This is a genomic window from Idiomarina sp., assembly GCF_048260185.1.
Lineage (GTDB): Bacteria > Pseudomonadota > Gammaproteobacteria > Enterobacterales > Alteromonadaceae > Idiomarina.
This window is the reverse complement of the sequence record NZ_JBLXHB010000004.1, coordinates 230,687-346,029: the sequence shown is the minus strand read 5'-3', so window position 1 is coordinate 346,029 and position 115,343 is coordinate 230,687. Positions and strand designations below refer to the sequence as shown.

The following is a 115,343-nucleotide window of genomic DNA, read 5'->3' as shown; positions in this document are numbered from 1 at the left end:
TCACGGTTTGCCGGATCACGCACCTGAAAACCAGAAGGTATTCCACGCCGGTACTAAAATGGATAATGGCAAGGTGGTCACTAGTGGTGGTCGAGTTTTGTGTTGTACCGCTTTGGGTAATACCGTTACAGAAGCACAAAAATTGGCGTATCAACTGGTTGATCAGGTTAGCTGGAACAACGCCTATTACCGTACGGATATCGCCCACCGCGCCATTAAACGCGAGGGATAAATACTTACCTCCTGTCATAGCACTGTCATAAAATAAAACTAAGCTTTTATGTCGTGCTGTAACAGGGGGTACCATGCCAGGGTCTGATTTAACTAAAGAGCTGCTAAACCTTATTCAGGAAAAGCAGCTTTATCCTCTGTTCCAGCCCGTTATGGACACTTCCCGCGGAATTGTTATTGGTCACGAAGCTCTTATTCGCGGCCCCAAGGGTCACCCACTTGAGTTCCCGGATCGCCTGTTTTCTCTGGCCAGCCAGGTACAGTTACTCTCTGAACTAGAGCTTGCCTGTCGCTCGGCAGCAATGGAAGCGTTTCAAAAAAACGCCATGCAGGGAAAGCTGTTTCTTAACGTAAACCCTAACGTCTTGCAGGACGACAGCCACCCTCATGGCTCAACGTTACGCTTGTCTCAGCAATTCGGCATAGCGCCGGAACAAATCGTTATCGAAATTTCTGAGCGTTACCCAATTGAAGATACCGAGAACTTAAAACACGCTATTATTCATTATCAGAAACTGGGGTTTATGATAGCAATTGATGATTTAGGAGCCGGTTACTCAGGACTGAAACTCTGGTCCGAATTACGTCCTGACTATGTGAAAATTGATCGATACTTTATTCATTCTATTGAGACGTCCTCAGTAAAAAGAGAATTTGTACAAAGTATCTTATCGCTGGCCACCAGTCTGCGTACAAAAGTTATAGTGGAAGGCATTGAAACCCCAGATGAGCTTGAGCAACTGCAGGCCATGGGAGTTAATTATTGTCAGGGGTTCCTGCTTGGCAGACCCGCGCCTTATCCGGTGTTGGAGGTTCCGTCCTCGCTGCTGCTACCGCATCATCATGTTGCATTAAACTACCAAAGCACTATCGCCAGTGTGGTCGATACCATTCATTGCGTATCAGCTCATACGCGCTCATCGGAGGTACTTGATACCTTTACACAGGACAAAACCTTATCCTCCCTGCCCGTTATTCATGAGAAAAGAGTCGCCGGAATTATCCGCAGAGAAAAAATTATGGAATTCTTTTCCGGTTCCTACGGGCATGCACTTTATGCTAATAAACCGGTTTCTTACATAATGGACGAACACCCTCTTTCGGTTGACTGGCAAACGTCGCTGGAAGAAGTGAGCCAGCTTATTACCGATAACGACGAAGTCGATATTTATCAGCACATTATTGTGACTAAAAGAGATGTTTACTACGGCGTGGCATCCATTAAAAACCTACTACGCAGAATCACCGAATTAAAAGTTAACAATGCACGCCATGCTAACCCTTTAACCCAACTGCCGGGTAACGTGGCCATTAACCAAATTATTGAAGATCAGCTTTCCCGGGCGCGCCCATTTCACGTAGCCTATTTTGATCTGAACCATTTTAAGCCCTACAACGACATTTATGGGTACGAACAGGGCGATCAAATTATTAAATGGCTGGCGCAGATACTGCAAAAGCAATTATTCAGACACGGTCATTTCATTGGTCACATTGGCGGGGACGACTTTGTCGCCATTTTCAAAGACACAAATAAAGAACAAACCGAACAACAGTGTAATAAAATTATCAGGGATTTCGAGCAGGATATTACCCGCTTTTATCATCAGGAACACATTGATTTAGGGGGAATAAAAGCGCTATCCCGAAACGGTGCGCCGGTTTTCTATCCTTTACTGGGCCTTGCTATAGGCGTTGTTCAGCCTGATCCTTCCGAGTGTTTATCGCATCACGATGTCGCACTGCTGGCCAGTGAAGCCAAAAAAGAAGCAAAACAATCTGACGGCAGCCATTGTTACATGTGCCACCGCCAAAAACCCAGACGTTTACGCCAAATCAGTCCTCAACAATAAGGTCATCTTCGGTGTCCGAGGCTGAACTGAAAGTGTCATCAGCAAATTTCCCCCGACCATACATACTGGCAACTTTAGGGCGATGAATTCGCGCCTGATACTTGGCCCAAACCTTTTCTACAGTACTTACCGGAGCTTGTTCGCCTTTGCACGCAGCCAGTAATTCAATGTCTTCTTTTAACGTCGGCTTAAACTCACCGTTCAGCATAGCTGTAATCAAACAACCATAATGAGTCAATGCATCGCTTTCACGAATTGAAAAGTCGCCGGAGCGTGAAAAGCCATAAGGATAGTTGCGGAAATCGTTAAACGGTTTCTTTAACAGTAATTCACGGGTCATCTTGGTCATGGGTAAGCCCTTCCTACAGACTAAAAACCGAACAAAAGTCTGTCGTTGTATACGACAAAGACGATATAGAGCTAACTCAGAATTTTGTCAATGAAAATTTTTCAACCGTTTTACCAAAACCCAAAAGCAGAACCAAGACTTCTGCCACTCAGTACCACAGAAATCAGAAAAATAATGGCCGCTAAAATGTTTTGCAGCAGTGAATTGCGATATTTTCCCAACAGAGGGCTTTGGCAAAGCCACCAGAGGAAGCCGACTATTACGGGCAGCAAAATGCCATTAGCCACCTGTGCAAACCAGATAACGGTAACGGGCTTAATACCAAGGCTGGAAATAATAATGCCGATTACCAGGATCGAGAACCAGACAATCCGAAAAGTCCTGCTGCGTAAATTAACCGACCAGCCCATAATTCCACAAAGCGCATATGCACTGGCCAAAGGTGCGGTTGTTGCCGACGAAATACCCGCCGCAAACAACCCTATTGCCATTAAGTAGGTGGCTCCGTCTCCAAACAATGGTCTTAAAGATTCAGCCAGGTCGCCAGCGCTTTCTATCTCAATTTTCTGACCAAAAAAGGCCGAGGCGGCCGTAGCCACAATGGCCATAGAAATAAGGCCACCAAAAGGAATAGATAGGAAGAGATCACGTCGCGCGGCAGGCAGCTCTTCTGCCGTTTTCCACTTTTTTGAAACACTGGATGCATGCAGGAAAATATTATAAGGAACCACGGTTGTGCCAATTAAAGCCACGACCGTTAAAGTCGCTCCGGTAGGCATGGAAAAACCAAAGGTCCCCGTGAATACCGCTCCCCAGTCAGGGTCTGTTAATAGAAACGTACCGATAAAAGCCACGCTCATTAGCAGCACCATAACGATAAGAGCTCGCTCTATTACCCGGGCATTCCCGGACCAGAGTATCAATAGCGCAATAATACCAATGACAAGCGCCCAGGCATTACTCAACCAGCGGTCAAGTACAGGTACCGGCCCAAGTAATTCGCTTGCACCCAGGCTAGCCCCGGAAAGATTTCCCCCCTGATAGACACTATTGCCAATAGCAATAGCACTAAAAATGAGCAACAATGCCAGCCACCTAAGCCAGCCCAAGGTTAAATTATTACGAATATTCTCGCCCAGACCAGCCTGAGTTACCAAACCAATACGAGCAGACATTTCTTGCAAAATAACGCAGGCAATAACTGAAAACAGCAACGCCCATAGCAGTGCATAGCCAAAATTAGCGCCAGCTAATGACGCAGTAACCACCGTACCCGGGCCGATAAAAGCCGCGGCGACCAGGGCGCCCGGACCAAATTGCGATAACTTCAGCACAGCTAACTCCGGTTATTATCTATTTGAGGACCTTCAATAGTCACCATTGAGATCCATTTGTTATCTAAAGCTGCCGATAAGTCCGACTCAAGTACGACGCGCGCTTGTTCATATTCAACATGTAACTCAGTTACACCGCAAGCACGATTGCGACCATGCGCTTTTCCTGTGTAAAGTGCCATGTCGGCAACCTGCAGAACCTTTTCCCAATCCATTTCCTGCTCAGATATTTTCGCAAATGGTAATTGGATAAAACCGATAGTTGTTGTGACAAAAATCTCCTTTCCGTCATAAACAACCGGCTCTTTAGCAATCTCTTTCAGTATCCGTTCACTCATTTCCTCCAGATCGGAGCTATCAACATTACGCACTAAAAATAAAAATTCTTCCCCACCCCAACGTATTAGATTGTCACTTGTGCGACACACTTTCTGTAAGCGTTGACTAACTTCCATCAACACTTTATCCCCGCCCGCATGTCCATATTTATCATTAATGCGCTTGAAAAAATCAATATCCAATAAAATCAATCCATCGGAATGAGCCGATGCTTCGCGCCTTTCTCCGTGCTGTTTGCGCTCATACATTTCTTCCTGCAGCGCCCGGCGATTTAATAACCCGGTCAATGGGTCTTTACGCGATTGATCGGCTAGCAAGTTATTAGCCTCTTCTAGTCGTAAATTAGCTCGCCTCGCCTTTCTATAAAGCAAAAAAATGAATAAAGCGGCGAATATCACCACGATTCCTAACAAGAGCCAAATTACACTTCTTTGTTCATTAATTTCTAATAGCTGTTGTTTAAGCTCATTCTGGCGCTCCAGTAATTCAATTTGCTGTTCTTTATCTTTGCTCTCATAAAGTTGTTGGAGGTTAGCTAAATTTTGCTGTTGGTCGTTTTGATAAAGTTCCTGCTTGAGTGTCATTTGTTCTTTTAGTGTGCTCGCCTGACGTTCAAACTGTCCTGCAAATTCGTAAGCCAGAGCGAGCTCACCAAGCATAGGTTCAACCTCAGTTTTAATCCCTTCATCACGAAAGAACTGCACTGCGGCGAGCATCTCCTTCAACCCGCTTTCGGTCTTTCCCTGGCGAACATCAATAAAGCCTAAATTAAAATGAACTGTCTGAGCCATGTTTCTGTCATCAACATTTTCAGCCAGCTTTAATGCTTCCTGCAAATGACCACGAGCTTCTTCCCATTCATCTGCATACATATAGTGGTCGCCAAAATTATTCAGAATAACCGGCAGTAAATATTTCCGCTCATCTTTAATTGCAGCTTGATATGCTCCCTTTAAAGAGTCAAGTGACGCCTCTCTGTCTCCCATTCCGGCTTCGACATAAGACTTATGCAAATAGAAGTCGGGCAACTCATATTCAAGGCCATTTTCTTTGGCGCTATCAATTGCGTCATTAATGGTTTTCAACGAACCGTCCCAATTTTTCAGTTCCGATTGGATAATAGCAATTGAGTAGTCTAGATATTGTTTACGAATCGGCGTTCTCTCATTATTCGTTTCATTCACCGCATCCTGAGCTAACAACAAATGCCGTAATGCGTCATCATATCTATTCCAGTCAGCATAAATTCGGGATATAAGATTATGAGCGTAGTAACGAATGCGGGGCATACGAGCACTGGAAAGAGGGATTTCAACATTATTTATCAATAAGAATGCCTCGCCGCTTTTTCCTTCAGCCTGCAGTAATTCAACTTGCGTAGCCTGAGCTTCAGTCTTTACATCAGCATTCTCACTGCCTGCTGCGACCTGTAATAGTTTATCTAACTTTTCGAAAGCTAGTTCGGTATCACCGTCGTAGTAATACCAAAAAGCTTCATAACTTTTGGCACGCACCCAGGTCGCTAGAGGCGTTTTTTCTGACAAAGTGGCCAAAACTTCAAATAAAATCGCATCGGAGTCTGTTTCTTCATCACCTAGGGTGTTGAGATAATGATCGAGTTGGCTTTCTAGGGAAATATCGACAGTAACACCATTAATATCTCCGACTTCAGCCTGAACTTTTGCAGCCCCCAAACTGAGTAGTAACAGAAAGACCAATAACGTTAACTTATAAATAGCCCACTTATTATTTTTATATGGCATGGGATTAATCCATTTGATGATTAATTAATCAGCGAGTTTATCTCAATTGAAATGATTGCACAAAGCTAAGCACTGCGGTAAAACAGTGCTATGACAAAGGCAAAATTAGACTGGTCAAAAATACTAAAATCCGGGCAGAGGATCTTTATAGGTTCGCACGCGGCGGTGCCTACGGCTCTTATTGATGACCTGATAGAAAATGCGAAAAACCTGCACGATATTGAAATTGTGCAGTTGATGACGCTGTCCGATAACAAATGGGCGGGCCCGCAGTATCAGCAACTATTTAAGGTAAATACCTTTTTTATTGGTGGCGATACGGTCAGAACAGCGGTTAACGAAGGACGTGCAGATTACACCCCCAGCTTCATTTCCGACATTCCGAATTTGTTCAGTAACGGAATTCTGCCGCTCGATGCGGCCTTAATTATGGTCAGCCCCGCCGACAAGTACGGCTATCATTCTATGGGCGTGTCGGTTGATGTGGTTGCGGCGGCCGCTAAGTCTGCCAATACGGTGATAGCGCAGGTTAATCCTAATATGCCGGTTACCTATGGGCAGTCGTTTCTGCACACGAATCAAATTCACCACTTTTGGGAACATGCAGCACCGCTACCTGAGCTGGCACCACCAAGCCTGGAAAACAGTAAAATAATTGAACGTATAGGCCAGTACATTGCGTTGCTGGTTGAAAATGGCGCTACTCTGCAAATTGGCGTGGGCACTATTTGCGCGGCAGCACTGCGTTACCTGAGCAACCACAAAGATCTTGGCATTCACAGTGAGCTTATTACTGACGATGTTATGCACCTTATGCTCAAAGGGGTTATCAACAACCGGAAAAAAACCTTCCACCCGAATAAAATCGTCACCAGTTTTTGTATGGGTTCTAAAGCGCTGTATGACTTTGTTGATCACAACCCCCACGTTGGCTTTTACCCCAGCGAGTACGTTAACTCGCCGGCCAATGTCGCCCGCAACGACAAACTCGTAGCTATTAATAGCGCCATTGAAGTGGATTTAACAGGACAGATTGTTTCCGACTCCATAGGACATCAGTTTTACAGCGGTATTGGCGGACAAGTTGACTTCAGTCGTGGCGCTTCCTTAAGTAAAGGTGGTAAGCCCGTCATTGCCCTGCCATCAACCACCGAAGACGGTAAGGTATCGCGCATTGTGCCTTTTATTCGTGAAGGAGCCGGAGTGGTCACCACACGAGGACACGTGCACTATGTCGTAACCGAATTTGGGGTGGCGTCACTACGCGGGAAAAGTATCCGCGAACGCGCGTTAGAGCTGATTCGTGTTGCCCACCCTAAATTCCGTAGCCATCTGTTACAAGAAGTACGCAAACACTACTGGGTGCCCAACTACCAGCAACAAACGCCTGTCGATGTGCCCGAACTTGGTGATATCGGCTTTAAAAAGCTAAAAATTAATAACGAGTCTTTTGACTTAAGACCTCTGTATCCATCGGATGAACGGCGATTGCAGGAGTTTTTCTACTCTCATACCAAAGAAACTCTGCAGCTACGATACAACGCAGTGCCCACCAACATGACCCGGGAGAAATCCTGCAATTTGGTTAGCGTTGATCAGTCCAAAGACCTGGCTCTGTGTATTGTTCGCCAAAAGGGCTCAGCGGTTCAAATTCAGGCCGTAGGACGTTACTACTTCATTGAGTCTCAAAATAGCTGTGAAGTGGCTTTTGTTACTCGTGAGAAGTACCAGGGACGCGGCATGGCGGGTATGTTACTGGATGAGATGATCCGTATTGCCAAAGAGCGCAAGCTGGACAGTATGCAGGCCTATGTTCTGGCAGCTAATAAACCCATGCTCAGCGTGTTTGAGCGCGGAGGCTTTAAACGCCTACCCAGTGAAGAGCCCGGAGAAGTGCTGCTGAAACTCGAGCTGAGCGAGGACGCAGACTAACTATGTCTATCGTTGTTTTTAGTCACTCAGATTGCCTGGATCATATTCCTGATGAACAACACCCGGAGTGCCCGGCGCGCATAGCGGCCATTAACGATCAACTGATTCGCTCCGGAATGGACTTTGTTCTGGTCAGAAAAGACGCCTCCGACGCGCCTCTGGAGGCTATTTACAGAGCCCACACCAAAGAGCATGTCGACTTTGTTTTCGCGCAAATTCCGGAGTACGACCACGAATGGATTGATCCGGACACCTTAGTAACCGCAGGCAGTAAAGCCGGTGGGGTGAAGGCTGCAGGAGCCGCCATCAATGCGGTGGATGATGTGCTGACCACTTACAACAAACAGGCCTTTTGCGCCGTGCGCCCGCCCGGACACCACGCTACTCGCGATAAAGCGATGGGCTTCTGCCTGTTCAATAATGTTGCTATTGCCGCTTATCATGCTCTGGAAACGCACGGGCTTGAACGCGTTGCTATTGTTGACTTTGACGTGCATCACGGCAACGGAACAGAAGACATTGTTCAGGGCGACGAACGCATCTTATTTTGTTCTTCTTTTCAGCAGGCGTTTTACCCCTTTACCGGCGAGGATACCAGCGCAGACAATGTCCACAACGTTCCCTTACCCGCAGGATGCAAAGGCCCGCAATGGCAGGAAGCCGTTAGCCAGCAGTGGTTTAAGGCGTTAGAAGACTTTGCACCGCAATTGATACTAATTTCCGCGGGCTTTGACGGCCACGCCGAAGACGACATGTCGCAGTTCTTACTGAAAGAAGAAGACTACCACTGGATAAGCCTCAAACTTAAAGAAATTGCCGATAATCATTGCGACGGCCGTATCGTATCTACGCTCGAAGGCGGGTATAATCTCAGCGCTTTAGGCCGCAGCGTAGTTGCGCATTTAAAAGGCTTGCTTTAATTAGCTAAGGCCTAGATAGCGCCTAAAACAGCAGGCCTCCATTCGTAAAAACATTCATAAAAAGAGTCGAGTATTATGGGATTAATTCTTAAGCTAGTTGCGGGTATTGTCGCCGGTATTCTCATTGGGCTATACATGCCCGAGTGGGTCAGCCAACTGTTATTGACCTTTAAAGCTCTGTTCGGTCAGTTGTTATTCTTCACTATCCCATTGCTTATTTTATTCTTCATTACCAGCGGTATTGCCAGCTTACCAAGCAACTCTGGAAAAATGCTGGGTAAAACCTTGGGTATAGCTTATGCCTCTACCGTCGTCGCGGGTATTGTTGCGTTTTTCGCTGCCAGCATTGTCGTTCCCTGGCTGACCACCGACGCTCAGAGTGTTTCTACCGAAGCCAAAGCGACTATCGAGCCCTTTATTGAGCTGTCGGTTCCGCCACTTATGGAAGTCATGTCGGCACTGGTTTTAGCCTTCATATTTGGGCTGGGCATTGCCAGCACCAAAGCAGAGAGTTTGAAAAAGCTGTCGGATCAAGGTCGTGACATTATCGAGCTGCTGTTGGTTAAAGTTATTATTCCATTATTGCCGCTGTATATTGCCGGCATTTTTACGGAAATGGCCGTCGCCGGCACGGTATTTAACACCCTGAAAACCTTTGGTGTCATTCTGATACTAGCCGTTGCCCTGCACTGGGTTTACATTACCTCCATGTACATTATGGCGGGCATAAAAACCGGTCGTTCGCCACTGTTTTTAATTAAAAATATGCTGCCAGCGTACTTTACCGCCTTAGGCACAATGTCGAGCGCAGCCACTATTCCAGTCACCCTACAAAGCGTGCGCAAGAACAAAGTCGATAACGACGTTGCCAACTTTACCGTGCCATTGTGCGCTACCGTTCACTTAGCTGGCTCCACCATTACCATTGTCAGCTGTGCTGTTGCGGTTATGGTGCTGCATAATTCACTGGCTATTCCCGGCTTCTTTACCATGCTGCCGTTTATTTTAATGCTTGGCATTGTCATGTTAGCCGCACCAGGTGTGCCCGGCGGCGCCGTTATGTCAGCGGTTGGTCTATTAGGTTCAATGCTAGGCTTCGGCGAAACCGCTATCGCCTTAATGATAGCCTTGTACATGGCACAAGACAGCTTCGGTACCGCCTGTAATATTACAGGTGATGGCGCTATTGCGATGTTTGTAGATAGTTCGAAGAAGAGTTAGTAAACGAAGATTCAGAACGCCTTGTCGCTGGTGCGTATTAAATTAAATTTAAACGTACTAGCGATTAAAACTTGGAGCGGGAAACGAGATTCGAACTCGCGACCCCAACCTTGGCAAGGTTGTGCTCTACCAGCTGAGCTATTCCCGCGTATTGGTACTTATTGCAGTATTTCTGGAAAGACTGACGTTGGAGCGGGAAACGAGATTCGAACTCGCGACCCCAACCTTGGCAAGGTTGTGCTCTACCAGCTGAGCTATTCCCGCTTCGTCAGTGCGGCGTGTATTCTACTGATACCACCGATAAGGTCAATAGTTTTCGCGCCGCAATTGGTTTATTTGCTGAAAAAATGTTCCCGGTAGTGCTGTAATTCCGCAATAGACTCACGAATATCAGCTAAAGCCTCATGCGCTCCTGACTTTTTAAAGCTATTAGCAACTTCCGGGTTCCAGCGTTTAGCCAGCTCTTTTAACGTGCTAACGTCTAAATTCCGGTAATGGAAAAAAGCTTCCAGTTCAGGCATATGCTTTGCCAAAAAACGGCGATCCTGACAGATACTGTTGCCGCACATTGGTGATACGCCGGCATCAATGTACTGCTTTAAAAACTCAATGGTCTCTGCAGCTGCTTTACGCTCGTCGTGCTGACTTTCCTTTACCCGCTCAACCAGGCCAGAGCCGGTATGTGTTTTCACATTCCAGTCATCCATTCTGTCCAGGTACTTTTGTGGCTGATGAACCGCAATAACAGGTCCTTCGGCCAGAGTGTTTAACTGGGCATCGGTGACTATGGTAGCCACTTCAATAATGTGATTTTCATCAGGCTCCAGGCCTGTCATTTCAAGGTCAATCCAAATTAAGCGTTGTTTCTTATCGTCCTCGGTCATTACCCTGCTCTCTCAATACAATTTGTTGTATGATAGCGTCATTTCTAGCACGACAACAGGTTAACGGGCTTGGTAAAACGCAGACGTCTTAACAAAGGTCAGCAACGGCAAGTATCAGTCAATCAGAAGAAGCGACTGAAAAACACTGATATAGAGTGGACTGACAGCCAGCTTAATGCACCGGAGCCCGGTCGCGTTATCAGCCGCTTTGGCCAACATGCCGATATCCGTGACGAGCAGGGAAACACCTATCGCTGCCATATTCGCAGGGTTATCAGTAGTCTGGTGTGTGGCGACAGTGTTTTATGGTCCAGATCTTCGGTTGAGCAACAAGGTATGCAGGGCGTAGTGGTTGCCGTTCAGGAACGCGACAGCTTGCTTTCTCGTCCCGACTACTACGACGGTCTTAAACCGGTTGCCGCTAATATTGATCAAATCTTTATTATCTCGAGCGTATTGCCGAGCTTCTCCTCCCCAATTATCGATCGCTACTTAGTTGCCTGCGAAGACATTGGTATAGAGCCTGTTATTGTCCTGAATAAAGCCGACTTACTGCCGGAAATAGACGAAGAAGAGCGCAGCCATATCCAGCAGCGCTTAAAAGACTACGAGAGTATTGGCTATAAAGTACTTAACGTCAGCAGCGCGACTCAGGATGGTCTGGATGCCCTGCAGGACATGCTAAAAGACAGTATTTCTATTGTGGTTGGGCAGTCGGGAGTGGGTAAATCCTCATTGGTTAATCAGCTGTTACCTGACGTGAACGCCGAGACAAATTTAGTGTCCGACAATTCAGGATTAGGACAGCACACAACCACAGTCGCAACCTGGTATGATTTAAAGCAAGGCGGGGCACTGATTGACTCTCCGGGAATTCGGGAGTTTTCATTATGGCATCTGGAACCCGAGCGAATAGCTCGTTGCTATGTGGACTTTCGCGACTATTTAGGCGCCTGTAAATTCCGTGACTGCAAACATGCAGACGACCCGGGTTGTGCATTACAGGAAGCTGTCAGCAACAATCAATTGCATGACTGGCGTCTTTCTAATTATCATCGCATTATTGAGACTATGAAAACACAAAAGCCCAGTCGGGCAATTCGAGGTAAATAACTGTGGCTAAGACCGATAAAGTCAAAATCTTCTTCCAGCATGTCATGCCTAAGCATTTAATCTCCCGCTTAGTAGGAAAGTTTGCTGCAGCGCGTGCCGGATGGTTTACTCAGCTGTTTATCCGTTGGTTTATCCGGCAGTATAAAATTGATATGAGTGAAGCCATTGAAGAATCGCCAAAAGCTTATAAAACCTTTAATGCGTTTTTTACCCGCCATTTAAAACCTGAGCTCAGACCCTTAGAAGCCAGCGAAAACGAACTGGCTCATCCGGTCGATGGTGCCGTCAGCCAATTGGGCGACATTGAAAACGGACGTATTTTTCAGGCCAAAGGCCACGATTATTCGTTACAGGAATTACTGGGAGGCAACGAAGAAGACGCGAAACCTTTCGTTGACGGTAAATTCGCGACCATTTATTTGGCACCGAAAGACTACCATCGCATTCATATGCCCTGCGACGGCGTGCTGAAAAAAATGATTTATGTACCAGGTGATTTATACTCCGTTAACCCGTTAACAGCGGCTAATGTCCCTAATCTTTTTGCCCGAAACGAGCGCGTGGTTGCCATTTTTGATACCGAAGCTGGCCCCATGTCATTGGTCTTGGTTGGTGCGACAATTGTTGCCAGTATCGGTACTGTATGGTCCGGCACTGTAACGCCTCCTACCGGCGGCCGCATTCAAAGCTGGTCATATCCAACCTCGGGACACTCTGCTATACACCTTAAAAAAGGTGAGGAAATGGGTCATTTTAAACTGGGCTCGACCGTTGTATTGACCTTCGCTAAAGACGCCATTGAGTTTGATGATGAACTTAAACCTCAGTCAGTAACCCGCATGGGGGAAGTGATGGCAGAAATAAAAGAGAGCGACGATTGATTTTATGGGCTCACCGAGGGGCCAGTTATGAGGCCCCGGAGAATACGCTCGCCGCGTTCTCACGCGCCATGGACAGCGGAGTCCATGGCATAGAGCTGGATGTTTACGCCATTGATGGTGAGCGCTTTGTCTTTCACGACCGGTATTTAGAACGCCTGACAGCCACTCCTGGCAGATTAAAGGATTTAACCGCAGAGCAAATTCGGCATCTGAAAGTCTTTGGTCAGCAGTCTATACCCACGCTACGTGAGGCTTTAGCTCATATTAACGGACATTGTCATGTCAACATCGAGCTTAAAGGCGACGTACCCACTAAAGAGCTTCTGCTGGATGTTGATTACGCATTGGAAAACTCCAATTTCAAACCAGAACAGCTGCTGGTGTCTTCTTTTAACCATCATTGGTTACAACGCCTTAAAAAGCGTCGTCCCGGCATTAAAATTGGAGCGCTAAGCGCCAGTTGCCCTTTGAGCTATTGTTACTTTGCAGAAGAACTCAAAGCCTTCTCAGCTCATTTCGCTGTTGATTTTGTCACTCCGGAGCTGGTGGCAGACGGTCATCGCAGGGGCTTACAAGTTTATGTCTACACTGTGGATGGGCAACACGATATTGAAGAACTGCACGCAATGGGAGTCGACGGTATTTTCACCAATCACCCAACTTTTGCGCAAAACGTCGTTGCCGGCCTGACCACTGCCGGCAACGAACCTATTCTGCACTACTAGCGCAGTAGACCATCAACTATGATGGTCCGGATACTCTTCCTGTAAAGACTCCAGCTTACGCGTAATAGCCATTGGTGAGCTGGTATTCTTCGCTAGCGCAATATACAAAGCAGGAATCACAAACAACGTCAAAAACGCTGACACAGCAACCCCGGCAAAAATAACCGTACCAATAACCATACGGCTTTCAGCTCCTGGACCAGAACCCAGGATCAGTGGCACCGAACTCATTAGAGTTGTGAACGCCGTCATTACAATAGGCCGTAAACGCTGTTGCGCTGCTTTAAGCACCGCTTCTTTGAACTCCACTCCTGAGTCACGCAACTGGTTCGCAAACTCAACAATAAGAATACCGTTTTTCGCAGCCAGACCTATAAGCATTACTATACCTATCTGACTGTATATATTAATGCTCATTCCGGTCAGATACAGCGCCAGTAAAGCCCCAACTATAGCCATAGGCACCGCCAGCATAATGACCAACGGGTGAATAAAGCTTTCAAACTGCGCAGCCAGAACCAGGAAGGTAATGACCAATGCCAACCCGAAAACAAAGACAATTGAACTGCCACTCTCTTTGTACAGTTGAGACTCACCTTTATAATCAATTGAAACGTCTTCCGGCAGTTTTTCCTGCACCACGCCTTCCAGATAACTTAAGGCTTCACCCAGTGAATAGCCTTCAGCCAGATTCGCCTCAATGGTGACACTGCGCATGCGATTATAACGGTTCAGTCGGGCTGAAGTCGCCTGCTCAGTAATGGTTACGAGGTTAGAAAGCGGAATCAACTCGTCGCTCTTACGCGAACGTACATAGATATTATCTATGGCGCTGGGGCTACGATAATCGGCTTTTTCGCCCTCCAGCATCACATCGTATTCTTCGCCCCGATCAAGGTAAGTTGTCACCCGTCTTTGACCTAACACAGACTGCAAGGTGATACCTATATCCTGCACTGAAACTCCTAAATCTGCCGCACTGGCTTCGTCCACCTGAATGAACAATTGTGGCAAGGTTTCCTTATAATCACTGTCCAGATCCTGTAAACCCGGGTTAGTCGAAGCCTCTTCTATCACAATGTCACGGAATTCCGCTAAGCGTTCATAGGTATTCCCCTGCAACACAAACTCGACTGGCCGGCCGCCTCCGCCACTAATGCCACTACGCATAAAGGCGAATGCCTGAACGCCGACAACCGAGTCCAGCTGAGAACGCATTTCTTCCATAAGATCAAAACTTGACCAGTCGCGCTCATCAAACGGAACCGCGCCAACAATAGCAATACCGGCACTACCGCCCCAACCGGGCGCACGAACAATCAAACGGTCAATCTTGCCTTCATCAATGTAAGGCAGAAGAATCTGCTCTATTTCGTCCATATGTCTGGAGCTGGACTCAAAACTTGCCCCTTCGGCACTGCGCACCTGAATGTAGAACGTACCGCGGTCTTCAGGTGGCGCAAACTCCTGGGGAATAAAGCTGAATAAACCGAACGCAACAACGCCCGACATCACCACCAGCACTATCGCCATCATGGGACGCTTCACGCTTTTCTCAAGCACGCCACGGTAGCCTTGTTCCAGCCAGTTGAAGGTTGCATCAAAAGCCTTGCCAAATTTACTGGTACGCTCTTTTTTACTCAGTATTTTAGAGCTCAGCATGGGTGTTAACGTCAGTGCGGCAATACTGGAGAAAGCAACCGCCGCAGCTATAGCAAGAGCAAACTCAGTAAAAAGCTTACCGATATTTCCGTCTAAGAAAGCCAGCGGTACAAATACCGAAATCAGTACCAGGGTCGTCGCAATAACCGCAAAACCTACTTCTCTGGCTCCACGGTAAGCCGCCAGAATAGGAGGTTCTCCCTCTTCTATGCGGCGGTATATGTTTTCCAGTACCACAATGGAGTCATCAACCACCAGACCAATTGCCAATACCAGCGCCAGCAGGGTTAACAAGTTTATGGAGAAACCGAGCGCAAATAGCACCATATAGGAAGCGATAATAGCCACGGGTACTGTTAAAGCAGGCACAATGGTTGCCCTGACATTCCCTAAAAATAGGTAAATAACGACAATAACCAGCGCCATCGCCACAGCCAGAGTGTTATAAACTTCGTCAACTGAGCCCTGAATGAATATCGATGAGTCGTAACTGGGTGCCAGGTACATAGTTTCCGGCAGGGTTTCCTGAATTTTTTTCATTTCCCGGTGAACGTTCTTCACCACGTCCAGGGTGTTACCTTTCGACTGCTTAATGACTCCCACACCAACCATGTTAACGCCGTTACCACGGAAGTCGGTTTTATCATCTTCTGCGCCCAGTTCTACCCGGGCAACCTCACCCAGACGGACTAAATAGCCATCGTCGCCTTGTCGTATCACCAGATTTTTAAAGTCTTCCGGTGATAAATACGCACGCGCCATACGAACCGAGAATTCTCTGTCGGTTGACTCAACTTCACCGGCAGGAAGCTCAACGTTTTCTTCACGCAAGCGGCTGACTATGTCGGTTACCGTTACCTGCCTTGCGGCCATTGCATCACGATCCAGCCAGACGCGCATGGCATAACGGCGGTCACCACCAATGACTACCCGCGCGACACCGTCGGCAACTGACAAACGGTCAACGATGTATCGCTCCGCATAGTCAGTCAGCTCCAGAATCGACATACTCTCACTGCGCAGGTTATACCAAACAATGGTACTTTCATCGCTGGAGGCTTTTGAAACCTCGGGTGGATCAGCTTCTTCCGGCAAATTATCGAGTACCCGGGACACACGTTCACGAACGTCATTGGAGGCGGCATCAATGTCGCGAGTCAGATTAAATTCAATACTGATACTAGAGCGTCCGTTACTACTACTGGAGCTGATGTTTTTAATGCCTTCGATACCGCTAATGCGGTCTTCGACCAGCTGTGTTACCTGAGTCTCGACAACTTCGGCAGAGGCTCCGGGGTAGTCTGTATCAATAGAGACTATGGGGCGATCAATGTCCGGGTATTCGCGCAACGGCAGCATGGTAAAAGCCACTATGCCAAAAACTACCAGCAGAATATTCAGTACAGTTGCAAAAACCGGACGTTTAACAGAAAGGTCAGACAGCAACATAACTTAACCTCCCTGCACAGAAACAGGTACACCGTCACGAAGGCGAACAATGCCTTCTATAATGACTTTTTCTCCGGGTTTAAGACCGTCAGTAATTTCTACAATACCGGGCTTACGACGGCCAATGGTCACTTCTTTTTGGCGCGCCCGGTTATCTGGCGTTAACACATAAACATACTGTCTGTTCTGAATAGGAATAAGCGCTTTTTCCGGTAACAAAAGAGCTTCATCAATGCTTCGTAGCAAGGTAATCTGCAAAAGCATTCCCGGACGCAGACGTTCATCATCATTGTTAATTTTGGCACGGACTTTTACTGATCGCGTTACCGGATCCACCCGGGAATCGATGCTGGAAATACGCCCAATAAACTGTTCACCCGGATAAGCCCGGCTGCGGGCAATTACTTCCTGGTCTACCGCAATACTAGCGAAGTAACGTTCAGGAACACTAAAGTCCACTTTAATAGGCTTAATATCATCCAGTGTTGTAAACACATCCCCCGGGCTGACCAGAGAGCCTGCACTTATTTCGCGAATACCTACACGCCCGGAAAATGGCGCATAAATCTTCATTTCTTTTAAAGTTGCTTCGGCAACTTCTAAATCTGCTTGTAATCCGTTAACCCGAACTTCTTGCTCGTTAAATTGCTGCTGAGAAGCTGCATTACCCCGACGTAATTCGGTAATTCTGTCTAATTGGCGTTTAGCTTCGTCCAAGCTGAACTTAAGCTGTTGCACTCGAGCTACTTCTGTACGTGCATTTAGCTCAGCCAGCAGTTGACCCTGTTCAACTAAGTCACCGCTTTCAAAATAGATTTTTTCGACAACGTCCTGAGTTTGCGCAGTAATACGAACCGTTTCATTGGCCATGGCGGTGCCTAACGCTTCGATAGTATCGCGGAACTCACTAATTTCAGCTGTCTGGATTTTAACCGGAACCGCCTGTTCCTTCCCTTCTTCCACTTTAGTTTCGGGCGGAAACCCAAACAGATATACAGCTGCCGCAATCAGGACAACGACAACAATAGTAATGGGATTTATCCAGGAACGTTTCGCCATGCTTACCTCTAGGTTCTTAGTACAACGGTTTTAACATAGCCCATTGTACGCAAAACACCGCCCGAGGGCGGTGCACTTAACGAGGATTCTGGCGGTTTAATCGCAAATTCAATCGTTTGAATGAAATGCCGGGCTGTATTTATGAATAGCTTCAATAAAAGCGGCGGCATGTTCAGGGTCTACTTCAGGGTGAATTCCATGCCCCAAATTAAATACATGACCAGTACCCGAGCCGTAGCTTTGTAATATGCTTTGTACTTCCTGCTCTATCCGCTCTGGTTTCGCATACAGCACACTGGGGTCCATATTGCCCTGCAAGGCAACTTTACTACCAACACGAGTTCTGGCATCGGATAAGTCAGTAGTCCAGTCCACACCTAGAGCGTCAGCACCGCTGGCAGCCATAGCTTCCAGCCATTGCCCGCCATTTTTGGTAAATAAAGTCACCGGCACCTTACGTCCATCGGCTTCGCGCGTAAGACCCGCCACAATTTTTTCCATATAAGCTAAAGAGAATGCCTTGTAGTCACGTGGTGATAAAACGCCACCCCAGGTATCGAATATCATGACCGACTGCGCACCCGCGGCAATCTGGGCATTCAGATACTGAGTAACAGACTCAGCCAGAACATTCAGTAAGGTATGCATAGCTTCAGGATCAGCAAACATCAGTTGCTTCACTTTGGAGAAGTTTTTGGTGCCGCCGCCTTCAACCATGTAGGTCGCCAGTGTCCACGGGCTGCCGGAAAAACCTATAAGTGGCACACTGCCATTCAGTTCGCGACGAATAGCACGAACGGCGTCCATCACATAACCCAGCTCGTCTTCCATATCAGGCACGGCCAGGTTTTTAATAGCGGCCATGCTGCGCACAGGGTCTTTAAATTTAGGGCCTTCGCCGGCTTCAAAATATAAGCCCAGACCCATAGCATCGGGAATGGTCAAAATATCACTGAAGAGTATGGCGGCATCCAGGTCGAACCGGCGCAACGGTTGCATGGTTACTTCGCAGGCAAGCTCGGTGTTACGGCATAATGACATAAAGTCGCCAGCCTGACCGCGCACTTCTTTATACTCAGGTAAATAGCGTCCAGCCTGACGCATCATCCAGACGGGTGTGCGATCAACGGGCTGTTTTGCCAATGCACGAAGGTAACGATCATTTTTTAGCGCCGGAGCGGTCATAGCAAATCCAATTATTTATCAACATCAATGCCCGGCATTTTATCAGTCCGCAAGCATTGGCTCCATGAAAACTTATGCTTACCTCTTTTGAGATAGGTCAATCAAAGTTCTTGCTATGGTTCCTTCAGGCGGAATATCCGGCAGGTCGTCAAAAGCAAACCAATCACCTGTCACTAATTCGTGCGGATCAATATGCAGTTCGCCCTCTGCCCAGTCTGCGGTGTAACCCATCATTAGCGAGTGAGGAAAGGACCAGGGCTGACTTAAATGATACTGAATGTTCTTAACGCGAATGCCTGCCTCTTCATAAACCTCGCGCTCTAACGCCTGCTCAAGACTTTCACCAGCTTCAACAAAGCCTGCCAGTATAGAGTGCAAGCCGGGTTTATGCCGCTTCCCCTGTGCCAGCAAAATCTTGTCATCTTTGCGGATAGCTACAATAATGCATGGCGACACTCGCGGATAACAACGGTGCTGGCACTGATTACAATGCATTGCCAGCTCCCATTCTATGGTTTGCATGCGGGCTCCGCAGCGACCGCAAAAGCGATGAGTATTCAAAAAGTCGCTGAATTGCCGGGCTCTGCCAGCCATCGCAAACTTTTCCATGTCGTCCGCGGTAAGTAATTGCCGTAAAGGCGCGAACTCTCCACCAATGAACTGCTCGTCCATATAGTCGGCCATAACCAAATAACAGCTACGCTCGCGCAGTTCGCCTATTTCCACTACCCGGTAGTCATTTAAGTCTGGAAAGTTCAGATCTTGCAGGCAGCCAAAGGGGACTTCTCCACTGTCATCCAGAAAAAGATGATCAGAGCTCACCACAAACCACCAGGCAGGCTCATCAGCAGCCGGTTTTGAATACAAAGTCGCCATATTAACCCCGCGTATCAAATGCGTTTGGTTTTCTGTAAAATCAGTTGAGTTCTAATGCTTCTGAATTTACATTAGGTACTGAAACTATAGACGGAGAGTATCATGTTAAGCCGTAATGAGCAGGCAAAAAAGCGCTGGGGCGGCGCTCATAAAAGTATCGACCTATGGCTATCCGAGCGCCAGGACTTACTGGTGAATTACTTTAAACTTGCCGCGCTCCCGCCTTATGAAAGCATTCGCTCGGGCTTACCCGATGTCACCGATATCCGTAACTTTTGCGGTCAATTAGTCGACTACGTCTCAAGTGGTCATTTTGAAATTTATGATCAAATTGTGCGCGAAGCTTCATCTCAGGGAAACTCAGTTGATGATTTAGCTGACGAATTATTTCCTTTAATTTCTGACACCACTGAAATTGCATTAGATTTCAATGATAGATACGGAGAGATAAGCTCAACTGACCACTGTGAAACCTTCGATAGAGATTTATCGGCACTGGGTGAGGCGCTGGAATTAAGAATGGAGTTTGAAGACAAACTTCTCAATCATTTAGACGAGCATAATTTAATAACAGCTTAAGCTAACTTTTATTGAATTTATAAAAACGCCGGCATTTCGCCGGCGTTTTTTGTATAGATGAGAGCACAACTGAACTTACTCGGTATCCAGTTCGTCTTTTTGTACGTTAAGCAGTTCAACAGTAAAAATCAGCGTTGAATTTGGTGGAATTTGACCATCACCCAGTTCACGATCACCGTATGCCAGTTCAGACGGGATCACGAAACGGTATTTAGCACCTTCCTTCATCAACTGGAGACCTTCAGTCCAACCCGGAATAACACGGTTTAGCGGAAACGATGTTGGTTCGCCACGCTCATATGAGCTGTCAAACACTTCGCCATTAACCAGCGTACCTTCGTAATGAACTTCTACCATATCGGTTTCTGCCGGGCTAACGCCGTCACCTTCTTCAAGAACTTCATACTGAAGACCAGAGTCGGTTGTCCGCACACCCTCTTTTTTCGCATTTTCCGCTAAGTAGGCTTTGCCTTCTTCAGCGGCTTTTTTCCCCAAAACGTTCTGGCGATGTTCCATAACTTCTTCGCGCATCGCGTTCAGAATTTTTTCAGCTTCTTCTTCACTCAGTTGAGGGTCGCCTTTAACCGCATCGACAAAGCCGGCTATAACAATGTCACGTTCCAGCATATAGTCCGCTTCTTCCTGACGGTCCAGGTTACGCGCAATAAATCCACCAACAGAAGAGCCTAAAGCGTAAGCCTGCTTATCTTTATCTGTTTTTAATTCCGTATCATTAGCCGGAAATTTTTCTTGCGAACAAGCAGTCAGTACCAGCGCGATGGCTGAAATAGCTAACGGCTTTATCAGTTGTTTCATCGTTTTCTCCAATTATCGTCTTGCATCCTTTCGGACTATGCCATAATAGTGTTATCTAACAGAACCATACTACACAACCACAAGGAACTTGCCTATGCCTTTTCTCAAGCTGTGCGGTGCGTTTATGTTGCTGGTTGTACTCACCGGTTGCCAACCTGCGCCGGAAAAGGTCAATAAAGCTATTCACGCTGAAAACGGCACCTACGCCGCTGATATTTCAGACGACGGCCGCTTCAGTCTGGTGTCTACAGACGAGACGGGGCTGCTGCTGTGGCCACGTTATGCCACCAATGCCAAATACCAGTGGCAACATAATGAAAACGCCGTCTCTCAAATTATCGACGTTGATATTAGCGCCGACGGCGAAGTCGCTGTTGCCGCATCGCGTAAAGAATTTTCTATGTGGGATATTAGTAACGGCGAAAACCTGGGTTTCTGGCAGATAGGTTCTGGCGATATAAAGAAGCTGGTGGTCAGTAAAAAAGGCGGAACTGTAGTTCTGGGTAAACAGGACGGCACACAAGTCGCGTTCAATCCGGCATCGGGTCGGCGTATTGAGTTTTATGGCCATACCGAAAGTATTAACGTTCTGGATATTTCGCCCAATGGTTTTTATGTTTTGAGCGGTTCAAACGATCATTCGGCTATTCTGTGGGATACCCGCAGCGGGCAAATTGTGCACCGCTGGCCGCTGGATGGACGTATCACACAAGTTGCCCTGCACCCTGAAGGCCATTTTGCCTTTACTGCTGATGCGACAGACAACGCCATTATCCGCTCATTGCCCAATGGCGAAACCGTCTCCGAATTGAAGTTTATGGATCGCCAAAGAATATTCAGTGCCGCCCGCTTCAGCGCCTCCGGTGATTATCTGGTAACCGGCTCACCCTCGCGTCGCATTGCCATTTGGGATACCTCAACAGGAAAAGTTCTTTCTCACTGGCGCGTCGACTTACGCGACGGTGGCAGACCCAGTAACGCGGCGGTATTATCCGTGCTGTTCGACGAACAAGAGCAAATGGTCATTAGTGAGAGCTCTGCAGGCCTTGCTGAGTGGTGGAGTATTGATTTAACGGGTAGTAAAGAATGACAGTAGAGAAGATAGAAGCACAATTGACTAACCTGGAAATGCAGCTAACGTTTCAGGAGGACACTATTCATTCATTGAATAAACTGGTTACTGAGCAGACTCAACAAATGAGTGAAATGCAAAAACAAATTCGCTGGTTAGGCAAGCGCCTAAAACAAATGCAGGAGAATCAGTCGGCTGACTCCGATCCAGCAGACGAACCACCTCCTCCTCATTATTAAAGCGTTGGGTTTACCTTGACCTTAGTAAATCAGGTCAGTATAACAACTGTTCTTATTTAGTTTGCGAGAATGTTATGTCATCAAAGCACCCGATTATTGCCGTTACCGGTTCATCAGGAGCAGGAACAACCACCACAGGCCAGGCCGTACGCCATATCTTTCGCTCGTTAGATGTGAGTGCAGCTTTTGTGGAAGGTGACAGCTTTCATCGCTACTCCCGCCCTGAAATGGATCTGGCTATTCGAAAAGCCCAGGAACAGGGTCGTCATATCAGTTATTTTGGTGCCGAAGCCAATGACTTTGACCGGTTAGAATCCTTATTCCGCTCTTATTCACAAACCGGCAATGGCAAAGTACGTCGTTATTTACACAGCTTTGATGATGCCGTGCCCTATAATCAGATGCCCGGCACTTTCACGCCCTGGGAAGAGCTCCCTGAAAATACCGATGCGCTTTTCTATGAAGGCCTGCATGGCGGTGTTTGCGGTGATGGATACGATGTAACTCAGTATGTTGATTTATTAATCGGTATGGTACCCATTGTTAACCTTGAGTGGATCCAGAAGTTGATTCGCGATACCTCGGAGCGCGGCCATTCACGCGAAGCGGTTACCACCAGCATAATTCGTGGTATGGAAGATTATATTCACCATATTGTTCCGCAGTTTTCGCGTACTCATATCAACTTCCAGCGAGTACCTACGGTTGATACGTCCAACCCTTTCAGTGCCAAGGATATTCCGTCACTGGACGAGAGTTTTGTTGTTATTCGTTTTCGGGGTATTAAGAATGTCGACTTCCCCTATTACCTGCAGATGATAGACGGTTCGTTCATGTCGCGCACCAGCACCTTGGTTGTGCCCGGTGGGAAAATGGCCTTAGCCATGGAGCTTATTCTGACACCGCTGATTGAACAAATTATGGAAAGAAAAAACCAGGTTCGCCGTCAGGTTGACTGGATATCAAGTAAGTAACTACTCACCAACTAACCAGCGACTGTGAAAGTTGGCACCTTTATCCTGAGCCAGAGTCCTGCACAAAACAGGTAACAGATGTTCGCTGTCCTGCACCACGCCATAAGGCGGATTAACCCAAAGAAAGCCGCAGCCGTGGAGTCCTTTACGCTCATCATTGGTGCGTATATTCAGCTCCATGATCAGAGTCTTAGGCAGATCCGACAAAGCTCCAACGTCACGATGAAAAGCAGCCGTTTTCAGCTCATCTTTAATGGGGTACCAAATCGCAAAGCTGCCGCTTTTCCAGCGTTTTAAGCCCTGTTCAAGCGCGCTGACCACATCGTCAAACTCCGTGGTGTTTTCAAAAGGCGGGTCAATAAGTACCAACCCACGCTTTTCAGCAGGAGGCAGTTGCGCACGCACCGCCTGATAACCGTCCATGGGAGCCAGTATCTGAACTTGTTTGTGTCGACCCAAAGGAGTGCTTTTAAGGGTCTCTGCGTCTTCTTTATGCAGTTCACAAACAACTAACCTGTCATTTTCACGTAAAAACTCAGAGGTTATAACTGGTGAACCGGGATAATACCTAAGTTTATCTTGCTCTTCGTTTAATTGGCGCACAGTATTTAAGTAAGCCGCAGCTAACGGCTCTTCAGCCGAGTGCTCAGCAAAACGGACAATGCCCTGTTCAGCTTCAGCGGTTCTTACTGCCTGATCGCCTTGCAAGTCGTAGTAACCGATACCACCGTGAGTATCGAGTACGAAGTAGGGCTTATTCTTTTGCTGAAAATACTCCAGCGCCCGCGCCAAGAGCAAGTGCTTAAAAACATCAGCAAAATTGCCGGCATGAAAAATGTGTCGATAATTCAAAGATCAGCCGTCTTGTTGAGGAGGTTCAATGCGGTAACTGTGGGTAATATTAACCGAGGCTTCCAGCATTTTAGCCACCGAACAGTACTTGTCGGCCGACAGTTTCACCGCACGCTCTACGTGCTTTTCGTTGATATCGGTGCCCACGACCACGAACTCCAGATGAATGTCGGTAAAAACCTTTGGTACTGAATCGGCACGTGTCCCTGACAACTCACAATAGCAGCGCTGAAGGTTCTGCTTAGCTTTTTGCAATATACTGACAACGTCAACTGACGCGCAGCTTCCTGCCGACATTAACACCATTTCCATAGGACTCGGGGCTTTGCCGGGGCTGTCACCATCCATCACAACTTGATGACCACTACCTGAGGTAGCCACAAAAGTCATATCCTCTACCCAGGTGACCTTTGCATTCATGCTATTTGCTGACATTGAAGATCCTTGCTGAACTCAATAAAAGACTACAGTCGGTAACTTTGCAGACGCTCATCGAAAAGGTTTTTTACCAGACCGACAAACTCGTTAATGAAGGCTTCCTGCTGCGGAGTCGGGTGATTATCCAGAACTTTCGATAGCACTTCTTCTAAATCGTAAACGATAGCATCCGTTTCCCGGACAATATCCAGCCGCACAGCCTCATCAAGCTCATTCTGCTCAAACACTGCCATCATGCTTTCTGACAAGCGTTCTTCCATAAAGTCGCGCAAAGTGTAGTCCGCAGTTTTTGCGCTGCTGCTTTGTTCAGTGAAGACCGGTAACTGACCTGTCAGGTACTGGATTAGCTCAATGTATCCGTCTGTTTCAACTATCATCTGTTTCTCTTTGTCACGCGGCCAGGCAACCCATATGTTGCCCAGCCACTAAACTAGCACAGATTGCGATTAAAATTTAAGCCCTGGTGCTAAACTCTCAGGTAAGCTCATGCTGTCAGCTTCCACTGAGGCAACCGGGTAAGCGCAATAATCCGCCGCATAATACGCACTAGCACGGTGATTACCGCTTGCACCGATACCACCAAAAGGTGCGGCACTGCTGGCACCAGTAATCGGCTTATTCCAATTCACAATACCTGCGCGAATGTGTTTAAAGAAGTAACGATAGGTTTGCTCATCGTCACACAAAACGCCGGCAGACAGGCCATAACGTGTGTTGTTCGCTTCTTTGATAGCCGCATCGATATCTTTAAAGCGATAAACTTTCAGCAATGGTCCAAAATGTTCTTCGTCCGGTAAATCTTCAACTCCGGTTACATCCACAATACCCGGAGTGACAAACCCTTTCTTCGAGTCAGCCTGCTTCATACGAACTAATGACTTAGCTCCTTTATGCAACAGTTCATTCTGTGCATCGACCATTTCGCCCGCAGCTTTAGCAGAAATCATAGCGCCCATGAATGGCTGCGGATCAGCTTCGTAGTCGTCGACCAGAATATTCTCAGTTACTTCAATGAGACGTTCCAGTACAGCACGGCCTTGCTCAGAGTCTTCAATGAACAAACGGCGTGCGCAAGTGCAGCGCTGGCCAGAAGTAATAAAGGCCGATTGCACAATGTTATGAACTGCAGCATCAATATCAGCCACATTAGTCACCAACAATGGGTTATTACCGCCCATTTCCAGTGCCAGAATTTTATCCGGACGACCGCCAAATTGTTTATGTAGCAAGTGACCGGTATTTGATGAGCCGGTGAAATACAGACCATCAATTTGTGGATGCGCTGACAATGCTTTACCGGTTTCCACTTCACCCTGAACCAGGTTAAGAACGCCCGCTGGGATGCCTGCTTTTTCCCATAATTTCACGGTTTCCTGAGCCACCATAGGGGTCAGTTCACTTGGCTTGAACACCACGGTGTTACCCGCAATAAGTGCCGGTACAATGTGCCCGTTAGGCAAATGCCCCGGAAAGTTGTAAGGGCCATAAACAGCGACCACGCCGTGCGGCTTGTGGCGGATAAAGGCTTTTGCACCCGGCATGTCGTTTTCAACGGTACCGGTGCGTTCATGGTAGGCTCGTTCTGAAATAGCCACTTTCCCCATCATAGCGCCCACTTCGGTGCGAGTTTCCCAAATAGGTTTACCGGTTTCTTTGGCCATGGTACGAGCCAGGTGCTCTTTATTTTCTTCCAGCAATTCAGAGAATTTTTGGCAGATAGCCAGGCGTTCTTCAACACTGCGGCCAGACCAATCCGGAAATGCCGCCCGTGCTGCCAAAATGGCTTTTTCAACCTGAGTTTCACTGGCAGCTTCGCCACTCCAGATAACTTCGTTTCGTGCTGGATCAATCGATTTGAACAGCTGGCCTTCACCAGCTTCCCAACAACCGTCTATAAATTGAATACTGTTCGTCATACAAATACTCCTGCTTAGAGTGCAACAATGCGGGCTTCATCGCCGCTTTCTAAATGCATTGCCTGGGCTTGTTCTGTCGTCAATATGAGTTCGTCTGCACCTGCCGGTAAAGACAGTTTGGTCGCACGAAAGTTCTTCAGTTGCGTGTTGCAGACAATGTGAGGAATGCCTTCTTGTTCCGCTGTAGATTCGCTGACAGTTACCGTCACTAAACGACTGTTACGTACACTGTTCAGATTACACACTTCAGCTTCAACCGTTGGCCCTGCGTCAAATATATCGACGAACCCGCGGAAGCGGAAACCTTCAGATTCCAGTAATTTCAGCGCCGGACGGGTATTGTCGTGAACTTTGCCAACAACCGCCTGCGCTTCTTTACTCAGCAAGTTGGTATAAATAGGGAAGCGAGGCATCAGTTCAGAAATAAAGACTTTGTCGCCAATGCCACTTAAATAGTCGGCTTTAGGAAAGTCCATTGAGAAAAAGTTCTCTTCCAGCCAGTTCCAGAATGGCGAATCACCATTTTCATCTGAAACACCGCGCATTTCTGCTATTACCCAGTCGCTGAAACGCTGTTTAAATTGCGCTAAAAACAGCATACGGAAACGTGACAGAGTACGTCCGTTCATATTGTGCCGGTAGGGTTCGCGCAAAAACAGGGTGCATAGCTCAGAAACACCTGTGTAGTCATTACACAAGGTTAAGGTTTCCAGCGCATTATAAATATTAAGCTTTTCTGAATGATGCACAACTTTACCCAAACGGTAATGCCAGAAGGCTTCATTCAAACCCACCGCAGCTTCAATACCACTGACACCTGCAATAGTACCGGTTTCGGTATCTTCCATAACAAACAGGTAGCTTTCATCGCCCGGTGTTTCAACGGTATCTTTAGCGAACGCTTTTTGCGCCGCATTAATGCGACGTTCCAGCAGCGACTGGTCTACCGGTAAGGAAGTAAAACCATGACCGGACTCAATCGCACACTGGTATAACGCTTCGTAATCTGACGGCTTAATGGGTCTGATTAGCAACATAAAACAGCCTCAGTTATTGACCGACGACCTGAGCAACAGCTTTTTCAAAGCGCTGCAGGCCTTCTTTAATGTCTTCTTCAGAAATAACCAGTGACGGGGTAAAACGCACCACATTAGCACCGGCAATTAGTACCATCACGCCATGCTCCTGACCTGCCAGCAAGAAGTCGCGCGCACGCCCTTCGTACTCTTTATTCATTGCCGCGCCAAGCAATAATCCCTGACCTCGGATTTCGCTAAACACGTTATATTTTTCGTTAATTGCGGCCAGTTGCTCTTTGAACCACTGCTCACGTTGCTTCACGCCGTCCAGCGTTTCTTTAGTATTCACAACATCAAATACCGCTTCTGATACGGCGCATGCCAGTGGGTTACCGCCGTAAGTACTGCCGTGAGTACCCGGTTTAAGATGCTCAGCAATTTCCGTGGTGGTTAGCATAGCGCCAATTGGGAAACCACCGCCTAAAGCCTTGGCTGAAGTCAGAATATCCGGCGTTACGCCCAGCTGTTCATAAGCATAGAGGCTACCGGTACGGCCAAAGCCTGTTTGTACTTCGTCAAAAATCAATAACGCGTCGTTTTCATTACACAGTTCACGTACCGCTTTAACGAATTCCACGTCAGGGCTTACTACGCCGCCTTCACCTTGCAATGGCTCCATCATTACCGCGCAAGTTTTGTCGGAAATCAGTTCTTTTAGCGCGTCGATGTTGTTGTAATCCACATGCTCAATAGCGCCAGGTTTTGGACCAAAACCGTCAGAGTAGGCTGGCTGGCCACCCACAGTTACGGTAAAGAAGGTGCGCCCGTGGAAACCTTTAGTGAAAGCGATAATTTGTTGCTTATGCTCACCGTGCTTTTCAATTGCCCAGCGACGCGCCAGCTTTAATGCCGCTTCGTTGGCTTCAGCACCTGAGTTAGCGTAGTAAACGCGATCAGCAAAGGTGGCTTCGGTTAGTTTCTTTGCCAGACGAATTGCCGGTTCGTTGGTAAACACATTACTTAAATGCCACAGCTTCTGGCTCTGTTCCTGCAGGGCTGACACCATCGCAGGGTGGCAATGACCAAGACAGTTCACAGCGATACCGCCAGCAAAGTCGACATACTCACGACCTTCCTGATCCCAAACGCGGGCGCCTTCTCCTTTAACAGGAATCATCGATGCAGGGTTGTAGTTTGGAACCATTACATCATTAAACATTTCACGGTTTACTGTCTTATTGTCTGTCATTACTCTCGTCCTTATCGCCTTAGCGAGTTAACAAAGGTGTCAACAAATTCATCTCTAAAAGTAGCCAGCTATTATGCCAAAATTTGTGCAGTTTGTCTGTGATAATTCGGTTATAAATCCCTAAACTCGAGGGGTTGAGCTTTTCTTGCATAAAGTACGAATAGTTATGCTAATGCATACTGAAACCATGAATCTTTAGTCATTATTTTTTAGGTGACGAAAATGTACTCTCCGAATTAACATTTAACTACGTAGAATTACATTGATTTTTAACTGGTGTTAATTTAGCCTGATTTATTGAATAAATGTTCGGCAACAGAAGACGTTATGGAAAATCAGACTCCGCCCCTGAACGCCTCATCTCAACCACACTTAAAGCTTACCTATTTACGTCCGGGCGACGTAATTGATGTTGAGTTTTCTTCGGCGACAAAAGGTACGCACAAAACTTCAGATTGTGGGCTTTGATACCGGTAACTATTTATTGTTAAAACAGCCAAACCCGCGTACTGATGGCAGCTACGCCGATGTGCTATATGAAGGTAACCCGGTTATTGTTCGCTTAGTTTTAGAGGGGGAAGCGGGTGAATGCCTGGCGTTTAAAACAAAGATCCGGGCCGTCTCGAATATACCTTTCCGGTTACTGTATCTGGATTATCCGAAAGAAATTGAGAATCGCGCACTACGCGCACAACGGAGGGTTCGAACACACATTCCAGTCGATGTTACTGCTGACGGCAGCCAGGCTAACACTAAAAAGAAGTTAGCCAGTGGCGTTATTGTCGATATCTCTTCTGCCGGTTGCCGAATTGTGTTTAAGGCGCAGAACAAGACGGGTAATGTCACTCATATGAATATAAAAATCGGTATCGGCTCGGGCTCTCAGAAAGAGCCTCTGACCCTTTCAGGTCAAATTATGAACCAACGCAAAGAGCTTGGAATGATAAGTGTCGGCGTGCGCTTCACCGACGATGAAGCGCATATCAGTAAGGTATTCGACCATTTATTAATCGACACCGAATTTGAGTGTTGAAGCTACTATTCCGGCACGACAATTGGCGGGCGTTTTAAGCTGACATTGTGCAAACGGGCGACAGTTTCTGAGGTTATCGAATGTTTGTTTAGCAAATGCTTCCCCTCTTCCAGACTGGCCAGGTCCACTTCCCGCAACATTCTGAATTCGCAATAAGCATTGGCCTGAGCTAAGGCTTCTGCGTACTCAGATTCATAACCTTTGTCTTTCGTTTTACTTTGTGTAAAAGCCAATAAGTGTTTGCTCACCGGAACACGCTTTAATCCCCAGCCTTCAGCAACCAGATAACTGACATCTTTATCTTTTTCCAGCATTAAATCACGCAGGAAGCGTTCATCCGGAGTTAACTGCACAATAGTATTGTGTCGCTCGGGAGATTTATCGTTAACGCTTTTCATAGCAAATTCGCGTTGCACCTCATCGAATAAACGCAAATACAATTTGGTTAAGGCAATTTTCCCCAGTTCGTGGAACATACCAATGGTATAGGCTAAAACCGGATCTCGCAGGTTACGCTCTACCGCAATATTGTGCGCAGCAATAGCCGTACCCAGCGAATGCTCCCAAATTTTCCGGCGGAATAAGGTGAATGGTTGTGTGGCCGGCGGTAGCCAGTTTTGCATAATGTAAGCAGGAGCCAGCAGGCGCAGGTTTTCCGTACCCACGAAACTCATGGCTACCCGAAGGTTATCAATTTTTACCTGCTTATTTCGGTCAATAAAGGGTGGTTGGTTTACCGTGCGGATTAATCCCGTATGGAACCAGTCCATACCTTGCACAACGGACTCAATCCGGCGCATAGAAGCGGCTTTCATGCTAAGCGTATCGAGCAATTCAGGTAGCTTTTCAGGTAGTGGGATCAAGCGCTCGCGAATGTAGTCTCCATCTTCGATGGTTTTCAACGCACGGTGATAGATCTCTTCATGCAATTCATCGGAAATACGATCGGCATAACGCTGACGTGCCTGTGCTTTACGGTCGCGCTCTTCGTAATTCAGACGCTCAACTTCTAAAAGCTTACGTCGCTGCTCATGCTCTTCGTCATCGGTCCCATCTTCTTTTGAGCGAGTTTTACGAGCAAAAGGGAAGCTTATCAGGTAGTTGATAAAGCGTTTTTCTAAGCGCAGAGCGGGATCGTTACTGCCGCCTTCTGTGGTACCCGCAAAAAAGTGGAACATGTTACCTCGGTATTAGCTAAACTGCGGCCGTATTATGTTGAATAAACAGAGAAAATGCTACTTACTGATTATCGTATATAGCGTAAAAAATTCGCTAACAGATTATGTCCTTGTGCTGTCATCACAGACTCGGGATGAAACTGAACACCAAACAGCGGCAAATGCCGGTGCCTTATTGCCATAATCTCGCGCTGACCTTTTTCGGTTTCTGTATCGGCATCAATGACAAAATCTGTTGATAAGCTTTCAGGAGAAACAATCAAAGAGTGGTAACGGGTCACTTCTAATGGGTTATTCAGCTGTCGGAAAAGTCCTTCGCCGGTATGTTTAATTGCACTGGTTTTTCCGTGCATAACTTTTTCTGCCCGGACAACATCTGCACCAAAAACCTGCGCCAATGCCTGATGACCAAGACATACACCTAATATTGGCAGCTTAGTCTGAAAGTGCTCAATAGCAGCCAAAGATATTCCCGACTCATCTGGAGTACAGGGGCCAGGTGATATAACAAGCGCTTGCGGTGCTAACTGCTCTATGTCGGTAAGAGTTAATTCATTATTCCTGAAAACACTAACGTCCTCGCCTAATTCCCGAAAGTAGCGCGCCAGATTGTGGGTAAATGAGTCAAAGTTATCAATTAAAACAATCATACTGCTAGGACAGCCGCTCACTGAGCCAGTTTTTAAAATGGACTGGTCGGGAAAAATAGAACCCCTGCAATAAATCAGCGCCATTTTCTTTCAGCAATTTAACCTGAGTTTCAGTTTCCACACCTTCTGCTACCGAGGAAATCGATAGAGATTTAGTCATCTTCAGCATAGCCAGTAGCAGACCCATATGTTTGTCATTCACTTCCGCTAGTTGAACAAACTCCCTGTCTACCTTTAGCTCGTCTATTGGCAGTTGCTGAATGCGCATGAAATTAGAATACCCAGTACCAAAGTCATCAATAGAAAATACGACGCCGAGCTTGGCAAGCCGCAACATTGTTTGCTCAACTATTTCAGGGTCAGCCAACAGTAAGTTTTCGGTAATTTCAATGGTCAGTTGGTTCAGCGGTGCATTTTGTTCGGCAAATATTCTCTGTACCGTCTCGACATAGTTTTCTTGTAAAAACTCAATTGGACTGACATTCACAGCTATGCGATCGTTAAGCCCTTCATCGCTCAGCTGCCGCACAACAAAAGCGACCTGACTCAGCAATTCTTTAGCCATAGGAATAATCAGCTTAAAACGCTCCGCAATCGGGATAAATTGATCCGGAGGAATGATCTCTCCGGCTTCGTTGCGCCAACGCATTAGGGCCTCAGCACCACGCACAACGCCATTGGTATCCACTTTAGACTGCAACCAACATTCAAACTGCCCTTTACCCAAAGCCGCTCGTAAGGCCACTTCGGTTTTGGCATCGGTTACAACTGAATTAGATATTTCTGTTCTGTAAACTGCAATTTTATCCCGGCCGCTATGCCGTGCATTAGAGGTTGCCGTATCGGCCTGTGACAGCAGTCCGGAAGCATTTTCATTGCCACCACTTAAACTGACACCAATACTTGCGGTGAGATAATGCGTCTGGAACTCCGTTTTAAACGGCTCGCGCAGTACGCCATGAAGCTCATCAATAATAGCCAGACTGGTCTCGGTAGAGTCCTGCATAACCCCCACCCAAAATCTGTCACCAAGATCTCTCGCTATCCAGCCCGAATCGCCAATAGTCTTTCTCATTCGCTGTGCAATTAACTGAATAACCCGGTCACCTTCCTCGTGCCCGTGAATCGTATTAACGCGGTTAAAATAGTCAATATTAACGGCGGCGACAGCTATAGGTAACTGGCTTTCAATACGTTTCTCAACCAAGTCAAGAAAACGATGACGATTTGGCAACCCTGTTTGCTCATCGAAGTTTGCTAAATATTCAAGCTTACGGGCATTTTCTTTTTGCTCGGTAATATCCCGTATAATGCCGACATATTGCGTTTCACCAGAATGCGTTATCTCGGTTACCGCTAAATCGATAGGAAATACTTCTCCGGTTTTGTGCTTAGCCTGAACTTCGCGGCCAATACCAATAATACGGGCGCGCCCTGTTTTTTGGTAAGCGCTAATGTAACGGTCATGTTCACGAGCATAGGGCTCAGGCATTAACACACTGACATTTTTACCTTTCACTTCAGCCGCGCTGTAACCGAACATCCGCTCAGCCGGGGCACTAAAGTTAATAATAATGCCGTTATTGTCGATGGTAATAACCGCATCCAGTAAGTTGTCCAGTGTGCTGCGTAAGGTGTTGGCTTGATCTTGCAACTGCTGCAAACGGTACTTTTTAACCGTAATATCCTGAATTGCACCAAACAGTGCCATGTCACCATTTTTCAGCGTTCGGGTAATACCCGTAATAGCAACCCAGTGAATTATTCCGCTTCTGTCTTTAAGACAACTTTCTGCTGACCAGCTATGATGATTTTGAAAGCTTTGCTCGACCAGATGTTCAATATTTTCACGGTATTCAGGAAGATGAAACGCCATTGCCTGTTCATAAGTAATGGGTTCATCCTCGGCTACACCATGAATTTCTCTTAACTGAGGGCTCCAATATAAATCTCCGGACGCGGGTTCATACCAAAAGCTGCCAATGTTTGCCATGGTTTCAACACTGGTTAGCAACTCCTTTTCACGCTGTTCCGGAGATTTATCTTCCATAATTAAATTTATCCCGGGTAAGGGACAAAACCTACCGCTTTATAAACATCTGACAATGTTTTTGCTGAGGCTTCACGTGCCTTATCAGCACCTTGCTTCATAACCTGTTGCAAAAAAGCCTGGTCATTGCGCATTTCATGATAACGCTGCTGAATAGGTTCCAGCATGGCCACCACAGATTCCGCCACATCCACTTTTAAATGTCCGTACATTTTGTCTTCGTACTCAGGTACCAGCTCGTCTATCGACTTACCTGTGGCAGCTGACATAATGCTTAGCAAATTCGATACACCCGGCTTTTCTTCCTGATTAAAGTAAATGCGTGCCTGCTCATCAGAGTCGGTAACGGCTTTCTTAATCTTCTTCAGAATTTTCTTCGGTTCTTCCAGTAAGCCGACAAAGTTGTTTGGGTTATCGTCCGACTTAGACATTTTCTTAGTCGGCTCCTGCAGTGACATGACCCGCGCACCAACTTTTGGAATCATTGGCTCCGGAATCGTAAAAATATCGCCATACAAGTTATTAAAACGCTCAGCAACATTACGCGTCATTTCCAGGTGTTGTTTCTGGTCATCGCCCACCGGCACTTCATTTGCCTGATACAACAGAATGTCTGCCGCCATCAGCGCCGGATAAGTGAATAAACCCGCATTAATATTACTAGCGTGACGCTGAGACTTATCCTTAAACTGCGTCATGCGGTTTAGCTCGCCCATTTGCGTGTAGCAGTTAAGCACCCAGGCTAATTGAGAGTGTTCCGGCACGTGCGACTGAATAAACACCGTACTCTTTGCCGGATCAAGCCCACAAGCCAGATACAAGGCCAGTCCATCAAGAGTTGCTTGCTGCAGTTTCTCGGCGTCCTGGCGTACAGTAATGGCGTGCTGATCAACCAGCATAAACTTACAGTCGTGAGTGTCCTGCATCTTAACCCACTGACGTAATGCGCCAATATAATTACCAATAGACAACTGTCCCGACGGCTGACAACCACTTAACACAATTGGTTTCGACATTACTGTTTCCTCTAAGAACCTGTTACCGCAGCGATTTCATCGCGCATTGTCTGGATGACACTGGCGTAATCATCCGCATTAAAAATAGCTGAACCAGCAACGAACATGTCCGCGCCAGCTTCTGCAATTTCACCAATATTTGAAACCTTAACACCGCCATCCACTTCAAGACGTATGTCGCGGCCACTTGCTTTAATTCGTTTACGCACCGCTCTGAGCTTATCAAGCGTTGACGGAATAAAAGACTGTCCACCAAACCCCGGGTTAACCGACATCAGTAAAATGACATCCACTTTATCCATAATATGGTCTAGGTAATGCAGCGGTGTTGCAGGGTTTAGCACTACCCCCGCCTGGCAACCCTGTTCGTGAATAAGCTGTAAAGTCCGGTCAATATGGTCGGATGCTTCCGGATGAAAAGTAATGATAGAAGCCCCGGCTTCTGCAAAATCAGGAATAATACGGTCAACAGGCTTAACCATTAAATGCACATCAATTGGGGCTTCTATTCCGTAATCACGCAAAGCTTTGCACACCATAGGGCCTATTGTCAGGTTAGGCACGTAGTGGTTATCCATTACGTCAAAATGCACGACATCGGCACCAGCGTTCAATACCGCGTCAACTTCCTCACCTAACCGCGCGAAGTCCGCGGACAGTATCGACGGTGCAATTAGTGGTTTCATTGTTCGTTTTCCTGACCTATTTCAAAATGATGCTTATTGTAGCAGTTAACCCATGACAAAAAAATTCGCAATGATGACTAGAATTTTTACAAAATCGCTGATAAATTAGTCAATCAAGACTTGAGAGGGACTTTCATGCGATTACTCACAATAATAACGTCACTGGCATTAGCTGCGTTTACTGCGCTTGCTATTGTGAGTCCTTCATCGCTCGTTGCTGAACAAAATCCTACTCAGCGCTGCCAACAGCTTGTCACGGAAATAGAGCCCAGTAACACCTCTGTTGAATGTCAGTTAGCGGCAGAACAAGTGACATGGTTTAGCTGGTTAAAAGGCGACAGCCGTTCCGTACAATTTCACTTCTTCGACTTGATTGAGTTAATCTCAAGTTCAAGCGACAGCAACAAAAAACATTATCAAAACGAATACACTGATTAATGTCTGAATCTACCGAAAATAAAACCTCTAAACCAGGTGTTTTTAGTATGGTTATGAGTGTGTTGGCGGCATTTTTAGGTGTGCAAACAGAAAAAAACCGCCAACGAGACTTCCAGCATGGTAGTCCGAAAGCCTACATCATCATTGGCGTTATTCTTACCATTCTATTCGTCTTTGGTTTAATTGGTCTGGTTAACCTGGTTCTGGCTACCGCAGCCTGATCCCCCGCCGTAGCCTGACATTTATGTCAGGTGCGATATATAACCTGACGTAAACGTCAGGCTACAGATGTCGATCCACACACAATTGTGATTTCAATATCGCACCTGATGCAATAGCATCAGGCTACTATGCCGCTATGACGTAACAAAGCTTCTGCATTCGGTTCGCGACCACGGAACTCCTGAAATAAATCTGCGGCTTTACGGCTGCCACCACGTTCCAGAATCACATGTAAAAAGTCGCGCCCGGTTGTGGCGTTGAATATGCCTTCTTCTTCAAAGCGTGCAAATGCATCAGACGACAATACTTCCGCCCACTTGTAACTGTAATAACCTGCCGCATAACCACCAGCAAAGATATGACCAAAGCTGTGCTGAAAGCGATTGTACTCCGGTGGAATACGTACTGAGGTTTGCTGACGCACTTCATCCAGAATTTCGCTAATTCGTGCACCTGTTTTTTTATCAAACTCGTGGTGAATGCGCATATCAAACAGCGAGAATTCCAACTGTCGCATAATTTGCATAGCCGACTGGTAATTACGCGCAGCCAGCATTTTTTCCAGCAGCTCCTTAGGCAGCGGCTCACCGGTTTCATAGTGTCCGGATATTAATGCCAAAGCTTCCGGTTCCCAGCACCAGTTTTCCAAAAACTGACTGGGCAGCTCAACAGCGTCCCATTCAACACCGTTAATACCAGACAAACCAGCGGTATCGACCTGAGTTAACATGTGGTGCAAGCCATGACCAAATTCATGGAATAACGTCAGTACTTCATCGTGAGTAAAGAGTGCAGGTTTACCACCCACCGGCTTACTAAAATTACAGGTTAAAAAGGCTACCGGGTTTTGTAGCTCGCCGTCGGAATGTACTCGGCGGCCGACAAAGTCAGCCATCCAGGCACCACCGCGCTTACCTGAGCGCGCGTAGAGATCCAGATAGAAGCGACCACGCAAATGACCGTCGGCGTCGTGAATACGAAAGAAGCGCACATTCTCATGCCAGATTTTTACGTCTTTTTGCTCGCTAACCGTCATGCCAAACAACCGCTTGACCACCTCAAACAAACCGTTTAGCACTTGTTGCTCAGGAAAGTACGGACGTAATAATTCGTCAGAAATAGAATAACGCTGCTGCTTTAACTGCTCACTAAAGTAAGGGACATCCCAGGCTTCCATTTTCTCCACGCCTTGCGCTGCAGCAAAGGTTTCAATTTCAGCATACTCGGCTTTCGCCTGTGCTTTAGACTTGTTGGCAAGGTCCTGGACAAAATCTAACACCTGCTCCGGTGACTCGGCCATTTTCGTCGCCAGCGACATTTCAGCAAAGTCGTTAAAACCTAACAGCTCCGACATTTCATGACGCAAAGCCAGAGTTTCGTTCATAACCTCAGAGTTATCGAACTCCCCGCCATTAGGCCCGGTTTCCGACGCGCGGGTCACAAAAGCCTGGTACATTTCTTTACGCAGCTCCCTGTCTTCGGCGTACAACATGACCGGCAGATAACTTGGAATATCTAAAGTGAACAACCAGCCTTCTTTTTCCTGGTCTGCTGCGGTTTCTTTTGCAGCTTCTTTGATGCTTTCCGGCAAGCCAGCCAGGCGGCTTTCATCGGTAATCAGGCAAGTCCATGCGTGGGTGGCATCCAGCAAGTTGTTGCTGAAGGTTGAAGACAAGTCAGACAGCCGCGATGAAATTTCAGCATAACGTTTCTTTTTGTCTTCGGGTAAATCCACACCCGACAAACGAAAATCACGTAGGGTGTCGTTAATGAGTTTTTGCTGAGCTTCGGTCAAACTGTCGAACTCGTCACTTTCACGCAGTGCCTGATAAGCGTCAAACAAGCCTTTGTGCTGTCCTACATAGGTTGCGTAGTCCGACAACAATGGCAGGCAACTGTCATGCGCTTCACGCAGTTCAGGCGTGCTTAATACGGAGTTCAAATGCGATACCGGTGCCCAGACATGCTCAAGCTTTTCATCCGCATCGGTCAAAGGTTCAATCAAACCATTCCAGCTAAAATCACCATGTTCTAGTACTTCATCAATGGTTTTTCGAGCGTGCTGTATGCACTCCTCAACAGCGGGTTGTATATGTTCGGGTTTAATTTGCTCAAAGTCCGGAAGCTGGCTCTGTTCTAATAGCGGGTTATGGCTCATTTTTACCTCAATTTTTCAAAATGCTTACAATGGATATTGGGGCTTTGCGCTAGTCTTCAACCACGCTTATGTGGTTTCCTGCGTTTTTTGCGGTATTATCAGTTCGTTAATAAATCAGAATAAAGGTAAATGTCATGTCTGACACCTCTTTTCGATCTTTACGCTTATTGGCCGGATTAACGGCCATTATTACCTTAAGTGCCTGTAGTAACCTGGGTGGACAATCCACTGCGGACTCCGATAAAGCTGACGTAACAGGTGTTAGCCAGCTGACAGCGGAGAAAATATTCGCCAGCGATACCTTCAGTATTGACCGCCCGGCTCCAACTCGCTGGCTTGAAGACGGCTCAGGTTACACGACTTTAGAGCAGTCCAACTCGGCAGATGGTCGCGATATTGTTCGTTATCATCCTGAAACCAACGAACGCACGGTTTTAGTCAGTGCTGAACAGCTTACCCCTAAAGGTAAAAGCAAAGCGCTGGATATTGCCAATTACGTCTGGTCAGACGATGGCGACAAAGTACTCATTTTCACCAATACCAAGCGTTCGTGGCGTACCCATACTCTGGGCGACTACTGGGTGCTGGACCGCAGCAACAACGAATTACGCCAACTGGGTGGTAATGCGCCCGAGTCGACTTTGCAGTTTGCCAAGTTTAATCCGCAAGGCACAAAAGTCGCGTTCGTTATGCAGAACAACATTTATGTACAGGACCTTAGCAGCTTCACTATCAGCGCGCTGACCAGCGACGGCAGCGACACTATCGTTAACGGCACCTTCGACTGGGTTAACGAAGAAGAGTTTTTCCTGCGCGATGGTTTTCGCTGGAGCCCGGATGGGCAGCACATTGCGTACTGGCAGCTGGACACCGAAGGCACGCCGGTATTCACCATGATCAATAACACCGACGAACTCTACCCAACGTTAAAAGAATTCCCTTACCCGAAAGTGGGTGAAACTAACGCTGCTATGCGCATTGGCGTTATGCCGGCCGGTGGCGGCCAGACAAAATGGATGGATATTCCCGGTGACCCTCGCCAGCATTACCTGGTGCGCATGAACTGGGCTGGCAACAGCGAAAAACTGTTAATTCAGCAACTGACCCGCAAACAGCACATTAATCGCGCTTTTATCAGCGATATTGAAACCGGTCGCAGTCAGGAGCTGTTACGCGAAAGCACCGACTCGTGGGCCGAATATGTCGACGACATTCACTTTTTAAATGATGGTCGCGAATTTACCTGGTTAAGCGAACGCAGCGGTTATCGCCATATTTATCGCGTGCATCGTGATACCGGCAGAACCACCGCCATTACCCGCGGTAACTGGGACGTGGTTGAAGTGCTGCGGGTAAACGAAGAAAACGGCTGGGTCTATTTTATTGCTTCACCAGAAACACCTCTGGAGCGTTACCTGTTCCGCGCCAGCTTAGACGGCAGTGGCCGCTTAGAGCGTCTTACACCGGACATGGACGGCACCCACAGTTACAGCATTTCGCAAGACGCCAAATACGCTGAACATACCTTTAGTTCGGTTAACCAGGTTCCGGTTACTAATATGATTTCACTGCCGGATCATGAAGTTATTCGTACGGTGGTTGACAATAACGAGGTACAGCAAGCGGTTGAGCAGGTGCAGAAACAACCGGTTGAGTTTTTCCGGGTGGAAGCTCGTGACGGGTTAGAGCTGGACGGCTACATTATGAAGCCGACTGACTTCGACCCCAGCAAAGAATACCCCATTTTGTTCTACGTTTACGGCGAACCCTGGGGGCAGACAGTGGCCAACCGCTGGGGCGGCTCATTGTATTTATGGCACACCATGCTGACACAGCAGGGCTATATTGTTGCGTCTATTGATAACCGCGGCACCAAATCACCACGCGGCTTTGACTGGCGCCGTTCTATTTACAAGAACCTGGGCGTTGTTACCGTACGCGACCAATACGATGCGCTGCAACAAATGCTGGAACGCTGGGACTTCATTGATGAAAGCCGCGTAGGCATTTGGGGACACAGCGGCGGCGGTTCACAAACCCTGAATGCGTTATTCCGTTACCCGGACAGCTACCACATGGGTATGGCGCTGGCACCAGTACCTGATTTAACGCTGTACGACACCATTTATCAGGAGCGGTACTCTGGTTTACTGCCTGAGTCTGCCGAGCGTTATAAAGAAACCTCGGCCATTACGCACGCTGAAAACCTGGAAGGCGACTTACTGTTAGTGCACGGTACGGGAGACGACAACGTTCACTTTCAGGGCAGCGAGCGCCTGGTCAATGAGCTCATTAAACACGGTAAGCAGTTTGAGTTTTTTGCCTACCCGAACCGCTCTCATGGTATTTACGAAGGTGAAGGTACAACCCTTCATTTACGCACTATGATGACCGAGTTTGTGAAAGAGAACTTACCAGCCGGCGAACGCTCGTCATCTGAGCAATGAACTGATCTTTCGATTACCGCTATCGGTATAAAAAGCATGACAACCCCGTGTCTTTATTTGCAAGATACGGGGTTTTTATTCAAGATATCCGCAGTTTTTGAATTAAGTACAGGAGTTAAGCAATATGACCAGACATTATGACTATCTTGCGATAGGCGCAGGTAGTGGCGGCATAGCCTCAGCCAACCGCGCAGCGATACGTGGCGCGAAAGCCGCTGTTATTGAAGCGAAACACGTTGGCGGCACCTGCGTAAACGTGGGCTGTGTTCCCAAGAAAGTCATGTGGTACGGCGCTCATATTGCTGAAGCCATAAAATACTCGCCGTCATACGGCTTCGAGCTTGAACAAAAAGGTTTTGACTGGGCTACTATGGTTAAAAACCGCGAAGCCTATATTGAACGCATTCACGGTGGTTACCATCGCGGCTTTCAGGGCAATGGCGTTGAGTTTATAGAAGGCTTTGCTAAATTCGTTGACCACAAAACAGTAGAAGTTAACGGAGAAAAGATTACCGCTGACCATATTACCATTGCCACCGGCGGGCGCCCTATGATCCCTGAAATTCCGGGCGCTGAGCATGGTATTGACTCCGACGGCTTCTTTGCCCTGACGGAACAGCCTAAAAAGGCAGCCGTTATTGGGGCCGGCTATATTGCCGTTGAAATTGCCGGTGTGTTTCATGCATTAGGCACCGACACTCATTTAATGGTACGTCGTGACCGTCCGTTGCGTACCTTTGATAAAGATATTACCGATGGTTTGCTGGAACGCATGAAGCAGGACGGCCCTGAGCTGCACACCGAAACCACCGTTCGCGAAGTCGCTAAACAGGACGACGGCACATTGACCCTGCACTTTGAAAATGGCAAGTCAATGGAAGGCGTAGACTGCTTAGTCTGGGCAATAGGCCGCTTACCGGCAACTGACAAAATTAACCTGGAATGCACCGGAGTGGAGCTGGACAACGACGGCTTCATCAACGTCGATAAGTTCCAGAATACCAACGTACAAGGTATTTACGCTGTAGGCGATAATACGGGGGCCGCGGCGCTTACACCGGTTGCTATAAAAGCAGGACGCTTACTGGCGGAGCGCTTGTTTAACAACATGCCAAACGCACACATGGACTTTGAAAACATTCCGACCGTGGTATTCAGCCACCCGACCATTGGTACCGTTGGTCTGAGCGAGGAAGACGCTAAGCTCAAATTTGGTGAAGACAACATTACCGTGTACAAGTCATCCTTTGCAGCTATGTACAACGCCGTTACTCCGCACCGTGCCCTCAGCTACTTCAAGCTGGTGTGCCACGGCAAAGAAGAGAAAGTGGTAGGCATTCACGGTATTGGTGAAGGCATGGACGAGATATTACAAGGCTTTGCCGTTGCTTTGAAGATGGGGGCAACTAAAGCTGACTTAGATTCGACTGTGGCTCTGCATCCGACCAGTGCTGAGGAGTTTGTGACTTTGAGATAGAACGTTTCAAACTGGCGTATAAGTTTGCTCTAAGGTCATTCCGAGGGTAGCTATCGACTGGAGTTTTTAGGTTGAAAGTTGCCCTATGGATGGCGAACCAATTTAATGTAAATTCATTTCTACCATGGTCCTATTTTGGAGCAGAGATCAGACTGGTTACACCTTTACATCAATACCGATATGTTCCCGACTTCCCTTAATAAAACTCTCTAAATTATACAAAGTATGAAGGGCATCGCCGTATATCTTTACAGATTCAGAGAAGCCTTGCTCTTGACGATCAATTTCTTTAATTCGGGCATATCTTTCTTCAAGGTGACTAATCGCATCTATAGAACTTTCATTACCGAAATCTTGCCCAACCATGATAAAAACGGATGCTGCATTGCCGGATATTTCGCCAGCTTCAAATAGGTATCCTCCTAATTTACGCAAGTCATCAGGATTAATATCACGTAAATTATACTCCGAAATTTCATTTCGAAGCTCTTCTGACTTTTGGCTAATAATGTCATCCGATACTTCATCCGCTAATCCGATGGGGTTTTCTGTCGAGAATGGCCCATTACTATAGTGAGAAGACACTTGATCGGCATATGTATGATTCAATGCATTGACCTGCATAACTACCTCCTTTATCAGAGTTAAGTAACGTACTTTTACTTTATGCCAAACGCCTTAAGCTTTAGCGCCAGAGGCGTATTCCCAAGGATCCCGGACGTTTCCGTCAGACTCAGCTGGCGGAATATAAGATGACACCACTTTTTCCAAGTCTTCCAGGTATTCCCATTTGGTCTTCGGCACGTAGGAACGCCCGCTTCTCCGGCCCTCACCCTCGCGGGCTTCATAAACAGCCTGCAAAGCATCTTTATTGCTTAAAACGGACTGCAGTTTATTCATCGTCTGGGGCTCTGCTTTCATGTCTATAAGTTCATTGGTGCTGCTCGTTTGTATACCTAATAGATTATCGAGGCCGATGGTCGCAGCTTCCAGATAGCCGATTTGTTCCTTTCTATTTAGGTCGTTAAGTTGGTCGCCCATTTCTACAAGCTGTTCGTCACTGAAATTATAGGTTGTCAGCAACTCTCCCATATTCTCAAGCATTCTTTTCGTTGTCTCGAATAGGTTATCGCCAAACCCTTTGCTGATACTCACCACATGTTCCGAATCACCAAAAGCACTCATTTCAAAGAAAGGATTGGTTTTAAGTGCTACTTTACCAATAAAAGACAATATGCTCGTTCTGGCCTCATCACTTTTATCCAGAAGACCGTCAAGCAGTTGCTCACCTTCAATCCGGCTCATTCCAAGCACATTTAACAAGCTACTTTGCTGTTCCCGGCTGTATTGATCGAGTTTGTTTACAAAATCAGCTGGCGATTTGGTATCTATTACAGTCGAAACGAAGTTCTGTAAATCATTCGCACTCGATTTAACGTCGAAGTATCCTCCTAAAGATTCATAGGTCGCATCGTTCTTACGTTCAGCTTTGTGGATACTGATTTTTTCATTATATTCAGCCGCCTTTTCAATCAGTTGATCCCGGGCAATTCGCTGAGTGTCTGATAGCACTTCAATAAATTGCTCTACTTTTTCTTCATATGTTCTGGAGGGATTAAATTCATTAACATGGGTAAAAAGCATGTTTGCAGAAGCCGACAACCCATAAAATGTATCGGTTAACTGCGAAAGTTGTTCTTTGTCCAGGGTTTCAACCATAGACAAGAAATCATCGTTCGACGTAATGCCTAACCTACCCAGGCGGATAAAATCTTCCTCAGACATTTTTGAGTACAAATCTTTTAGTTTTTCTATTTTCTCCGCCGAAAATTCTGATTGTATTGGCTCTTCCAGCCATTTATTAAAATTAAAATAGAGTTTATCTAGCTCACTAAGGAAGACGCCCTGGGTATTTTCAGGCTGGGTATCCAAAGGCTCCGCCACATGGCTTTGTAGCACCGTTATCGGCTGATTAGAGGGTGCCGGCTTGGTTAAGGATGAATAGTGATTTGTTAATGATATTTTCACCTTTAGTCTCTTTTCTAGTATGAGATACTTACTATAACCATCGGCAGTAACGAGTAAATATTGAGCAAAAATTTGAGAGTTTCTTACTTACGCCGTCAACACTTTGCGGTAATCTTTAAAAAAGATAACAAACGAACTTAGATAATTCTGAAGGCAGCCAGTATTCCATGAGCAATATTCTTAACAATGCTGAACAAGGTTGTGACTCGCACGAACAACCGTCGTCTGCAATAGAAGTTATTATTGAACCTCGCGACAGCGACTTAGGCGGCTTTTATGTCCGCCGCGCATTACCTACTCGCCAAAAACGTATGGTCGGGCCGTGGATTTTCTTTGATGAAATGGGTCCAGCAGATTTCCCGCCGGGAGAAGGCGTCAATGTCGCACCACACCCGCATATTGGGTTATCCACTGTCACGTACTTATTTGATGGCGAAATGCTACATCGGGACTCAATTGGCAGTTATCAAATAATTAAGCCCGGCGATATCAACCTGATGGTCGCAGGCAGGGGCGTTACACACTCAGAAAGAGAGCGCCCGGAAATTACCGCCCGTGAACACAGGCTGCATGGCTTGCAACTCTGGTTAGCGTTACCCGAACAGTACGAACAGACCGAGCCGGCCTTTTATCATATTCCGTCAACCGATATTCCGTCGGCTAATGTGAATGGGGTTTCGGTTCGCGTCATGATAGGTCAAGCTTATGGCGTAAAGTCACCTGTACCTACTTTGTCTGAAACTTTGTACGTGGAAGCCCGACTGGGCTCTGGCCAAGAACTGACGTTACCGACAACAGATGAGTTGGCTGTTTATATCGTTTCTGGTCGCTTAAATTCAGAAGGTAAAGAACTAGTGGCAAGAACATTGGTTGTATTAAAAACTGAAGAGCAACCCGTTATTACAGCTCAGGAGCCATCACATATTGTCATTATTGGCGGTAATGTATTGGGCAATAGATTTATTAACTGGAATTTTGTGTCGTCCGATAAAGAACGCATAGAGCAAGCAAGAAAAGATTGGCAGAATCAGCGCTTTAATAAAGTTGTTGGCGACGAAGATGAGTTTATTCCTTTGCCTTAATGGTTCCCAAAAGGGAAATCAGCGCCTTTATTTAGCAGGAGAAGACATTATGCAGTCTACTACAAGCAGTTTCACTATGCGGGCATTACTCGTTACCGGCTTTCTTTCAATAACCATTACCTCTACGTTTTCCGTAGCCAAAGATACAAATACAGAGAGTGAAACTTGCTCTTATAACGAAGTTGAAATGTTAGAACTATCGCCCAGAGAGTTTGACCAAAACCTGGAAAAAGGCTGGCGAGAAGTAGCTAAAGCGGAAGCCTGTCGTGAAGCGGCAGCCGATCTTATCCATACCTATTACACAAAGAATGAGATTTCCAAAGGGGCTATGAGAACCTTTGTCTGGCATGAGGGTCAGCTTAGGGCCGAAGTCGGTCAGTATCAACGCGCTATTAGCTTAATGAAGCAAGCGCGCAAGCCGCCCGAAAAAGACATGTCTGGCTGGAATTATTACGTTGACGCCACTATCGCCTTTTTACAATCAGATAGAGAAGAGCTAAAAACTCAAAGGGAAAAACTGGCTGCAGTTCCTAAACCCGAAGGTTTTAATCCGACAGATGCCGACGGTAACCCTATTGAACTGCAGTGGCCGCTAAACCTAAATATTGTTGATAAGTTCATTCGTTGTTTCGACCAGGCTTATTCTGAAGTCTACACTGAATGTACTGCAGAAAAATAACCTCTGCTCGTTATCGGAGCTAATAGTGAATGATCATAAACTCACAATTTTCTGGTAATACTTTATTGTCGCTGTTCGTAACGACTATTTTGTCTGCGGTTTTCATTCCCGCATAGGTTTCTACAGACACTTTAAAAAGCCTCAATGTAACGGGGTTTTCCATGCTCTCTAAGTTAGCATGAATAGTGTCAGGTAATATCGACTGATAGCTTCCTTTGTAAGAGGTTATCTTGTCCTCCTCTACGTCAATATTTATCCGTTTATTATTCTTAAATTCAAGAATCATACGCTGGTCATTACAGGTTTGGTGATTGCCGCGAAGAACCGGTGGAAGCTTTAATTCAGGGGCGTTCCCACGTACGTACAACCCAACGTTACGACCTTTATAATAATGCTTCTGCTGATAAAATTTTTGATAAGCTACAGGTTCAAGGTTTTGTTGCTGAATAACGTGCTCAAGTTTAGCGAAGAACTCAGGGCTTTCATTCGCGGGGTTTGTCGCCACAACCACACCTGGAAATTCTTCGGGGATCATTACACCTGAGGTGTTTTTTACTTTGAATCCATTTTCAGACAACGCAGAAATTAATTCCTCACGCTCTTTCTGTGGCAGCCGTTCTGTTGTGAGAAATACGGTGGGTGAACTGCAGCCAACTAATAAAAAAAGCACCGCTATTATAATAATTGCTTTCATTTTGACATCCCTGTACCAAAAGTATGCTTTAACTCTCACAATCTGTTACAAATTAGTCAACAAATAATTAAAGATTACCCTCAACAAGCAGGGTAGTCCTCGTTATTATATTGAGGTCATTTTTTAAGGGATATTTTTATGAAAAAGTTATTACTCGCAAGCTCTATTAGCTTCGCTCTTTTAGCTGCAGGTTGTAGCCAGCCAGCAACGGAGAGCAGCACGGTACAACCGGCAGTAGCCGGCGAAGTCATTAAAAGCCCGAACGACGAGCGCGAATATCGCGTCGTGACTTTGGATAACAATATTGAAATTATGTTGGTTTCTGATCCGAATACGGATAAATCAGCTGCCGCTTTAAGCGTTGGTGTTGGTTTATTGCAGGACCCGGAAGCTCAACAGGGGCTGGCACATTATCTGGAGCACATGTTGTTCCTGGGAACTGAAAAGTATCCCGATACCAACGAATACAGCGAGTTTATGAGTAATAACGGTGGTAGTCAGAATGCCTCTACCTGGCTGGATGTCACCAACTATATGTTTAAAATTAATAACAGCGCCTATGATGAAGCTTTAGATCGCTTCTCTGATTTTTTCAAAGCGCCAAAACTGTACCCAGAATATGCAGACAAAGAACGTAATGCAGTGAACGCCGAATGGTCAATGCGCCGTGAAATGGACTTTTTTGGCCAGTTCAAATTAGGACGCTTATTGCTGGGAGAGCACCCTTCCAATCGTTTCCTTATTGGAAATCTGGACAGCCTGAGTGACAAAGAGAACAGCGAGCTGCACAAAGAAACCGTCGATTTTTACAACCGCTTCTACTCAGCCAACATTATGAAAGTTGCCATGATAAGCAACCGCTCGTTAGAAGAGATGGAAACCTTAGCTCGCAAACACTTTGCCAGTATTGAAGACGACGGTATTGATGAGCCCGAAGTCACAGCTCAAATTAACTTCGACGATGTAGGCAAAAAGCGCATCCACTATGTGCCAAATGAAGACGTTAAGCAGTTGAAGCTGGAATTCATTATCAATGACAATCAGGATCAGTTTGCGGTTAAGCCCAACCGCTATGTCAGTTACCTGCTTGGCTCAGAAATGCCGGGCACACCAGCACAACAACTCAAAGATGCCGGCCTTATTGCTAGCTTGAACGCATCAGCGCAGCCAACTTTTTACGGCAACTATGGAGTTCTGGCAATTGACCTCGAACTGACTAATGCCGGCATGCAGCAGCGTGAAGAAATTGTCGCGCTTATTATGCAGTACATTGATAAAGTCCGCGCCGAGGGCGTTGATGAAAGTTACTTTGAAGAGATAAGAACCAGCCTGAGCAACAACTTCCGCTTCTTAGAAAAAGGGGACGAATTCAGCTACGTCTCGTCACTTGCCGAGGCTATGCAGAATTATCCAGCGGAATACGCAGTTAGTGCCCCTTATGAATATCAGGAGTTTGACCCTGAAGCCATTCGCTCAGTTCTGTCACAGCTTACACCTGAGCACCTTCGCGTTTGGTATATTAGTCAGGACGAGCCACACGACAGCGAGCTCGATTTCTACGAAGGTAAATACAAGGTTGTTGATATCCCGCAAGAAGAAATAACGAGCTGGGATAACGAACCTAAAATGGCAATTAACTTGCCTAAAGTGAATACCCTGTTGCCAGAGAGTTTTGCCATTAAGCAGAACGACGCATTCGATAAACCCAAAGTGGTTATCGAAGAAGAAGGCATTCAGGTCTGGCAGTATCCAAGCCAATTATACAGCGACCAGCCGCGCGGCGTTTTTTATATTCAAATAAACAACGACGCACCTATTAAAAGTATAAAAGCCGACGTTTTAACCGCTTTATGGCGCGATTTATACAATATGAATGTTAGCGCACTGGATACCGAAGCAAATATTGCGGGTATGAACCTGAACCTTAATGACGGCACTGGCCTGTCACTGACGGTGTCTGGCTTTACCGATAAACAACCGCAGCTACTTGAACGTGCTATTGATAACTTGAGGTTTGACGTAGAAGAGCGAGCCTTTAAGCAAGCGGTGGATCGCTATGTCAGAGAACTTGAAAACAAAGGCCAGCAATTCCCAATTTACCAAAGCTTTGATGCATACGGGCAGTTGATTCGGGAAGGCGGGTTTAACCAAACTGACTTAATTGAAACTGCGCAAAGCCTGACTCCGGCTGACTTGTCTAACTTTATCGACACCTTAATGGGTAATAACGCCATTCGCGTGTTTGCTTTTGGTAATTACGATAAGGCCAATCTGGAAGAATCTGTTGAGCGTATTCAGGCCAGCTTACCCGAAGACCGGAAGGTCACTGACTTTAAAGTGGCTCAATTCTGGAAGCCTGAAACTGGCAAGTCCATTGTATTGCGTCGCGACCTGGATGTAGCTGACGTGGCAGTAGTTGATGCACACATTCATCCTCAACCAGGTTTTGCCACGCTAGCGGCAGGAACTGTTCTGCAAAGCCATTTCCGCACCGTAGCCTTTGATACCCTGCGTACGGAAGAGCAACTGGCCTATGCGGTGGGTTCTTTCGCACCGAATCTTGATAATTACGCAGGTTTTGGCCTGTACATTCAGACCCCGGTTAAGAACGTTGCCGATATGCAGGAGCGTTTTGATAGTTTCAAAGAAGAGTACTGGGAAGACTTGCAGGAAATGACCCCGGAAGAGTTCAACCAAATCAAACAAAGCACCTTGATTACACTGAACGAACAGCCGAAGAACTTGATGGAAGAAGTTTCTCCATTCCTGGCTGATTTGAGCTTGCAGCGCTTTGAATTCGACAGCAAAGAACAGTTAATTGATGCCGTTGAAAACGTAAGCCTTGAAGACGCCAAAACGTTTTACCAGCAAACCATGTTAAACCCAGATGCCGCACGTATTTCAGTGCAGCTGCGTGGTACTAAGTTTGCAGAGCAACCCTACGCGGAATTGCCAAACCAGAAAGTCATTTCCGATTTGGCAGAGTTTCATCAGGAAATGGAGAAGCAGTAATAACGCCTGGTATTGAGCAACCTCATTATTGAGGTTGCTCTAATTTCAAAACTCAAACCACACCTTGTTCCAGCATGGCGTCCGCGACTTTGCGGAACCCGGCAATATTTGCGCCAAGAACTAAGTTTGACGGGTGTCCGAAATCTTCGGCGGTGCGCTTCGCATCCTGGTATATATTACTCATAATGTCTTTGAGTTTTTCATCCACTTCTTCAAAGTCCCAGCGCAACATACTGGCATTCTGAGCCATCTCTAACTGGCTAGTGGCGACACCGCCTGCGTTTGATGCTTTGCCCGGACCATAACCAACGCCACTTTCAATGAAAAGCTCGACCGCGGCCTGGGTGGTGGGCATATTTGCCCCTTCCACTATGTACTTACACCCATTTTCCAGAAGTGCCTGGGCGTCTTTTTCGGTCAATTCATTCTGAGTTGCACAGGGAAAAGCGATATCGGCCTCGTAGCGCCAAACGCTGTGACCTTCATCGGGGTAATCATCTTTAGGCGTGTACTCTGCATCATCATGAGTTTCTAGGTACTCCTTAAGGCGCCCGCCCCGTTCTTCTTTTATGCGCTTAACCAAGTCCAGATCAATACCACTGTCATGGTAAATGGTTCCGCTGGAATCACTGCAACTTAGTGGCTTAGCCCCTAAGTCGTAAAGCTTTTCAATAGCATGAGTAGCGACATTACCAGAGCCTGAAATCAAACAACGCTTTCCGTCCAAAGAGTCATCCTGGTCATCCATCATGCATTGCGCGAAATAGACAACTCCATATCCTGTCGCTTCTTTTCTAACTTGCGAGCCGCCCCATAATTCGCTTTTTCCGGTTAAAACACCGTCAAAACGGTTGGCCAGACGCTTATATTGACCAAAGAGGTAGCCAATTTCCCTTGATCCCACACCGATGTCTCCCGCCGGAACATCCGTATGGGGCCCTATATGACGATACAGTTCACTCATAAACGACTGGCAAAAACGCATAATTTCCGCGTCCGACTTGCCTTTAGGATCGAAATTGGCACCACCTTTGCCGCCGCCAATGGGTAAGCCGGTCAACGCATTCTTAAATATTTGCTCAAGGCCAAGAAACTTAACAATACCGGCATTAACACTTGGGTGAAAACGCAACCCGCCTTTATAAGGCCCCAGCGCCGAGTTAAACTCTATTCTGTAGCCTTTATTCACCTGAATTTTACCATCATCGTCCATCCAGGGGACACGAAACATAATTTGCCGCTCAGGCTCAACCAGACGCTCAATAATAGAGTGTTCCCGATACTTAGGGCGTTCTTCCAGCAAAGGTTCTATCGATTCAAGTACATCCTCTACCGCTTGATAGAACTCAACTTGAGCCGGACTGGTTTGCTTTAGCTTTTCGATGGTTTCTTTTATGTAGCTCATTCACGTATCCGTTATTGTTAAAGGCATATTCATGCTTATTAATAACGTATTTTAGAAAGTTTAGATCGCCCAAAATAAAAAACCCGGAGGCAAAGCCTCCGGGTTACAACAGTTTTCCTTCTGGAAAACTAGAACGATAAACGCGCTCCTAAATAAAACTGGCGCGGTTTCACCCACTCTACTGCTTCACCAAACTCATACACGCCATCGCCGGCAACTAAATCTTGCTCTCGACGCGCAGCTTGGTCATCTAACGCATTAAATATATCAAGGAAGAATTCGGCCTTATAGCTTTCACCAAAGTCATACGTATACTTAACGCGAAGATCTAACGTTCCGTATGCGGGAGACTCTTGAGAACCAATAACCCCTTCTTGAACCCAGGTATCAGTATGCCCACCAACCTCATATGGCTCATCAGATAGTGGCGCATGGCGACCGTATAAAGCTCGGGTTTTACTATAAATAGTACCCGAGTTCCAGTTATATACCGCTCCGACTTCAAAGCCGTTATCAAATTTGTAACTACCAAATAATTTAACCAGATGCTCGATATTTCCGGGTTGATCTGCATATACACCCGGAGCTCGGGGATCTAGCCAAACAAAGTCACCTTGCAAGTCAGCATTACTATCTGAGTTCGTATTACCTTTTGCATCGTTGTAAGTCCAAGACGCATTAAAGAACCAGTTATCAGACGCCGTTCTATGCTTAGTGAACGCTACTTGCAAACCTTCATAATCACGCTTTCCTCCTTCTAAAGTCGCAATTACGTAATTAGAACCAGGATTTTCATCGTAACCAAAATAAGAAAGGGGTAAATAAAAGTCAGTCCCCTCTAGAGCATTTGCGTAGACACCAAGATCGTAATCTTCTAGAAGATCCCTAGTAGCCCTATCAGTGTAAGTCACTTCAATACTCATATTGTCTGCGATGTTTGTCGCATAACCGAGCAGTATTTCGTCGGTATAGGGTGTTTTTGTACTTGGTGCGAAAAACGCATCTTGCACTTGCTCACCGCCACGTACACGATAGGTCAACCAGCGATCCTCTAAATAGATTTGCTCATGAAGCACTGGACCAGTCAGGTTCCCCGCAAAATCAGTCATATTTGTGCGGATAGGATCATAGTAACGGCCTACAAAACCCCAGACTTTACTAGACCCATCAATGTCATAAACAACACTAAACCGCGGTGCAACTTCCCAGTCAAACTCTGCTATTTTGTCGCCTTTAGATGAGAAATGCTCCCAAGTTTCAGCACGTATACCAGCATTCACTGTCCATTGAGCTATAGTCCAGGTGTCCTGGAGGAAGACTGTTTTACCTTTGGTCTCCATCTCAATTGGTGCTGTTTGAACTTCCTGGCTTCGATAAACGTTCACGTCACCTGTTGGATTACCCTCAGTAGAATCAAAAATGACGCCACTTCTTAATTCGTCTTCGCTAATTGTGCCGTCATTATTTGTATCGTAGCGACTTGTATATAAAGCGGCATCATCGCTTGAAGCCATATTTGAGATGAGTCGAGAAAGGTCATCCGCAGATAGATCTCGCTGGCCCACCCAGTCGTCGGCATCTAAATAATCACCAATGGAAGAGCCTGAGTTTCTGTTCCCGATTGAAGTATATTGAGCTCCCTCCCCGGTATAGCGGCTATCCTGAAGGTTTTCATTTACCGTGTAGACAAAGCCTGCTTTTATTTCGTGGCTGCCCATATCATAAGTATCCAAAAAATACTCTAACGTAGCTTGATACTGGTCCTTATTACGGAAATTGGTAGAGTTAACGCCATAACCCCCTTTATCAGTATCCGCATTCGTTGGCTCAAAACCGTCAGCTGTGCGATATGCCACATCATTACGCGTAGAATTATCAGCAGCGACACGTGATGCTTCGCCTTCATGACTAGAGACTTGCAGGGTAAGAATCAAGTTATCCCAATAACGGGAATATTCAACTTTATAATTATCACCACCGTTCTCTTCAGCTACATCCCGGTTATTCAGTGTTCTTGGATCGTCAGAGCCACTAATTTCTTGAGGATCGTTAAACCAGCTTGCAACAAAACGATCGTTTCCCGTTGGTTGCCAGGTCAGTTTAAAGAAGCCCAGATCTTGCTCATCTTTGATAGTGCGCAGCTGTGTATCCGTTACCGGGTCAGTCACATCTTCTTCACGATCTTTAAGTTGGTAAGAGCCAAAAAACCAAAGTTCATCTTCAATAATCGGGCCACCCAAAGTCACGGCAGTATCAAAAGTATCAAAGCTATTTTGAGAGAGATTTTCGTTATCGGCTACCAAACTGTCATTTTGGAAGTAATAGTTAACAGAACCGCTCCACTCGTTACCACCAGATTTCGTGATAACTCGGGTTACTAAGCCTTGACCGCCCGCATACTCCGCAGGTATGCCTCCAGTTAAAATTCGCTGCTCCTGGATGATTTCGGAGTTAATATTAGCGCCAAAAGTACCCGTCTGGTTATCGGTAACATTAACACCATCGAGGTAGTAAACATTGTCTGAAGACGAACCATACTCGCCACCTATATCAGAATAATTAACACCTGATTTAGACGATGGGTTCCCACCAACAGAAGGTTTAGTACTGGGTGCTAACTGCAAATAATCCTGAAAGCTTCGAGCGGTAGGGAGAGATTCGGTCATATCCAAGGTGACTGAGGTTCCTGTCGTGGAGGACGTAGTATCTATCGTAGACATCGCACGACCGGTCACCTGAATTGTTTCAATATCAGAGCCTTCTGCTGTTAATGAGTAGTTCAGCTCAAAAGTTTGGCCCGACGAAACTCGAACATTCCCAGACTCAAATCCAGAATATCCCTCTTCGACAATCTCGACTTGATAGTCGCGAGAGGGTTGCAAACCCCCTAAACGAACATATCCGTCGTCATCGGTCTCTGCCGTTCTTTTTGCCAAGGTATCCGGAGCACTCACACTCACTGTCGCATTAGGGACAGGGTTCCCTTGCGTGTCTGTTACTTGTATACGAAGTGTACCGGTATCCTGAGCGTAAGAACTGGACGAGGCTGCTATTGCAGCAGCAACTGATAATGCTGTTAACGTTTTTTTCAATTTTAACATGATTGTTCTCTCCGTTAACAAACGCCACTATCTAAGTGAACGTACAACTTGTCTTTGTTATAAATTTTTATTGTTATCGAGGCGAGACCTCACAATCACATTAACTAGAAGAATATTTTTTGTCCAGTTGTTATTTTAATTAACAAATGGATGTTCTATTACGCCCAGCCTTCTTCGCAGAATAAAGATTCTCATCAGCACGTTTTAAAATGCTATCCGCTGTATCATCAGGCTCTTTTACAGTTGCACCTAAACTTATCGTGACTTTTACCGTTTTACTCTTCTCCTTTTTACCTCGCGCTTCTTTTCCTTTTGTCTTACTCTCTGGCCGCGAAGGCTCTCTCAATTTAAGCGGGTAATTAGCAACCTGGCTACGAACGCTTTCCAGCAAATTTTTTAGCTTTTCTTCATCGTTGTGGAAAAACACTAAAGTAAATTCTTCTCCGCCATAGCGGTACGCCTTAAACCCGCCGTGCTCTTTTAAAATACGGCCTAACAGCCGCAGCACCTGATCACCAACCTCGTGTCCATAGCGGTCATTAAACTTTTTAAAATGGTCAACGTCGAGCATGCAAACGGCACTGCGTTTGCGTAAGTGTTGCAACTGACTCATCAACGCACGCCGTTGCGGTAGCCCGGTTAGTTCATCAATGTAGGCCAGCTTCAACATTTGGTCGGCCAGCGCCAGCAATAAGCCTGCGCTGGCTGCCAAAGCGGCCCAGGTAGAGGCTTGCTGGTACTGCACAGCTAACAAAAAGACCATAAGAGAAAACCAGGCGGCCCAATGACTCCAGGCAAAAGCAGAAGCGCTTTTATAGAGCAAATAAGTTGCCCAAATTCCGCCCATGGCGACTGTCCAAATGAGCAGCCCAATAGCAAACGAACTTTGTTGCCAGTCAGGTAAAGTCAAAACCTCTGCGGGACTCAATAACGCAAGGGTTTGTGCAACTGGAGTCAGCAATAACGATAAAGGCAGTATTGCCAAAGCAACAAATATCAGTATGCCTTTTCCGGTTAGTAGCACTGGCTTTTTCAGGAAGGTCAGAAGCAAGACACTAAGCGACAACCACACAGGAAGTGCATCGTACAGCTGGGAAACCTCTTTCTGCGCCAGCGGTTGCTGTAAACCCAGCTGAATCGTAGCGTAGATACCACCAATCCAGGCGCACCAATAAAACCATTGCCATTGCCGAAAGAAAGCGGCAACCAAGAACACCAGCCCTAATGCTGCTGAGACAGTTCCGGGAACTGAAAGCGAGACAGACGTAAGCCACTCAGGAAAAAACCAAACCATAAGAGCCCAGATAATTGCCGGTAACGCCGCAAAAAAGGTCAAGTTCAACTCCCTGCTAATAAACGGTCTAAATGATCCGCAAAGTTTTTTCGATCCACATTCGACAACGGCGGCGGGCCACCAGACTGAATACCACTACTGCGCATGGTATCCATAAAATCTCTTATATTCAGGCGCTGGCGAATATTGTCGGGGGTGAAGAGCTCCCCCCGGGGGCTTAATGCCTTAGCGCCTTTGTCTATCACTTCAGACGCCAGCGGAATGTCACTGGTTATAATTAAGTCGCCCGCTTCACAGCGCCGGACTATTTCATGGTCTGCCACATCGAAACCACTACCTACCTGCACCATATGAATAAATTTAGATTTAGGTGTTTGAATGCGTTGATTAGCCACTAAGTAGAGCTGCAGTTGTTTTCGTTGTGCCGCGCGAAAGAGAATTTCCCGTATTGCCACAGGGCAGGCATCGGCATCAATAAATAAAGTCATTGCTAATAGTCCACGCATCTATATTAGAGTAAAAGGTTATAAGCCCAATGCCTTGTAATGTGTCCAGTACGCTATCATTTAATGGTTATCAGCAAAGCTTATCAATAATTGCTTCAGGAGGCACTCTATGACATTACGTATTGGCGATACTGCACCGAATTTTACCATTGATACCACACAGGGTTCGATAGAATTCCACGACTGGGCGAAAGGCTCGTGGGTATTTTTCTTCAGCCACCCGGCAGACTATACACCGGTTTGCACAACGGAAATGGGGCGTACAGCCCAACTGGCACCAGAGTTTGAAAAACGCAACGTGAAACCACTGGGGTTATCTACCGATACCGTAGAAGCTCACAAAGGCTGGATTAATGATGTTAATGACACTCAAAATACCGTACTTGAGTTTCCTATCGTTGCCGACAAAGATTTAGAAGTCGCACAGCTTTACGACATGATCCATCCAAACGAAAGCGCCACAGCCACAGTACGTTCAGTTTTTATTATCGATCCGAACCAAAAAGTTCGTTTAATTATGACGTACCCAATGACTGTCGGTCGTAACTTCAATGAGATTTTACGCGTTATTGATGCTCTGCAGACAACTGACCGTGACGAAGTGGCCTGCCCGGCTGACTGGCTGCCCGGAGACTCTGTCATTATTCGTCCGACGGTGAGCGACGAAGATGCAAAAGAGAAGTTTCCACAGGGTTGGAAAACCTTACGCCCATATTTACGGTTAACCGATATTAAGTAATGCAAAAAGCAGCTATGCTGAGTGTCATATGACGCTCAGCATTTACTGTTGACCAGCTAAAGTAAGCCTGCTTAGCTTCCGATAATGGGTAACATGACTTCGGTCAAAAGCTATTTAGAGGCGCAATTATGAGCTGGTTTAACAACCTTACATTTCGGTACAAATTATTACTTCCTATTGTCTTACTGGCCTTAGTGCTAGTCGGTATCGCTGCAGTCAGTGCGGTTAATTTTAAATCCGTCGCCAATAGCGTTGATGAAATAGCCAGCGAGCACTTGCCTGGACTTAACTTTCTGCTGCAGGCAGACCGCGACTTACATCAGGCTCAGGTAGCAGAAAGAACACTGCTTTCAGTACCCTCCGGCTCACCTAAGCAACAACAGCTTACTGACACCTTTAATGAGAATCTACAACAAGCCGCTCAACGCGTTGACCGCTTTTTAAATTTAACCTCAAGCGCAACCGAGCGTCAGATGGTTGATGATTACAAGCAAAAAAATGAAACTTGGGTAGCAACCGCAAAGCAAGTTATAACACTTCACAATCAAAACCAGACAGCAGAAGCCATCCGTTTAAGCGAGCAGCAAAGTGGCCCTCAGTTTGAGGCTATGCGGAACGTCCTGGACGAATTAGAGCAACGCAAAGAGAAAGCGGCGCTAAGTCAGTCGGACATTATTGACGAAGTCATCAGTCAAAGTAACTGGACACAAATGGTTGTGTTGGTGGTTGGGCTAACCATCTGCGTCTTACTGGCTTTATTTTTCCCTCCTTTAATAACCAAACCTCTGAACTTAATGCTTGAGCGTTTTGAAGATATGGCTAAAGGTGAAGGCGATTTAACCGCACGCGTAAATCTGGACCGGACAGATGAACTGGGCAAGGTAGCCGATGCTTTTAATGCCTTTGTCGAAAAGTTGCAGCGCATTATTACCAAAATTAATGAAATGACAGAACAGCTGGCAACATCGTCAGAGGAGCTTTCCAGCATTTCTGAAGAGTCTAATCAAAGTATCAGAAAGCAGCACGAGGCGGTTGAGCAGGTCGCAACGGCTATCCATGAAATGTCGACCACAGTGGATGAAATAGCCAAAAGTGCCAATGACGCAGCGACTTCTGCGAAAACAGCTGATGACCACACCAAGCAGGGTCGCGATGTCGTGAAGTCGACAGTTGAGGCGATTCAGAATTTGGCGAACCACGTAAATCAAACATCTCAAACCATTTCTAAGGTAGCGGAAGATAGCGATAACATAGGTAAGGTGTTGGATGTTATCGGTAGCATAGCCGAACAAACAAACTTGCTTGCGTTAAACGCGGCTATTGAATCTGCACGCGCAGGGGAACATGGCAGAGGCTTCTCTGTTGTCGCCGACGAGGTCAGAACCTTAGCCAGCCGCACGCAAAAATCAACCCAGGAAATTCAGGAAATGATTGAGCGTTTACAAACAGCAACTCATGAAGCCGTCCGCTCAATGAATACCGGCAAGGAAGAGGCGGATCACACAGTGGAAAGAGCAAGAAATGCTGATGAGTCACTCCAGGCAATAACCTCGGCGGTAGCAGAAATTAATGATATGAACAGTCATATTGCCAGCGCGGCTGATGAGCAAAGCTCAGTTACAGAGGAAATTAATCAGAACATTAATACTATTAGTAGTATTTCAGATCAGTCCGCGCAAAGTTCGGCGCAGGTGAAAGAGTCCAGCGAGAATTTGGCTGAGTTGTCTGCCAATCTGCAACAGGAACTCCGTCAGTTCCGAATTCGCTAACGTTCGTTCTCGAAAGATTGCTGGCGTTCTGCCCATTTGAGCAGTTCGTCCAGCGGCTTCGGTTTACTGAATAAGAACCCCTGCATAAAGTGGCATCCATGCTCCACTAAATAAGCACATTCTTCTTCCTTCTCTACGCCTTCAGCGACAGTTTCAATACCTATGCCTGCAACCATACTCAGAATACCGCAGGTAATAGCGGCGTTATGCGAGTTCTCATGAATATTTTCAATAAAGCTGCGATCAATTTTGAGTTTATTAACCGGCAACATATTTAAATAACGTAAGCTGGCAAAGCCACTACCAAAATCGTCAATAGCCACATCCAACCCCAGATCTCGCAATTGTTGCAATAATTCAGCAATACGCTGAGTGTCATTAACTAATACATTCTCTGTAATTTCGACGGTGATCTCGCCGGGTTTAATATCAAACTGTTCGAGTATCGCTTTCGTTTTACTGACAAAATCTTCACGATAAAACTGAATAGGAGAAAAGTTAACCGAAACAGATTTTATACCGTACCGCTTAAGCTGCTGCAGATCGCGACAAGCCTGCTTTAGCACCCATTCACTTATTGGAATGATTTGCCCTGTGCGCTCGGCAACAGGAATAAAGTCTGCAGGAGAAACGTAGCCTTTGGTTGGATGTTGCCAGCGAATAAGCGCTTCGGCCCCGGCGACTTTACCTTTGTCGGTCATAATGGGTTGATAAAACAGCTCGAACTGCTCTTGCGCAAGCGCTTCCTGAATTTTGGTCCGCAATGCCACTTTGTAACCTAAGCCTTCATCAAGGTTTGCGGAATACCAGTAAACAGAGTTACCTCCGCGTTTTTTCGCTTCATACATAGCGACATCGGCACGTTGAGTAAGCTCCATCGGGTGTTTAAACTCAATATCATTTGCTGCAACACCAATTGCTGCCGACAAAGAAACCTCGACTTCGCCAATCCGAAAGGGCTGTTCAAATACCGCTAAAACATCCGCACATAACGCATTAACTTGTTCAACAGCACTCATATCCTGAATAACGGCGACAAACTCATCGCCACCAAAACGACAAAGTAAATTAGGCTCCGAAACTACCTGTTGCAGGCGTTGCGCCGTCTCAATTAAAACCTCGTCTCCCAGGTAGTGTCCCAGACTATCATTTATAGGCTTAAAGCCATCCAAATCGATAAATAGGACGAATACCGCTGCGTCACTCTTACTCTCCTGCAACTGCTGTAGTCGCTGCTCCATTGCACTGCGATTTACCAGGTGCGTTAAGCTGTCGTGAGAAGTGAAAAATTCTAACGCTTCCTCTCGCTGAATTCGTTCGGTAATGTCCTTAGCTATGCCGTGTACGCCGGTAATTTCGCCATCGATAATAATAGGAATATTGGTTATCGCTAAGTCATGAAGCTGACCCGTCTGGTCTTTTACTTTTATCTCATAGGACTGAGGAATACCGGCTTTAGCTGCTTCAAAATGCTCTGAGGTTCGCTTCTGGTCACTTTCAGGCACTGCCAGCTCATAGTGTTCACCCAGTAAATCTTCTTCTTTAAGCAATAAAAGCTCACAAACTGAACGATTAACGCTAGTGAAGTTGCCTTCTAAATCGAGCATAAAAACAGCATCAGGGTTGTGAGTGAAGAGTGAATTTTGACTCTGCTCAAGGCGCGCTTGTTTCTTTCTTTGCTCCTCCTGCTCAATGATGAGAGCCACCAAGTCGCGATTACGGACAATGATTTCAAGTTCAGGCCCTAAAGGCATTCTGGGTTCAGAGAAGTAGATTGCGAAGATTCCAATAACGTCACTGTCAGAGGTTGCAAAAATAGGGTGGGACCAGCACGCCACTAAACCTTGCTGCTCGAGGAGGGACCGGAACTCATTGAAGCGCTGGTCCTTTCTCATATCAGCAACCAGCACGGGCTCACCGAGTGCTGCCGCTGTACCACAAGCGCCAACACCCTCTGCTACGGCTAAGCCATCTAAGGCGCGGTTATAGGACTTAGGTAGGGAAACAGAAGCGGCGGTTGATAAGGTTTGTGTTTTTTTATCAACCGCCATAATGGAGCACATGGCACCATCAATTTGAGACTCAATAAGCCGACAGATGCCCAACAGGCGGCTTTCAATATCCCGATGCCGGGCTAACGAGTTAAACGCTTCATAATGTGACTGAATTAAGTAATTTGTGCCTTGGTATTTCTTTTCCGCTCTTTTGCGGACCACTACGACAAAAATTGTCGTAGCAATCAGAACAATAGCTATGCCTGTCGCCAACAGGCTGTATTCGGGGAGGCTATCCTGCATTGGCTCGCTGCATATTTACCGCCTATTTTATTTAACCCGCTGCACTCGCATACGGCGATTCGAACCTTCACGGCCAAAGAAAAATGAATTTAATGCGCCGCGTTCAATATAATAGGTATCGTCTTCGTCCCAGGGAAAATAACCACCGCTGTCGGTCTGTTTCCAAATTTGGCCATTACTCAGTTCGATACGCCACTTGTCATAAGGTCCCTGCTCTTTCGCTGCGACTTCAACCTCAATTCGGTCGAGCTGGCCTTCCTCTTTGTCTTTATGCTCCATACCAAAGGTTCGCTCTAAAGAAGAGTTACCACGGCGCTCAGCCTTTGATTTTTGTTTTTCTGCCTGCACTTTTCCTCTGGCTTTTCCTTCTGCTTGCTTCACCTGTCCCTGAGACTGCTTAGCAATATTGTCATAACATACCAGTCGCTCCAGCGAGTCTTCAATCCCTGCACATTGCTGCAATGCCTCTTGTTGTGCATTAACACTGCCCGCCACCAACAATAAGCTTGCCCCTAGTAATGTTTTGTACATACATCGTTCCTGTTTTGTTTTATTTAATAACGTAATGTAAGAGTATCGCCTTTTTGCGTTAACTCAAATTCCTTCAAAGCACTCATGCCCAAAAGTATGACATCCCCATCCATTCCGGGAGTGATAGACGCCGCGACATTCGTTAGCTGAATTTCACCCAGTTCTAATCTGTCAATTTCTGTTCTATAAGTTATAACACGTCCGTTCGCGGTTTGAGACATACCCTGGCGGCCTTTACGCAAGCCCAGTTCTTTAGCCAGGTTTTCAGGAACAGCAACCAGTGTCGCACCGGTGTCCAACAAGAAAGTCACAGGCTGACCATTCACTTTACCCTGAGCCACATAGTGACCCATCCGGTTTTGCTCCAGCAAAACGGTGACTTGTCCGTTATCAACATGGCTTTGCACCTGAGAGTTCGGGTTAAACTGTTGCTGCAACTGGTCTTCAAAAAACCAGACCAACATGACAAGGGCTAGCCCCCAGGCAATAAACATAAAAGGTTTGCCGAAAGAAGTCGTACGCGCCAAGTTAATCTCCTTTAATCATCATAGGGCAAACTTTGCTTTTTTACCTGGTCAGCTCTTTGCTGTCGCTGTTCGGTTACGTCTTCAACTGACCAGCCTTGCAAATTATTTTCAATAAGCTGACTTAGCGCATCAATATGCCCGCTTTCGGCATTCAGAGCTGAAATGTACTCGTACCGCTCACCACCACTTTCCATAAAGTATTCACGGTTTTCTTCACCAATTTCTTCTACGGTTTCTAAGCAGTCAGAAGAAAAACCCGGACAAAAGACCTGAACCGACTTTACTCCTTTACCTGGAAGCGCTTTCATCGTCATATCGGTATAGGGCTGCAACCACTCTTCGCGACCAAAACGTGACTGAAAAGTCGTCAGATACTCGTCTTTTCCAAGCCCTAATCGTTCTGCCAGTAAGCGCGATGTTTTGTAGCATTCGCAATGGTAAGGGTCACCATTTTTCAGGTAGCGCAGTGGAATCCCATGGTAGGAAAACAGCAACTTATCAGCCCGTCCATGAGCGTCCCAGTGTTTTTCAATGCGCTGAGCAGCGGCCTCTATAAAAGGTGAAAAATCGTGATAGTGAGTAATAAAACGAAGTTCAGGTAACCAGCGGCGTTTGGTAAAGTCTTTGGCCAGCGCATCAAAGGTTGAGGCCGTGGTCGATGCCGAGTACTGCGGATACAAAGGCAACACCAGCAGTTTGCGAACGCCTTTTTGCATCATCTTCTCAACCACCTCGCTAAGAGCCGGGTTCCCGTAACGCATGGCAAAATCCACAACAATGTTGTCACCCCAGGTTTGCTTCAGTTTTGCCTCAATGGCCGAAGCCTGGTCTTGCGTGTGAAATAACAAGGGAGAGCCACGATCAGTCCAGACAGTTTTATAAGCTTCAGCTGAACGTTTAGGCCGAAAACGCAAAATAACGCCGTTTAAAATCAAAAACCAAAGTAAGCGCGGAACTTCCACCACTCTAGGGTCGGATAAAAACTCTTTTAGATAGGGCTTGAGCGCTTTTTTTGTTGGAGCCTCTGGAGTTCCCAGATTAGTAACCAAGACACCAATTTTGTCCGCCTGCCCATGAGAAAAGCCCGGGCTTCCTTGATATTTCATTTTGAGTTACCTTTTAACAACACGATGTAAGTGCAAATTTTACGTAAGTTTTAACGGCTTCGATCCCTATTTGCAAAAAAATCACGCTACACTGGGCCGATGAATGCTATCGAAAATAATATGTTGACGCGCCAATGACAGAAAACTCGAAGACGCAACAATGGTATCAGAAACTGGCCAGTTCCCCCCATGCGTTGATACTTCTATTTTTTCTGTCTGCCCTGGAGGCAACGATACTTCCCATAGCCTTAGAGTTGGTCTTAGTACCTTACATGGTACTAGAACGCAAACGCATATGGCTGGTTTCGACTGTCGCTTTAGCGGGTTTTTTGGCCGGGGCTATTGTCGGTTACTACATTGGCTTTGCCTTATTTGATACCGCTGGAGAATGGTTCATCAACTACCTGTCCATTCAGGATTACTATAAAGATTTCCAGGACACTCTGAGTGAAGACGGTTTTATTGCTATTTTTCTGGTGGGCGTTACTCCCGTTCCTTTCCAGGTAGCCATGCTGGCCGCAGGTGCTGGTGATTATCCGCTTTGGCTGTTTATGCTAGCGGCTGGTGCCGCAAGAGCTTTACGTTATTATGTATTAGCGCTTATCGTTTTATGGTTAGGGCCTTATACTGAACGCTTATGGGGTAAATACGCAGGTCTCGTCGGTTGGTCCATTCTCATCGTCGCGGGAACTATGTTATTACTAATGCAGTTTTTGTAAGTATTTAAGGTACCAATGTTCCTACTCATTGTTTTTGCTGTTATTGCCATTGGCGTTTCATTTATTTGTTCGGTTTTAGAAGCCGCTATTTTGTCGGTTACGCCAAGCTATATAGCCCAGCTAAAAGAGTCCCGGCCTAAAACCCATCAACAGTTGCGCAAGCTAAAAGATTCTATTGATAAACCGCTGGCAGCTATTCTGACGCTTAATACCATAGCTCATACAGCAGGTGCCGCAGGGGTTGGAGCACAAGTTGGGGTCGTCTTTGGTGACGGTTATCTGGGAGTAGCTTCAGCAATTATGACGCTGCTTATTCTGGTACTATCGGAAATAATTCCGAAAACCATAGGCGCTAAATTCTGGCGTGGGATAGCTCCAATTCTCCCTCCAGTACTGAATTTTTTAATTTTATCACTTAAGCCGTTTATCTGGCTTTCAGATCAAATCACAAAACGCATTGGCAGCGGAGAAGCGGACATTGACGTTCGCTCCGAAATTAAGGCCATGGCGACTATTGGACACGAAGAAAAAGCGTTAGATGACGACGAACGTCGGGTCATTCTGAACATTCTCGACTTACATGAAATTCGGGTACGTCAGGTCATGACTCCAAGAACAGTATGTGAATCCATTCGACCAGATTTAAGCATGCCGGAAGTCGGCGAAAGAATTAGAAAGCTGCCTTTTTCCCGATACCCGGTCATTGATACCGACGAGGAGCCACAAGGTATTGTTTTTCGTAGTGATATCCTTGATGCTGACGAATCAGACTCGCTGAAAGACATTGTAAGACCGGTTGAGATCGTCACAGAAACCGTCAGTGTTGAGGCTCTAATGAGCCACCTGCTTAAAGAGCGTCAGCATATGGCTCTGGTTTACGACGAACACGGCAGCTGGCTGGGACTCATCACTCTTGAAGATATTATCGAAACCATACTCGGTACCCCCATCATGGATGAAACCGATAACATAGCCAGTTTACGACGTTACGCTCGTCAACGCTGGGACAAACGGCTCAAGCGCGACCCAAAGCAGGCGCAAAGCAAGCAAGGTAATGATTAAACGGAATAGTTGGTCAAAGCGCTGGTCAGTAATTTTTTTCAGCCAGTGCAGGCCAATCCAGGTACCGGCAAAACCGGCCGCTATCATAGCCAGTACCAGTGGTAGCCAGTCCTTAAATACAAACCCGGCCATGCCGAACACCAGCGCTTTAGGCGCGTGTTGCATGGTCATTACCGCGGAGAACGTCGCGACGGTTTGCATTCGCTGACAAAACCGGGCTTTTACAAAAGCAGCAACCAGTGGTCCTGAAGCACCAACAAAAAGAGAAATAAAGCCGCTAACCAAGCCACCACCGACCAGACCAGCACGTCCGCGGAATCTCTGTGGCAGCTTAGGCCCCCAGGTTAACCAGATTAAAAATAGTGCGATGGTAACTTGCAGAAAATGTGTCGGAAGCTGAACCAATAATAAACTGCCAATAAAAGTGCCTAACAAACCAAAGGGCACAAACCAGGCAACGGTTGGCCAATGAATGTGTTTCCAGGACAGCCCGGTTCGCCCCACATTAGACCCCATTTGCACTAATCCATGTACCGGAATAACCGCGCTACCGGGTAATACCAGAGCCATTACACCAATGAGTACAGCACCTCCGCCAGCACCGGCCACGGCTGTTAATAACGAGGTTGCGGCTGATAAGAGTACCAGGCCATAAAACAAGGCTTCGTTAATCATGCTTTCTTACTGCTCCCTGAGTCCCTGATTTGCGCTGTTCGGGATCAAAACGGTATAATCCGCGCGATTTACTGATCCGCAATTTAATTAATGGCTCCGGATTTACGTTCCGGACCGCTGAAAAAGGTAACATGATATGTATATTTGTGCGGCATTGTATAAATTTGTTGAGCTAAATGACTATAAAGAGCTCCGCGAACCTCTGTATCAAACGCTTATCGCAAACGATGTAAAAGGCACTCTGCTGTTAGCCCGTGAAGGCATTAATGGCACCATTTGCGGTACCCGCGAAGCCATTGACAACGTTTTGAATTACTTACGTTCCGATGAGCGTTTTGCTGACATTGAACACAAAGAATCCCCCAGTGACGAGCAAGCTTTTTACCGCACCAAGGTAAAACTGAAAAAAGAAATTGTCACCCTGGGCGTTGACTGGGTTGACCCTAAAAGCTCGGCCGGTACTTATGTCGATCCGGAAAAATGGAACGACCTGATTGCCGACCCGGAAGTGCTGGTTATTGATACCCGCAACGAATATGAATACGCCGTAGGAACCTTTGAAGGCGCCATTAACCCTAAGACCGATACTTTCCGCGAGTTTCCGGAGTACGTGAAGCAGCATCTGGATCCGGAAAAACATAAGAAAGTTGCTATGTTCTGCACCGGTGGTATCCGCTGCGAAAAGTCGACCGCTTATTTAAAAGAGCAGGGCTTTGATGAGGTTTACCATCTAAAAGGCGGAATTCTTAAATATCTGGAAATGATGCCGGAAGACAACAGTCGCTGGAATGGTGAGTGCTTCGTTTTTGACCAGCGCGTTACCGTTAAGCACGGTCTGGAGCAGGGTGAATACGACCAGTGTTATGCCTGCCGCATGCCCATTACTGCTGAAGAAATGCAGTCAGAACATTACCAGAAAGGTGTCAGCTGCCCGCATTGCTATGACAAGACCTCAACCGAGCAAAAAGAGCGATTTGCCGAACGTGAGCGTCAAATTCAATTAGCTAAAGCCCGCGGTGAAAAACATATCCGCGACGGCAAACTTGAAAGCCTGAGTTGATTTAACTCACAGCGCCCCCATACTCCCTATGTAAGCATAAGCTGACAGTTATCGAGTTTAACTGTCAGCGTTATCGATTTTCATCGCTTTCTTTAACCCTATGATTCAACTATGGTTAAGGCATAACGATGATAAAGGAGGGTTTATGAAACAGTTAAGCGTTATTGGTTTAGACCAGAAAAAAGCAGAACAACTTGGTGACAAGCTCAATGAGTTGCTTTCAAATTACCAAGTTTTTTATATGAATGTTCGTGGTTTTCACTGGAACATTAAAGGCGAGCGTTTTTTTGAACTGCACGCTAAATTCGAAGAAACCTACGACGATTTGCTGCTGAAAATTGATGAAATTGCAGAGCGTATTTTAACCTTAGGTCAGCGCCCTCAGCATGCTTACTCGACTTACATCAAGAACAGCGAAATTGAAGAAGTTAAAGACGTACATGACGGTCGTGCCTGTGTAGCTAATATTCTGGATAGCTATCAGACAACCATTCGTCTGCAGCGTGAAATTCTTGAAATTTCTGATGAAGCAGGCGATGAAGGAACCAACGCATTGATGAGTGACTACATCAAAGAGCAGGAAAAAACAGCCTGGATGCTGACGTCTTACATGGGCAATTAATTGTCCCAGCTTAACTTTCTCGGAAATTAACAACAAAAACGCCCCGATCATTTGGGGCGTCTTTTTATGCCAAAATCGTCAAAAATACTTCTGCTAGAAAATTAATAGAAGCCGCACTCATTTTTAAAGCTTTCCCCAATTCGGTCGCCTCAGCATTCAGCATTCTCTCAACCATAGCTCAGCCTTGCTTTTGTTATTTTAAACGCGACCAGCTTTTTAACAACTACAGCCATTTCATTGGCTTGGGAATATACCAGATGATATAAATCAATATTTGTAAGGAAACTTGCGGATCTGACAGAGTGCTTTATATTGATAGTTGTAAACACAACAAAAGGAAGACTTTATGACTCGTATCGTAGGTATTGTTCTATTAGTTGTTGGCGCTATTTTATTGTATTTCTCATATGAGGCCTCACAATCAATTGCCTCTAGCGTATCAGAAGTGGCTACAAATGAACCAACTGACAACACCATTTGGTATTTAATTGGTGGTGTTGCAGCAGTCATTGTTGGTCTTTACGCGGTTATTCGCGGAAAATAACCTAGTACATGTGGTTAGCCAGACGTGTCGCCTGATACGTCTGGCAGTCTTAAGGCTGCAAGGGTAGCAAGTAAGCCAATAGCTCCCAGTGCCCATAAAACAACGGCAACGCCATAAGCAGCATCGACCCACCCCAGTAATAAGCCAGCTAAAAGCACTACCCCCATCACGGTATTAGACACCGCCGTAAGTTGCGCCCGGTTATCCTGCGTTGCCATATCAACCAGGTAGGTTTTTCTGCCTACTCGTGCTCCATGATGCGCAACCGCCGAACTGAATAAAAGTAATGCTGCAACCCACTGCGCGCCCAACGCCTCAGGTATCCAGTAGTAAAGCGCCAACGCAGCCGATATTACCAGAGTCGACATAACGGAAGCTGCCGCCATCACATGGTGACTGGCAGAATCCGACCAACGACCCCAAAAACGCCCAGCCAATAATCCGGCGAGTCCACTCGCTAGCATTAAACTGCCCAGACTAGTCAGTTCAGACTCACCTTCGCGCTGAATTAAAACCACAATATAAGGAATAGCAAAAGCGGCAGCGACCAGTAACGCCCGCGAAATAACGAAGTGTCCAAACTGACGATCCTGCCATAGCAAAGACATTGATTTGAGCGCCTCGGTAAGCGCGTTACCGCCACCCTCGGTTGCACCCGCAACCTCAGGAATGCCCGCATAAAGTAAAGCCGCGGCAAACCAGAGCACAACACCGGCACCGAGTAGTCCAACAAATAATGAGCGCTGACCTTCCATATCCGGTGCAAATATAATAACCAGTGCGGTTAACAGCGTGAGTAACCCGGCGGCGGAGGCTGCGACGCCGGACATTCGCCCACGGCGCGTTTTAGACACCGTTTTCCCGGTCACATCTTTATTCGCCACGGAACAAATGCCCCGCGACAAACTAAATATTGCCAATAAAACAACCACAGACCAGCCCAGTGCAGATTCATCTAAAGTTGCTACCGCAAACAACATAGCCAGCAATGAGACTGCCTGACCGATACTGCCCGCAACCCAGAACCATTTGCGTACCGGCTGCTCACGGAGCTTTTGAGCAACAAAGAGCTGAGGTAATAAAGCCAGAGACTCCCTTAAAGGCACTAAAGCGCTAATAAACATTGCCGGAGCTCCCAGCGAGCTTAACATCCACGGCAACACAAGGCGCGCGCTGACTAAACTGTCACCCAGTTTTGTCAGAGTTAGCGACAACAGCATCAAAACGAATGAACGCGGTTGCTCATTACAGGCAGACTCAGGAATATCCTTACAGACACGGGCATCTTCATCTTCAGCTAAGTAGCCGTAAACGCGTTCAGTCAGTTTTTTATCAGTCATGGCAATGTGTTCGCTTTAAGAAAGGTGTCGAAATAGATGCTGCCATACTTTATTCAGCCATTCCACAAACTCACACCATTGTGCTAAACGTTGTCGGTCAACTTGATAATGGGTTATTTTTTCGTACTCAGTTATTAAGCGGAGCGTCACGTCGTCATTAAGTTCATTCACGACAATTGCACTGGCAATATCAAACAAAGGGTGACCAATACCCGCGTATTCCCAGTCAATAACCCGGATAGGATCTGTCATTAGAATATGGTTCATAGATAAATCGTTATGGCATAACACCGGATAACTGAGCCAGTCCTCTAACAAGGGTTGCATCGGTGCCAATGCTTGGCTCATATGCCCGGCAACCGCCGAATTGACCGAACGCAGCTGCTGCAAATAATGCTCTACCCTCTCAGCCATAGACCAGGCCGGAATATCAACTCGTGTATTGTGAATTTTCGACAGCGTTTCAGCTAGTACAGTGGCTTTAATCAAAGGCGACAGCGTAACTTGCTGTAAAGACGGAGCCGGGTAGTAAGGCTGTAAAAGCCAGCCTTGCTTAGCATCATAATCGAAAACGTCGGGGGCAAGAGCCTGCTGCGCCAGCTCCTTTTGTATAGAGATTTCCAGCTCACGGTCAACCGCGAATACCTGTTCATAGCGCCAACGTTTTAACACATAATCTTCAGTGTCTGTTCGAAGTCGCAACGTTTGATTCGACTGGCCGGAAGCCAGCAACTGTATTTCGCAGGGCCGACCAATCACCCGGCTTCACTCGCAGATTTCAGAGAGATGTCATGGCGCCAGCGCCACATGGCATAAATCACCAGTATCAGATAAACCACAAACAACAAGGCGGTGGCAACAAAGCCTTTACTGGCGTACAAATAAACGTAAACGCTGTCTATAACCAACCAGTACCACCAGGTTTCATAGGCTTTTTTGGTAACCAACCAGGTGGCCAGCAAACTGAATATTGTGGTGTAAGTATCGAGCCATACCGCGTCTGCGTCGGTATAAACCGAGAGTAAATAAGCAATGCCTGCAGCCAGAGGAACCAACCATGCCCATTGCAGCAGGTGCCAGCGAAGCGGGTATTTCGCGCCATCAGGACTCTCCTTTGCTGCACTTTGCTGACTCTGCCATTGCCACCAACCATAGCCTGCCAACGCAATGTAGATTGTTTGCAGCAAAGACTCCATATACAACTTACCCTGCCAGAACAAGACAGCGTAAATAGTACAGCTGACCGCCGCCGCAGCCCAGCACCACTGGCGCTGATGCGCCGCCAGCACTAAATACCCCAAAGCCATGACTAAAGCCGTCAGCTCCCAGGGGGAACTGACCATCAACTGCTCAAGCCAGGATTCGAGCAAAGACTCAGGCATTATCCGGCCTTAAATCTTTGTTAATAAACTTACAAACCAGAACATTCGAAGGCACATTCTGGAAAAGCAGCTCCATTTCTTCACCGAGAATACGCATAACATCCTGCATTTCACCAAACACCTGCGTACTCATAGTGTTGGTCAGAACCGTTAGTTCTGAATGCTGATTTAAACGCTCAATAAAATCTTTAATGGTATCCAGATAATTTTCAGCCAGTGGATACAGCGACATTTCTACTGAAACTTGCATATTAAGCTCCCTTAAAACGATTTACTGACAGTGATGCCAAAACGACGTGGCTCACCATACTGAACGTACGTTTCCGGCACATATTCCTTACGCGGGTCATTACCAAAGTAAAAACCGCGAGTTTCGTAGTCTTCATCCGTTAAATTACGACCCCATAAGCTAAAGTGCCAATCCTGATAATGATAGTTTAGCGCAAGGTGTAGCACTGCCATGCTATCCGCTTTCTGGTTATGCGAGTCGGAGAAGTAGAACTCGTCTTTCGCATCGGCCTGAATCACCCACTGGAAGTTCTCGCCTAACCAACCCTCAAAGCCAATATTCAACTGGTAATTAGGCGCTTGCGCTTGCTCCCGCCCAGTCATATCGGTGCCGTCTTCGGTAACAAAACCTTCAATTTCGGTTTTTAACCAGCTGGCCGAAGCGAAAACCGCCAACCAATCCGTAAACTGGTTGCGAATTTCCGCTTCCAGACCGTAACCTGTGCCTTCAGCGGCGTTCTCAATGTAACCCACAAATGACTGGTCTCGGTTTACCCAGCCCTTGAGCTGCACATCGTCACGCCAATGGTAAAATGCGCTGACTCTTGAGGTTAAACGCCCATCGGCACTGCTGCCTTTTACGCCAAACTCGGTACTCCAGAGCGTTTCCGGAGCAAAGGTTGAGCGGTCTAACAAGTAGTTTTCTAATTCTTCCAGACCCTGATCTTCAGCTTTTCCTAAAGCTTCACCATTAACGCCACCGGCTTTGTATCCGCGCGCCAGAGTCGCGTACAGGTAACTGTCGTCAGACGCCTGATAGCGGACACTGAAATTACCACCCACCATGGTGTCTTCAGGTTCAGCGGTAATACCGCGACTGTCGAGGTAGTCATTGTCGTAACGTTCTACCCGCAAGCCAGTTATAGTACTAACCCGGTCACTCCAATGCTGAGTTAGCTCACCATAAATAGCAACGTGATTGCTATCATAGTCGCTGTTGAAAATGCTTGGCTGGCCTAAGTCCCAGTTAAAATAGTCACGTGTCAGCTGAACCGATTTGTCGTAATAGTACAAACCTAAAACCCATTCGCTATCAATACCAAACAGGCTTTCGGGCTCGTCGGATACCCAGCGAACTTCGGCGGTTTTGTCGTCACGGTCGCGGAAGTACGCGTCAAAAGCTGAGTATTCCCAGCCCGGAGCGATACCTTCATAGGTCCAGTCTTCGTCGTAAGCGTAGCCGGTGTCTGCATCCAGGTAGTTAACAGACATTTCCAGACGGCTGTTGTCAAAACCCAGGTAACTGAGCTGCAAGCGCAATGCCTGACTTTCTAAGCGGTCAAAACCCGGTTCATCGGACAAAGTTTCGCGGGTGTTGTCGAGACTAAACGCATCGTAGCCATTGTCGACATCGTTATAATGCAGAACCGTTTGCAGCAGCCAGTCTTTACTGAGCTCTGTATCCAGCTTGAAGCGCGCAGTGAGTTCGTCGCGCTGTTCCGTGTCATCACGCTCAAGATAGGTATTTTCAATGTAACCGTCTTGCTGAAACTGGCTGACCGAGAAGCGGGCGTTACCTAACAGCCCTAGGTTTCCACCCATAGCAAGGCCGCCCATGGCTTCGGAATAGTTGCCTGCTGATAGCTGAAACTGGCCGTTAAAGTCGCTGCTCGGTGCGGTGCTGTCCAGCAACAATAAACCGGCCATAGCGTTCACGCCAAAACGTCCGCTTTGCGGACCGCGAAACACTTCCACGTGATCAATATCGAAAAGCGATGCGGCACTGCCTAATCCGCTGTAATCAATACCATCAATTATCAAACCGACCGAGGGCGTTACAGGATCAACAAACTGAGAGCGCTCGCCAATACCACGAATTTGAATAAACCGAGCCGTGGAAGTACCACCCGAGAAATTCACGTTGGCCAAACTGTTCAGAGTGTCTTGTAAATGCTGTGAGTGACGTTGTTGCATCGCATCTTTATCAATAATAGAAACGCTGCTGGTGGTTTCATTCAAGGTGCGACGATGAAAGTCACCACTCACTTCAATAATTTCAATGTCTTTTGTATCCTGTGTGTCCTCTGCTGCAAAGGCAAATGCGGGAAGACTGGATAACGCAGCGGCAATGCTGGCTGCTAAGTATGAATTGATTATTTTCATGGATCATTTCCTCAAAACAAAGTCAGAAACGATCCGGTAAGGCTGTATTAGACGGGTTTTCTACCATCCCTACGCCAGTATTAACCGGATCAGGTTTTAAGGGTTCGCTAATGCATCTCAGCCGTTGCCGGCACCCCTTGGTAAAGCGGCGTCAGTATAACGCAGCTTGTTAGTTAAACAAATTTACTTTCAGTGCAATTAAATAAAGGACAGAGCGTCGCCGTAAAGGTTTTCTAACGGTACGTCTTTAGCGACAAAGTCGTCGCGAATAACGCGTATCATTTCGAAACGGCCAGCCATGTAAATTTCACACTCAGGCAGACTTTGCTCACGGGCCATAACCGCATGGTGCACTAAACCAATAGAATAAGCCCAGTAGTCATCCGCATCTTCGACTACCGGGTGGTAATCAAAGTGCTCGTACTGGCTTGCTAAGCGTTCCAGTTCGTCATGCAAATACAGGTCGCTTAAACTTTTTGCGCCCCAATAAAGCGTTAATGGCCTCTCTGGCGACACACGTAAGTGTTGCTGCAAGATAGAATAGGTGTAAGAAAAACCGGTGCCACCGGCAATTAACACTGCCGGTTTAGCGTTTTCCTGACGGTAAAACGCAATACCGTCCGGCGCATCAATTTCTAGTTCCCCGTCGGCACGCACTTTATCTAACACTTCCATTGCATAGCTGTTGTCCGGCGTAGCGCCAACATGAAGTAACCACTCACTTTTATTGGACGGGCACGACGCAATACTGAACGGTCGCTTATCGCGTTCGCCCATCACCACCATAAGGTACTGGCCTGCTTTAAACTCAACCGGCTGCGGCAGTTGTATACGCACTTCCCACACAGCATCCGCCAACTGGCGCGAAATTTCAGCTTTACAGGTCATTTGTTGACTCATTCACGACTCCATAATATTCAGTTCGTCCCACAGCTCGTCAATACGCTGTTTTACCTCGTCGCTCATGACAATAGGCTCGCCCCACTCACGATCGGTTTCACCCGGCCATTTATTGGTGGCGTCCATTCCCATCTTAGAGCCCAGTCCGGAAACTGGTGAAGCAAAATCGAGATAATCAATCGGTGTATTTTCGACCAGGGTCGTATCACGTGCCGGATCCATCCGGGTTGTTATAGCCCAGATAACATCTTTCCAGTCACGCGCATTCACGTCGTCGTCACACATAATCACGAACTTGGTGTACATAAACTGACGCAAGAAAGACCAGACACCCATCATCACACGCTTCGCGTGACCGGGGTACTGCTTCTTCATAGTGACTACGGCCAAACGGTACGAACAGCCTTCCGGTGGCAAATAAAAATCGACAATTTCAGGAAATTGTTTCTGCAGCAACGGAATAAAAACTTCATTTAAAGCAACACCCAGCACAGCCGGTTCGTCCGGTGGACGTCCGGTATAAGTGCTGTGGTAAATAGGGTCTTTGCGGTGGGTAACATGAGTCACAGTAAACACCGGAAACTCATCCACTTCGTTATAGTAACCAGTATGGTCGCCATAAGGCCCTTCCGGTGCCATTTCGCCCGGCTCTATGTAACCTTCCAGAATAATTTCAGCGTGCGCCGGTACTTGTAAGTCATTACTGAGGCACTGCGTTACTTCGGTTTTGCTGTCACGCAACAAACCGGCAAAAGCGTATTCCGATAAACTGTCCGGTACTGGGGTTACTGCACCCAAAATAGTGGCAGGATCAGCCCCCAAAGCAACTGACACCGGGAACTTCTCGCCCGGATGCTGCTGGCACCACTCTTGAAAGTCCAACGCACCACCGCGGTGTGATAACCAACGCATGATCAGTTTATTAGGACCTAAGAGTTGCTGGCGGTAAATGCCTAAGTTCTGGCGTTCTTTATGCGGACCACGAGTTACCGTAAGACCCCAGGTCACCAAAGGCGCAACGTCGCCCGGCCAGCAGTGCTGAATAGGCAGCTTGGTTAAGTCAACGTCGTCGCCGCTCATAACCACTTGCTGACACGGTGCCTTTTTAATACTTTTTGGCGACATGCTCAGCACTTTTTTGTACTTAGGCAGTAAATTCAGCGCGTCGCGAAAGCCTTTAGGAGGCTCCGGCTCTTTTAAAAAGGCCAGCAATTTACCCACATCCCTTAAAGCGGTTACTGACTCCTGACCCATGCCTAAAGCCACCCGGTCGGGTGTACCGAATAAGTTAGCCAGTACGGGCATATCATGGCCTTTCACGTTTTCAAACAATAAGGCCGGGCCTTGTGCTTTTAACGTGCGGTCTGATATTTCGGTAATTTCGAGGTAGGGGTCTATTTCTTGTTGGATGCGTTTAAGTTCACCGCGCTCCTCCAGGAGCGCGATAAAGTCACGCAGATCTTGATATTTCATACGCCACTTAACTGTTGCGTTGACGTTTCATCGATTCGAAGAATTCGTCATTAGTTTTGGTCATCTGCAAACGGTCAATCAAGAATTCCATGGCCTCAACTTCGCCCATTGGATGCATGATTTTGCGAAGGATCCACATTTTTTGCAGCTCATCCGGCGTAGTCAGCAACTCTTCACGACGCGTACCTGAGCGGTTGAAATCAATGGCAGGGAATACACGGCGTTCAGCCAACTTACGGTTCAGGTGCAGTTCCATGTTACCGGTACCTTTAAACTCTTCGTAGATGACTTCATCCATTTTCGAGCCGGTATCAATCAGGGCCGTTGCAATAATGGTTAAACTACCACCTTCTTCTACATTACGGGCAGCACCAAAGAAACGCTTAGGTTTGTGCAGTGCGTTGGCATCCACACCACCGGTTAACACTTTACCTGAGCTTGGAATAACGGTGTTATAAGCACGGGCAAGACGAGTAATTGAGTCCAGCAAAATCACCACGTCTTTTTTGTGCTCAACCAGGCGCTTGGCTTTCTCAATAACCATTTCAGCTACCTGAACGTGACGGCTGGCAGGTTCATCAAAGGTTGAAGCAACCACTTCGCCATGCACCAGCCGGTGCATCTCGGTGACTTCTTCCGGACGCTCATCAATCAACAGAACAATCAGTTCAGCATCAGGGTGATTCGCCGCAATGGAAGTTGCAATATTCTGCAATAGTAAGGTTTTACCCGCTTTTGGTGGCGCCACAATAAGACCACGCTGGCCTTTACCAATTGGCGCTGATAAGTCCAGTACCCGCGCAGTGATATCTTCTTTACTGCCATTGCCGCGTTCTAAATGAAAACGCTCTTCCGCGTGCAGCGGCGTTAGGTTTTCAAATAAGATTTTATTGCGGGAGTTTTCAGGCTTGTCGAAGTTAACTTCGCGAATTTTCAGCAGGGCAAAATAACGTTCACTGTCTTTCGGTGGGCGAATTTTCCCGCCAATTGTGTCACCCGTACGCAGGTTAAAGCGACGAATTTGGCTTGGCGAGACGTAGATGTCGTCCGGGCCAGCCAGGTAAGACGAGTCGGCTGAACGCAAGAAGCCAAAGCCATCCTGCAAAATTTCCAGCACACCGCCGCCGTGAATATCTTCACCGCTTTTAGCGTGAGCTTTTAAGATAGCAAAAATGATGTCTTGCTTACGTAGGCGGGCCATATTCTCAAGGCCCATTGAGTCCGCGAGCTGAACTAGCTCGTTTACGGGTTTATCTTTAAGTTCTGTTAGATTCATAGGAGGGTTTTCGAGTTATCGATTGAACACAAAGCCTTTTTTAATTTGACTCTAGAAAGTAAAACAATTGGAACATTCGGAATTCGCGAAGTGCGAAACCAGAAACAGACGTTTCATTTAAAAACAGGTTAACCGGTGGAGTTGGTGACCCCGTATGAACAGTTAATGAGCAGAAGTTATCACCAAAAAAGCGATTCGTCCAGTTTTCTCAACAAAAACGGCGCATAACACGCCGTTTTTTGACAATCATTAAATATGCTGGTCTAAAAACTCGGTCAGTTGAGCACGTGATAATGCGCCCACTTTAGTTCCGACAACTTCGCCGCCTTTAAACAACAATAACGTTGGAATGCCACGAATATTGTATTTAGGTGGGGTTTGTTCATTGTGGTCGACGTTCAGCTTACCAATAACTAATTTATCAGCGTACTCGCTGGCAATGTCATCAAGAATAGGCGCTACCATTTTACATGGTCCACACCACTCAGCCCAAAAGTCGACTAATACGGGTTTATCGGAATTTATGACATCAGCATCAAAACTGTCATCACTTAGCTGAACTATTACGTCACTCATGGTACTCTCCGCTACTTTCTTCGCGTGGAAATATTAGAATAGTATTATTTCTGTTTTTGAATACAAGCGCAAACTGATATGCTTATAACTTATGACTAAAAAACATCTTACAGAAACTCGCTTTGCTGATTTGGCGCTTCACCCCAAAATCCAGCAAGCAATATCCAGTGCCGGATTTGAGTATTGTACTCCAATTCAGGCGTTAAGTCTGCCCGTTGCTCTGTCTAACCGCGATGTTGCTGGTCAGGCTCAGACAGGTACAGGGAAAACCTTGGCATTTCTGCTGGCTACTTTCAACCGCTTAATGCAGAACGAATCGTCCGAAAAAACCGAATCGGGCCCACGCGCACTGATTATGGCACCGACTCGGGAGCTCGCTATTCAGATAGCACACGACGCGAATGCCCTCATTGAGCATTGCGGTTTGAAAATGGGCGTAATTTACGGCGGCGAAGGCTACGAAGGTCAAAAGGAACAACTGGCGGCACAACCCGACATACTGGTTGGCACCACGGGTCGTCTTATCGACTTTTACAAGCAGGATCTATTTAGCCTTAAAGATATTGAAGTTGTGGTGCTGGACGAAGCCGACCGCATGTTCGATCTTGGCTTTATTGATGACATTCGTTACCTGTTACAGAAAATGCCGGATCCATCCAAGCGTCTGAATCTGCTGTTCTCTGCAACCTTGTCTTATCGTGTGCAGGAACTGGCGTATGAACACATGAATGCACCGACCAAGCTCGAAGTAGAACCATTACAAAAAACGGCCACACGGGTAACTGAAGAACTGTTTTATCCTTCTAAACCCGAAAAGTTTCCGTTACTACTGACATTAATAGAAGAAGACTGGCCGGATAAAGCCATTGTTTTCGCCAACACCAAGCACGGTTGCGAGAAAGTGCACGGCTGGCTGGTCGCAAACGAGCACCGTGCGGGTCTGTTAACCGGTGATGTTCCGCAGAAAAAGCGTTTACGCATTCTGGAAGACTTTGCCGAAGGAAAGCTCGACTTTTTAGTTGCTACCGATGTCGCTGCACGTGGTCTGCACATTCCTGAAGTAACCCATGTATATAATTTCGACTTACCGGATGACTGCGAAGACTATGTTCACCGTATCGGCCGCACAGGTCGTGCAGGCGCCAGTGGCGCTGCAATAAGCCTGGCGTGCGAAGAGTACGTGTACAACTTACCGGCTATTGAAGACTACATTGGTCACACCATTCCGGTCACCAAATACGATGGCGATGCTTTGCTTTCTGATTTACGACGTCCGCGTCCAATTCAGCGCCGTCGCCGTCATAACTCAGGCGGAGGCAAGGGTAAACCTCGCGGCCGTCGCTCGGGGCCTCCGCGCAACGCGCCGTAATATGCCAGCCAAAAAGCGCAAACTTGCTGCCATCGACATGGGATCCAACAGTTTTCACCTGTTGATGGCAGAAGTTTCAATGACGGGGTTCTTTCCTAAGCCCCGGATTCTTTCCCAGCATAAGCAGAAAGTTCGTTTAGCCGACGGCCTGAATGACAATGACAGCATAGATGACGCTGCCATTTCCCGTGGCGTAGATTGCCTTACTCTGTTTGCCGAAGAGCTTGAACGATTCCAGCCCTTTGCAGTAAAAGCGGTAGCAACTGCGGCACTGCGCAAAGCCAGTAATCAAAAAGAACTTCTTACACGCTTTGAGTCGACATTAGGCTTCCCCATTGAAGTTATTACCGGAGAGCGTGAAGCTGAATTCATCTATGCGGGAGTTTGTAGTGCGTCGCAATGCCGGGATAAAGTTCTGGTTATTGATATTGGCGGTGCCAGCACCGAGGTCATAGCCGGTGATGGAACACAGGCCAATGTGCTTAATAGTCTGGATATGGGCTGTGTGGTGTTTCAAAACCGTTTCTTTAAAGGTGGAGAAATTACCCCGGATAACGTGGAGCAAGCCACTCAGGCCGCTACCAAACTTATTAGACCCTACATCGCTGATTATCAGCAGCATGGGTGGCTGCGGGTTCTTGGCGCATCAGGTACTTTTCGTGCACTTACCGAAATAGCGGCGGCAGAGAAACAGCCCAGGCTTACGCAAAGCTGGTTAAGTGAACTGATTCAGCGTTGTATCCGGCAGGGACAAGTTGAGCGTCTGAATTTTGCCGGATTACGTGATGACCGCCGCGCTGTTCTAATGGGCGGAATCACCATACTTTTGGCTGTGCTGAAAGCACTTAGTGTCGACGATTTTGAGGTGACTACAGGCGCGTTACGCGAGGGGCTACTCGCGCAACTTGCCAATGAAATAACGGCTTAGCCTTTCTTCGTCGCCAGACGTTCAGCTACCGATTTTGCAAAGTAGGTAAGAATTCCGTCAGCACCTGCCCGCTTGAACCCTAACAAACTTTCTTCAATAACGTCCTGACCCAGCCAGCCATTTTTAATGGCGGCCTGGAGCATGGCATACTCACCACTAACCTGGTACGCAAAAGTCGGCACGCCAAAGGTGTCTTTTGCACGGCGTACAATGTCTAAATAAGGCATGCCCGGCTTCACCATTACCATGTCAGCGCCTTCCTGAATATCCAGTGCAATTTCCTGCAGGGCTTCGTCCGAATTAGCCGGATCCATCTGATAAGTCTTTTTGTCAGCTCCCTTCAGGTTGCCTGCAGAGCCGACCGCATCGCGGAATGGGCCGTAAAACGCGCTGGCATATTTAGCCGAATACGCCATAATTTGCGTGTTGATAAAGCCTTCGGCTTCCAGTGCTGAACGAATAGCTCCAATGCGCCCGTCCATCATGTCCGACGGAGCCACAACATCTACCCCGGCCCGCGCGTGAGAAACAGCCTGCTTCACCAGAATCTCAGTAGTAACGTCATTGACTACATACCCGCTGTTATCAAGAATGCCGTCCTGACCGTGAGTTGTAAAAGGATCCAAAGCTACATCGGTCATTACTCCTAGCTCCGGAAACTCAGCTTTTATGGCTTTGACTGCACGCTGAGCCAGACCGTTATCATCATAAGCCGCCTCAGCCATCTCCGACTTAGCCGAAGCAGGAGTCACCGGGAATAAAGCGACCATAGGAATACCCAAGTCAACCAACTGAGCGCACTCTTGCAGCAACAGGTCAATGCTCACGCGGTCAACGCCCGGCATGGACTCAACTTGCTCACGCTGGTTCTCACCTTCGAGAACAAACATAGGGTAAATTAAATCGTCCACACTTAACTGGTTTTCTGCCACCAGCCGTCGGCTAAAATCGTGGCGGCGTAAACGTCTTAGTCGTCTGCCCGGAAAAGTACCCTGATTTGTCATTCTTGACTCCTGATTGGTTACTGCACCGCTAATCTGTCACGGCCTTCATTTTTAGCCGCATATAGCGCGTCGTCTGCGGCTTTAAAAAGCTCATCTACATTATCAAAAATACGTGCGCTGGTGGAGATCACTCCAATACTCAGCGTGATCTTAAGCAAACCGGCATCGGTTTTAAATTCGGTATTACGAACCTTTTCCAGTAACTGACTGGCAAAAGTTTCAGCTTCCTGAAGGTCGGTCTCCGGCAAGATAATGGCAAACTCTTCACCACCATAACGGCAAACAATATCCGCGGCCCGTTTAGCATGTTGCTGCATTAATTTTGCTAACTGTTGCAGGATCTGGTCTCCGGCAAGATGACCATAGGTATCGTTCACTGGTTTAAAATGGTCAACGTCGATCATCAGTAATGCAAGCGGTAACTCGCGACGTAATGTACGCCGCAATTCACGTTCCAGATGCTTTTGGAAATAACGGCGGTTGTACAAACCAGTCAACGGATCTTCGGTATTTTTCTGTTCTAACTCTGTATTAACGTCCTGAAGTTCACGCAGAGCGACTTGTAACTCAAACGTACGTTCATCAACGCTTTCTTCCAGCTCACGGTTGTAGCGTTTCTCAGCCTGCAACCGCTCTTTACGCTGCTCGCTGTAGCGTACAGCCAGAACCCAGGACAACAGCAGAATTTCAATACCCGAACCCAGCATAATCGCGTGTCGTTGAATAAACATACTGTCGATAACCCCCAGATAGCCCAGCGAGTTAGCAACCACAGAAATTAGTAAACAACACCAGGCGAGGGTAAATATACGGGCATAAACAAACCCCTTACGCCATAGATAAATGCCGACAAGCAACAGAAACAGGCAGCCAGGAATGGCCAGGCTCAGTAGAACATGAATACTGACCCGGTAACTGGCAAAGATAGCAATTAACAGACTGGCAGCTGATAGGAAGGCCATGACCATTAACCCCCGCCCCCAGGTGTATCGGTAACGCTTTAACTCAAGTAACTGGTAAGCAAACAGGGCGGCCGTCAGAAAAACCAAGCTGCCGAATATAGGTATCCCCTTATCCTGCAAATACAAAGAGTCAGGCCATAAATAATGAAAGCCAAGCCCTTCTAAAGACAGCATCAGTCCGGCAAAAAATAGGGTGTAAAGCGAATAGACACCAAATTCAGGCTCGCGCGACGCAATAAAACCAAAAAGATTATAAACCGCCATACAAAGCAGTACGCCAAAATAAACTCCTTCGGCAATACGACGGTTCATTTGCGTTTCGAAAAAACCAACTTCGGTACGCACGGCGATAGGCAAACGCATTGAACTTTGCGTATTGGTCTTGATATAGATTTCACCGCCGATGTCATTGGGCAAAGGAACCGCAAATTCTGACGTTGGTATTGGCCGCTCGTTGAAAGGCAAAGTGTCACCCAGCCGATAAGTTCTTACCCCTTCTGGCCTCACGATATAAATAGTCAACTCATCGAGCAAAGGGTAGGCAATATGCAAAATACGGTCGTAAGGCTTAGCCTCGAGTTTAAAGCGAAACCAGTATTCATCCGTGGTGTAACCAAAGGAAGCCCGGTCTGTATCCAGCTTACTCCAGTCAGTTGAAGGTAAGCTTTTTGCGGTTTCTAAGTCCAGCTTTTGCTGACTGTTAGTGTATTCAATTGACAGTTCTGGCTGGCTCTCAGGAAGTATTTGCGCCGCAGCAGTGGATGCAGAAAAAAGCAAAGCCACTAAAGCCAAGAATAGCCACTGCAATGCACTTACCCCGGAAGCTTTAGTCACTGTTCTCTCCCAGCCCGAAAAACCGTTCCGTATTCGCATAGGTCAGCTCGGCTAAATGCTGTACCGACACGTCAAGATAGTTGGCCAGAGCTTCTCCAATTACCGGTAAAAGCGCAGGCTCATTCATTTTAGGCCGCGGCTTCAGCCCCCGCGGTAATAAAAACGGTGCATCCGTTTCAAGTACCAGCCTGTTCAGAGGCAGGTACGGCAAAGCTGACACCAGTTCCTGGTTACGTCGCTCATCACACACCCAACCAGTAATGCCAAACCAATGGCCTCGCTCAGCATAACGGTTCAGCGCTTCAGCACCACCGGTAAAGCAATGCGTTAAGCAGGGCGTTGAGTCGTCACAATACTGGTTTAACAGCTCTATTTGACGATCGATTGCATCGCGTTCATGCAAATACAGTGGAAGGTTTAGCTCATTAGCCAGCTCAATTTGAGCAACGAACACCTCTTCCTGTGCCTCGCGGGGAGAGAAATTCCGGTTGAAATCCAGACCACATTCGCCAATAGCCACAACATAAGGCAACCCGGCCAATTCCCGTAACTGCTCTTTGTAATTTGCTGGCGCCTCGCCGGCGTCGTGTGGGTGAATACCCACGGTCATCAGCAACTTCTCAGGAAACTGCTGACACAATTTAACGGCTTGCTCAGCCTCTTCAATAGAGGTCGATATAATCAGCTGCTTTTTCACGTTGTCCTGCTCTGCACGAGCCATAACCCCGTCCAGATCGCTCAACAACCTTTTGTTGGTTAAATTCACTCCGGCATCAAACCACATCGTCGTCTTCCTGCTGAGTGGGTGTATACCAACGGCTAACTTGTAAACCTAACTCAAACAACAACCACATAGGTATTGCCAGTAAAGTTTGGGAAATAACATCGGGAGGGGTTAGCAACATACCAATAGCGAACGCACCAACAATAATGTAAGGCCGTTTTTTTGCTAATGATTCGCGGGTGCAGGTGCCGGTCCAAATCAACAGCATAATGGCAACCGGCGTTTCAAAGGCAATACCAAAGGCAACGAAAATCGCCAGAATAAAGTCCAAATAACGGGAGATGTCGGTGGCAACAGTCACCCCCTCCGGTGCTGCGCTGCTGAAAAATGCCATAGCAAGAGGCAAAACCACAAAATAGGCAAAGGCGATACCGGCATAAAACAGCAACGTGCTGGTAGCCAAAAGCGGAATTACCAGGCGCTTTTCACGACCGTACAAGCCAGGTGCTATAAAGCCCCATATTTGCCACAGTAAATAGGGAACGGTAAGAGCCAACGCCACAACCAGAGTTAACTTAAAAGGTGTGAAAAAAGGTGCGGCAACGTCTGTGGCTATCATTTGCGAGCCAACCGGCATGTTCATCAGCAGCGGCTGTGCGACAAAATGGTATATGTCATTGGCAAAGTAAGCGAGCGCAGCGAACACAACCAGAATAACCAGCACCGAGCGTAATAGGCGGTTTCTGAGTTCCAGCAAGTGGTCTAATAAAGGGGAATCACTCATTACCTTTACCCACGTCAGTTCCGGGTTTTTCTTTCGGTTCAGAATCCTGCTTAGAGTATGGTCGCTGAACTTCTTCTGCTGCACTTCTTAATTCGACTAGCGAGCGTTGCAGTTCCGGACTTAAATTTTCAAGGTCCTGACTCTCGGCTTGCTTTAAGTGTTCGTGCAGCTCTTTTATACGCAGTTCGTGGTCAAGCTCATTCTGTACTTTCTGAGAGTACTGCTTGATACCCGATATGGTTCTCTGAAAGCCACGAATAGCTGACGGCAGGCGCTCGGGACCAAGCACCAGCAAGCCGACTATCGCAATCAGCAATAACTCCCAGAAACCAATATCGAACATTTAAGATTTCCCGGATTTATCCGAATCGGACTTATCGTCATGTTCTTCTTTGTGCTGCAAAGAGTCGTCTTTATCTTTGCTGTCATCTTCGTCGCCCATAGACTTTTTAAAGCCTTTTACCGCATTACCTAAGTCTGAACCCAGGCTACGCAGACGCTTGGTGCCAAATAGCAATACAACAATGACCAACAAGATGAGTAACTGCCAAGGTGATACACCCATGTTATTTCCTACCGTTTAAGTTAAACAAATTCACTATTCGTTGCTTTCGGACGAGTCCGCCAGGCCATAAGGCCAAGCACTGCCGTGACAATACCCGCGCCAATTGTCACTTCTGAAAGCTCAGTCTGGTTCCAGAGCAATGTCGTGCAAATTAAGCCGCTGCCGGTTAACACCGTCCAGAAAAGCGAGGTCGATGCTTGTCTTTGAGTTAGCAACTGCTGCTTGCGTAACTCCCGCTCACGCTCATCAATATTATGTTGTTGGCGAAGGTTTTCATACAGCATCATTGGCATTTCCGGCAGTTTTTCCGCCCAGTACGGCGCATTCTCTTTTACCGACCGTACAATTGCGCGCCAACCAAGCTGTTCCTTCATCCAACGCTCAAGAAAGGGTTTGGCGGTTTTCCATAAGTCCAGCTCCGGGTACAACTGACGCCCCAAACCTTCAATGTACAACAGGGTTTTCTGAAGTAATACCAGCTGCGGCTGTACTTCCATTTCAAAGCGTCGCGCCGTATTAAATAAGTTAATCAATACATGACCGAATGAAATTTCCGCCAACGGCTTCTCAAAAATTGGCTCACAAACCGTTCTTATGGCTGACTCAAATTCTTCAATATTGGTGTGTTTGGGTACCCAGCCTGAATCAACGTGCAGCTCTGCCACTTTGCGGTAATCGCGATTAAAAAACGCCAAAAAATTTTCAGCTAAGTAGCGTTTATCGTCGCGATTCAGAGTTCCGACAATACCAAAATCAATGCCAATGTAGCGCGGGTTCAATGGGTCATCTTTCGCCACAAAAATGTTGCCTGGGTGCATATCGGCATGAAAAAAGCTGTCGCGGAACACCTGAGTAAAAAAGACTTCAACGCCCCGCTCAGCCAGTTTTTTCATATCTACGCCGCGGGCTTTCAGAGCGCCAATGTCGCTCACCGGAATGCCATCAATGCGCTCCATTACCATCACGTTACTGCGACTGTAGTCACTGTAAACCACCGGAATATAAAGCATGTCGGAGTTTTCGAAGTTGCGCTTCAGCTGTATCGCGTTACCGGCTTCGCGCATTAAGTCCAGCTCATCCAGCAGGGTTTTGCGATACTCTTTAACCACTTCTTTAGGCTTTAAGCGCCGCCCGTCGGGTAAATGGTGCGCAGCTACCGAGGCCAGGGTTTCCATCAATTCTAAATCCGCATTAATGGTCTCACGGATATCCGGACGAATAACTTTTATAACAATATCCGTTAGCTCACCGTCTCTGGTTTTCAGCTTTCCGGTGTGTACCTGAGCAATTGACGCTGAAGCTAAAGGCGTTGTGTCAAAATCCGCAAAACAGTCATTGATGCTCTGCAAGCCTAAGGACTTTTCGATAATACGCTGTGCGGCATGACCGTCGAAAGGAGGCACTTTGTCCTGCAGGCGTGCCAGTTCAATTGCAATATCAGGCGGTAATAAGTCGCGGCGGGTTGAGAGCATTTGCCCGAACTTGACCCACACCGGGCCCAGCTCTTCCAGTGCCAGTCTTAAACGCACACCGGCAGGCTTGTCTTTATGCTTATTAGGCAACCAGAAAAAAGCATGGCGGCCTAAACGGATAGTCCAGGGCAACCAACCCGCAGGGATAAGATCATCTAACCCGTAACTCAGTAGTGTTTTGGTGATTTTGTAAAAGCGGCGCGTCCGCATCATTAACCCTTCTTCTCACGACACTGGCGTTCAAGGCGCTCGATTTGAGCCCGCAGCTGTTGTAAATCGGTTTTAAACTGGTCAAATTCAGCTCTTACCGGTAATAATTTCTTCTCTTCGGTCAACACACCATGCACCCAGCGCTGCTGCTGTTGCCAATGTGTTTTTACCTGCTCACGGCTACGTCGCCACAGCTTTCCCAGCCAGTAGGCAGGCGCGTCACCAACGGTTTTCGCGAGCTCAGCTTCCCAGTCAACGTTCAGCGACTTAAACAAGCTAACCACTTGTTGCGCCAGCATGGGGTCACCATCAATATCCAGTAAGTCCGCTTTTATCAGCCGCGTGAGGTTAGCGGTATCCTGCAACTCCGGCAATACACCCATTTCTGTTGCAATACGGCAGTCTACTTCGCTGTCATCCGAGGTACTGAGCTGAACACCATGGGCATCAACACTCACAGTGACTTCAAAGGGCAGTTCCTTCAGATGAAAACGCAGGCGCTTACCGTCCAGCCGCCGCAAACGTTCCGCCGATTCCGGGTCACGGTGCAGCACATTGTTTGCTAACTTCTCGACCAACAAAATTGGAATGAGCGGTAATAAAGTCATCAGAACTTATACCCTCGGTGCAGGGCGACCACGCCACCCGTCATGTTCTGGTAGTCGACTTTTTCGTAACCGGCAGCTTCCATCATTGACTTCAGTGTTTCCTGATCCGGGTGCATACGGATAGATTCCGCTAAATACTGGTAACTGTCAGAATCGTTAGCAACAACCTGCCCCATTTTTGGCAAAATGTTGAACGAATAAAAGTCATACACCTGGTTCAAGGTAGCCGATACCGGCTTAGAAAATTCAAGAATTAATACCCGACCGCCAGGTTTCAGTACCCGCAGCATAGAGCGCAGAGCTTTGTCTTTGTCGGTGACATTACGCAGACCAAAAGCAATGGTAATAACATCAAAGGTATTGTCATCAAACGGCAGTTCTTCCGCGTCAGCCTGTACGTAACGAACATTGCCAATAATGCCTCTGTCACGCAGCTTGTCACGACCTACTTTCAGCATAGCGTCGTTAATATCGGCCAGCACAACTTCGCCCTCAGCACCAACACGACGTGAGAACTGAGCCGTTAAGTCGCCGGTTCCGCCGGCAATATCCAATACCTTCATACCACGGCGAACACCACTGCAGTCAATGGTATAACGCTTCCATAAACGATGAATACCAAACGACATTAAGTCGTTCATAACATCGTATTTTGCCGCTACCGACTGAAAGACATCAGCGACCAGGTTTTTTTTCTGATTACGGGCGACTTTTTGGTACCCAAAATCAATGGATTCTTCGTTTTTATCGTTCATTCAACTACCCCGAACTGATTTTGTACTAGTGTACTTGATGATCACACCTGAGCATAGTGATCACGACGTGGTAACCAACGCTCAATTAGCGCTTCTGCGCTTTGCGGATAATGTTCTAATACGTGCTGAGCAATATTTTGGGCTTCTGGTATTAACGCTTCATCGCGCTCTAAGTCAGCCACTTTTAATTCAGCTAACCCAGTCTGCCGATGACCCAGCAATTCACCCGGCCCACGAATTTCGAGATCGCGCTGCGCAATCACGAAACCGTCATTACTTTCGCGTAAAACACCCAGCCGCTGTTGCGCGGTTTGCGACAACGGGCTGTGATACAGCAGTACGCAATGACTGGCTACCGAGCCCCGGCCAACCCGACCACGTAATTGGTGAAGCTGTGCTAAACCTAATCGCTCCGGGTTTTCAATGATCATCAGCGAGGCATTAGGAACATCTACTCCAACCTCTATGACCGTCGTTGCGACCAATAAGTCAATATCACCCGCTTTAAACGCCTGCATGACCTGTTCTTTCTGCTCATGTTTAAGCCGGCCATGCACCAGGCCAATACTCAAGCCCGGCAGCTGCTCCTGCAAGTCGTTGGCGGTGTCTTCTGCCGCCTGACATTCAAGTACATCGGACTCTTCAATAAGGGTACAGACCCAATACGCCTGACGGCCTTCAGTGGCACAGACCTCACGCACTCGCTCCACTATTTGCTCGCGCCGGGTGTCCGGAATGGCGACAGTGGTAACCGGTGTGCGACCCGGTGGAAGTTCATCAATGACCGAGGTGGCAAGGTCAGCATAGGCTGTCATAGCCAAAGTTCGCGGGATAGGTGTTGCAGTCATAATTAACTGGTGAGGATGCACACCCGCCTGAACGCCTTTTTCCCGTAATTGTAACCGCTGGTGCACACCAAAACGGTGCTGTTCGTCAATAATAACCAATGCCAGACGCTGATATTCAACATCCGCCTGAAACAACGCATGGGTGCCAACCAGTAGATGGATATCCCCTTGCTTTAACTGCGCCAGTAACTCCCGACGGGACTTACCTTTGGATTTGCCACTTAACCAGCCCACGTTGATTCCTAAAGGCATCAACCACTGACTGAAAGTAATGGCGTGCTGCTCAGACAAAAGCTCGGTCGGCGCCATTAAAGCCACCTGGTATCCGGCTTCAATGGCTGCCAGAGCACTGAGCGCAGCAACCAGAGTTTTGCCTGAGCCGACATCCCCCTGCACCAGCCGCATCATTGGCTGACCTTGCGCCATATCGCTGGTAATTTCTTTCACCACTCTTGCCTGCGCGCCAGTGGGTGAAAACGGTAACTGCTTTAAAAATGCCTCTTGTAACGAACCGTTGCCTTTTATAGTAAAGCCCGCCTGAGCCTGTCGAGCCTGACGTAACTGCAGCAAACTTAACTGATGCACAATAAGTTCTTCTGATGCCAGTCGCTGCTGCGCGGGATGCTGGCCTTGTTCCAACTGCGTCAGAGGAACATCTACCGGTGGCCTGTGCAGGGTTAAAATAGCCTGCTCCAGAGAAAGTTGATGGGGCCTTAAATTTTCAGGCAACAGTTCAGGTAAAGAACCGGGCTGAAGATAGGTCAGTGCCTGCCCAATGATCTTACGCAAAATTCCCTGAGTCACACCTTCTGTCATTGGGTAGACTGGTGTCAGGGTTTCCTGCATATTCAATGGCTCACCGGCTTTGACCACCCGGTATTCCGGGTGGATCATCTCCCAGCCGACCATGCCGCGGCGCACTTCGCCAAAGGCTAATAGCTGCGTACCTTGAGCAAATTGCTTTAACTGAGCCGCGCTAAATTGAAAAAAGCGCAGACTTATACTGCCGGTTTCGTCGCTGGCCTGACAAATCAACATACGCTTACGACCATACTTGATATCGGCGTGCCGCACCGTGACCAGAACATTGGTAGCCACACCTGCACGTAAGTTTGCAACGTCAGTTATCTGAGTACGGTCCTCGTATCGCAGCGGCAGATGCAACAGTGCATCACTGACAGAGGCTAAGCCCAGCTTGCGCAGCTTAACCGCAACCTTTTCGCCCACACCTTTAAGTGCCGTCAGTGGAATGTGCTGCAGTCCTTTTACCGCCACCTTTGCTCCTTATCTTGCGCGCATCGCCAGCCACCAGGCTTCGTCCGCGACAATTTGTCCATTTTCATCCAGCTCCGGATAAGGCATATTCTTACGTTTACAAGCCTTGGCATAAATTGGATGACCACCTTCAAATAACACCCTGTGCCGCTCTTCGGCGCTGATATGTGCTTTATCGTACAAACCTGCCTGCTCTCTTTGTCGCTGCGCTTCATACAGCATCACCGCGCCAGCAACAGAGACATTCAGTGACTGTACCATGCCTACCATAGGAATCATTACGTGATAGTCAGCAATATCTAAAGCTTCATCGGTTACACCGTATTTTTCCTGGCCGAGCAAAATAGCGGTCGGTTTGGTGTAATCTACTTCACGAAAGTCCACAGAATGCTCGGACAAGTGCGTTACGACAACCTGCATACCTTGGCCTTGAGTTGCTTCCAGCGCTTCGCCAACGGTTTTATGATTATGGATTTTCACCCAGTTTTGACTGCCAAGCGCGGTACCACCCGATAAACGCGCCTTTTTGGTTAGCCATATCGCGTGCATCTCATGCACACCTATCGCATCTGCAGAGCGAACCACCGCAGACAAATTATGGTTTTTATGCACGTTTTCCATGACAACGGTCAGGTCTGGCTGACGCTTGTCCAACATTTGGTTAATTCGTTGATATCGTTCAGGACTCATTGCTTTTTTATGAAAATAGGACTAGATATAAGCAGTATACCCGAGAGATTCGGTCAGAACTAACCCTATGCTTCATCAAGGAAGACAAGAATAACAATGTCGTACTCCTACATTGCGCGGCAACCTATTTTAACCAGAGACCAAAAAGTTTTTGGTTATGAACTGCTGTTCCGCAACAGTACTGAAAACAGCTTTCCGAATATTGATCCTAACGAGGCCACCTCCAAACTGCTTTTGCAGCAGCATTTACTGGGCGACATTCAGACACTTTGTATGGGGAAGCAGGCATTTATCAATTTTCATGCCCGTACTTTGTTAAATGATTTCCCTTCCTTTCTAAACGCCCGCACCGTATGGGTAGAGCTGTTGGAGACCGTGGGGGTTGATGCCCCTTTGTTAGAAGCATGTAGCGCCACTCGTGCAAAAGGTTATCGGATTGCATTGGATGATCACGATTTTGCCGGGCAATGGGAGCCTCTCATTCCCATGATCAACATGGTAAAAGTTGATATCCAGGAGCAAGGTTTAGAGCTCGACGAAAAAATTCGCTTCTTCAAAGAAAAGGGCGTTCCACTGCTCGCGGAGCGGGTTGAAACCCGAGACGAGTTCGAACGTTGTTTAGAGCTAGGCTTTGATTATTTTCAGGGTTTTTTCTTCGAAAAACCGCAAATAGTCCAGCAAAAATCTCTCGCGCCTAATCGCATTAGTATGCTGACACTGTTGTCTGAAGCGCATAAAAAGGAACTCGACTTAGATACCATACGACAAGCCATTGAGCAGGACTTATCACTCACTTACAGCTTGCTTAAACTGGTCAACAGCGCTTTATACGGCGGTCGCAGGAAGATTGAAAACATTCAGCATGCTCTGGTTTATTTGGGTAATACCGAAATTCGCCGTTTTATCACTCTGGTTGTTTTAGCTAATGTGTCAGAAGGGCAGCCGGAAGAGTTGACCATTAAATCAGTCACCCGAGCACGCTTTATGGAATTGGTTACGGTTGAAATCCTTAACGAAAAGCACCGTTCCAGTGCTTTTTTGACTGGCATGCTATCCTTACTAGACATTATATTGGGCGTATCTATGGATGATGTGCTTAAACAGCTTCCGCTTTCTAAAGACATTACCAAAGCGTTGAAAACCCGCGAGGGTGTATGGGGGTATCTGCTGCAAATGACCGAGCTTTATGAGCGCGGCGAGTGGGAAGCTCTGGATAAGCACCCGCTAAAACAAAAACTGAACGGCACCGATATTGGCCAGCTTTATATCGATGCCAGCCAGTGGTGCCGTTTAGCCCTGTTCTAAATGTCCTAGCTCATCCGTTTACGAGATACTTCATAGATATCCGTACGACGATCCTTTTTATTGGTCACCGAGCCTTCATGGTGCAAATAACGCAGCTCATCCAGATTTAAATCTGAGAACATTAGCATTTCCGTGTTCGGCGTGGTCTCCGACATGATGGCGTCATGCGGGAAGGCGAAATCCGAAGGAGAGAATACTGCCGACTGCGCATATTGCACATCCAGACTTTCCACTTCAGGCAAGTTGCCCACGCTACCGCAAATCACAACATAACACTCGTTCTCTACAGCACGTGCTTGTGCACAATGTCGTACACGCAGGTAGGCGTTACGGGTATCTGTCCAGAACGGTACAAACAGAATTTCTAATCCTTCGTCCGCCATTATGCGACCCAGTTCAGGGAACTCCACGTCATAGCAAATTAGAATGCCAATGCGTCCGGCGTCGGTATCGAAGACTTTGACTTCGTTGCCGCCTTCAATAACCCAGTCACGCTTTTCGTGCGGGGTAATATGCAATTTGTACTGCTCTTCCACCGAGCCATCGCGGCGGCACAAATATGAGACGTTATAAATACTATCTCCGTCCTGCAACGGCATCGAACCGGTAATAATATTGACGTTATAGCTCACCGCCATTTGCGACATTTCACGCTTAAACAGATCGGTGTACCCAGCCAGAAAACGAATCGCATCCATTTGCTGGCTCTGGTCAGTTAACCCCATTAACGGCGCATTGAAAAACTCCGGGAAGACGGCAAAGTCACTTTGATAACCCGACAGAGCATCAACAAAGTACTCTACCTGCTTCAGCAGTTCTTCTACCGACTCCACCGAGCGCATTTGCCACTGCACCGCTCCTACACGGACGTTCTGAATACGAGTTGTCAGAATATTGTCTGAAGGCTCGTACAGGAAGTTATTCCACTCCAGCAATGTGGCAAAGCCGCGTGACTTTTTATCTTCCGGAAGATACTTACCCAACAGGCGTTTTACGCTAAAGTCATTCGCCAACTGAAAGGTCAGAATCGGGTCATAAATTTCGCGCCGCTGCACTTTGTCCAGGTACTGACTTGGCGTTAGTTCATTTGCATATTTGTGATAATTCACAATACGACCACCGGCCAGAATAGCGCGCAGGTTGGCCTGTCGGCACAGCTCTTTACGTGCATCGTACAAGCGACGCCCCAGACGATAACCCCGATACTCCGGGTGAATTAAGACATCCAGCCCATAAAGCGCGTCACCTTTTTTATTGTTAAGAATGGCCTCTCTGTGGCCAATTAAATCGTCATAGGCGTGAGGGTTGGAAAACTTGGTGTAGGCCACCTTAACCGTTAAGGCGACACCAACAATGCGCCCATTATCCTCCAGACAAAACTGACCTTCAGAAAAATCCTTTATCAGCTTTTCTATGGTGAACTGGCTCCAGGAGCCACCTATGTCTGTGTAGACAGCATCCATTAATTCTTTTAACTGTTCGTAATCTTCCAGCCGCAAATTTCGTATTTGCAAATGCAGTTCATCGGGGCTCATTATCTTTATCCTGATCTAAAACAACTTTACCGACAGTCTACACGTAATTGGAATAAGGTTGCATCAGGATAATTAGCTGTATAAACTTCTGGACGTCCAAATAAAAATAAGAAGGCTGACACATGACCAATGCTTCGCCACAACCGGCTAGCGCTAAAGCGCTGTTACCTCTCGCATTATTCTTGATCCTGTTCTTAGGAACCGGGTTGTACTTTCAAAGCGAAGGGGTCGAATACGCGTTTTACCAATTACCCAGTCCGGTTGCGATTCTGCCGGCCATAGTCCTTGGTATTTTACTGAGTAAGCAGGCATTTGAAGAGCGCATTGAAACCTTCGTTGGCGGTGTCGGCGACAATAACATTATTACCATGTGCCTCATTTACTTGCTGGCGGGTGCGTTTTCGACGGTGGCAGAAGCAACCGGCGGTGTCGATGCTATGGTGGCACTGGGGCTAAATGTTATTCCGGCTTCTTTCCTGCTGCCCGGGTTGTTTATTATTGCCGGGGTTATCTCTACCGCCATGGGCACCTCTATGGGAACACTGGCAGCGCTGGCGCCAGTGGTTCTAGGCATTGGTGAAGCAACCGATATTAGCTTGCCGCTGCTGGCCGGGGTACTTGTTAGTGGCGCCATGTTTGGCGACAACTTATCCATCATTTCAGACACCACCATTGCCGCAACTCGTACACAGGGCTGTACCATGCGGGACAAATTCCGCGCGAACTTAAAAATTGCCATACCCGCAGCTATCTTTACCGTAATTTGGTTAGTGACATACGACACTAGCCAGGTACCTTTAGAAATTCCGGAAGCCAACCTATGGCTGTCATTACCTTATTTCGTCATTATTGTTTTAGCGGTTATGGGGCTTAATGTCTTTGCCGTGCTCGGGCTTGGCATTGTCTTAGCAGCCGCTTTTGGCATGTTCACTGTCGACTACGAATGGGTGGCTTTTAGTCAGGATATCTACGAAGGTTTTGGCAGTATGCAGGAAATCTTCCTGCTGTCGCTGCTCATTGGCGGCTTGTCCGCGTTAATTCGTCAGCAAGGGGGGCTCGCTTTCTTAGCAGGCTTTGTCGAAAGCGCAGCCAATAAGGTCAGTAAACACAAGCAGCGTGCATCAGCTATTGGTGTGGCCGGCCTGACCGCTCTGACAAATCTATGCGTCGCCAACAACACCGTCAGTATCTTACTGGCCGGCGAAGTTAGTAAACGTCTGGCCAAAGTGGGCAATTTAGCACCGCGCCAAAGCGCCAGCTTATTGGATATTTTTGCCTGCGTTGTGCAGGGAGCTTTGCCTTACGGGGCACAGGCACTGTTGATGGGAGCCAGCTTTAAAATATCGCCACTATCGGTCAGTCTGCATACGGGGTATTGCTTTATTCTGGCAGCCGTGGCTATTGCCATTATCATCTGGCGCCGCCCTCTGGAAGACAGAGAGCCGACACCAGAAACAGCTTAATTAATAGGTACTGGGCAGTTCCATAATGCCGTCAATTTCGATTTGCGCGCCTTTCGGCAACTGCTTTACGCCGATAGCCGCGCGAGCCGGATACGGTTCTCTGAAATGCTTCGCCATGACTTCATTTACAATGGCAAACTGCCCCAGATCGGTCAGGTAAATCTGTACCTTTATCATGTCCTGCAGTTCGCCGCCGGATGCCTCACAAACAGCCGTCAGGTTTTTAAACACCTGCTCGGCCTGGGCCGTGAAGTCTTCGCTAACGAGCTCCATACTTTCAGGAACCAGAGGAATTTGTCCGGAAAGGTATACTGTCGTACCAATTTTTACCGCCTGCGAATAAGTGCCGATAGCTGCTGGCGCTTTATCCGTTGAAATAATCACTTTAGACATATTACTTCCTTAAGCGCGTCACGCGCTGAACATCCGGCATCTTGCGAATATGACGGATCACATCCGCTAAATGCTTACGGTTTTTTATCGTTAAAGCCACATCAATGAAATAAATGTTGGCATCAATTTCTTCGGTCTGCAGACCATCAATATTACAGCCCGTGGTTGCAATAGCCGATGTTAACTTAGCCAGCACGCCCTGATTATTGACAATTTCAATGCGAATTTCAGAAATAAACTCGGCTTCGGGTTTGTTATCCCACTCAACCGGGAAGTAACGCCCCGGGTCATCTTCATGCCCACGAACGTTTTTACACTCACGACGATGAATAACCAAACCTTTACCCGGACTCACATGGGCAATGATATCGTCGCCCGGAATGGGGCGACAGCATTTGGCAAAACTGACCAGCAGACCTTCTGCGCCTTTAATTGAGAGGCTTTTCTGTGATGCGTTGTCATCTTTTATCGGCTGTAAGTCGCCTAAAAGCCGCTTCGCAATGGCCACCGACATCATATTGCCCAGGCCAATTTGTTTCAGCAAATTCTCACGGCTATCAATTTTTGTTTCCTGCAATACCCGCTTAAATTCCGACTCTGGAATTTCATCGTAACTGACCTGACCGAGTGCTGAGCGAAGTAAGCGCTCACCCAACTGTTGCGCTTCGTCAGCTTCCTGACTTTTCAGGTACTGGCGAATTTTAGCCCGGGCTTTACCGGTTACCACAAAGTTTAACCAGGCAATATTCGGCCGCGAGTTAGGTGCTGTTTTTATCTCAACCGTTTGCCCGGTTTCCAGCGGTTTACTCAACGAATAAGTACGATGGTTAACTCTCGCACCAATACAGGTGTTACCAACGTCGGTGTGCACAGCGTAGGCAAAATCTACCGCGGTAGCGCCCTGAGGTAATTCGGTAATTCGGCCATCGGGACTGAACACGTATATTTCATCGGGGAATAAGTCAGACTTTACGCTTTCAATGAATTCAAACGAGTTGCCTGCACTTTGTTGTAACTCTAACAAGCTTTGCATCCACTTACGCGCACGCACCTGAGCCGTGGTACTGGAGTCATCCGATTGTTTGTACATCCAATGCGCGGCGACTCCGCGGTCAGCCATCAGATCCATCTCTTCGGTACGAATCTGAATTTCTACCGGCACGCCATGTGGGCCTTTTAAAGAGGTATGCAACGATTGATAGCCATTCGACTTTGGAATAGCAATGTAATCTTTAAACCGCGTTTCAATGGGCTTATACAAATTGTGTAGCGCCCCGAGAACCCGGTAACAGGTATCGACACTGTCCACGATGACGCGGAACGCGTAAATGTCCATGACCTGTTCAAACTTCACTTCTTTAGCCTGCATTTTTCGATAAATGCTGTGCAGATGTTTTTCACGGCCAGACACCCGCGCCTGAATATTGTTACCGTCCAGGCGCGAGCTGATTTCGCTTTGCACTCGCTCGGTAAACTCGCGACGGTTACCGCGGGCACGTTTGACTTCTGACTCAAGCAATTTTCCACGCCAGGGGTACAGCGCCCAGAAGCCCAGTTGCTCCAGCTCATTTTTAATATCGTGCATACCCAGTCGGTGTGCCAACGGAGCATAAATTTCTAAGGTTTCACGAGCAATACGGCGGCGTTTATCGGGGCGCAGGTGCTGAATGGTACGCATGTTATGGGTGCGGTCAGCCAGTTTAATCAGAATAACCCGAATATCCTGCACCATCGCCATAATCATCTTGCGGTAGTTTTCGGCCTGAGCTTCTTCTTTGGAGTTAAACTGCAACTTATCCAGTTTAGACACGCCCTCCACTAAACTGGCAACGGTTGCCCCAAAACGCTCGGCCAGGTCTTCCCGGCTGGTTTCAGTATCTTCAATAACGTCATGAAGTAAAGCCGCCATTAAGGTTTCGCAATCCAGTCTCATGTCGGCAAGCAGGCTTGCAACCGCAACCGGGTGCGTAATGTAAGGCTCACCGCTACTGCGTTTTTGCGAACTGTGGGCTTCGTTTGCTACAACAAAGGCATCACGAATACGTTCCACCTGCTCGGACGGAAGATACTCACTAACCTGAGCCTTTAAGCCTTCAAATAAGTACACCAGTTAACTCCCCGGGTAATACCGGACTATGAATATACTTTCAGAATAAGGGGATTTGACGGAATTGCCAACGGCATTGATGCCGTTGGCGAACAGAAACTTTTATTCGATACCGCGCAGCGCATCTACCGCACGCAGTTCTTCAGCGTCTTGCTGCTTTTGAGCCGCCTGATCTTCAATATCAAGACGTTCATTGTCGATAAGGCCTTGCTCTATTTCACGCAAAGCAATAACAGTTGGTTTTTCGTTTTTTGTTTCAACTAATGGCTCTTTACCATTGGCCAACTGACGCGCGCGGCGTGAGGCTAACAAAATTAAATCAAAACGGTTACCAACACGGTCTACAGCATCTTCTACAGTTACGCGAGCCATGGTTTACTCCCAATAAAGCGTGAGTCGTATTTTTCGAAAGGCTAAGAATTATACGGAATTAAGGCCTATTATCCAAGCAATTCCTTCAATACGCTTGAATATCTTATTTGCTGATGCGGCATTTTTTGCCGCTGAGCTAAAACAATATGCTCCAGCGATGCCAGGCTGTTGTTAAAGTCATCATTTACCAGTAGGTAGTCAAACTCATGATAATGCGACATTTCTGCCTGAGCTTTTGCCATACGCTCGGCAATAACTTCGTCGGAATCCTGTCCGCGAACACGCAAACGTTCCTCCAGAATTTCCAGGCTGGGCGGAACAATAAAAACCGAACGCACTTCAGGATGGTGTTCACGAACTTGCTGAGCACCCTGCCAGTCAATATCCAGAAACACGTCTTTGCCTTCAGCTAACAGAGACTCTACAACTTTGCGGGAGGTACCGTAGTAATTGCCAAATACACGTGCCCATTCGTAAAACTCACCGGCATCAATGCGTTGTTCAAATTCTTCAGTACTGAGGAAGTGGTAATGGACGCCCTGAACCTCTCCCGGACGCGGATTACGCGTAGTAGATGATACAGACACCTGCATTGACTGATCTGGATGCTTTTCCAACAAAGCCCGAATGAGGCTCGACTTCCCTGCGCCACTGGGGGCCGCAATGATAAACAAATTCCCTAACACCGGAGACGCGGTCATAACGGGTTCTCTTTTTAAGAAACGGACGATCACTGTTGGCGCGAAATAATAACACGGTTTCACACCGCGATGAAAATTGAGTAAAGTATGGCTTTTAAGGACTCGTGGTATTACTTTGCAGACTCAATCGGCGCCTGTCGCAAAACCGTCTAAATTCCCCCTGCTGTTCGGCTTGCTCGTACTGGTATTACTGGGGCTTAATCTGCGTCCTTTGCTGACATCCGTAGGGCCACTAACCGATGAGCTACAAACCATCACAGGTCTGTCTTTCAGTGAGATATCGCTGTTAACGACACTGCCCATTCTAATGATTGGCTTAATGGCCTTATTTGCCGGGCGGGTGACAACAGCTTTGGGTTATCGGCAAGGTATTGGGCTGGGCTTGTTGATTCTGTGCGCAGGCCTTACCACCCGACTATTTGAGCCGACCAGCACCAGTATGATTACCAGTGCTTTAGTGGGCGGAGTTGGTATTGCGTTACTGCATATCGTTATTCCGGAACTGACCAAACAACAGTATTTGAATCGTTTGGGTATGGTCACTGGCCTTTGGTCTGCGGCACTCATGGGCGGCGCGGCGCTAGGTGCTGTCGCTACGCCATGGGCTGCAAATTTATTACCAGAGCGCTTTCAGGCACTAGGCAGCTGGTCTCTTTTAGCGGCGATAGTGCTGATTATTTGGTACTTACCTTTTAACCGCACACCGGTTGCCAGCATTCCTCCCCGGCACCTGTTATTGCGGGCTCACCGTTACCCCAGGGCTTGGCTCCTGGGTATTTATTTTGCCCTGGTGAATGCAGGATACGCCGGATTTATTGCGTGGATAGCGCCATTTTATGGTGAATTCAGTTGGCCCGCACAAAAAGCAGGGAATTTACTGGCGTTGTTTTCTCTGGTTCAGGTTATCGGCGCTTTGCTGCTACCGGCTCTATCGCGCACACAAGACCGACGGTTGTGGCTAACAGCCGCGGTACTTATTCAAATGGCAGGCTTTGCGGGGTTAAGCTGGTTTCCGACCGAAGCTCCCTGGCTATGGTCGGCACTTTGCGGCTTTGGCTTAGGTGGTGCCTTCCCGCTATGTATTGTTATGGCGCTGGACCATATCGATAACCCTGTGCAGGCAGGGCGCCTGGTTTCTTTTATGCAGGGTATTGGCTTTATGTTTGCCAGCCTGATGCCGTTGTTAACCGGATGGTTCAGAGACGTTTCCGGTAATTACAGTTTAGGCTGGCAGTTACATATTATTGTCGGCATTCTTATTTTGCTTATAACCTGGCAATTTAACCCTAATAGCTACCGTGGCCTGTTTAACTTGCGGGAATAATTCTCGCAATTATATCGTCGGCTAAGCTTTCCAACTGCTGCCGCGGAATTTCTCGCCTGGCCATGGTGCGCAAACCAATAATATTCGTCTGTAATAAAAGCCCCAGACGTTCAGGAGACTGCGAACTACCGATTTCTCCACGCTGCTGCGCCTGCTGAAACGCTTCTGTAAAAAGCTGTTCAAATTTATCAAGATAACTTTGTACAGGCTCGCTAAACGCTTTGTTCTCCGGCGTAAATTCCAACAAAGTTTTTACCAGCATACACGCCTGAGTTGGTGCGCAGGTCTCTGTCATTACCGCAATATTACGAAGGTACAAACTTATTCCCTGCAGCACCGAAGATTTTTGCGCTAAGGCTTGCTTAAACTCATCTTCTGCAAGAGAGGAGTATTCTTCAAGGGTCTCTTTAAATAAGGCTTCTTTATTGCCAAATGCGGCATAAATACTTCCGGGCCTCATATCCATTTCTTCCTCTATGTCTTTCATAGAGGTTGCGTGGTATCCCTTGCGCCAGAAAAGCTTCAGCGCATTGTTAAGCGCTGTTTCCCGGTGAAATTTAGGCGTTCTGGGCATTATTTTTATCCTTAATTATTTACCTGAGGGCAAGTATAGACCTGCTTGTTGTTAATTTCACTTTAAGAAGTGTTAAGAAAACATGATCTAAATGTCTCGGGCTCCACTATTAACCCATACATTTCGTACTTAGAGGTAACACAATGGAAATTGTTCAATTCGGTTCTGATGATATCGAAAACACCTTAGCTAAAATGTCAGATGACAAATTAAACGATATTGCGTTTGGTGCTATTCAGTTAGACGCCAGTGGTAAAATTATTCAATACAACGCCGCCGAAGGCGACATTACAGGTCGTGATCCGGGCGCTGTCGTTGGCAAAAACTTCTTTAACGAAGTGGCGCCATGCACCAACAGCCCTGAGTTTAAAGGACGCTTCGACGAAGGCGTTAAAAGCGGTAATTTAAACACCATGTTTGAATATGTTTTTGATTACGAAATGCAGCCGACCAAAGTTAAAGTTCATATGAAGAAAGCTTTAACCGGTGATACCTACTGGGTATTCGTAAAGCGACTGTAAAATGGCAGACTCACTTCAGCAGCACCTTATTGTTACTGTCATCGGCGATATTATCGCCGATGAACTTGCACGTCTGCGTCCGGCTGAAAGTGAATACTGGAAACGTCGCCAATGGCATGAAGACGACACGTTAGTGGCAAAACACAAGTCAACCAAAGACAGTGGCGAAGATGAAGTTGCAGTTGATTCGCTGGAAAGACTGGCGCTAGCCGGCCGGGTAGTTCAGTTCTTCCATATGGGAGACAGCGGAGTTGAAGATTACCTTCTGCGCCGTAACAGTCTGGCAGAATGGGCAAACATTGTTCTTAAATCGCGACAACTTCACTCCCAAAACTTAACGGTTACGACTTCGGGCAGTACCGGTCAACCTAAGACCTGCGAGCATTCCTGGAGTACATTAGTTGAGGAAGTAAGAGAGTTTGTCCGAATCTTTGAAAACGACTATGAGTTATCTCCAGCCCGCGTTGTCGCTTTAGTGCCCAGCCATCATATTTATGGCTTTCTGTTTACGATATTGTTGCCGCATCTTGTTGATGCGCCGGTGCTGCGCGGTTTTAAAGCTTATAGCCACGTTCGCAACGGTGGCTTACGTGCCGGAGATGTCGTTGTCGGTTTCCCTGAATTGCTCACTCAGTTATCGTCGGAGATGCCGCCATTACCACCCGGAGTACTTTTTATTAGCTCTGCCGGACCATGCCCGGCCAGTACGGTGCATCAGTTGTATGCTATAGGCGCAGCTCGCGCTGTGGAAATTTATGGTAGCTCTGAAACTGCAGGTATGGCTTACCGGAGTAAACCAGAAAACAACTACCGTTTGTTATCCCGCTGGCGCAGAAATACAGAAAACCATCAGCAGCTAATTGATAAGAAAACAAAGGTTATTTACGAAATACCAGATAATACCCAGTGGCATACAGAGGATGAATTCCAAATCACCGGACGAGTCGACAAGGCGGTTTCGATACGAGGAATCAATGTGTTCCCGGCTCATATTGCTAAGTGTCTGCGTCAACACCCGGCAGTTGCCGATGCAACGGTACGCCCGATGAGATCCGACGAAGGCTATGGACTGAAGGCCTTTATTGTTTTACAGGAGAATATTAGTGAAACGGTAACTGAACAAAGTGTTCAAACCTGGTTAAGTGACAACCTCTGCGCTGCGGAAATACCGGAGCGAATTAGCTTTGGAGAGCAATTACCCATAAATTCCATGGGTAAGGCGCAAGACTGGAGTATCGATAACTCGCCAACGGGTAAGCCGTTAAATTAATTCAACGCACGTAATAACACATCGTCAAACCTCAGATCTGTTATTTGTGCAGACTCCAACGCTATTTTATGCTCAATGCCGTGCTGCTCTAACAATTGCCGGGTAGCGTGCAGGCAATTCTTATTTTGCTCTGCTGACAGCGTTGACATAAGTACAACGATAATTCCTTTTCCTAAGCAACCCGGAGTGTCGTAATCCTGAATGTTCTGACGGACAATTTTGCTGACGGCTTTTAACGTTTCTGCGTTATTAGCAACGCGCACGGCCATGACATAATACTGATGCTCAGAATGAGCCTGGTATAAACTAAAGCGCCGTTGCAGAGACTGCAGCATAAGCCGTCGATTATAAAATCCGGTGTGCTCGTCATTGCCACCGGTTTCCCTGAGCTTGAGCTCAAGTTCTTTATAGTCGGTAATATTCTGCGTGGTACCAAAAATAATTTCACGCCCGGCTTCGTCAATGCGATAAATCCCCGACTGCCGTAACCATCGGATTTCACCGTCGCCAAGCATAATACGATGCTCGACATCTCTCGCGCCAGACTGTTTAACGGCATTAATTGCGTCGGTTACCGCTTGTCTGTCTTCGGGATGAGTTCTTTCTAAAGTCAGGACTAATGAGGGCGTTACCCTGGACTTGTCCAAACCATGTAAACTGTACATGGTATCCGACCACTGCGACTGCCCGGTTTCTAAATCAAGCTGCCAATGCCCGAGCCCGGCAACTCGCTCAGCAAGCATTAAATTGCGCTGGTTTTCTTCAACTTTCAGCTCCAGCATTTTTCTCTCAGTAATGTCCAGCATCTGCCCATTCCAGAGTGTACTGCCGTCGGCCTGTTGACTGGTCACTGCGTGCCCGTATATCCAGCTTACTCTGCCATTTTTAATCACTCGATACTCTTTAACCCACAAATATTGATAGCGGGCAGAGTCGTGCATACTGCTCAAAACAGATTGTAAGTCGTCGGGATGAATGATCTGACTCAGCAATGTCACGTCCTTTGCCAGTGACTCAGCAGAACACCCAAAAATGCCCTCAACGCCCTGACTGACATAATTAAATTTCAATTGCCCGTCCGGTGAGCGTTCAAGCTGGTATAGCGCACCCGGTACCGAGTTTGCTAGCTGTTCAAGATTAACCAGGCTTTTTTCAGAATCCATAAACTGCAAATGACTCATTATCAACAACCATAACAGCCATAATATTAACCTACAGGCCAGAAACTAAACAGCAAATAAATGCAAAGTGACCCATTACAAATCTTTTTAAGTAGTCTATATATAAATAAATCATAATAAAAACAGGAGCTTTTATGTCAGCCGAGAAGCAAAAATGGCATTCAGCAATTTTACTGCCAGTATTTCTTCCTGCGGTTATCGTTATAGCTTTACTGGTTATAGGCACTTTAAGCGCACCAGAAAAAGCTGGCGAGTTATTTGAATGGACGCTGGCTGGTATTACCGACAATTTCGGTTGGTTTTATATGTTAGCGGTCGCACTTTTTCTCATGTTCATTATCGGTGTGGCCGTTTCAAGCTGGGGTAAAATTAAATTAGGGCCCGACCATTGCGAACCGGAATACAGTTTTACGTCCTGGTTCGCCATGCTCTTTTCTGCCGGGTACGGTATTGCCTTACTGTTCTTTGGTGTTTCAGAGCCTATACTCCACTTTGCCGAGCCTCCAGCCGGGGCTGCTGAGACAGTAGGTTCTGCTAAACAAGCCATGCAAATTGCCTACTTCCATTGGGGCTTTCATATCTGGGCTATATACGGCTTAGTCGGTCTGGTACTGGCTTACTTCTCGTTTCGCCACGGATTACCGCTTTCCATGCGCTCGACCCTGTATCCACTTATAGGCGACAAAATTAACGGACCCATTGGACATACCGTAGACACCTTTGCAATTCTCGGCACAATGTTCGGCATCGCGACCACTCTGGGGCTTTCAGTCACTCAAATTAATACTGGTCTGAATTATTTATGGGAAGACATTCCCATCGGCAAAACAACGCAAATTATTGCCATTGCCGTTATCACCCTGGCAGCCATCGCTTCGGTTGTCGCCGGAATGGATAAAGGGATTAAACGACTGTCGCTCATTAATATCACTTTAGTACTTTTTCTGGTGCTCTTTGTTTTTGCTGTCGGACCTACAATTCATATTCTGGAAACCTTTTTACAAAATACCGGCGCTTATTTAAGCGGTATTGTAGAGCGTACTTTTAATTTGCAGGCCTACGAACGCAGCGACTGGATTGGTAACTGGACTCTATTTATCTTCGGCTGGACCATTGCCTGGGCACCTTTTGTCGGGCTGTTTATAGCCAAAATTAGCCGCGGTCGCACTATTAGACAATTCGTTTTTGGGGTCATGCTGGTCCCCACTATTTTCACCTTCTTTTGGTTTGCGGTATTTGGCGATACAGCGCTGAACCTAGTTATGAATGAAGGTTTCACGACACTCATCTCAGCCGTTCAGGAGAACGAAGCAGTAGCTCTGTTTAAGCTCTACGAACAACTGCCAATGACTAGCATTTTAAGCTTTTTAACGGTGTTATTGATCATCACCTTCTTTGTAACATCGTCAGACTCTGGCTCACTGGTTATTGATTCATTATCCTCTGGTGGCATGATGGAAACCCCTGTCTGGCAACGCGTGTTCTGGGCCAGTACCGAAGGAGTTGTCGCCGCAGTTCTGTTGTTGGCCGGAGGCCTGAGTGCTTTGCAAACAGCGGCAATTACCAGTGCCTTACCTTTTGCCGTCATTATTTTGTTATCGGCAGCTGGCATGTGGCGTGCCCTTATTATTGAAGGACATCAATCTGCCAGCCTGAAAAGCCACCGCCAATCACATCGCAGAGGTGTAAACGAAGGTCCGGACTACTGGAAGAAGCGTTTGTCCGGCCTGGTCGACTTCCCGCAAAAAGAACAGGTACTTGAGTTTATCAATGGCCCTGCCACTGAGAGCATGAAAAAAGTCCGGGACGAACTCAAAGATCAGGACTGGCCAGCCAAGTTCAAGACTGATGAGGAGCACAATCGCATTATTCTAAGTGTAGAGCGAGAAGGTGATCTCGACTTTGCTTATGAAATTCGTCTTAGAGACTATTTGTTACCAGAATTCGCTCTGACAAACGATAAAAACCGCGAAGTTTATTATCGAGCCGAGGTTTTCCTCAGACAGGGCGGACAGTCTTATAACCTATACGGTTATGAGCAAACCGATATCATCAACGATGTGATTAATCAGTTTGAGAACTACCTGCACTTCCGTCATAACAGCCCCGGAGTTCTCCCGTGGGACCTGGAAAAGCATGATGAAGACCTGAATGAAGACCTTGAGTCACAAAAGTAAAAGGAACGTAAAGAAGCCGCTCTTCGGAGCGGCTTTTTAGTGGTCGGACTGTTGATAACAGGAGACATGTGCGAGAATAGCCATATTGTCAGTATGGAGTTTAACTATCACTATGGAACGTGTTGATACAAGCCCGCAAAAGCTAAGCCCGATGCCCAGCATGTTACTGCGTTCTCTGTTAACGTTACAACGCAGCGATGAGTCAGCAGCAGAGTCTGAAACTTTGCTCAAAGAGTATTCTATTCCTGCGCCAACAGCTAAGCATCTGAGCCGTTATCAACAATCGTTTGGTGGTTTTGTCAGTGATGTTCCTCTGGCCATGCTGTACTGCATTGCGCAAAGAGCTCATTTATCGCAAATGCTCGATGACAGCTTTCCCTGGCCTGCGCCTGGTTTAGTTCATGTCAGCAATAAAATTGAGCGTCATCAGGTCATTTCTGCGCAAGCGCCTTTTCAGCTGGTATCCAGAGTCAAAGTACCTAAGCGCGGGCCTGATGTTTCTCCGCGTCGCCTGCGTCCTCAGTTTGTGGTTGAGTTCTGGCAAAATAATGAGAAAGTGGCAACATGCTCCAGCGTTTATCAGGTGATGAGTGGACAGAATGCTGGAACAACGAAAAAATCGACGCCTCCGATAAAAGCATTTGAGCCGGAAGCCGGTTGGGAAAATCTCAGTCACTGGCAATTAGGCAGTGGTATGGGCCGACGCTATGCACGGATTTCCGGCGACTTTAACCCAATTCACCTGCATCCGCTGGTCTCACGTTGGTTTGGCTTTGAAAAACCAATTATTCATGGCATGTATATGATGGCAAGAGCTCAGGCCGAGCTCGAACAGCGTCAGCAAAAAGCCATAACTTATATCGACGTTACCTTTAAGCGCCCGGTTATTTTACCTGCACGGGTGCAGCTATGGGCGTCAGAGCAAGGTGATAAAACCAAATACGAAGTGCGCAGTGCGGATCACAGTTCACTGAAACTGGAAGGGTCAGTTCGTTTCGACTAACCCTTCCGGGTGCTTTACTGGTGCTTATAAACCTTACCGTCTTTCATCACGAAGCTCACATTTTGTAATACCGTGATGTCTTCCAGCGGATTTCCTTTTACAGCAACAATATCGGCCAATTTACCTTCTTCAAGATGGCCAATATTGTCATTTTTCAATATTTTCGCTGCTGTTTTAGTCGCTGACTGAATTGCTTCTGCTTCCGATACACCGGCCTCTACCATGTACTGGAATTCAAGCGCGTTATCGCCATGCGCTGAAACACCACTATCGGTGCCAAAAGCAAAATTCACTCCGGCCTTGTATGCTTTAGCAAAAGTATCCTGAATTTTAGGCCCTATGGCACGAGCTTTGGGTCTGACCACATCCGGAAAGTAACCATCAATTTCAGCTTTCTCCGCAACAAATTTACCGGCCAGAATTGTCGGAACCAAATAAGTACCATGCTCTTTCATCGCGGCAATCACTTCGTCATCCATGTAGGTGCCATGTTCCACCGAGGTGATCCCCGCTTTTACAGCACGTAACATACCGGCTTTGCCGTGAGCATGGGCTGCAACGTGAAAGTTATAATCGTTGGCAATATCCACCAGAGCTTTCAATTCATCATCCGTAAACTGCGGATTATCACCGCTGCTGGCCATACTTAAAACACCGCCGGTTGCGGTAATTTTGATGAAGTCCGCGCCATCTTTATAATGCTGTCGTACCGCTTCACGGGCACCTGCGGCACTGTTGATTACGCCATCTTTAGGCGTAGGCCGCCCCATCAATTCCTCTTTCCAACTATTAGTCGGGTCAGCATGACCGCCGGTTGTTGCCAATGACTTGCCTGCGGAGTAAATTCGGGGACCGTCAACCACGCCCGCATTTACTGCATCACGTAGAGCAATAGTTACATTATGAGAGTCGCCCGGATTTCTTACTGTGGTAAAGCCCGCGTTCAGAGTCTTCATACCGTAATGCTGAGCAGTTAAAGCCAGATCAGCCGGATTTTCGGTAAACTGCTTTATATATGAGTTTGGCCCTGACTGACCGTCAAGATGCACGTGCAAGTCAATGAGGCCGGGTAAACAGGTATGGGAACTTAAGTCAGTAACCGAAGCATCGTCACCCGGACTGTTCACTTTTACCGCCGTAATTTTGTTATCAGTGACTTCAATATAGCGTTCGCCGGCCAGCCGACCGCTTTCACTATCAAAAACGTTTCCGCAATGCAGCCATTCACCGGCTTGAGCAGAATGACCGGCTAAGGCAACAGTCAATCCAATAGCTATCTTTTTCAGCATAGTTTTCCCCTGATTTTCATTTTAATTATTGTTCTTCTTTGATACTCCGAACTCTAACCAATTGCAACGACAGTGGCTAACATTGAGACAAAAAGTCAGTCTTTGTCGATAGTTACCGGAATAGGGGTACCCCAAAACTCGCGAATTTGTGCATCGTTACTCACCAAAGAAGCAAGAGTGTAATTTGAGAGAGAGTCGTAGAAGGTTTCTTTGCCCCGATTGATCACATTTTTCAGCTCACAAACGGGAAAAATAGCGCATTCGGGTTTATGACAGTCGACCCAGTACTCATCGCCTTCTAGTCGACGTATGACTCTGTCCAGCCGTATATCAGCCGGTTCAATAGCCAGCAGGAAGCCACCATTTTTGCCTCGACGTGTTTCAATTAGACCTTCTTTGCCTAACTGATGAACGACCTTGTTTAAGTGATTGCGTGGCACATTGAATATGCCACTCAACTCATCAATAGTGGCGCGCTTGGTATCTTCTTTTGTAGCCAGATACATAAGAACTCGCAGACCGTAATCTGTGTACTTTTTTAATTGCATGGTGGCGCCCTTCTGCCTTTATTCGCTCTGTTGCTTAAATGTCATCTGACGACCTCCACGAGTGCTCAATATCAAGCGTCCTTTATCATCAATATTCACTTGATAAACTCGCTCCAGAACACTGCTGAACTCTTGCGAGAGTTCGTTTGCCTCGCCACTGCACGCCATTTTTGTGCTTCCGGTAACCCGAATCTGAGCTAATTCGCCACCCATGTTGTAGTTGCCAAAGTAACGATTACAACCATTAAAACCGGCAAGCTGACTGTCTTTTAAAAACTGAATGGTTGCGGGCTTAGAATGAATGGCATGCCCTTCAAATTCCGACAGCTCCCAGCTGGCTCCCTGAAGTAACCATTCACTGTCGCCGCCGCAGCCGGAATACATTCGGTCAGATTCCTGTAAGTCGACCTGATAGGGATACAACCGTCCACTCATTGAATCACGACAAAGTCTGTCAATGACAATAAGATGTTTATCGGTTGTCGACTCGATACGCCACTCGTAAGGTTGCTCAGACACAACCTCCGCTGCGGCCAAGTCAATAATCGCTTCGCTTTCAGGGGTTGTCAGTGCCATATGCTGGGGGTTTACCGCCACTTGCCAGAAAGGTTCATTGCCTTTCGCCGTAAAGTGTTTAGGTAAAGTGCCTTGCTCAACACAAAGCGGCATCTCCTGGCCCCGCCAGGTAATATCGGCTTCGTTACCTTTACTCCAGAACTGAGTTAATGGTTCTTTATCATTTGAGTAGCGGGCTCCCGAGCCACTCACCGCCTGAGGTAACTCTTCTTGTTGCGACCCGTAACTTAACAGCACGCTATTTTCTTTTTGCAGCACACTGAGCTCGCTGGCCCCACACTGGTAATATGTCGGCATTTGCTCTTTCGGAGTTAACAGGGCGCAACCTGACAGCAGCATTACAACGAGAATAGAGACACTTCCTTTCATATGTATCGCAGGCATACTTGCCATCCTTATGTTTTTAACCGTTAAGTTAGAATTCTATAGATCACACTGGTAATTGCATTATTTCTTCCAAGTCTTTTTTTAATCTGCCGAACGGGCGCCAGAATAAAGAGTTAGATAAAAACGGTAGAATCTATTATTGCGAATCATTCTTATTTTAATTATCATTCCTATCGAATTTAATTAATCTAAAATAACTTTTCAATAAAGGTAAAACGATTCCGTTATGAAGAAAACGATCTTAGCCAGCACCATATTGACCGCTCTTGCAGCTCCCGCTATGGCCGATAATGCCGCCGGCGATACTGATATCGAGCAAATCAAAATTATTGGCAGTAAAACAGATGCCCGCAATGTTGCCGGCTCCAGTGCTGTTATTGACGAAGAACAGATGCGCATTGAGGTTCCGAGTGACATTAATCAGTTAATGAAAACCATACCGGGTGTTTATGTCCGTGAAGAAGATGGCGAGGGCCTGCGTCCTAATATCGGTATTCGTGCTGCAACAGCAGGGCGTGTCAGCAAGGTCACTCTGCTGGAAGACGGCGTCATGATGGCTCCGGCACCTTATTCAAATCCGGCCGCCTACTACTTCCCGACGACCTTCCGTATGTCGTCAGTTGAAGTATTAAAAGGTGCACCTTTATTACGTTACGGCCCGCAAACAACCGGCGGCGTTTTAAACCTGGTGACAACACCTATTCCAGAAGACTTTGGCGGGCAGGTTCTGACTCAGTTTGGCGAAAACAGCAGCCGTGATATTCACGCTCACGTAGGCGGCACTGAAGGCCAATGGGGATTTTTATTAGAAACCGTGCAACGCAGCAGCGACGGCTTCAAAGAAATTGACCGCAGCAGCCGCGATGCCGGTTTTGATATTGAGGACTATGTTGCAAAACTGCAGTGGACTGGCGATCGCCAGAGTCTGTTAGCTAAAGTGCAGTACTCCGAAGAAATCTCAAATGAGACTTACCTTGGCCTGACCGATACCGATTTTGCTCAGAATGAAAATCGCCGTTATGGCCTTTCTGAAATTGATCAGATGGATAACTCGCACAAAGGCTACAGTTTAAACTATGCATTTCAAGCAACCGATAACCTGACCTTGAATGTTTTGGGCTACTATAATGAGTTTGCTCGCAACTGGTTCAAACTGGATGGCGGTAATGCTTACGTTAGCGCGGCTAACAACGGTGACGCCGATGCATTAGCTATTTTGCAAGGCACTCAGGATGAAGCAGGCCTGAACTACAAAAACAACAACCGGGCTTATGAATCTAAAGGCATTGAAGCCAATGCCCAGTTTGTTTTTGAAACTCATAACTTTGAAGTAGGTGTTCGTGACCACAGCGACGAGATGGATCGTTTTCAGCCGGTTGAAATTTATGACCAGGTTAACGGTAGTCTCGTATACCAGGGCGAAGTCATGCCAAGCGGCGGCAATAACCGTTTAGAAGGCGCTGACGCCGTCAGCTTCTGGTTAACCGACCAATGGCAGGCAACTGAAAACCTTAACGTACACTTTGCGCTGCGTTATGAAGACGTCGAGTCTTATCGTAATCAGTTTTCTGATACGGCTCGCGAGCAACTGGACAGCACGCGTTCAAACGACAGTGACGAGTGGTTGCCGGGCGTATCCTTCACTTATGACGTGAACGAAAACTGGCAGGTTCTGGCTGGCGCACATAAAGGTTTTTCTCCTTTAGGTGGCGGAGCCAAAGAGTTCCAGGAACCAGAAACCAGCAATAACTACGAAGCCGGTGTTCGTTTTAACCAAGGTTCATTCTTTGCGGAAGCCATTGGTTTCTACAGCGACTTTAGCGACACCACACAACAGTGTTCAATTGCTAACCCGTGTGACAACGGTGCTGAATCGGGCTCTTATGTTCTGGGTGAATCGACCGTAACGGGTCTGGAGTTACAGGCAAGCAATACCTTTGAATTGGGTCAGTTCCTTATGCCAGTTGATTTTGCTTACACCTACACTAAAGGTGAAATCAGTCAGGACAATGTGGTAACAGGTTTGATGGATGGCGATGAACTGAATGACATTCCGCAGAATACCTTCAGCGTTCGTATTGCACTAGACAACAATAAAGGCTGGGTAAACTATGTGGTCGGTAAATACATTGACGAAATGTGCGTCTCTGTTGGCTGTAACCGTGACAACAGCCGTTTCAACAAAACCGAATCACTGTTTGTGACCGACTTTGTCAGCCGTTATGAAGTCGACAACAACATGGCGGTTTATTTCAAAGTTGAGAACCTGTTCGATCAGCAGAAGATTGTTGCTCGCTCACCACATGGTGCGCGTCCGAACAAACCTCAAACAGCCTCTTTAGGTGTGGAATACACTTTCTAAAAAACAATCCCTCCCTGGATTTGTTATGGCCCCATTTTTATGGGGCCATTTTTTCTGGGCCGCCTTATTGCGCTAAGCTAATCAGGTAATCCGCTAACGCGCCCATGCCTGTTTTCTTAACACCCGCTTCGCGTTCTGCACTTTGATTATAATTGGTGTTAGTGTTCACATCGTAAACGTACAGTTCGCCTTTTGCGTCTTCAATAAACTCAATGCCGGCCACATCAATATCATTGGCTTTTAAAAAGGCTTCCAGCGCAAAAATAATTTCATGGTCATTAAAGCGCTGCGTAATAGTGAATTTATTCGGCTGGTCGTCTGCAACAGGCGCTTCACTGGTTGGGCAAAACGCATCATCCACACTGCACACATCGGCAGGGCATAACTCAAAGCCTTGCTCAGTGTTCACGTTAACCGCGTAAACAAATTTCTGCCCGACAAATTCGCTGCGCGTAATATGCGGCTGCTTTGGCTGAATGTATTCTTGTAACAGCCAAATGCCATCTAAAGGCTCTTCATAATCGTCGCTGTTTAGGTAGTTCTTTAAGCCAGCGACATCATCAAACTTAATAACACCTAAACCTTTACCACCGCGGTTAGGCTTTAAAATTAGTGGCCACTCGGCAAACTTTTCAGCCGCTTCTGTCAGCAGTTCTTTTCCCACCACTGCCTGCGTTTTCGGCACGCTAAGGCCGGCTTTCTGTAACGCCGCATACTGCGACAGCTTACACACTTCCAGCGCCAGCACCCGGGTTCCATTGACCACAGTCCGGTTACTGTTTTCCAGCCAGGTTAACGCCATGCGAGTCAGTTCCGGTGCAAACCGATGGCCCCTTGTGTGCGAGGAGGCACTCATTCGGTTATAGTAAACCGCATCTTCAGGAAGCTCGGAAAAAGGTATAACTCCCGTGTCCAGAAACCATTCTTTGGCTTCTACGCCGCGCTTTTCAAACTCTGCTCTTAGTGGCACCAGCCACTCTTCATTTTCGTGCAGAATAACAATATCTCGCATGGTTACCTCTTAGCGTCTCAGCTGATGTATCAGCAGAACTACGACAATAAAAATAAGCCCTGACAACAGCACCTGCCAGGGAACAAAAACGGCCAACCCAAGACAGCTGACTAAACCTAGTATGGATACCCACTTAGGCACAAAACGATCACTTTTTGTGACCTTCAGTGCCGCTAAATTCGTGATGCCATAATACACTAAAACCGTGAAAGCACTGAACGACCATGCGGTCTTTATATCGCCAATTGCGACCAACACCAGCATGACAATACAAGTTAACCAGGTTGCCGGTGGCGCTGAGGTTTGCTGGTCGTTTAAATTAGCAAAGCGCATGGGTAAGTCGGCGCGACGCCCCATAGCAAGAACCACCCGCGATACTCCCAAAATTAAGTTCAGGATAACCCCGCCCATAGCAACCACCGCACCAAGAGTCACCAACCATCGTACAGGTCCGCTCGGCAGCAAACTCGCCAAAGAGAAGTGCTCAGCCTGAAAGTCCGCTATGCTGGGAAAATGCAATAGCGCGCTACCAACACCTAAATACAGAAGCGTTACAACCGCCAGAGTTAAAACGACAGCCAGAGGGATAACCCGGCGCGGGTTTTGTACTTCTTCTCCCATGGTGGCAATGCGTCCGTAGCCTGTGTAGGCAACAAACAGCAGAGCTGCCGCCTGCAACACGTTCCACCATTCTACCGAAGCCCGCTCAATAACAACGGCGGTTTGTTGATGCCCATTAATAATAAAAGCCAACAAAGCCACTATACTCACCGTAACAATGGCTGCATTAACCCAGTTTGTGCGCTTAACGCCCCCCAGTACTAATAACGTTAATAGCACCAATACCGCAGCCGCTATCCACTGCGCTAAATAGTCCGGTATTGCCATGGCATTGGTGATGTACCAGCCTACCGCCAGAGCAGCGGTCGCCGCTGATGCACTTTTCGCTACCACAAATAAACTGCCAGCGGTTACGCCATAAGCAGGGGTCAGAAACCGGTAACCATATTCATAGGTGCCGCCGCTTACCGAGTGCGCGGAAGCTAACTGAGCCGAAGACAGGCCATTGCATAAGGCCGTTACTGCCGCAATGAAAATGGCCCATAAAACGGCACCACCGGCAATATCCGCACCAATACCCACACTAACGAACGCACCGGTACCTAAAATGGACCCCAGGCCTAAAACAATAGCCCCCGCCAAAGAGGTGGAACGCACAAGTTGTTGATTCATAGACTGCCCTTTTTTCTTTCGTTGGTGATTCAGTCACTTCTCTATTATCTTACAGGGTAAAACATGAAATGGATGTGACAAGTCTGGCTTACGGGCTATAATCGCACGCTTTCATCTCCTCAAAAGGATCTGACATGAGCGATTTCCCAGCCTGCCCTGAGTGCAAATCAAGCTTCACCTACCACGATGGCACCTTATTAGTTTGTCCTGAATGCGGACACGAATGGTCTGAAAACGAACCAGAAGTAACTGACGATGCACCAACTTATCGCGATGCCAACGGTGCGCCACTGGAAGACGGCGATACTGTCACTGTCATTAAAGATCTTAAAATTAAAGGTTCATCATCGGTTGTTAAAGTCGGTACCAAAGTTAAAAATATCCGCTTAATTGATGGTGATCATGACATCGACTGTAAAATTGATGGTATTGGTGCAATGAAACTGAAATCTGAATTTGTTAAAAAGGTCTAAAATCGGATACCGGAAATTACTATGAAAACGCTTTTAGCTGTCTGCCTTGTTCTTTTTTCGTCATTTACTTTCGGGAAAAGTAATGAGCAAACTGTGGTACTTATTTCAATTGATGGCTTTCGTCACGACTATATTGAAAAACATGATGCCAAAAACATTGCAGAATTAGCTAAAAGCGGTGTGCGCAGTAAAGGACTGATTCCCGTTTATCCGTCCAAGACGTTCCCAAATCATCTATCTATTATCACCGGCCGTTACCCCACTAACCACGGTCTGGTCGATAATAACTTTTACGATACCGAGCGCCAGCAAAAGTACAGCATGGGCGACGGCTTAGAGGACAGTAGCTGGATTACCGCTTTACCCCTGTGGAACCTTGCTGAATTTCAGGGCGTAAAAGCGGCGACCTTTTTCTGGCCTGAGTCCGATGCCCGTATTAATGGCCGGACGCCCAGTTACTTTTATCATTACAGTACCCCCGTTCCTAACCGCCAGCGGGTAGAGCAAATCATCGACTGGTTGAAGTTACCGGAAAAAGCTCGTCCAAGACTGGTTACCGGCTACTTCTCTGTGGTTGACACCATGGGTCACCGTTTTGGCCCGGACGCTAAACAAGTAAAAGGCGCGGTTCAGCACGTTGACAAGCTGATTGGTGAGTTATGGCAACGAATGCAAACAGAAGTGGATGCGCCGGTTAATCTGGTTCTGGTTTCTGACCACGGCATGGCGCCAATAAAGGCCAACAAGATGATTGATGTTAATGAGCTGAATATTGATGAAGAGCTTTTTAACGTTGTAAATGCACAAACTCGACTGCTTATTTACGCAAATGAGGAGACTTCGGACAAGCAAGTGGACTCACTCCGACAACGCTTGAACCAAATGGCTGATGCCCCCTTTTATACAGAATCGGAAGCAGCGTTGGCTCAGCGGCACTTCGTGAATAGCCCCCGGGTTCCTGCCATTGTTTTAGCAACGGATGCTCCTACCAGCTTCGCTACACGGCCGCGTAGTCAGTGGTCAGACGGCGGCACTCACGGGTATTACGGCACCCGCGATATGGACGGCTTTTTTGTTGCAGCCGGAAGCGGTTTTCATCGTGGCCAGCAAATTGAGCGTTTTGAGAACATCCATATATACCCAATGCTGGCAGAATTACTCAATTTAGAGCTGCTCACCGAAATTGATGGCCAGGCTGAAGTGCTCCGGCCAATCTTAAAAGCGAATTAATTATCGTCAAGTTGCGGTGTTTTCATAAATATCGCGACTATTGCTGCCGTGATGGTGCCGACAACAAGGGCAAAAAGCATTGACTGAATAATATAGCTACCTAAAGTAAAATAAACTTCTGCTTGCTCAGCGTTCATTCCACCTTCATTAACAGCAAAGTTACTAACGTTTTCAAAATAATTCGGTGAAATAATAACGTGTGTT

105 protein-coding genes, 2 tRNA genes and 1 riboswitch (2 of these 108 running past the window's edge) are annotated in these 115,343 nt (G+C 47.1%); of the genes, 39 read left to right on the top strand and 68 right to left on the bottom strand.

Features of this window, described 5'->3' with window-relative positions; genetic code table 11:
• On the top strand, window positions 1-232 hold the 3' portion of the coding sequence (gene purD, locus ACN0RF_RS11035; protein WP_287796274.1) for a phosphoribosylamine--glycine ligase. Its footprint begins 1,052 nt before the window's first position; only the last 232 of its 1,284 coding nucleotides appear in the window; its start codon lies off the left edge, out of view; the stop codon is at window positions 230-232.
• A 73-nt stretch (window positions 233-305) separates the two neighbouring features.
• Window positions 306-2,084, top strand: a complete 1,779-nt coding sequence (locus tag ACN0RF_RS11030) for a bifunctional diguanylate cyclase/phosphodiesterase (RefSeq protein ID WP_417439036.1) — start codon at window positions 306-308, stop codon at window positions 2,082-2,084.
• On the opposite strand, the gene maoP is transcribed toward ACN0RF_RS11030, so the two are convergent.
• The 3 genes from maoP to ACN0RF_RS11015 form a co-directional block, all read right to left on the bottom strand.
• Window positions 2,068-2,433, bottom strand: coding sequence for a DUF413 domain-containing protein (maoP, locus tag ACN0RF_RS11025; RefSeq protein ID WP_272988573.1), 366 nt, complete (start codon window positions 2,431-2,433; stop codon window positions 2,068-2,070). The genes ACN0RF_RS11030 and maoP overlap by 17 nt on opposite strands.
• 110 nt (window positions 2,434-2,543) lie before the next feature.
• The gene (locus ACN0RF_RS11020) at window positions 2,544-3,767 is read right to left on the bottom strand and encodes an Nramp family divalent metal transporter (protein ID WP_417439035.1); all 1,224 of its coding nucleotides are present in this window, start codon (window positions 3,765-3,767) and stop codon (window positions 2,544-2,546) included.
• A 2-nt stretch (window positions 3,768-3,769) separates the two neighbouring features.
• Window positions 3,770-5,869 carry a diguanylate cyclase domain-containing protein gene (locus tag ACN0RF_RS11015; protein WP_417439034.1) on the bottom strand — a complete coding sequence of 700 codons (2,100 nt, stop codon included), beginning with the start codon at window positions 5,867-5,869 and terminating at the stop codon, window positions 3,770-3,772.
• A gap of 90 nt (window positions 5,870-5,959) precedes the next feature.
• Here ACN0RF_RS11015 and ACN0RF_RS11010 point away from each other — a divergent pair, with 90 nt between their 5' ends.
• The 3 genes from ACN0RF_RS11010 to ACN0RF_RS11000 all read left to right on the top strand — a co-directional run bounded on the left by ACN0RF_RS11010 (window position 5,960) and on the right by ACN0RF_RS11000 (window position 9,942).
• Window positions 5,960-7,801: a GNAT family N-acetyltransferase gene (locus ACN0RF_RS11010; RefSeq protein WP_417439033.1), complete on the top strand. Its 1,842-nt coding sequence runs from the start codon at window positions 5,960-5,962 to the stop codon at window positions 7,799-7,801.
• Window positions 7,802-7,803: 2 nt separating this feature from the next.
• The gene (locus tag ACN0RF_RS11005; protein WP_417439032.1) at window positions 7,804-8,721 is read left to right on the top strand and encodes a histone deacetylase family protein; all 918 of its coding nucleotides are present in this window, start codon (window positions 7,804-7,806) and stop codon (window positions 8,719-8,721) included.
• Window positions 8,722-8,796: 75 nt separating this feature from the next.
• Complete coding sequence (locus ACN0RF_RS11000; protein WP_417439031.1) at window positions 8,797-9,942, top strand: dicarboxylate/amino acid:cation symporter; 1,146 nt, start codon at window positions 8,797-8,799, stop codon at window positions 9,940-9,942.
• Between the two features lie 72 nt (window positions 9,943-10,014).
• On the opposite strand, the gene ACN0RF_RS10995 is transcribed toward ACN0RF_RS11000, so the two are convergent.
• The 3 genes from ACN0RF_RS10995 to orn form a co-directional block, all read right to left on the bottom strand.
• A tRNA-Gly gene (locus ACN0RF_RS10995) sits at window positions 10,015-10,090 on the bottom strand.
• A 40-nt stretch (window positions 10,091-10,130) separates the two neighbouring features.
• Window positions 10,131-10,206: transfer RNA gene (locus ACN0RF_RS10990), tRNA-Gly, on the bottom strand.
• Between the two features lie 68 nt (window positions 10,207-10,274).
• Window positions 10,275-10,826 (bottom strand): oligoribonuclease, encoded by a 552-nt coding sequence (gene orn / locus ACN0RF_RS10985; RefSeq protein ID WP_417439030.1) that lies wholly within the window; start codon window positions 10,824-10,826, stop codon window positions 10,275-10,277.
• A gap of 69 nt (window positions 10,827-10,895) precedes the next feature.
• On the opposite strand from orn, the gene rsgA reads away from it, so the two are divergent.
• Genes rsgA through ACN0RF_RS10970 form a run of 3 tightly spaced genes read left to right on the top strand, consistent with a single transcriptional unit; the run spans window position 10,896 to window position 13,545 of the window.
• Window positions 10,896-11,939, top strand: a complete 1,044-nt coding sequence (gene rsgA / locus ACN0RF_RS10980) for a small ribosomal subunit biogenesis GTPase RsgA (RefSeq protein WP_417439029.1) — start codon at window positions 10,896-10,898, stop codon at window positions 11,937-11,939.
• Window positions 11,940-11,941: 2 nt separating this feature from the next.
• Window positions 11,942-12,820, top strand: coding sequence for an archaetidylserine decarboxylase (asd, locus tag ACN0RF_RS10975; RefSeq protein ID WP_417439028.1), 879 nt, complete (start codon window positions 11,942-11,944; stop codon window positions 12,818-12,820).
• Window positions 12,817-13,545 carry a glycerophosphodiester phosphodiesterase gene (locus ACN0RF_RS10970; protein WP_417439027.1) on the top strand — a complete coding sequence of 243 codons (729 nt, stop codon included), beginning with the start codon at window positions 12,817-12,819 and terminating at the stop codon, window positions 13,543-13,545. The genes asd and ACN0RF_RS10970 overlap by 4 nt, the downstream gene beginning before the upstream one ends.
• Before the next feature lie 12 nt (window positions 13,546-13,557).
• Here the strand turns inward: ACN0RF_RS10970 and ACN0RF_RS10965 are convergent, their stop codons facing one another.
• The 4 genes from ACN0RF_RS10965 to nudC form a co-directional block, all read right to left on the bottom strand.
• On the bottom strand, window positions 13,558-16,656 hold the full coding sequence (locus ACN0RF_RS10965) for an efflux RND transporter permease subunit (protein WP_417439026.1): 3,099 nt from the start codon (window positions 16,654-16,656) through the stop codon (window positions 13,558-13,560).
• A gap of 3 nt (window positions 16,657-16,659) precedes the next feature.
• Window positions 16,660-17,715, bottom strand: coding sequence for an efflux RND transporter periplasmic adaptor subunit (locus tag ACN0RF_RS10960; RefSeq protein ID WP_417439025.1), 1,056 nt, complete (start codon window positions 17,713-17,715; stop codon window positions 16,660-16,662).
• 108 nt (window positions 17,716-17,823) lie between these two features.
• Window positions 17,824-18,900 (bottom strand): uroporphyrinogen decarboxylase, encoded by a 1,077-nt coding sequence (gene hemE / locus ACN0RF_RS10955; RefSeq protein ID WP_417439024.1) that lies wholly within the window; start codon window positions 18,898-18,900, stop codon window positions 17,824-17,826.
• 78 nt (window positions 18,901-18,978) lie between these two features.
• Complete coding sequence (nudC, locus tag ACN0RF_RS10950; RefSeq protein ID WP_417439023.1) at window positions 18,979-19,776, bottom strand: NAD(+) diphosphatase; 798 nt, start codon at window positions 19,774-19,776, stop codon at window positions 18,979-18,981.
• 102 nt (window positions 19,777-19,878) lie between these two features.
• Between nudC and ACN0RF_RS10945 the strand changes: the two genes are divergently transcribed.
• Entirely contained in the window at window positions 19,879-20,355 is a 477-nt protein-coding gene (locus tag ACN0RF_RS10945) for an Rsd/AlgQ family anti-sigma factor (RefSeq protein ID WP_034822600.1), read from the top strand.
• A 75-nt stretch (window positions 20,356-20,430) separates the two neighbouring features.
• Here ACN0RF_RS10945 and fkpA read toward each other — a convergent pair whose 3' ends face one another.
• Window positions 20,431-21,171 (bottom strand): FKBP-type peptidyl-prolyl cis-trans isomerase, encoded by a 741-nt coding sequence (gene fkpA / locus ACN0RF_RS10940; protein ID WP_417439022.1) that lies wholly within the window; start codon window positions 21,169-21,171, stop codon window positions 20,431-20,433.
• Between the two features lie 94 nt (window positions 21,172-21,265).
• On the opposite strand from fkpA, the gene ACN0RF_RS10935 reads away from it, so the two are divergent.
• The 3 genes from ACN0RF_RS10935 to ACN0RF_RS10925 all read left to right on the top strand — a co-directional run bounded on the left by ACN0RF_RS10935 (window position 21,266) and on the right by ACN0RF_RS10925 (window position 23,456).
• Window positions 21,266-22,261, top strand: coding sequence for a WD40 repeat domain-containing protein (locus ACN0RF_RS10935; RefSeq protein WP_417439021.1), 996 nt, complete (start codon window positions 21,266-21,268; stop codon window positions 22,259-22,261).
• Complete coding sequence (locus ACN0RF_RS10930) at window positions 22,258-22,482, top strand: SlyX family protein (RefSeq protein ID WP_417439020.1); 225 nt, start codon at window positions 22,258-22,260, stop codon at window positions 22,480-22,482. The genes ACN0RF_RS10935 and ACN0RF_RS10930 overlap by 4 nt, the downstream gene beginning before the upstream one ends.
• A gap of 74 nt (window positions 22,483-22,556) precedes the next feature.
• On the top strand, window positions 22,557-23,456 hold the full coding sequence (locus ACN0RF_RS10925; RefSeq protein ID WP_317497574.1) for a phosphoribulokinase: 900 nt from the start codon (window positions 22,557-22,559) through the stop codon (window positions 23,454-23,456).
• Here the strand turns inward: ACN0RF_RS10925 and ACN0RF_RS10920 are convergent, their stop codons facing one another.
• From ACN0RF_RS10920 to ACN0RF_RS10895, 6 genes are all read right to left on the bottom strand, one after another.
• A complete protein-coding gene (locus ACN0RF_RS10920) occupies window positions 23,457-24,308 on the bottom strand; it encodes a 23S rRNA (adenine(2030)-N(6))-methyltransferase RlmJ (RefSeq protein WP_417439019.1) in 852 nt (283 codons plus the stop codon).
• Window positions 24,309-24,311: 3 nt separating this feature from the next.
• Entirely contained in the window at window positions 24,312-24,743 is a 432-nt protein-coding gene (locus ACN0RF_RS10915; protein WP_417439018.1) for an OsmC family protein, read from the bottom strand.
• Window positions 24,744-24,772: 29 nt separating this feature from the next.
• Window positions 24,773-25,123 (bottom strand): DUF3802 family protein, encoded by a 351-nt coding sequence (locus ACN0RF_RS10910; protein ID WP_034822609.1) that lies wholly within the window; start codon window positions 25,121-25,123, stop codon window positions 24,773-24,775.
• Between the two features lie 69 nt (window positions 25,124-25,192).
• Window positions 25,193-26,662 (bottom strand): succinylglutamate-semialdehyde dehydrogenase, encoded by a 1,470-nt coding sequence (astD, locus tag ACN0RF_RS10905; protein WP_034822611.1) that lies wholly within the window; start codon window positions 26,660-26,662, stop codon window positions 25,193-25,195.
• Window positions 26,663-26,676: 14 nt separating this feature from the next.
• Window positions 26,677-27,699 carry an arginine N-succinyltransferase gene (astA, locus tag ACN0RF_RS10900; RefSeq protein ID WP_034822613.1) on the bottom strand — a complete coding sequence of 341 codons (1,023 nt, stop codon included), beginning with the start codon at window positions 27,697-27,699 and terminating at the stop codon, window positions 26,677-26,679.
• 13 nt (window positions 27,700-27,712) lie between these two features.
• On the bottom strand, window positions 27,713-28,930 hold the full coding sequence (locus ACN0RF_RS10895; protein ID WP_011235544.1) for an aspartate aminotransferase family protein: 1,218 nt from the start codon (window positions 28,928-28,930) through the stop codon (window positions 27,713-27,715).
• Between the two features lie 409 nt (window positions 28,931-29,339).
• Here ACN0RF_RS10895 and ACN0RF_RS10890 point away from each other — a divergent pair, with 409 nt between their 5' ends.
• Window positions 29,340-29,963, top strand: a complete 624-nt coding sequence (locus ACN0RF_RS10890) for a PilZ domain-containing protein (protein ID WP_417439017.1) — start codon at window positions 29,340-29,342, stop codon at window positions 29,961-29,963.
• A 5-nt stretch (window positions 29,964-29,968) separates the two neighbouring features.
• Here ACN0RF_RS10890 and ACN0RF_RS10885 read toward each other — a convergent pair whose 3' ends face one another.
• The 5 genes from ACN0RF_RS10885 to rpe all read right to left on the bottom strand — a co-directional run bounded on the left by ACN0RF_RS10885 (window position 29,969) and on the right by rpe (window position 35,543).
• Window positions 29,969-31,141 carry an HDOD domain-containing protein gene (locus ACN0RF_RS10885; protein ID WP_273025300.1) on the bottom strand — a complete coding sequence of 391 codons (1,173 nt, stop codon included), beginning with the start codon at window positions 31,139-31,141 and terminating at the stop codon, window positions 29,969-29,971.
• A 68-nt stretch (window positions 31,142-31,209) separates the two neighbouring features.
• The gene (locus ACN0RF_RS10880; protein WP_417439016.1) at window positions 31,210-31,791 is read right to left on the bottom strand and encodes an anthranilate synthase component II; all 582 of its coding nucleotides are present in this window, start codon (window positions 31,789-31,791) and stop codon (window positions 31,210-31,212) included.
• Window positions 31,792-31,795: 4 nt separating this feature from the next.
• The gene (locus ACN0RF_RS10875) at window positions 31,796-33,841 is read right to left on the bottom strand and encodes an EAL domain-containing protein (protein WP_417439015.1); all 2,046 of its coding nucleotides are present in this window, start codon (window positions 33,839-33,841) and stop codon (window positions 31,796-31,798) included.
• A gap of 8 nt (window positions 33,842-33,849) precedes the next feature.
• Window positions 33,850-34,857 (bottom strand): tryptophan--tRNA ligase, encoded by a 1,008-nt coding sequence (trpS, locus tag ACN0RF_RS10870; protein WP_110013405.1) that lies wholly within the window; start codon window positions 34,855-34,857, stop codon window positions 33,850-33,852.
• A gap of 11 nt (window positions 34,858-34,868) precedes the next feature.
• Window positions 34,869-35,543: a ribulose-phosphate 3-epimerase gene (rpe, locus tag ACN0RF_RS10865; RefSeq protein ID WP_417439014.1), complete on the bottom strand. Its 675-nt coding sequence runs from the start codon at window positions 35,541-35,543 to the stop codon at window positions 34,869-34,871.
• A 135-nt stretch (window positions 35,544-35,678) separates the two neighbouring features.
• Between rpe and ACN0RF_RS10860 the strand changes: the two genes are divergently transcribed.
• Complete coding sequence (locus ACN0RF_RS10860) at window positions 35,679-35,981, top strand: hypothetical protein (protein WP_417439013.1); 303 nt, start codon at window positions 35,679-35,681, stop codon at window positions 35,979-35,981.
• Window positions 35,981-36,202 carry a DUF2970 domain-containing protein gene (locus ACN0RF_RS10855; protein WP_011235552.1) on the top strand — a complete coding sequence of 74 codons (222 nt, stop codon included), beginning with the start codon at window positions 35,981-35,983 and terminating at the stop codon, window positions 36,200-36,202. The genes ACN0RF_RS10860 and ACN0RF_RS10855 overlap by 1 nt, the downstream gene beginning before the upstream one ends.
• A 119-nt stretch (window positions 36,203-36,321) precedes the next feature.
• On the opposite strand, the gene prlC is transcribed toward ACN0RF_RS10855, so the two are convergent.
• Entirely contained in the window at window positions 36,322-38,361 is a 2,040-nt protein-coding gene (gene prlC / locus ACN0RF_RS10850; protein WP_417439012.1) for an oligopeptidase A, read from the bottom strand.
• 134 nt (window positions 38,362-38,495) lie between these two features.
• Between prlC and ACN0RF_RS10845 the strand changes: the two genes are divergently transcribed.
• Entirely contained in the window at window positions 38,496-40,808 is a 2,313-nt protein-coding gene (locus ACN0RF_RS10845; protein ID WP_417439011.1) for a S9 family peptidase, read from the top strand.
• 124 nt (window positions 40,809-40,932) lie between these two features.
• Window positions 40,933-42,285 carry a glutathione-disulfide reductase gene (gene gorA, locus ACN0RF_RS10840; protein WP_417439010.1) on the top strand — a complete coding sequence of 451 codons (1,353 nt, stop codon included), beginning with the start codon at window positions 40,933-40,935 and terminating at the stop codon, window positions 42,283-42,285.
• Window positions 42,286-42,441: 156 nt separating this feature from the next.
• Here gorA and ACN0RF_RS10835 read toward each other — a convergent pair whose 3' ends face one another.
• Both ACN0RF_RS10835 and ACN0RF_RS10830 read right to left on the bottom strand, forming a co-directional pair.
• On the bottom strand, window positions 42,442-42,909 hold the full coding sequence (locus ACN0RF_RS10835; protein ID WP_417439009.1) for a hypothetical protein: 468 nt from the start codon (window positions 42,907-42,909) through the stop codon (window positions 42,442-42,444).
• A gap of 54 nt (window positions 42,910-42,963) precedes the next feature.
• Window positions 42,964-44,313: a hypothetical protein gene (locus ACN0RF_RS10830; RefSeq protein WP_417439008.1), complete on the bottom strand. Its 1,350-nt coding sequence runs from the start codon at window positions 44,311-44,313 to the stop codon at window positions 42,964-42,966.
• Between the two features lie 167 nt (window positions 44,314-44,480).
• On the opposite strand from ACN0RF_RS10830, the gene ACN0RF_RS10825 reads away from it, so the two are divergent.
• Window positions 44,481-45,395, top strand: a complete 915-nt coding sequence (locus tag ACN0RF_RS10825; protein ID WP_417439007.1) for a pirin family protein — start codon at window positions 44,481-44,483, stop codon at window positions 45,393-45,395.
• 49 nt (window positions 45,396-45,444) lie between these two features.
• Window positions 45,445-46,074 (top strand): hypothetical protein, encoded by a 630-nt coding sequence (locus ACN0RF_RS10820; protein WP_417439006.1) that lies wholly within the window; start codon window positions 45,445-45,447, stop codon window positions 46,072-46,074.
• Window positions 46,075-46,093: 19 nt separating this feature from the next.
• On the opposite strand, the gene ACN0RF_RS10815 is transcribed toward ACN0RF_RS10820, so the two are convergent.
• Complete coding sequence (locus tag ACN0RF_RS10815; RefSeq protein ID WP_417439005.1) at window positions 46,094-46,768, bottom strand: hypothetical protein; 675 nt, start codon at window positions 46,766-46,768, stop codon at window positions 46,094-46,096.
• 138 nt (window positions 46,769-46,906) lie between these two features.
• On the opposite strand from ACN0RF_RS10815, the gene ACN0RF_RS10810 reads away from it, so the two are divergent.
• On the top strand, window positions 46,907-49,780 hold the full coding sequence (locus ACN0RF_RS10810) for an insulinase family protein (RefSeq protein WP_417439004.1): 2,874 nt from the start codon (window positions 46,907-46,909) through the stop codon (window positions 49,778-49,780).
• Between the two features lie 52 nt (window positions 49,781-49,832).
• Here the strand turns inward: ACN0RF_RS10810 and gdhA are convergent, their stop codons facing one another.
• The 4 genes from gdhA to ACN0RF_RS10790 form a co-directional block, all read right to left on the bottom strand.
• Window positions 49,833-51,185, bottom strand: coding sequence for an NADP-specific glutamate dehydrogenase (gene gdhA / locus ACN0RF_RS10805; protein WP_417439003.1), 1,353 nt, complete (start codon window positions 51,183-51,185; stop codon window positions 49,833-49,835).
• A gap of 128 nt (window positions 51,186-51,313) precedes the next feature.
• The gene (locus tag ACN0RF_RS10800; RefSeq protein WP_417439002.1) at window positions 51,314-54,286 is read right to left on the bottom strand and encodes a carboxypeptidase regulatory-like domain-containing protein; all 2,973 of its coding nucleotides are present in this window, start codon (window positions 54,284-54,286) and stop codon (window positions 51,314-51,316) included.
• A gap of 139 nt (window positions 54,287-54,425) precedes the next feature.
• Window positions 54,426-55,622 carry a GGDEF domain-containing protein gene (locus ACN0RF_RS10795; protein ID WP_417439001.1) on the bottom strand — a complete coding sequence of 399 codons (1,197 nt, stop codon included), beginning with the start codon at window positions 55,620-55,622 and terminating at the stop codon, window positions 54,426-54,428.
• Window positions 55,623-55,624: 2 nt separating this feature from the next.
• Window positions 55,625-56,068, bottom strand: coding sequence for a YaiI/YqxD family protein (locus ACN0RF_RS10790; RefSeq protein WP_417439000.1), 444 nt, complete (start codon window positions 56,066-56,068; stop codon window positions 55,625-55,627).
• Between the two features lie 127 nt (window positions 56,069-56,195).
• On the opposite strand from ACN0RF_RS10790, the gene ACN0RF_RS10785 reads away from it, so the two are divergent.
• Both ACN0RF_RS10785 and ACN0RF_RS10780 read left to right on the top strand, forming a co-directional pair.
• On the top strand, window positions 56,196-56,825 hold the full coding sequence (locus ACN0RF_RS10785) for a peroxiredoxin (RefSeq protein WP_417438999.1): 630 nt from the start codon (window positions 56,196-56,198) through the stop codon (window positions 56,823-56,825).
• A 128-nt stretch (window positions 56,826-56,953) separates the two neighbouring features.
• Entirely contained in the window at window positions 56,954-58,594 is a 1,641-nt protein-coding gene (locus tag ACN0RF_RS10780; protein WP_417438998.1) for a methyl-accepting chemotaxis protein, read from the top strand.
• Here ACN0RF_RS10780 and ACN0RF_RS10775 read toward each other — a convergent pair.
• Genes ACN0RF_RS10775 through hemH form a run of 4 tightly spaced genes read right to left on the bottom strand, consistent with a single transcriptional unit; the run spans window position 58,591 to window position 63,055 of the window.
• A complete protein-coding gene (locus ACN0RF_RS10775; RefSeq protein WP_417438997.1) occupies window positions 58,591-60,891 on the bottom strand; it encodes a putative bifunctional diguanylate cyclase/phosphodiesterase in 2,301 nt (766 codons plus the stop codon). The two genes, ACN0RF_RS10780 and ACN0RF_RS10775, sit on opposite strands and share 4 nt — an antisense overlap.
• A 27-nt stretch (window positions 60,892-60,918) precedes the next feature.
• Entirely contained in the window at window positions 60,919-61,422 is a 504-nt protein-coding gene (locus ACN0RF_RS10770; RefSeq protein ID WP_110013420.1) for a hypothetical protein, read from the bottom strand.
• A 23-nt stretch (window positions 61,423-61,445) separates the two neighbouring features.
• A complete protein-coding gene (locus ACN0RF_RS10765; protein ID WP_110013421.1) occupies window positions 61,446-61,949 on the bottom strand; it encodes a retropepsin-like aspartic protease family protein in 504 nt (167 codons plus the stop codon).
• 11 nt (window positions 61,950-61,960) lie between these two features.
• The gene (hemH, locus tag ACN0RF_RS10760) at window positions 61,961-63,055 is read right to left on the bottom strand and encodes a ferrochelatase (RefSeq protein ID WP_011235573.1); all 1,095 of its coding nucleotides are present in this window, start codon (window positions 63,053-63,055) and stop codon (window positions 61,961-61,963) included.
• Between the two features lie 134 nt (window positions 63,056-63,189).
• On the opposite strand from hemH, the gene ACN0RF_RS10755 reads away from it, so the two are divergent.
• Both ACN0RF_RS10755 and ACN0RF_RS10750 read left to right on the top strand, forming a co-directional pair.
• A complete protein-coding gene (locus ACN0RF_RS10755; RefSeq protein WP_011235574.1) occupies window positions 63,190-63,774 on the top strand; it encodes a YqaA family protein in 585 nt (194 codons plus the stop codon).
• Between the two features lie 15 nt (window positions 63,775-63,789).
• On the top strand, window positions 63,790-64,836 hold the full coding sequence (locus tag ACN0RF_RS10750) for a CNNM domain-containing protein (protein ID WP_417438996.1): 1,047 nt from the start codon (window positions 63,790-63,792) through the stop codon (window positions 64,834-64,836).
• On the opposite strand, the gene ACN0RF_RS10745 is transcribed toward ACN0RF_RS10750, so the two are convergent.
• A complete protein-coding gene (locus ACN0RF_RS10745) occupies window positions 64,753-65,511 on the bottom strand; it encodes a sulfite exporter TauE/SafE family protein (RefSeq protein WP_417438995.1) in 759 nt (252 codons plus the stop codon). The two genes, ACN0RF_RS10750 and ACN0RF_RS10745, sit on opposite strands and share 84 nt — an antisense overlap.
• Window positions 65,512-65,647: 136 nt before the next feature.
• On the opposite strand from ACN0RF_RS10745, the gene ACN0RF_RS10740 reads away from it, so the two are divergent.
• The 3 genes from ACN0RF_RS10740 to ACN0RF_RS10730 all read left to right on the top strand — a co-directional run bounded on the left by ACN0RF_RS10740 (window position 65,648) and on the right by ACN0RF_RS10730 (window position 67,737).
• Entirely contained in the window at window positions 65,648-66,571 is a 924-nt protein-coding gene (locus tag ACN0RF_RS10740) for a rhodanese-related sulfurtransferase (RefSeq protein ID WP_034822663.1), read from the top strand.
• A 145-nt stretch (window positions 66,572-66,716) separates the two neighbouring features.
• The gene (locus ACN0RF_RS10735) at window positions 66,717-67,193 is read left to right on the top strand and encodes a Dps family protein (RefSeq protein WP_011235578.1); all 477 of its coding nucleotides are present in this window, start codon (window positions 66,717-66,719) and stop codon (window positions 67,191-67,193) included.
• A gap of 346 nt (window positions 67,194-67,539) precedes the next feature.
• Window positions 67,540-67,737, top strand: a complete 198-nt coding sequence (locus tag ACN0RF_RS10730; RefSeq protein WP_417438994.1) for a DUF3185 family protein — start codon at window positions 67,540-67,542, stop codon at window positions 67,735-67,737.
• A 14-nt stretch (window positions 67,738-67,751) separates the two neighbouring features.
• Here ACN0RF_RS10730 and ACN0RF_RS10725 read toward each other — a convergent pair whose 3' ends face one another.
• From ACN0RF_RS10725 to trxA, 9 genes are all read right to left on the bottom strand, one after another.
• A complete protein-coding gene (locus tag ACN0RF_RS10725; protein WP_417438993.1) occupies window positions 67,752-69,077 on the bottom strand; it encodes an MFS transporter in 1,326 nt (441 codons plus the stop codon).
• 15 nt (window positions 69,078-69,092) lie between these two features.
• Window positions 69,093-69,836 (bottom strand): phosphotransferase, encoded by a 744-nt coding sequence (locus ACN0RF_RS10720; protein WP_417438992.1) that lies wholly within the window; start codon window positions 69,834-69,836, stop codon window positions 69,093-69,095.
• Entirely contained in the window at window positions 69,833-70,459 is a 627-nt protein-coding gene (gene pnuC / locus ACN0RF_RS10715; protein ID WP_417438991.1) for a nicotinamide riboside transporter PnuC, read from the bottom strand. Before pnuC ends, ACN0RF_RS10720 begins: the two co-directional genes overlap by 4 nt.
• Entirely contained in the window at window positions 70,452-70,709 is a 258-nt protein-coding gene (locus ACN0RF_RS10710) for a YkoF family thiamine/hydroxymethylpyrimidine-binding protein (protein ID WP_011235583.1), read from the bottom strand. Before ACN0RF_RS10710 ends, pnuC begins: the two co-directional genes overlap by 8 nt.
• 11 nt (window positions 70,710-70,720) lie before the next feature.
• Complete coding sequence (locus ACN0RF_RS10705; protein ID WP_417438990.1) at window positions 70,721-72,850, bottom strand: TonB-dependent receptor; 2,130 nt, start codon at window positions 72,848-72,850, stop codon at window positions 70,721-70,723.
• A 49-nt stretch (window positions 72,851-72,899) separates the two neighbouring features.
• Window positions 72,900-72,998: riboswitch (TPP riboswitch) on the bottom strand.
• Window positions 72,999-73,048: 50 nt separating this feature from the next.
• On the bottom strand, window positions 73,049-73,750 hold the full coding sequence (gene fre / locus ACN0RF_RS10700) for an NAD(P)H-flavin reductase (protein WP_114982269.1): 702 nt from the start codon (window positions 73,748-73,750) through the stop codon (window positions 73,049-73,051).
• Entirely contained in the window at window positions 73,751-75,223 is a 1,473-nt protein-coding gene (gene ubiD / locus ACN0RF_RS10695) for a 4-hydroxy-3-polyprenylbenzoate decarboxylase (protein ID WP_417438989.1), read from the bottom strand. It abuts the gene before it with no gap.
• 7 nt (window positions 75,224-75,230) lie between these two features.
• Window positions 75,231-76,499: a transcription termination factor Rho gene (gene rho, locus ACN0RF_RS10690; protein ID WP_011235587.1), complete on the bottom strand. Its 1,269-nt coding sequence runs from the start codon at window positions 76,497-76,499 to the stop codon at window positions 75,231-75,233.
• 249 nt (window positions 76,500-76,748) lie between these two features.
• The gene (gene trxA / locus ACN0RF_RS10685) at window positions 76,749-77,075 is read right to left on the bottom strand and encodes a thioredoxin TrxA (RefSeq protein WP_011235588.1); all 327 of its coding nucleotides are present in this window, start codon (window positions 77,073-77,075) and stop codon (window positions 76,749-76,751) included.
• Window positions 77,076-77,166: 91 nt separating this feature from the next.
• Here trxA and rhlB point away from each other — a divergent pair, with 91 nt between their 5' ends.
• Window positions 77,167-78,444: an ATP-dependent RNA helicase RhlB gene (gene rhlB / locus ACN0RF_RS10680; protein ID WP_417438988.1), complete on the top strand. Its 1,278-nt coding sequence runs from the start codon at window positions 77,167-77,169 to the stop codon at window positions 78,442-78,444.
• A 1-nt stretch (window position 78,445) separates the two neighbouring features.
• Window positions 78,446-79,372 (top strand): Ppx/GppA family phosphatase, encoded by a 927-nt coding sequence (locus ACN0RF_RS10675; RefSeq protein WP_273025389.1) that lies wholly within the window; start codon window positions 78,446-78,448, stop codon window positions 79,370-79,372.
• On the opposite strand, the gene hemB is transcribed toward ACN0RF_RS10675, so the two are convergent.
• Genes hemB through trmH form a run of 11 tightly spaced genes read right to left on the bottom strand, consistent with a single transcriptional unit; the run spans window position 79,369 to window position 90,103 of the window.
• Complete coding sequence (gene hemB, locus ACN0RF_RS10670) at window positions 79,369-80,376, bottom strand: porphobilinogen synthase (RefSeq protein WP_273025390.1); 1,008 nt, start codon at window positions 80,374-80,376, stop codon at window positions 79,369-79,371. The genes ACN0RF_RS10675 and hemB overlap by 4 nt on opposite strands.
• A 17-nt stretch (window positions 80,377-80,393) precedes the next feature.
• Window positions 80,394-82,172, bottom strand: coding sequence for a diguanylate cyclase (locus ACN0RF_RS10665; protein ID WP_417438987.1), 1,779 nt, complete (start codon window positions 82,170-82,172; stop codon window positions 80,394-80,396).
• Complete coding sequence (locus ACN0RF_RS10660; protein WP_417438986.1) at window positions 82,165-82,956, bottom strand: TatD family hydrolase; 792 nt, start codon at window positions 82,954-82,956, stop codon at window positions 82,165-82,167. The genes ACN0RF_RS10665 and ACN0RF_RS10660 overlap by 8 nt, the downstream gene beginning before the upstream one ends.
• Window positions 82,946-83,680 carry a twin-arginine translocase subunit TatC gene (tatC, locus tag ACN0RF_RS10655; RefSeq protein ID WP_153850111.1) on the bottom strand — a complete coding sequence of 245 codons (735 nt, stop codon included), beginning with the start codon at window positions 83,678-83,680 and terminating at the stop codon, window positions 82,946-82,948. The genes ACN0RF_RS10660 and tatC overlap by 11 nt, the downstream gene beginning before the upstream one ends.
• Window positions 83,673-84,023 (bottom strand): Sec-independent protein translocase protein TatB, encoded by a 351-nt coding sequence (gene tatB, locus ACN0RF_RS10650; protein ID WP_153850112.1) that lies wholly within the window; start codon window positions 84,021-84,023, stop codon window positions 83,673-83,675. Before tatB ends, tatC begins: the two co-directional genes overlap by 8 nt.
• A complete protein-coding gene (gene tatA / locus ACN0RF_RS10645; RefSeq protein WP_153850113.1) occupies window positions 84,024-84,245 on the bottom strand; it encodes a twin-arginine translocase TatA/TatE family subunit in 222 nt (73 codons plus the stop codon).
• A 20-nt stretch (window positions 84,246-84,265) separates the two neighbouring features.
• Entirely contained in the window at window positions 84,266-85,927 is a 1,662-nt protein-coding gene (gene ubiB, locus ACN0RF_RS10640; RefSeq protein ID WP_194928054.1) for a ubiquinone biosynthesis regulatory protein kinase UbiB, read from the bottom strand.
• A 2-nt stretch (window positions 85,928-85,929) separates the two neighbouring features.
• Entirely contained in the window at window positions 85,930-86,535 is a 606-nt protein-coding gene (locus ACN0RF_RS10635; protein ID WP_011235598.1) for a ubiquinone biosynthesis accessory factor UbiJ, read from the bottom strand.
• Complete coding sequence (gene ubiE, locus ACN0RF_RS10630) at window positions 86,535-87,290, bottom strand: bifunctional demethylmenaquinone methyltransferase/2-methoxy-6-polyprenyl-1,4-benzoquinol methylase UbiE (protein WP_011235599.1); 756 nt, start codon at window positions 87,288-87,290, stop codon at window positions 86,535-86,537. The genes ACN0RF_RS10635 and ubiE overlap by 1 nt, the downstream gene beginning before the upstream one ends.
• Window positions 87,291-87,331: 41 nt before the next feature.
• Window positions 87,332-89,413 (bottom strand): ATP-dependent DNA helicase RecG, encoded by a 2,082-nt coding sequence (gene recG, locus ACN0RF_RS10625; protein ID WP_417438985.1) that lies wholly within the window; start codon window positions 89,411-89,413, stop codon window positions 87,332-87,334.
• Window positions 89,414-89,422: 9 nt separating this feature from the next.
• The gene (gene trmH, locus ACN0RF_RS10620; protein WP_417438984.1) at window positions 89,423-90,103 is read right to left on the bottom strand and encodes a tRNA (guanosine(18)-2'-O)-methyltransferase TrmH; all 681 of its coding nucleotides are present in this window, start codon (window positions 90,101-90,103) and stop codon (window positions 89,423-89,425) included.
• Between the two features lie 96 nt (window positions 90,104-90,199).
• Here trmH and ACN0RF_RS10615 point away from each other — a divergent pair, with 96 nt between their 5' ends.
• A complete protein-coding gene (locus ACN0RF_RS10615; RefSeq protein ID WP_417438983.1) occupies window positions 90,200-91,408 on the top strand; it encodes an EAL and HDOD domain-containing protein in 1,209 nt (402 codons plus the stop codon).
• 5 nt (window positions 91,409-91,413) lie between these two features.
• On the opposite strand, the gene ACN0RF_RS10610 is transcribed toward ACN0RF_RS10615, so the two are convergent.
• The gene (locus ACN0RF_RS10610; RefSeq protein WP_417438982.1) at window positions 91,414-92,943 is read right to left on the bottom strand and encodes a GNAT family N-acetyltransferase; all 1,530 of its coding nucleotides are present in this window, start codon (window positions 92,941-92,943) and stop codon (window positions 91,414-91,416) included.
• Between the two features lie 122 nt (window positions 92,944-93,065).
• On the opposite strand from ACN0RF_RS10610, the gene ACN0RF_RS10605 reads away from it, so the two are divergent.
• Window positions 93,066-94,406 carry a Na+/H+ antiporter NhaC family protein gene (locus ACN0RF_RS10605; RefSeq protein WP_417438981.1) on the top strand — a complete coding sequence of 447 codons (1,341 nt, stop codon included), beginning with the start codon at window positions 93,066-93,068 and terminating at the stop codon, window positions 94,404-94,406.
• On the opposite strand, the gene ACN0RF_RS10600 is transcribed toward ACN0RF_RS10605, so the two are convergent.
• The 4 genes from ACN0RF_RS10600 to gmk all read right to left on the bottom strand — a co-directional run bounded on the left by ACN0RF_RS10600 (window position 94,407) and on the right by gmk (window position 97,979).
• Window positions 94,407-94,799 (bottom strand): RidA family protein, encoded by a 393-nt coding sequence (locus tag ACN0RF_RS10600; RefSeq protein ID WP_011235605.1) that lies wholly within the window; start codon window positions 94,797-94,799, stop codon window positions 94,407-94,409. It lies immediately after the preceding gene.
• A 1-nt stretch (window position 94,800) separates the two neighbouring features.
• Window positions 94,801-96,906 carry a bifunctional GTP diphosphokinase/guanosine-3',5'-bis pyrophosphate 3'-pyrophosphohydrolase gene (gene spoT, locus ACN0RF_RS10595; protein ID WP_034822695.1) on the bottom strand — a complete coding sequence of 702 codons (2,106 nt, stop codon included), beginning with the start codon at window positions 96,904-96,906 and terminating at the stop codon, window positions 94,801-94,803.
• A gap of 102 nt (window positions 96,907-97,008) precedes the next feature.
• Window positions 97,009-97,278 carry a DNA-directed RNA polymerase subunit omega gene (gene rpoZ / locus ACN0RF_RS10590; RefSeq protein ID WP_011235607.1) on the bottom strand — a complete coding sequence of 90 codons (270 nt, stop codon included), beginning with the start codon at window positions 97,276-97,278 and terminating at the stop codon, window positions 97,009-97,011.
• 68 nt (window positions 97,279-97,346) lie between these two features.
• A complete protein-coding gene (gene gmk / locus ACN0RF_RS10585) occupies window positions 97,347-97,979 on the bottom strand; it encodes a guanylate kinase (protein ID WP_417438980.1) in 633 nt (210 codons plus the stop codon).
• Window positions 97,980-98,094: 115 nt separating this feature from the next.
• On the opposite strand from gmk, the gene ACN0RF_RS10580 reads away from it, so the two are divergent.
• Window positions 98,095-99,303: a CynX/NimT family MFS transporter gene (locus ACN0RF_RS10580; protein ID WP_417438979.1), complete on the top strand. Its 1,209-nt coding sequence runs from the start codon at window positions 98,095-98,097 to the stop codon at window positions 99,301-99,303.
• Here the strand turns inward: ACN0RF_RS10580 and ACN0RF_RS10575 are convergent.
• Window positions 99,287-99,877, bottom strand: coding sequence for a TetR/AcrR family transcriptional regulator (locus ACN0RF_RS10575; protein ID WP_417438978.1), 591 nt, complete (start codon window positions 99,875-99,877; stop codon window positions 99,287-99,289). The two genes, ACN0RF_RS10580 and ACN0RF_RS10575, sit on opposite strands and share 17 nt — an antisense overlap.
• A gap of 143 nt (window positions 99,878-100,020) precedes the next feature.
• Here ACN0RF_RS10575 and pyp point away from each other — a divergent pair, with 143 nt between their 5' ends.
• A complete protein-coding gene (gene pyp / locus ACN0RF_RS10570; protein ID WP_417438977.1) occupies window positions 100,021-100,398 on the top strand; it encodes a photoactive yellow protein in 378 nt (125 codons plus the stop codon).
• Window position 100,399: 1 nt separating this feature from the next.
• A complete protein-coding gene (locus ACN0RF_RS10565; RefSeq protein WP_417438976.1) occupies window positions 100,400-101,668 on the top strand; it encodes an AMP-binding protein in 1,269 nt (422 codons plus the stop codon).
• Here the strand turns inward: ACN0RF_RS10565 and ACN0RF_RS10560 are convergent.
• Window positions 101,665-102,849, bottom strand: a complete 1,185-nt coding sequence (locus ACN0RF_RS10560; RefSeq protein WP_417438975.1) for a PAS domain-containing protein — start codon at window positions 102,847-102,849, stop codon at window positions 101,665-101,667. The genes ACN0RF_RS10565 and ACN0RF_RS10560 overlap by 4 nt on opposite strands.
• A gap of 134 nt (window positions 102,850-102,983) precedes the next feature.
• Between ACN0RF_RS10560 and ACN0RF_RS10555 the strand changes: the two genes are divergently transcribed.
• Both ACN0RF_RS10555 and ACN0RF_RS10550 read left to right on the top strand, forming a co-directional pair.
• Window positions 102,984-105,026, top strand: coding sequence for a BCCT family transporter (locus ACN0RF_RS10555; protein WP_417438974.1), 2,043 nt, complete (start codon window positions 102,984-102,986; stop codon window positions 105,024-105,026).
• A gap of 112 nt (window positions 105,027-105,138) precedes the next feature.
• Window positions 105,139-106,029: a MaoC family dehydratase gene (locus ACN0RF_RS10550; RefSeq protein WP_417438973.1), complete on the top strand. Its 891-nt coding sequence runs from the start codon at window positions 105,139-105,141 to the stop codon at window positions 106,027-106,029.
• 14 nt (window positions 106,030-106,043) lie between these two features.
• Here ACN0RF_RS10550 and ACN0RF_RS10545 read toward each other — a convergent pair whose 3' ends face one another.
• The 3 genes from ACN0RF_RS10545 to ACN0RF_RS10535 all read right to left on the bottom strand — a co-directional run bounded on the left by ACN0RF_RS10545 (window position 106,044) and on the right by ACN0RF_RS10535 (window position 108,826).
• A complete protein-coding gene (locus ACN0RF_RS10545) occupies window positions 106,044-107,318 on the bottom strand; it encodes an amidohydrolase family protein (protein WP_417438972.1) in 1,275 nt (424 codons plus the stop codon).
• Between the two features lie 95 nt (window positions 107,319-107,413).
• Window positions 107,414-107,866 (bottom strand): RrF2 family transcriptional regulator, encoded by a 453-nt coding sequence (locus tag ACN0RF_RS10540; RefSeq protein ID WP_417438971.1) that lies wholly within the window; start codon window positions 107,864-107,866, stop codon window positions 107,414-107,416.
• Window positions 107,867-107,884: 18 nt separating this feature from the next.
• Window positions 107,885-108,826, bottom strand: a complete 942-nt coding sequence (locus ACN0RF_RS10535; RefSeq protein WP_417438970.1) for an META domain-containing protein — start codon at window positions 108,824-108,826, stop codon at window positions 107,885-107,887.
• A gap of 229 nt (window positions 108,827-109,055) precedes the next feature.
• Here ACN0RF_RS10535 and ACN0RF_RS10530 point away from each other — a divergent pair, with 229 nt between their 5' ends.
• Complete coding sequence (locus tag ACN0RF_RS10530) at window positions 109,056-111,191, top strand: TonB-dependent receptor family protein (protein WP_273025433.1); 2,136 nt, start codon at window positions 109,056-109,058, stop codon at window positions 111,189-111,191.
• Between the two features lie 64 nt (window positions 111,192-111,255).
• Here the strand turns inward: ACN0RF_RS10530 and ACN0RF_RS10525 are convergent, their stop codons facing one another.
• Together ACN0RF_RS10525 and ACN0RF_RS10520 are read right to left on the bottom strand one after the other, a co-directional pair.
• A complete protein-coding gene (locus tag ACN0RF_RS10525) occupies window positions 111,256-112,203 on the bottom strand; it encodes an ATP-grasp domain-containing protein (protein ID WP_417438969.1) in 948 nt (315 codons plus the stop codon).
• A 9-nt stretch (window positions 112,204-112,212) separates the two neighbouring features.
• Entirely contained in the window at window positions 112,213-113,436 is a 1,224-nt protein-coding gene (locus ACN0RF_RS10520) for an APC family permease (protein ID WP_417438968.1), read from the bottom strand.
• Window positions 113,437-113,570: 134 nt separating this feature from the next.
• Between ACN0RF_RS10520 and ACN0RF_RS10515 the strand changes: the two genes are divergently transcribed.
• Window positions 113,571-113,909 (top strand): zinc ribbon domain-containing protein YjdM, encoded by a 339-nt coding sequence (locus tag ACN0RF_RS10515; protein ID WP_126782818.1) that lies wholly within the window; start codon window positions 113,571-113,573, stop codon window positions 113,907-113,909.
• A gap of 21 nt (window positions 113,910-113,930) precedes the next feature.
• On the top strand, window positions 113,931-115,139 hold the full coding sequence (locus ACN0RF_RS10510; protein ID WP_414018731.1) for an ectonucleotide pyrophosphatase/phosphodiesterase: 1,209 nt from the start codon (window positions 113,931-113,933) through the stop codon (window positions 115,137-115,139).
• Here the strand turns inward: ACN0RF_RS10510 and ACN0RF_RS10505 are convergent.
• Window positions 115,136-115,343, bottom strand: the end of a protein-coding gene (locus ACN0RF_RS10505) for a DUF4199 domain-containing protein (RefSeq protein WP_414018732.1). The gene runs 287 nt beyond the window's last position; only the last 208 of its 495 coding nucleotides appear in the window; the start codon falls outside the window, past its right edge; the stop codon is at window positions 115,136-115,138. The genes ACN0RF_RS10510 and ACN0RF_RS10505 overlap by 4 nt on opposite strands.

Bases quoted from the DNA above. Each gene is read 5' to 3' on its own strand.
- hemB (WP_273025390.1), bottom strand. From the start codon at position 80,376: ATGACAAATCAGGGTACTTTTCCGGGCAGACGACTAAGACGTTTACGC.
- hemE (WP_417439024.1), bottom strand. From the start codon at position 18,900: ATGACCGCTCCGGCGCTAAAAAATGATCGTTACCTTCGTGCATTGGCA.
- ACN0RF_RS10785 (WP_417438999.1), top strand. From the start codon at position 56,196: ATGACATTACGTATTGGCGATACTGCACCGAATTTTACCATTGATACC.
- ACN0RF_RS11010 (WP_417439033.1), top strand. From the start codon at position 5,960: ATGACAAAGGCAAAATTAGACTGGTCAAAAATACTAAAATCCGGGCAG.
- trpS (WP_110013405.1), bottom strand. From the start codon at position 34,857: ATGTCGAAACCAATTGTGTTAAGTGGTTGTCAGCCGTCGGGACAGTTG.
- ACN0RF_RS10915 (WP_417439018.1), bottom strand. From the start codon at position 24,743: ATGTCAGCAAATAGCATGAATGCAAAGGTCACCTGGGTAGAGGATATG.
- ACN0RF_RS10515 (WP_126782818.1), top strand. From the start codon at position 113,571: ATGAGCGATTTCCCAGCCTGCCCTGAGTGCAAATCAAGCTTCACCTAC.
- ACN0RF_RS10555 (WP_417438974.1), top strand. From the start codon at position 102,984: ATGTCAGCCGAGAAGCAAAAATGGCATTCAGCAATTTTACTGCCAGTA.
- ACN0RF_RS10540 (WP_417438971.1), bottom strand. From the start codon at position 107,866: ATGCAATTAAAAAAGTACACAGATTACGGTCTGCGAGTTCTTATGTAT.
- ACN0RF_RS11030 (WP_417439036.1), top strand. From the start codon at position 306: ATGCCAGGGTCTGATTTAACTAAAGAGCTGCTAAACCTTATTCAGGAA.
- gdhA (WP_417439003.1), bottom strand. From the start codon at position 51,185: ATGAGCTACATAAAAGAAACCATCGAAAAGCTAAAGCAAACCAGTCCG.
- ACN0RF_RS10825 (WP_417439007.1), top strand. From the start codon at position 44,481: ATGAGCAATATTCTTAACAATGCTGAACAAGGTTGTGACTCGCACGAA.
- prlC (WP_417439012.1), bottom strand. From the start codon at position 38,361: ATGAGCCATAACCCGCTATTAGAACAGAGCCAGCTTCCGGACTTTGAG.
- rho (WP_011235587.1), bottom strand. From the start codon at position 76,499: ATGAATCTAACAGAACTTAAAGATAAACCCGTAAACGAGCTAGTTCAG.
- ubiE (WP_011235599.1), bottom strand. From the start codon at position 87,290: ATGAACGATAAAAACGAAGAATCCATTGATTTTGGGTACCAAAAAGTC.
- ACN0RF_RS10790 (WP_417439000.1), bottom strand. From the start codon at position 56,068: ATGACTTTATTTATTGATGCCGATGCCTGCCCTGTGGCAATACGGGAA.
- ACN0RF_RS10820 (WP_417439006.1), top strand. From the start codon at position 45,445: ATGCAGTCTACTACAAGCAGTTTCACTATGCGGGCATTACTCGTTACC.
- ACN0RF_RS10755 (WP_011235574.1), top strand. From the start codon at position 63,190: ATGACAGAAAACTCGAAGACGCAACAATGGTATCAGAAACTGGCCAGT.
- rhlB (WP_417438988.1), top strand. From the start codon at position 77,167: ATGACTAAAAAACATCTTACAGAAACTCGCTTTGCTGATTTGGCGCTT.
- ACN0RF_RS10575 (WP_417438978.1), bottom strand. From the start codon at position 99,877: ATGCCCAGAACGCCTAAATTTCACCGGGAAACAGCGCTTAACAATGCG.
- rpoZ (WP_011235607.1), bottom strand. From the start codon at position 97,278: ATGGCTCGCGTAACTGTAGAAGATGCTGTAGACCGTGTTGGTAACCGT.
- ACN0RF_RS10930 (WP_417439020.1), top strand. From the start codon at position 22,258: ATGACAGTAGAGAAGATAGAAGCACAATTGACTAACCTGGAAATGCAG.
- ACN0RF_RS10810 (WP_417439004.1), top strand. From the start codon at position 46,907: ATGAAAAAGTTATTACTCGCAAGCTCTATTAGCTTCGCTCTTTTAGCT.
- ACN0RF_RS10565 (WP_417438976.1), top strand. From the start codon at position 100,400: ATGGCAGACTCACTTCAGCAGCACCTTATTGTTACTGTCATCGGCGAT.
- astA (WP_034822613.1), bottom strand. From the start codon at position 27,699: ATGTTGCTAATCAGACCCATTAAGCCGTCAGATTACGAAGCGTTATAC.
- fre (WP_114982269.1), bottom strand. From the start codon at position 73,750: ATGAGTCAACAAATGACCTGTAAAGCTGAAATTTCGCGCCAGTTGGCG.
- maoP (WP_272988573.1), bottom strand. From the start codon at position 2,433: ATGACCAAGATGACCCGTGAATTACTGTTAAAGAAACCGTTTAACGAT.
- ACN0RF_RS10845 (WP_417439011.1), top strand. From the start codon at position 38,496: ATGTCTGACACCTCTTTTCGATCTTTACGCTTATTGGCCGGATTAACG.
- ACN0RF_RS10800 (WP_417439002.1), bottom strand. From the start codon at position 54,286: ATGTTAAAATTGAAAAAAACGTTAACAGCATTATCAGTTGCTGCTGCA.
- ACN0RF_RS10745 (WP_417438995.1), bottom strand. From the start codon at position 65,511: ATGATTAACGAAGCCTTGTTTTATGGCCTGGTACTCTTATCAGCCGCA.
- ACN0RF_RS10775 (WP_417438997.1), bottom strand. From the start codon at position 60,891: ATGCAGGATAGCCTCCCCGAATACAGCCTGTTGGCGACAGGCATAGCT.
- ACN0RF_RS10600 (WP_011235605.1), bottom strand. From the start codon at position 94,799: ATGTCTAAAGTGATTATTTCAACGGATAAAGCGCCAGCAGCTATCGGC.
- ACN0RF_RS10545 (WP_417438972.1), bottom strand. From the start codon at position 107,318: ATGCTGAAAAAGATAGCTATTGGATTGACTGTTGCCTTAGCCGGTCAT.
- ACN0RF_RS10925 (WP_317497574.1), top strand. From the start codon at position 22,557: ATGTCATCAAAGCACCCGATTATTGCCGTTACCGGTTCATCAGGAGCA.
- ACN0RF_RS10635 (WP_011235598.1), bottom strand. From the start codon at position 86,535: ATGACTTTATTACCGCTCATTCCAATTTTGTTGGTCGAGAAGTTAGCA.
- ACN0RF_RS10880 (WP_417439016.1), bottom strand. From the start codon at position 31,791: ATGATTGTTTTAATTGATAACTTTGACTCATTTACCCACAATCTGGCG.
- ACN0RF_RS10935 (WP_417439021.1), top strand. From the start codon at position 21,266: ATGCCTTTTCTCAAGCTGTGCGGTGCGTTTATGTTGCTGGTTGTACTC.
- trmH (WP_417438984.1), bottom strand. From the start codon at position 90,103: ATGAGTCCTGAACGATATCAACGAATTAACCAAATGTTGGACAAGCGT.
- ACN0RF_RS10875 (WP_417439015.1), bottom strand. From the start codon at position 33,841: ATGGAAGATAAATCTCCGGAACAGCGTGAAAAGGAGTTGCTAACCAGT.
- ACN0RF_RS10705 (WP_417438990.1), bottom strand. From the start codon at position 72,850: ATGAAAATAATCAATTCATACTTAGCAGCCAGCATTGCCGCTGCGTTA.
- ACN0RF_RS10910 (WP_034822609.1), bottom strand. From the start codon at position 25,123: ATGATAGTTGAAACAGACGGATACATTGAGCTAATCCAGTACCTGACA.
- hemH (WP_011235573.1), bottom strand. From the start codon at position 63,055: ATGAAATATCAAGGAAGCCCGGGCTTTTCTCATGGGCAGGCGGACAAA.
- ACN0RF_RS10885 (WP_273025300.1), bottom strand. From the start codon at position 31,141: ATGTTCCACTTTTTTGCGGGTACCACAGAAGGCGGCAGTAACGATCCC.
- ACN0RF_RS10725 (WP_417438993.1), bottom strand. From the start codon at position 69,077: ATGACTGATAAAAAACTGACTGAACGCGTTTACGGCTACTTAGCTGAA.
- ACN0RF_RS10740 (WP_034822663.1), top strand. From the start codon at position 65,648: ATGTATATTTGTGCGGCATTGTATAAATTTGTTGAGCTAAATGACTAT.
- ACN0RF_RS10525 (WP_417438969.1), bottom strand. From the start codon at position 112,203: ATGCGAGATATTGTTATTCTGCACGAAAATGAAGAGTGGCTGGTGCCA.
- ACN0RF_RS10605 (WP_417438981.1), top strand. From the start codon at position 93,066: ATGACCAATGCTTCGCCACAACCGGCTAGCGCTAAAGCGCTGTTACCT.
- pyp (WP_417438977.1), top strand. From the start codon at position 100,021: ATGGAAATTGTTCAATTCGGTTCTGATGATATCGAAAACACCTTAGCT.
- ACN0RF_RS10860 (WP_417439013.1), top strand. From the start codon at position 35,679: ATGCGATTACTCACAATAATAACGTCACTGGCATTAGCTGCGTTTACT.
- tatC (WP_153850111.1), bottom strand. From the start codon at position 83,680: ATGAGTGATTCCCCTTTATTAGACCACTTGCTGGAACTCAGAAACCGC.
- ACN0RF_RS10770 (WP_110013420.1), bottom strand. From the start codon at position 61,422: ATGTACAAAACATTACTAGGGGCAAGCTTATTGTTGGTGGCGGGCAGT.
- ACN0RF_RS10660 (WP_417438986.1), bottom strand. From the start codon at position 82,956: ATGTGGTTTGATGCCGGAGTGAATTTAACCAACAAAAGGTTGTTGAGC.
- astD (WP_034822611.1), bottom strand. From the start codon at position 26,662: ATGACGAACAGTATTCAATTTATAGACGGTTGTTGGGAAGCTGGTGAA.
- ACN0RF_RS10510 (WP_414018731.1), top strand. From the start codon at position 113,931: ATGAAAACGCTTTTAGCTGTCTGCCTTGTTCTTTTTTCGTCATTTACT.
- ubiB (WP_194928054.1), bottom strand. From the start codon at position 85,927: ATGCGGACGCGCCGCTTTTACAAAATCACCAAAACACTACTGAGTTAC.
- ACN0RF_RS10530 (WP_273025433.1), top strand. From the start codon at position 109,056: ATGAAGAAAACGATCTTAGCCAGCACCATATTGACCGCTCTTGCAGCT.
- ACN0RF_RS10945 (WP_034822600.1), top strand. From the start codon at position 19,879: ATGTTAAGCCGTAATGAGCAGGCAAAAAAGCGCTGGGGCGGCGCTCAT.
- ACN0RF_RS11005 (WP_417439032.1), top strand. From the start codon at position 7,804: ATGTCTATCGTTGTTTTTAGTCACTCAGATTGCCTGGATCATATTCCT.
- ACN0RF_RS10835 (WP_417439009.1), bottom strand. From the start codon at position 42,909: ATGCAGGTCAATGCATTGAATCATACATATGCCGATCAAGTGTCTTCT.
- ACN0RF_RS11015 (WP_417439034.1), bottom strand. From the start codon at position 5,869: ATGCCATATAAAAATAATAAGTGGGCTATTTATAAGTTAACGTTATTG.
- rpe (WP_417439014.1), bottom strand. From the start codon at position 35,543: ATGAAACCACTAATTGCACCGTCGATACTGTCCGCGGACTTCGCGCGG.
- ACN0RF_RS10895 (WP_011235544.1), bottom strand. From the start codon at position 28,930: ATGACAGACAATAAGACAGTAAACCGTGAAATGTTTAATGATGTAATG.
- ACN0RF_RS10735 (WP_011235578.1), top strand. From the start codon at position 66,717: ATGAAACAGTTAAGCGTTATTGGTTTAGACCAGAAAAAAGCAGAACAA.
- ACN0RF_RS10615 (WP_417438983.1), top strand. From the start codon at position 90,200: ATGTCGTACTCCTACATTGCGCGGCAACCTATTTTAACCAGAGACCAA.
- nudC (WP_417439023.1), bottom strand. From the start codon at position 19,776: ATGGCGACTTTGTATTCAAAACCGGCTGCTGATGAGCCTGCCTGGTGG.
- orn (WP_417439030.1), bottom strand. From the start codon at position 10,826: ATGACCGAGGACGATAAGAAACAACGCTTAATTTGGATTGACCTTGAA.
- ACN0RF_RS10815 (WP_417439005.1), bottom strand. From the start codon at position 46,768: ATGAAAGCAATTATTATAATAGCGGTGCTTTTTTTATTAGTTGGCTGC.
- ubiD (WP_417438989.1), bottom strand. From the start codon at position 75,223: ATGAAATATCAAGATCTGCGTGACTTTATCGCGCTCCTGGAGGAGCGC.
- gorA (WP_417439010.1), top strand. From the start codon at position 40,933: ATGACCAGACATTATGACTATCTTGCGATAGGCGCAGGTAGTGGCGGC.
- ACN0RF_RS10610 (WP_417438982.1), bottom strand. From the start codon at position 92,943: ATGAGCCCCGATGAACTGCATTTGCAAATACGAAATTTGCGGCTGGAA.
- ACN0RF_RS10855 (WP_011235552.1), top strand. From the start codon at position 35,981: ATGTCTGAATCTACCGAAAATAAAACCTCTAAACCAGGTGTTTTTAGT.
- ACN0RF_RS10890 (WP_417439017.1), top strand. From the start codon at position 29,340: ATGTTGAGTTTTCTTCGGCGACAAAAGGTACGCACAAAACTTCAGATT.
- ACN0RF_RS10560 (WP_417438975.1), bottom strand. From the start codon at position 102,849: ATGAGTCATTTGCAGTTTATGGATTCTGAAAAAAGCCTGGTTAATCTT.
- ACN0RF_RS11000 (WP_417439031.1), top strand. From the start codon at position 8,797: ATGGGATTAATTCTTAAGCTAGTTGCGGGTATTGTCGCCGGTATTCTC.
- tatB (WP_153850112.1), bottom strand. From the start codon at position 84,023: ATGTTCGATATTGGTTTCTGGGAGTTATTGCTGATTGCGATAGTCGGC.
- gmk (WP_417438980.1), bottom strand. From the start codon at position 97,979: ATGACCGCGTCTCCGGTGTTAGGGAATTTGTTTATCATTGCGGCCCCC.
- pnuC (WP_417438991.1), bottom strand. From the start codon at position 70,459: ATGCCTGAGTCTTTGCTCGAATCCTGGCTTGAGCAGTTGATGGTCAGT.
- ACN0RF_RS10750 (WP_417438996.1), top strand. From the start codon at position 63,790: ATGTTCCTACTCATTGTTTTTGCTGTTATTGCCATTGGCGTTTCATTT.
- ACN0RF_RS10535 (WP_417438970.1), bottom strand. From the start codon at position 108,826: ATGCCTGCGATACATATGAAAGGAAGTGTCTCTATTCTCGTTGTAATG.
- ACN0RF_RS10960 (WP_417439025.1), bottom strand. From the start codon at position 17,715: ATGGCGAAACGTTCCTGGATAAATCCCATTACTATTGTTGTCGTTGTC.
- ACN0RF_RS10780 (WP_417438998.1), top strand. From the start codon at position 56,954: ATGAGCTGGTTTAACAACCTTACATTTCGGTACAAATTATTACTTCCT.
- ACN0RF_RS10520 (WP_417438968.1), bottom strand. From the start codon at position 113,436: ATGAATCAACAACTTGTGCGTTCCACCTCTTTGGCGGGGGCTATTGTT.
- ACN0RF_RS10675 (WP_273025389.1), top strand. From the start codon at position 78,446: ATGCCAGCCAAAAAGCGCAAACTTGCTGCCATCGACATGGGATCCAAC.
- fkpA (WP_417439022.1), bottom strand. From the start codon at position 21,171: ATGAAACAACTGATAAAGCCGTTAGCTATTTCAGCCATCGCGCTGGTA.
- ACN0RF_RS10710 (WP_011235583.1), bottom strand. From the start codon at position 70,709: ATGCAAGTTTCAGTAGAAATGTCGCTGTATCCACTGGCTGAAAATTAT.
- ACN0RF_RS10550 (WP_417438973.1), top strand. From the start codon at position 105,139: ATGGAACGTGTTGATACAAGCCCGCAAAAGCTAAGCCCGATGCCCAGC.
- ACN0RF_RS10965 (WP_417439026.1), bottom strand. From the start codon at position 16,656: ATGTTGCTGTCTGACCTTTCTGTTAAACGTCCGGTTTTTGCAACTGTA.
- trxA (WP_011235588.1), bottom strand. From the start codon at position 77,075: ATGAGTGACGTAATAGTTCAGCTAAGTGATGACAGTTTTGATGCTGAT.
- ACN0RF_RS10730 (WP_417438994.1), top strand. From the start codon at position 67,540: ATGACTCGTATCGTAGGTATTGTTCTATTAGTTGTTGGCGCTATTTTA.
- tatA (WP_153850113.1), bottom strand. From the start codon at position 84,245: ATGGGTGTATCACCTTGGCAGTTACTCATCTTGTTGGTCATTGTTGTA.